General features: G+C 71.8%; 106 protein-coding genes and 2 CRISPR repeat arrays (2 of these 108 cut by a window edge). Of the genes, 50 read left to right on the forward strand and 56 right to left on the reverse strand.

Translation table 11 applies throughout. The annotated features are described in order from the left end of the window. On the reverse strand, positions 1–604 hold the 5' portion of the coding sequence (locus ACTFAP_RS17000; protein ID WP_500466750.1) for a zinc-binding dehydrogenase. The gene continues 338 nt to the left of window position 1, outside the view; the window shows 604 of its 942 coding nt (coding positions 1–604); the start codon lies at positions 602–604; the stop codon falls past the left edge of the window. Between the two features lie 114 nt (positions 605–718). Between ACTFAP_RS17000 and ACTFAP_RS17005 the strand changes: the two genes are divergently transcribed. Beyond that, positions 719–1,351: an acyl-CoA-like ligand-binding transcription factor gene (locus tag ACTFAP_RS17005; RefSeq protein ID WP_376045836.1), complete on the forward strand. Its 633-nt coding sequence runs from the start codon at positions 719–721 to the stop codon at positions 1,349–1,351. 80 nt (positions 1,352–1,431) lie between these two features. On the opposite strand, the gene ACTFAP_RS17010 is transcribed toward ACTFAP_RS17005, so the two are convergent. From ACTFAP_RS17010 to ACTFAP_RS17020, 3 genes are read right to left on the reverse strand one after another with little or no spacing between them, the layout of a single operon-like run. Then, the gene (locus ACTFAP_RS17010) at positions 1,432–3,906 is read right to left on the reverse strand and encodes an HAD-IC family P-type ATPase (RefSeq protein ID WP_500466751.1); all 2,475 of its coding nucleotides are present in this window, start codon (positions 3,904–3,906) and stop codon (positions 1,432–1,434) included. Between the two features lie 13 nt (positions 3,907–3,919). Further along, positions 3,920–4,234: a DUF2530 domain-containing protein gene (locus ACTFAP_RS17015; RefSeq protein WP_495681358.1), complete on the reverse strand. Its 315-nt coding sequence runs from the start codon at positions 4,232–4,234 to the stop codon at positions 3,920–3,922. Between the two features lie 16 nt (positions 4,235–4,250). Next, positions 4,251–4,577, reverse strand: a complete 327-nt coding sequence (locus ACTFAP_RS17020; RefSeq protein ID WP_500466752.1) for a hypothetical protein — start codon at positions 4,575–4,577, stop codon at positions 4,251–4,253. Between the two features lie 150 nt (positions 4,578–4,727). Between ACTFAP_RS17020 and ACTFAP_RS17025 the strand changes: the two genes are divergently transcribed. Continuing rightward, positions 4,728–5,174, forward strand: a complete 447-nt coding sequence (locus ACTFAP_RS17025) for a MarR family transcriptional regulator (RefSeq protein ID WP_200365358.1) — start codon at positions 4,728–4,730, stop codon at positions 5,172–5,174. A 121-nt stretch (positions 5,175–5,295) separates the two neighbouring features. Further along, positions 5,296–6,636, forward strand: coding sequence for an MFS transporter (locus ACTFAP_RS17030; protein WP_495681359.1), 1,341 nt, complete (start codon positions 5,296–5,298; stop codon positions 6,634–6,636). Positions 6,637–6,730: 94 nt separating this feature from the next. Here the strand turns inward: ACTFAP_RS17030 and ACTFAP_RS17035 are convergent, their stop codons facing one another. Continuing rightward, positions 6,731–7,234 carry a GNAT family N-acetyltransferase gene (locus ACTFAP_RS17035; RefSeq protein WP_500466753.1) on the reverse strand — a complete coding sequence of 168 codons (504 nt, stop codon included), beginning with the start codon at positions 7,232–7,234 and terminating at the stop codon, positions 6,731–6,733. Positions 7,235–7,269: 35 nt separating this feature from the next. Between ACTFAP_RS17035 and thpR the strand changes: the two genes are divergently transcribed. Then, positions 7,270–7,842: an RNA 2',3'-cyclic phosphodiesterase gene (gene thpR, locus ACTFAP_RS17040; RefSeq protein ID WP_500466754.1), complete on the forward strand. Its 573-nt coding sequence runs from the start codon at positions 7,270–7,272 to the stop codon at positions 7,840–7,842. Between the two features lie 117 nt (positions 7,843–7,959). Here thpR and ACTFAP_RS17045 read toward each other — a convergent pair whose 3' ends face one another. Continuing rightward, complete coding sequence (locus ACTFAP_RS17045) at positions 7,960–8,958, reverse strand: aldo/keto reductase (RefSeq protein ID WP_390123118.1); 999 nt, start codon at positions 8,956–8,958, stop codon at positions 7,960–7,962. 61 nt (positions 8,959–9,019) lie between these two features. Here ACTFAP_RS17045 and ACTFAP_RS17050 point away from each other — a divergent pair, with 61 nt between their 5' ends. Continuing rightward, complete coding sequence (locus ACTFAP_RS17050) at positions 9,020–10,093, forward strand: hypothetical protein (protein ID WP_500466755.1); 1,074 nt, start codon at positions 9,020–9,022, stop codon at positions 10,091–10,093. Here the strand turns inward: ACTFAP_RS17050 and ACTFAP_RS17055 are convergent. Then, on the reverse strand, positions 10,068–10,835 hold the full coding sequence (locus ACTFAP_RS17055; protein WP_495681363.1) for a TetR/AcrR family transcriptional regulator C-terminal domain-containing protein: 768 nt from the start codon (positions 10,833–10,835) through the stop codon (positions 10,068–10,070). The genes ACTFAP_RS17050 and ACTFAP_RS17055 overlap by 26 nt on opposite strands. A gap of 85 nt (positions 10,836–10,920) precedes the next feature. Here ACTFAP_RS17055 and ACTFAP_RS17060 point away from each other — a divergent pair, with 85 nt between their 5' ends. Continuing rightward, the gene (locus ACTFAP_RS17060) at positions 10,921–11,916 is read left to right on the forward strand and encodes an ATP-binding cassette domain-containing protein (RefSeq protein WP_500466756.1); all 996 of its coding nucleotides are present in this window, start codon (positions 10,921–10,923) and stop codon (positions 11,914–11,916) included. Beyond that, positions 11,913–12,740, forward strand: a complete 828-nt coding sequence (locus ACTFAP_RS17065; protein WP_500466757.1) for an ABC transporter permease — start codon at positions 11,913–11,915, stop codon at positions 12,738–12,740. The genes ACTFAP_RS17060 and ACTFAP_RS17065 overlap by 4 nt, the downstream gene beginning before the upstream one ends. Positions 12,741–12,897: 157 nt before the next feature. Here ACTFAP_RS17065 and ACTFAP_RS17070 read toward each other — a convergent pair whose 3' ends face one another. Then, a complete protein-coding gene (locus ACTFAP_RS17070; protein ID WP_495681366.1) occupies positions 12,898–13,425 on the reverse strand; it encodes an HD domain-containing protein in 528 nt (175 codons plus the stop codon). Between the two features lie 52 nt (positions 13,426–13,477). Then, positions 13,478–14,563, reverse strand: a complete 1,086-nt coding sequence (locus tag ACTFAP_RS17075; protein ID WP_495681367.1) for a helix-turn-helix domain-containing protein — start codon at positions 14,561–14,563, stop codon at positions 13,478–13,480. A 192-nt stretch (positions 14,564–14,755) separates the two neighbouring features. On the opposite strand from ACTFAP_RS17075, the gene ACTFAP_RS17080 reads away from it, so the two are divergent. Genes ACTFAP_RS17080 through ACTFAP_RS17090 form a run of 3 tightly spaced genes read left to right on the forward strand, consistent with a single transcriptional unit; the run spans position 14,756 to position 15,740 of the window. Beyond that, a complete protein-coding gene (locus tag ACTFAP_RS17080) occupies positions 14,756–15,109 on the forward strand; it encodes a hypothetical protein (protein ID WP_500466758.1) in 354 nt (117 codons plus the stop codon). Continuing rightward, complete coding sequence (locus tag ACTFAP_RS17085) at positions 15,106–15,315, forward strand: hypothetical protein (RefSeq protein WP_500466759.1); 210 nt, start codon at positions 15,106–15,108, stop codon at positions 15,313–15,315. The genes ACTFAP_RS17080 and ACTFAP_RS17085 overlap by 4 nt, the downstream gene beginning before the upstream one ends. Further along, a complete protein-coding gene (locus ACTFAP_RS17090) occupies positions 15,312–15,740 on the forward strand; it encodes a hypothetical protein (protein WP_500466760.1) in 429 nt (142 codons plus the stop codon). Before ACTFAP_RS17085 ends, ACTFAP_RS17090 begins: the two co-directional genes overlap by 4 nt. Before the next feature lie 222 nt (positions 15,741–15,962). On the opposite strand, the gene ACTFAP_RS17095 is transcribed toward ACTFAP_RS17090, so the two are convergent. From ACTFAP_RS17095 to ACTFAP_RS17105, 3 genes are read right to left on the reverse strand one after another with little or no spacing between them, the layout of a single operon-like run. Further along, positions 15,963–16,991: an alpha/beta hydrolase family protein gene (locus ACTFAP_RS17095; RefSeq protein ID WP_500466761.1), complete on the reverse strand. Its 1,029-nt coding sequence runs from the start codon at positions 16,989–16,991 to the stop codon at positions 15,963–15,965. Positions 16,992–17,008: 17 nt separating this feature from the next. Continuing rightward, the gene (locus ACTFAP_RS17100; protein WP_495681371.1) at positions 17,009–17,359 is read right to left on the reverse strand and encodes a hypothetical protein; all 351 of its coding nucleotides are present in this window, start codon (positions 17,357–17,359) and stop codon (positions 17,009–17,011) included. A 13-nt stretch (positions 17,360–17,372) separates the two neighbouring features. Next, positions 17,373–17,873 (reverse strand): TetR family transcriptional regulator, encoded by a 501-nt coding sequence (locus tag ACTFAP_RS17105; protein WP_495681372.1) that lies wholly within the window; start codon positions 17,871–17,873, stop codon positions 17,373–17,375. Between the two features lie 159 nt (positions 17,874–18,032). Here ACTFAP_RS17105 and ACTFAP_RS17110 point away from each other — a divergent pair, with 159 nt between their 5' ends. Next, entirely contained in the window at positions 18,033–19,202 is a 1,170-nt protein-coding gene (locus ACTFAP_RS17110; protein ID WP_495681373.1) for a GyrI-like domain-containing protein, read from the forward strand. A gap of 13 nt (positions 19,203–19,215) precedes the next feature. Here ACTFAP_RS17110 and serC read toward each other — a convergent pair whose 3' ends face one another. From serC to ACTFAP_RS17145, 7 genes are all read right to left on the reverse strand, one after another. Continuing rightward, on the reverse strand, positions 19,216–20,334 hold the full coding sequence (gene serC, locus ACTFAP_RS17115; protein WP_500466762.1) for a phosphoserine transaminase: 1,119 nt from the start codon (positions 20,332–20,334) through the stop codon (positions 19,216–19,218). 222 nt (positions 20,335–20,556) lie between these two features. Further along, on the reverse strand, positions 20,557–21,816 hold the full coding sequence (locus ACTFAP_RS17120) for a cytochrome P450 family protein (protein ID WP_500466763.1): 1,260 nt from the start codon (positions 21,814–21,816) through the stop codon (positions 20,557–20,559). Between the two features lie 44 nt (positions 21,817–21,860). Beyond that, a complete protein-coding gene (locus ACTFAP_RS17125; protein WP_390123073.1) occupies positions 21,861–23,138 on the reverse strand; it encodes a cytochrome P450 in 1,278 nt (425 codons plus the stop codon). Next, positions 23,135–23,785 carry a GTP-binding protein gene (locus ACTFAP_RS17130; protein WP_500466764.1) on the reverse strand — a complete coding sequence of 217 codons (651 nt, stop codon included), beginning with the start codon at positions 23,783–23,785 and terminating at the stop codon, positions 23,135–23,137. The genes ACTFAP_RS17125 and ACTFAP_RS17130 overlap by 4 nt, the downstream gene beginning before the upstream one ends. Further along, complete coding sequence (locus ACTFAP_RS17135) at positions 23,766–24,200, reverse strand: DUF742 domain-containing protein (RefSeq protein WP_400010385.1); 435 nt, start codon at positions 24,198–24,200, stop codon at positions 23,766–23,768. The genes ACTFAP_RS17130 and ACTFAP_RS17135 overlap by 20 nt, the downstream gene beginning before the upstream one ends. Next, positions 24,197–24,646 carry a roadblock/LC7 domain-containing protein gene (locus tag ACTFAP_RS17140; protein ID WP_390123067.1) on the reverse strand — a complete coding sequence of 150 codons (450 nt, stop codon included), beginning with the start codon at positions 24,644–24,646 and terminating at the stop codon, positions 24,197–24,199. The genes ACTFAP_RS17135 and ACTFAP_RS17140 overlap by 4 nt, the downstream gene beginning before the upstream one ends. Positions 24,647–24,673: 27 nt before the next feature. Further along, positions 24,674–26,266, reverse strand: coding sequence for a sensor histidine kinase (locus ACTFAP_RS17145; RefSeq protein ID WP_500466765.1), 1,593 nt, complete (start codon positions 26,264–26,266; stop codon positions 24,674–24,676). Between the two features lie 272 nt (positions 26,267–26,538). On the opposite strand from ACTFAP_RS17145, the gene ACTFAP_RS17150 reads away from it, so the two are divergent. Next, positions 26,539–27,510 carry a zinc-binding dehydrogenase gene (locus ACTFAP_RS17150; protein ID WP_500466766.1) on the forward strand — a complete coding sequence of 324 codons (972 nt, stop codon included), beginning with the start codon at positions 26,539–26,541 and terminating at the stop codon, positions 27,508–27,510. 79 nt (positions 27,511–27,589) lie between these two features. Next, entirely contained in the window at positions 27,590–30,448 is a 2,859-nt protein-coding gene (locus ACTFAP_RS17155) for an FAD-binding and (Fe-S)-binding domain-containing protein (RefSeq protein WP_500466767.1), read from the forward strand. Between the two features lie 40 nt (positions 30,449–30,488). Here ACTFAP_RS17155 and ACTFAP_RS17160 read toward each other — a convergent pair whose 3' ends face one another. Continuing rightward, entirely contained in the window at positions 30,489–30,977 is a 489-nt protein-coding gene (locus tag ACTFAP_RS17160) for a MarR family transcriptional regulator (RefSeq protein ID WP_495681382.1), read from the reverse strand. A gap of 438 nt (positions 30,978–31,415) precedes the next feature. Between ACTFAP_RS17160 and ACTFAP_RS17165 the strand changes: the two genes are divergently transcribed. The 5 genes from ACTFAP_RS17165 (at position 31,416) to ACTFAP_RS17185 (ending at position 36,868) form a co-directional block, all read left to right on the forward strand. Beyond that, on the forward strand, positions 31,416–31,859 hold the full coding sequence (locus tag ACTFAP_RS17165) for a DUF6069 family protein (RefSeq protein ID WP_500466768.1): 444 nt from the start codon (positions 31,416–31,418) through the stop codon (positions 31,857–31,859). A gap of 144 nt (positions 31,860–32,003) precedes the next feature. Continuing rightward, entirely contained in the window at positions 32,004–33,512 is a 1,509-nt protein-coding gene (locus tag ACTFAP_RS17170; protein ID WP_495681384.1) for a sodium:solute symporter family transporter, read from the forward strand. A gap of 118 nt (positions 33,513–33,630) precedes the next feature. Continuing rightward, positions 33,631–34,683 carry a tripartite tricarboxylate transporter substrate-binding protein gene (locus tag ACTFAP_RS17175; protein ID WP_495681385.1) on the forward strand — a complete coding sequence of 351 codons (1,053 nt, stop codon included), beginning with the start codon at positions 33,631–33,633 and terminating at the stop codon, positions 34,681–34,683. Continuing rightward, on the forward strand, positions 34,680–35,345 hold the full coding sequence (locus ACTFAP_RS17180; RefSeq protein ID WP_495681386.1) for a tripartite tricarboxylate transporter TctB family protein: 666 nt from the start codon (positions 34,680–34,682) through the stop codon (positions 35,343–35,345). Before ACTFAP_RS17175 ends, ACTFAP_RS17180 begins: the two co-directional genes overlap by 4 nt. After that, positions 35,345–36,868 carry a tripartite tricarboxylate transporter permease gene (locus tag ACTFAP_RS17185; protein ID WP_390123048.1) on the forward strand — a complete coding sequence of 508 codons (1,524 nt, stop codon included), beginning with the start codon at positions 35,345–35,347 and terminating at the stop codon, positions 36,866–36,868. Before ACTFAP_RS17180 ends, ACTFAP_RS17185 begins: the two co-directional genes overlap by 1 nt. A 66-nt stretch (positions 36,869–36,934) precedes the next feature. Here ACTFAP_RS17185 and ACTFAP_RS17190 read toward each other — a convergent pair whose 3' ends face one another. The 3 genes from ACTFAP_RS17190 to ACTFAP_RS17200 form a co-directional block, all read right to left on the reverse strand. Beyond that, entirely contained in the window at positions 36,935–37,171 is a 237-nt protein-coding gene (locus ACTFAP_RS17190; RefSeq protein ID WP_495681387.1) for a chaplin family protein, read from the reverse strand. 140 nt (positions 37,172–37,311) lie between these two features. After that, complete coding sequence (locus ACTFAP_RS17195) at positions 37,312–37,680, reverse strand: hypothetical protein (protein WP_495681388.1); 369 nt, start codon at positions 37,678–37,680, stop codon at positions 37,312–37,314. A gap of 183 nt (positions 37,681–37,863) precedes the next feature. After that, complete coding sequence (locus ACTFAP_RS17200) at positions 37,864–38,670, reverse strand: class I SAM-dependent methyltransferase (RefSeq protein ID WP_500466769.1); 807 nt, start codon at positions 38,668–38,670, stop codon at positions 37,864–37,866. 246 nt (positions 38,671–38,916) lie between these two features. On the opposite strand from ACTFAP_RS17200, the gene ACTFAP_RS17205 reads away from it, so the two are divergent. Further along, on the forward strand, positions 38,917–39,903 hold the full coding sequence (locus ACTFAP_RS17205) for an ArsR/SmtB family transcription factor (RefSeq protein ID WP_495681390.1): 987 nt from the start codon (positions 38,917–38,919) through the stop codon (positions 39,901–39,903). A gap of 278 nt (positions 39,904–40,181) precedes the next feature. Here the strand turns inward: ACTFAP_RS17205 and ACTFAP_RS17210 are convergent, their stop codons facing one another. Beyond that, positions 40,182–40,940, reverse strand: a complete 759-nt coding sequence (locus tag ACTFAP_RS17210) for a TetR/AcrR family transcriptional regulator (RefSeq protein WP_390123037.1) — start codon at positions 40,938–40,940, stop codon at positions 40,182–40,184. Between the two features lie 106 nt (positions 40,941–41,046). Here ACTFAP_RS17210 and ACTFAP_RS17215 point away from each other — a divergent pair, with 106 nt between their 5' ends. Together ACTFAP_RS17215 and ACTFAP_RS17220 are read left to right on the forward strand one after the other, a co-directional pair. Further along, a complete protein-coding gene (locus ACTFAP_RS17215; RefSeq protein ID WP_500466770.1) occupies positions 41,047–42,591 on the forward strand; it encodes an MFS transporter in 1,545 nt (514 codons plus the stop codon). A gap of 144 nt (positions 42,592–42,735) precedes the next feature. Then, positions 42,736–44,664, forward strand: coding sequence for a GTP-binding protein (locus ACTFAP_RS17220; RefSeq protein ID WP_500466771.1), 1,929 nt, complete (start codon positions 42,736–42,738; stop codon positions 44,662–44,664). Here the strand turns inward: ACTFAP_RS17220 and ACTFAP_RS17225 are convergent. Genes ACTFAP_RS17225 through ACTFAP_RS17235 form a run of 3 tightly spaced genes read right to left on the reverse strand, consistent with a single transcriptional unit; the run spans position 44,654 to position 45,827 of the window. Beyond that, positions 44,654–45,184 carry a GNAT family N-acetyltransferase gene (locus ACTFAP_RS17225; protein WP_500466772.1) on the reverse strand — a complete coding sequence of 177 codons (531 nt, stop codon included), beginning with the start codon at positions 45,182–45,184 and terminating at the stop codon, positions 44,654–44,656. The genes ACTFAP_RS17220 and ACTFAP_RS17225 overlap by 11 nt on opposite strands. Before the next feature lie 2 nt (positions 45,185–45,186). After that, entirely contained in the window at positions 45,187–45,420 is a 234-nt protein-coding gene (locus ACTFAP_RS17230) for a hypothetical protein (RefSeq protein ID WP_500466773.1), read from the reverse strand. After that, on the reverse strand, positions 45,420–45,827 hold the full coding sequence (locus ACTFAP_RS17235) for an ATP-binding protein (RefSeq protein ID WP_500466774.1): 408 nt from the start codon (positions 45,825–45,827) through the stop codon (positions 45,420–45,422). The genes ACTFAP_RS17230 and ACTFAP_RS17235 overlap by 1 nt, the downstream gene beginning before the upstream one ends. A gap of 155 nt (positions 45,828–45,982) precedes the next feature. Here ACTFAP_RS17235 and ACTFAP_RS17240 point away from each other — a divergent pair, with 155 nt between their 5' ends. The 4 genes from ACTFAP_RS17240 to ACTFAP_RS17255 all read left to right on the forward strand — a co-directional run bounded on the left by ACTFAP_RS17240 (position 45,983) and on the right by ACTFAP_RS17255 (position 48,206). Beyond that, positions 45,983–46,834 (forward strand): helix-turn-helix domain-containing protein, encoded by an 852-nt coding sequence (locus ACTFAP_RS17240; RefSeq protein WP_390123025.1) that lies wholly within the window; start codon positions 45,983–45,985, stop codon positions 46,832–46,834. Between the two features lie 11 nt (positions 46,835–46,845). Then, complete coding sequence (locus ACTFAP_RS17245; protein ID WP_495681396.1) at positions 46,846–47,040, forward strand: DUF397 domain-containing protein; 195 nt, start codon at positions 46,846–46,848, stop codon at positions 47,038–47,040. Positions 47,041–47,178: 138 nt separating this feature from the next. Next, complete coding sequence (locus ACTFAP_RS17250; RefSeq protein WP_495681397.1) at positions 47,179–47,562, forward strand: VOC family protein; 384 nt, start codon at positions 47,179–47,181, stop codon at positions 47,560–47,562. 110 nt (positions 47,563–47,672) lie between these two features. After that, the gene (locus ACTFAP_RS17255) at positions 47,673–48,206 is read left to right on the forward strand and encodes a GNAT family N-acetyltransferase (protein WP_500466775.1); all 534 of its coding nucleotides are present in this window, start codon (positions 47,673–47,675) and stop codon (positions 48,204–48,206) included. Positions 48,207–48,360: 154 nt separating this feature from the next. Here the strand turns inward: ACTFAP_RS17255 and ACTFAP_RS17260 are convergent, their stop codons facing one another. Then, the gene (locus ACTFAP_RS17260; protein ID WP_500466776.1) at positions 48,361–48,927 is read right to left on the reverse strand and encodes a TetR/AcrR family transcriptional regulator; all 567 of its coding nucleotides are present in this window, start codon (positions 48,925–48,927) and stop codon (positions 48,361–48,363) included. Between the two features lie 102 nt (positions 48,928–49,029). Between ACTFAP_RS17260 and ACTFAP_RS17265 the strand changes: the two genes are divergently transcribed. Then, positions 49,030–49,923 (forward strand): NmrA family NAD(P)-binding protein, encoded by an 894-nt coding sequence (locus tag ACTFAP_RS17265; RefSeq protein ID WP_500466777.1) that lies wholly within the window; start codon positions 49,030–49,032, stop codon positions 49,921–49,923. Between the two features lie 67 nt (positions 49,924–49,990). Beyond that, positions 49,991–50,949: direct repeats of the CRISPR family, unit length 30 nt; unit sequence GTTGTGACCCCCGGTGGGGGTGATGAGGAC. 112 nt (positions 50,950–51,061) lie between these two features. Here the strand turns inward: ACTFAP_RS17265 and cas2 are convergent. The 14 genes from cas2 to ACTFAP_RS17335 form a co-directional block, all read right to left on the reverse strand. After that, entirely contained in the window at positions 51,062–51,325 is a 264-nt protein-coding gene (gene cas2 / locus ACTFAP_RS17270; protein WP_500466778.1) for a CRISPR-associated endonuclease Cas2, read from the reverse strand. A gap of 6 nt (positions 51,326–51,331) precedes the next feature. Further along, complete coding sequence (gene cas1 / locus ACTFAP_RS17275) at positions 51,332–52,312, reverse strand: CRISPR-associated endonuclease Cas1 (RefSeq protein WP_500466779.1); 981 nt, start codon at positions 52,310–52,312, stop codon at positions 51,332–51,334. 1 nt (position 52,313) lies between these two features. Further along, positions 52,314–52,811, reverse strand: coding sequence for a CRISPR-associated protein Cas4 (locus ACTFAP_RS17280; RefSeq protein WP_375879875.1), 498 nt, complete (start codon positions 52,809–52,811; stop codon positions 52,314–52,316). Beyond that, positions 52,808–55,213, reverse strand: a complete 2,406-nt coding sequence (gene cas3, locus ACTFAP_RS17285; protein WP_500466780.1) for a CRISPR-associated helicase Cas3' — start codon at positions 55,211–55,213, stop codon at positions 52,808–52,810. Before cas3 ends, ACTFAP_RS17280 begins: the two co-directional genes overlap by 4 nt. 1 nt (position 55,214) lies before the next feature. Then, the gene (cas5, locus tag ACTFAP_RS17290) at positions 55,215–55,898 is read right to left on the reverse strand and encodes a CRISPR-associated protein Cas5 (RefSeq protein WP_500466781.1); all 684 of its coding nucleotides are present in this window, start codon (positions 55,896–55,898) and stop codon (positions 55,215–55,217) included. After that, the gene (cas7i, locus tag ACTFAP_RS17295) at positions 55,895–56,920 is read right to left on the reverse strand and encodes a type I-B CRISPR-associated protein Cas7/Cst2/DevR (RefSeq protein ID WP_500466782.1); all 1,026 of its coding nucleotides are present in this window, start codon (positions 56,918–56,920) and stop codon (positions 55,895–55,897) included. Before cas7i ends, cas5 begins: the two co-directional genes overlap by 4 nt. After that, positions 56,917–58,386: a hypothetical protein gene (locus ACTFAP_RS17300; RefSeq protein WP_500466783.1), complete on the reverse strand. Its 1,470-nt coding sequence runs from the start codon at positions 58,384–58,386 to the stop codon at positions 56,917–56,919. Before ACTFAP_RS17300 ends, cas7i begins: the two co-directional genes overlap by 4 nt. Further along, positions 58,383–59,114, reverse strand: a complete 732-nt coding sequence (locus ACTFAP_RS17305; protein WP_500466784.1) for a CRISPR-associated endoribonuclease Cas6 — start codon at positions 59,112–59,114, stop codon at positions 58,383–58,385. Before ACTFAP_RS17305 ends, ACTFAP_RS17300 begins: the two co-directional genes overlap by 4 nt. Positions 59,115–59,605: 491 nt before the next feature. Beyond that, positions 59,606–61,036: a CRISPR direct-repeat array (repeat unit 30 nt; unit sequence GTTGAGACCCCCGGTGGGGGTGATGAGGAC). Between the two features lie 398 nt (positions 61,037–61,434). Continuing rightward, positions 61,435–62,109, reverse strand: a complete 675-nt coding sequence (locus ACTFAP_RS17310; RefSeq protein ID WP_495681403.1) for a pentapeptide repeat-containing protein — start codon at positions 62,107–62,109, stop codon at positions 61,435–61,437. 92 nt (positions 62,110–62,201) lie between these two features. Further along, positions 62,202–62,837, reverse strand: a complete 636-nt coding sequence (locus ACTFAP_RS17315; RefSeq protein WP_495681404.1) for a methyltransferase domain-containing protein — start codon at positions 62,835–62,837, stop codon at positions 62,202–62,204. A gap of 21 nt (positions 62,838–62,858) precedes the next feature. Then, a complete protein-coding gene (locus ACTFAP_RS17320) occupies positions 62,859–63,542 on the reverse strand; it encodes a YqeB family protein (protein WP_495681405.1) in 684 nt (227 codons plus the stop codon). Between the two features lie 94 nt (positions 63,543–63,636). Then, entirely contained in the window at positions 63,637–64,314 is a 678-nt protein-coding gene (locus ACTFAP_RS17325; RefSeq protein WP_500466785.1) for a GNAT family N-acetyltransferase, read from the reverse strand. Beyond that, entirely contained in the window at positions 64,307–64,954 is a 648-nt protein-coding gene (locus ACTFAP_RS17330; RefSeq protein ID WP_500466786.1) for a response regulator, read from the reverse strand. The genes ACTFAP_RS17325 and ACTFAP_RS17330 overlap by 8 nt, the downstream gene beginning before the upstream one ends. Positions 64,955–65,007: 53 nt before the next feature. Beyond that, positions 65,008–66,144, reverse strand: a complete 1,137-nt coding sequence (locus ACTFAP_RS17335) for a histidine kinase (protein ID WP_495681407.1) — start codon at positions 66,142–66,144, stop codon at positions 65,008–65,010. A gap of 111 nt (positions 66,145–66,255) precedes the next feature. Between ACTFAP_RS17335 and ACTFAP_RS17340 the strand changes: the two genes are divergently transcribed. Both ACTFAP_RS17340 and ACTFAP_RS17345 read left to right on the forward strand, forming a co-directional pair. Then, complete coding sequence (locus ACTFAP_RS17340) at positions 66,256–66,879, forward strand: methyltransferase domain-containing protein (RefSeq protein ID WP_495681408.1); 624 nt, start codon at positions 66,256–66,258, stop codon at positions 66,877–66,879. Further along, positions 66,876–67,415, forward strand: a complete 540-nt coding sequence (locus ACTFAP_RS17345) for a DedA family protein (RefSeq protein ID WP_500466787.1) — start codon at positions 66,876–66,878, stop codon at positions 67,413–67,415. Before ACTFAP_RS17340 ends, ACTFAP_RS17345 begins: the two co-directional genes overlap by 4 nt. Positions 67,416–67,439: 24 nt before the next feature. On the opposite strand, the gene ACTFAP_RS17350 is transcribed toward ACTFAP_RS17345, so the two are convergent. Continuing rightward, complete coding sequence (locus ACTFAP_RS17350) at positions 67,440–67,799, reverse strand: MerR family transcriptional regulator (RefSeq protein WP_495681409.1); 360 nt, start codon at positions 67,797–67,799, stop codon at positions 67,440–67,442. Between the two features lie 62 nt (positions 67,800–67,861). Between ACTFAP_RS17350 and ACTFAP_RS17355 the strand changes: the two genes are divergently transcribed. Next, entirely contained in the window at positions 67,862–69,046 is a 1,185-nt protein-coding gene (locus tag ACTFAP_RS17355; RefSeq protein WP_500466788.1) for an MFS transporter, read from the forward strand. A gap of 235 nt (positions 69,047–69,281) precedes the next feature. On the opposite strand, the gene ACTFAP_RS17360 is transcribed toward ACTFAP_RS17355, so the two are convergent. Continuing rightward, positions 69,282–70,364, reverse strand: coding sequence for a protein-L-isoaspartate O-methyltransferase family protein (locus tag ACTFAP_RS17360; RefSeq protein ID WP_500466789.1), 1,083 nt, complete (start codon positions 70,362–70,364; stop codon positions 69,282–69,284). Positions 70,365–70,641: 277 nt separating this feature from the next. Between ACTFAP_RS17360 and pdxH the strand changes: the two genes are divergently transcribed. Further along, positions 70,642–71,274: a pyridoxamine 5'-phosphate oxidase gene (gene pdxH, locus ACTFAP_RS17365; RefSeq protein WP_107046988.1), complete on the forward strand. Its 633-nt coding sequence runs from the start codon at positions 70,642–70,644 to the stop codon at positions 71,272–71,274. A gap of 331 nt (positions 71,275–71,605) precedes the next feature. Here the strand turns inward: pdxH and ACTFAP_RS17370 are convergent, their stop codons facing one another. Then, the gene (locus tag ACTFAP_RS17370; RefSeq protein WP_500466790.1) at positions 71,606–72,415 is read right to left on the reverse strand and encodes an SIS domain-containing protein; all 810 of its coding nucleotides are present in this window, start codon (positions 72,413–72,415) and stop codon (positions 71,606–71,608) included. A 314-nt stretch (positions 72,416–72,729) separates the two neighbouring features. On the opposite strand from ACTFAP_RS17370, the gene ACTFAP_RS17375 reads away from it, so the two are divergent. The 3 genes from ACTFAP_RS17375 to ACTFAP_RS17385 all read left to right on the forward strand — a co-directional run bounded on the left by ACTFAP_RS17375 (position 72,730) and on the right by ACTFAP_RS17385 (position 75,503). Continuing rightward, complete coding sequence (locus ACTFAP_RS17375) at positions 72,730–73,434, forward strand: iron-dependent transcriptional repressor DtxR (protein WP_451752352.1); 705 nt, start codon at positions 72,730–72,732, stop codon at positions 73,432–73,434. 281 nt (positions 73,435–73,715) lie between these two features. Continuing rightward, positions 73,716–74,594 carry a hypothetical protein gene (locus tag ACTFAP_RS17380; protein WP_500466791.1) on the forward strand — a complete coding sequence of 293 codons (879 nt, stop codon included), beginning with the start codon at positions 73,716–73,718 and terminating at the stop codon, positions 74,592–74,594. A 54-nt stretch (positions 74,595–74,648) separates the two neighbouring features. Further along, entirely contained in the window at positions 74,649–75,503 is an 855-nt protein-coding gene (locus tag ACTFAP_RS17385) for a hypothetical protein (protein WP_495681413.1), read from the forward strand. Between the two features lie 122 nt (positions 75,504–75,625). Here the strand turns inward: ACTFAP_RS17385 and ACTFAP_RS17390 are convergent, their stop codons facing one another. From ACTFAP_RS17390 to ACTFAP_RS17400, 3 genes are all read right to left on the reverse strand, one after another. Beyond that, positions 75,626–77,368 (reverse strand): transporter, encoded by a 1,743-nt coding sequence (locus tag ACTFAP_RS17390; RefSeq protein WP_500466792.1) that lies wholly within the window; start codon positions 77,366–77,368, stop codon positions 75,626–75,628. Next, positions 77,365–78,171 carry an ATP-binding cassette domain-containing protein gene (locus ACTFAP_RS17395; protein ID WP_495681415.1) on the reverse strand — a complete coding sequence of 269 codons (807 nt, stop codon included), beginning with the start codon at positions 78,169–78,171 and terminating at the stop codon, positions 77,365–77,367. The genes ACTFAP_RS17390 and ACTFAP_RS17395 overlap by 4 nt, the downstream gene beginning before the upstream one ends. 78 nt (positions 78,172–78,249) lie before the next feature. Beyond that, on the reverse strand, positions 78,250–78,924 hold the full coding sequence (locus tag ACTFAP_RS17400) for a bifunctional DNA primase/polymerase (RefSeq protein WP_500469485.1): 675 nt from the start codon (positions 78,922–78,924) through the stop codon (positions 78,250–78,252). A gap of 180 nt (positions 78,925–79,104) precedes the next feature. Here ACTFAP_RS17400 and ACTFAP_RS17405 point away from each other — a divergent pair, with 180 nt between their 5' ends. From ACTFAP_RS17405 to purU, 10 genes are all read left to right on the forward strand, one after another. Next, on the forward strand, positions 79,105–80,544 hold the full coding sequence (locus ACTFAP_RS17405; protein ID WP_495681416.1) for an NsdA family TPR-like regulatory protein: 1,440 nt from the start codon (positions 79,105–79,107) through the stop codon (positions 80,542–80,544). Between the two features lie 162 nt (positions 80,545–80,706). Then, a complete protein-coding gene (locus tag ACTFAP_RS17410; protein ID WP_495681417.1) occupies positions 80,707–81,693 on the forward strand; it encodes a substrate-binding domain-containing protein in 987 nt (328 codons plus the stop codon). 106 nt (positions 81,694–81,799) lie between these two features. Next, on the forward strand, positions 81,800–83,176 hold the full coding sequence (locus ACTFAP_RS17415; protein ID WP_495681418.1) for an extracellular solute-binding protein: 1,377 nt from the start codon (positions 81,800–81,802) through the stop codon (positions 83,174–83,176). Further along, positions 83,176–84,078, forward strand: coding sequence for a carbohydrate ABC transporter permease (locus tag ACTFAP_RS17420; RefSeq protein ID WP_500466793.1), 903 nt, complete (start codon positions 83,176–83,178; stop codon positions 84,076–84,078). The genes ACTFAP_RS17415 and ACTFAP_RS17420 overlap by 1 nt, the downstream gene beginning before the upstream one ends. 14 nt (positions 84,079–84,092) lie before the next feature. Further along, entirely contained in the window at positions 84,093–84,962 is an 870-nt protein-coding gene (locus ACTFAP_RS17425; protein WP_495681420.1) for an ABC transporter permease subunit, read from the forward strand. 33 nt (positions 84,963–84,995) lie between these two features. Beyond that, positions 84,996–86,621: a glycoside hydrolase family 13 protein gene (locus ACTFAP_RS17430; RefSeq protein WP_500466794.1), complete on the forward strand. Its 1,626-nt coding sequence runs from the start codon at positions 84,996–84,998 to the stop codon at positions 86,619–86,621. A gap of 41 nt (positions 86,622–86,662) precedes the next feature. Then, on the forward strand, positions 86,663–88,879 hold the full coding sequence (locus ACTFAP_RS17435; RefSeq protein ID WP_500466795.1) for a galactose-binding domain-containing protein: 2,217 nt from the start codon (positions 86,663–86,665) through the stop codon (positions 88,877–88,879). Between the two features lie 162 nt (positions 88,880–89,041). Next, entirely contained in the window at positions 89,042–90,655 is a 1,614-nt protein-coding gene (locus tag ACTFAP_RS17440) for a hypothetical protein (RefSeq protein ID WP_500466796.1), read from the forward strand. 162 nt (positions 90,656–90,817) lie between these two features. Next, positions 90,818–91,264, forward strand: a complete 447-nt coding sequence (locus ACTFAP_RS17445; protein WP_390123128.1) for an SCO4402 family protein — start codon at positions 90,818–90,820, stop codon at positions 91,262–91,264. A gap of 121 nt (positions 91,265–91,385) precedes the next feature. Next, complete coding sequence (gene purU, locus ACTFAP_RS17450) at positions 91,386–92,264, forward strand: formyltetrahydrofolate deformylase (protein WP_030729220.1); 879 nt, start codon at positions 91,386–91,388, stop codon at positions 92,262–92,264. 27 nt (positions 92,265–92,291) lie between these two features. Here purU and ACTFAP_RS17455 read toward each other — a convergent pair whose 3' ends face one another. Both ACTFAP_RS17455 and ACTFAP_RS17460 read right to left on the reverse strand, forming a co-directional pair. Then, positions 92,292–93,719 carry a zf-HC2 domain-containing protein gene (locus ACTFAP_RS17455; protein ID WP_495681424.1) on the reverse strand — a complete coding sequence of 476 codons (1,428 nt, stop codon included), beginning with the start codon at positions 93,717–93,719 and terminating at the stop codon, positions 92,292–92,294. Next, positions 93,716–94,270 carry a sigma factor gene (locus ACTFAP_RS17460; protein WP_400010329.1) on the reverse strand — a complete coding sequence of 185 codons (555 nt, stop codon included), beginning with the start codon at positions 94,268–94,270 and terminating at the stop codon, positions 93,716–93,718. The genes ACTFAP_RS17455 and ACTFAP_RS17460 overlap by 4 nt, the downstream gene beginning before the upstream one ends. Positions 94,271–94,581: 311 nt before the next feature. Here ACTFAP_RS17460 and ACTFAP_RS17465 point away from each other — a divergent pair, with 311 nt between their 5' ends. Together ACTFAP_RS17465 and ACTFAP_RS17470 are read left to right on the forward strand one after the other, a co-directional pair. Beyond that, positions 94,582–94,947: an STAS domain-containing protein gene (locus ACTFAP_RS17465; protein ID WP_390122949.1), complete on the forward strand. Its 366-nt coding sequence runs from the start codon at positions 94,582–94,584 to the stop codon at positions 94,945–94,947. A gap of 209 nt (positions 94,948–95,156) precedes the next feature. Then, on the forward strand, positions 95,157–95,570 hold the full coding sequence (locus ACTFAP_RS17470) for an ATP-binding protein (protein ID WP_495681425.1): 414 nt from the start codon (positions 95,157–95,159) through the stop codon (positions 95,568–95,570). Between the two features lie 139 nt (positions 95,571–95,709). On the opposite strand, the gene ACTFAP_RS17475 is transcribed toward ACTFAP_RS17470, so the two are convergent. Together ACTFAP_RS17475 and ACTFAP_RS17480 are read right to left on the reverse strand one after the other, a co-directional pair. Then, positions 95,710–96,879, reverse strand: a complete 1,170-nt coding sequence (locus ACTFAP_RS17475) for a flavin-containing monooxygenase (RefSeq protein ID WP_500466797.1) — start codon at positions 96,877–96,879, stop codon at positions 95,710–95,712. A gap of 105 nt (positions 96,880–96,984) precedes the next feature. Continuing rightward, entirely contained in the window at positions 96,985–97,632 is a 648-nt protein-coding gene (locus ACTFAP_RS17480; RefSeq protein WP_495681427.1) for a TetR family transcriptional regulator, read from the reverse strand. Between the two features lie 213 nt (positions 97,633–97,845). Here ACTFAP_RS17480 and ACTFAP_RS17485 point away from each other — a divergent pair, with 213 nt between their 5' ends. Together ACTFAP_RS17485 and ACTFAP_RS17490 are read left to right on the forward strand one after the other, a co-directional pair. Then, entirely contained in the window at positions 97,846–100,140 is a 2,295-nt protein-coding gene (locus ACTFAP_RS17485) for a serine/threonine-protein kinase (protein ID WP_500466798.1), read from the forward strand. A 114-nt stretch (positions 100,141–100,254) separates the two neighbouring features. Next, on the forward strand, positions 100,255–100,737 hold the full coding sequence (locus ACTFAP_RS17490; RefSeq protein ID WP_500466799.1) for a hypothetical protein: 483 nt from the start codon (positions 100,255–100,257) through the stop codon (positions 100,735–100,737). A gap of 161 nt (positions 100,738–100,898) precedes the next feature. Here ACTFAP_RS17490 and ACTFAP_RS17495 read toward each other — a convergent pair whose 3' ends face one another. Then, positions 100,899–101,504, reverse strand: a complete 606-nt coding sequence (locus tag ACTFAP_RS17495) for a hypothetical protein (protein ID WP_495681430.1) — start codon at positions 101,502–101,504, stop codon at positions 100,899–100,901. Between the two features lie 141 nt (positions 101,505–101,645). Between ACTFAP_RS17495 and ACTFAP_RS17500 the strand changes: the two genes are divergently transcribed. Further along, a complete protein-coding gene (locus ACTFAP_RS17500) occupies positions 101,646–103,271 on the forward strand; it encodes a hypothetical protein (RefSeq protein ID WP_500466800.1) in 1,626 nt (541 codons plus the stop codon). A 310-nt stretch (positions 103,272–103,581) separates the two neighbouring features. Here ACTFAP_RS17500 and ACTFAP_RS17505 read toward each other — a convergent pair whose 3' ends face one another. The 3 genes from ACTFAP_RS17505 to afsR form a co-directional block, all read right to left on the reverse strand. Continuing rightward, the gene (locus tag ACTFAP_RS17505; protein WP_451752386.1) at positions 103,582–103,884 is read right to left on the reverse strand and encodes a hypothetical protein; all 303 of its coding nucleotides are present in this window, start codon (positions 103,882–103,884) and stop codon (positions 103,582–103,584) included. 172 nt (positions 103,885–104,056) lie between these two features. Then, positions 104,057–104,302 (reverse strand): hypothetical protein, encoded by a 246-nt coding sequence (locus ACTFAP_RS17510; protein WP_390122930.1) that lies wholly within the window; start codon positions 104,300–104,302, stop codon positions 104,057–104,059. A 172-nt stretch (positions 104,303–104,474) separates the two neighbouring features. Beyond that, positions 104,475–107,399 carry an SARP-family global regulator AfsR gene (gene afsR, locus ACTFAP_RS17515; protein ID WP_500466801.1) on the reverse strand — a complete coding sequence of 975 codons (2,925 nt, stop codon included), beginning with the start codon at positions 107,397–107,399 and terminating at the stop codon, positions 104,475–104,477. 158 nt (positions 107,400–107,557) lie between these two features. On the opposite strand from afsR, the gene ACTFAP_RS17520 reads away from it, so the two are divergent. Both ACTFAP_RS17520 and ACTFAP_RS17525 read left to right on the forward strand, forming a co-directional pair. Then, the gene (locus tag ACTFAP_RS17520) at positions 107,558–110,182 is read left to right on the forward strand and encodes a bifunctional FO biosynthesis protein CofGH (RefSeq protein ID WP_500466802.1); all 2,625 of its coding nucleotides are present in this window, start codon (positions 107,558–107,560) and stop codon (positions 110,180–110,182) included. Beyond that, positions 110,179–111,064, forward strand: partial view of an ADP-ribosylglycohydrolase family protein gene (locus tag ACTFAP_RS17525; protein ID WP_390122925.1) — the 5' portion only. It continues 233 nt past the right edge of the window; the window shows 886 of its 1,119 coding nt (coding positions 1–886); its start codon is at positions 110,179–110,181; its stop codon lies beyond the right edge, outside the window. Before ACTFAP_RS17520 ends, ACTFAP_RS17525 begins: the two co-directional genes overlap by 4 nt.

A 111,064-nucleotide genomic window follows, 5' to 3' on the forward strand; every position in this document is an offset into this window, starting at 1 on the left:
CGAACTCGGTGATGCGGGTGCCCACGGCGGTCGCGCCGAGCTCCCGCGCGAAGTCGTGGACCTTCACGTTCTTCTCCGCCACATACACCTCGGCGCCGACCCCGAGCGCGATCTGGGCGCCGAGTGAACCGAGCCCGCCGAGGCCGATCACCCCGACCTTGGAGCCGGGGCCCACCCCGCCCTGCACGATCACCGCGTGATACGAGGTCAGCCCGGCGTCGGTGGCGGCGGCGGCCTGGTCCCAGGCGATGCCCTCCGGCAGCGGGACCACCAGCCGCTCGTGCACCGCGACCTTGCGCTCGAACCCGCCGTTGGAGGAGGTCCCTGGACCCTCGATCGCGGCTGGCACGGCCACCCGGTCCCCGACGGCGAACCTCGTCACCCCGGCTCCGGTGGTCGCGACCACCCCGGCGATCTCATGACCGAGAGTGATCGGGTGGAAGGGCAGCAGTGAGGTGAGGGTGCCATCGAGGAAACCGACATCGCTGTGGCACAGACCGGCCGCCCTTACCTCGATCACGATCTCTCCCGGCTGCGGCTCGGGCTCCGGGATCTCGTGCAGGGCCAGGGGCGCGCCCACCTCCGTGAACTGCCAAGCTTTCATGATCGAATCCTTCCGCACCGCACCGTTGCTGTGCCTGCGACACTGGCGTGTCAGGCGTCTGTGCGATTAACGGTAATCGGTACCGAAAAGAATCAGCCAGAGGGGAGGCACGAGGTGACCGAAGAGACAGCTCCGCGCCGCAGCCGGGGGCGGCCACCCGGCTCCTCGCGCGCGGAGATAGAGCGGGCCGCGATCGGGCTCTTCCTCGCCCATGGATACGCCGGCACCAGCCTCGCGATGATCACCGGGGCCTGCGGCATCAGCAAGACCTCGTTCTTCCGCTACTACCCGTCCAAGGCACAGATCATCTGGTCGGCCTTCGACGAGCACACCCGCGCGCTGCGCGCCCTGCTGGAACGGGCCGACCCCGAGGTGCCGCTGCTGCGCTCGGTACGGCACGCCGTGGTCGAGGCCCTGCGCGGCTCGATCGACGCCGAGGGCCTGTGGATGCGGCGCTTCATCATCCTCGACTCCTCGCCCGAACTGCGCGCCGAGGAGTCCCTGCACTGGGACAGCTGGGCCGACGTCATCGCCGAGCGGATCGCCGACCGCACCGGCACCGGCCCGCACGCCCTGGTCCCGGCGAGCATCGGCGGCGCTCTCCAGGCCGCCTTCCTGGCTACCCTGCGCACCCAGCGGGACGCCCCCGACCCCGCCGCCACCATCCTCCGGGCGCTGGAGGACGATCTGGCCCCGCTCTGCGACGTACTCCAGTCCTGGCTGGACGCCGGCCGGGCTGCGGCTTAGGAGCAGAGCAACGGCCGTGGCCCGCGCCGGCGGGGTGCCGGTGCGGGCCACGGGGGCGAGCTGGTCGTACGGGAGCCGGCTCAGGTCGTCGCGGTCACCGACGGCGGAAGGTCCGGGACCGTTTTCGGGGCGATCCGCGCCGCCACCTCCAGCAGCACACCGGCCGCCACCGCCATGCCCACGGCCGTCAGCGGCATTCGCGTACCGACCAGTTGCAGCTCGAAGAAGTCCTGGGCGAACGGGATGCTGATCGCCAGCAGGAAGCCGGTGCCCATCGTGACGATCAGGCCGACCCGCCACCAGGTGAGCGGCCGGGCGATGATTGTCAGCACCCACAGCGCGATCAGGAACAGCGTCAGCGTCGCCGCCGTGGTCTCCGCCTCACGGGTCGCCGCCGTGGCCCCGTAGTGGGCCCTGGCCAGCAGGTACGTGCCGAAGGTGGCGGCACCGGCCAGCAGACCGAAGGGGACGGCCAGTCTGAGCACCCTGCGCACGAAGTACGGGCGGGCCCGCTCCTTGTTCGGCGCCAGCGCCAGGAAGAACGCCGGGGTGCCGATGGTCAGCGCCGACAGCAGCGTGGAGTGGCGCGGCAGGAACGGGTACGGCACCTGCGCCGCGATCACCGCGAACGCCATGAACACCGAGTAGACCGTCTTCGTCAGGAAGAGGTTCGCGACCCGCTCGATGTTGCCGATGACCCGGCGGCCCTCGGCCACCACGTCCGGCAGGGTCGCGAAGCTGTTGTTCAGCAGCACGATCTGCGCGACCGCGCGGGTGGCCTCCGAGCCCGAGCCCATCGAGACACCGATGTCGGCGTCCTTCAGGGCCAGCACGTCGTTCACGCCGTCGCCCGTCATGGCCACGTTGTGGCCCTTGGACTGGAGCGCGCCGACCATGTCCCGCTTCTGCTGCGGGGAGACCCGGCCGAAGACGGCGCCGCCCTCGACGGCCTCCGCCATCTGTTCCCGCTCCTGCGGCAGCTGCCGGGCGTCCACCGGGGCGTCCGCGCCGGGCAGCCCCAGCTTTCCGGCGACCGCGCCCACCGACACGGCGTTGTCCCCGGAGATGACCTTGGCGTCCACGCCCTGTTCGGCGAAGTACCGCAGGGTGTCGGGGGCCTCGCGGCGCAGCCGCTGCTCCAGGATCACCAGCGCGGCCGGGGTCAGCGACTCCGGCGCCGCCGAGGCCCGGAACGCGTCCAGCTGTCCCTCGGCACGGACCAGCAGCAGCACCCGCAGACCCTGGGTGTTCAGCTCGTCGACGGCGGCCAGCTGCGGGTCGCCTGGGGGCAGCAGGACATCGGGGGCACCCAGCAGCCAGGTGTGGTGCGCGCCGTCCGGCTCGGTCAGCTCCGCGCCGCTGTACTTGCGGGCGGAGGAGAAGGGCAGCGTCTCGCCGTGCCGCCAGCCGTCCCCGGCGCCGTCCGCCGGGTAGGCGTCGATGATCGCGGCGAGCGAGGCGTTCGGGCGCGGGTCGCTGCCGCCGAGCGTGGCGAGCACGCCGCGTACATAGGTCTCGTCCCGGCCGCCGTCCAGCACCCGCAGGTCGGTGACGTCCATGCCGCCCTCGGTGAGGGTGCCGGTCTTGTCCAGGCACACCACATCGACGCGGGCCAGGCCCTCGATGGCGGGCAGTTCCTGCACCAGGCACTGCTTGCGGCCCAGCCGGATCACGCCGATCGCGAAGGCGACGGAGGTGATGAGCACGAGGCCCTCGGGCACCATCACCACGATGCCGGCTACGGTGCGGCGGATCGCCTCGAAGGTGTCGGCCCGCTCCACCAGCAGCTGGCTGATCATCAGGCCGATGGAGGCCGGGATCATCAGCAGGATGCAGAACTTGAGGATCTTGGCGATACCGTTGCGCAGCTCGGAGTTGACCAGCGTGAAGCGGGACGCCTCCTCGGCGAGCTGGGCCGCGTACGCCTCCCGTCCCACCTTGGTGGCGGTGAAGGCGCCGCCGCCGGCCACCACGAAGCTGCCGGACATCACGGTGTCGCCCGGCTGCTTGACCACCGGGTCGGCCTCGCCGGTCAGCAGCGACTCGTCGATCTCCAGGCCGTCCGACTCGGTGACCACACCGTCGACCACGACCTTGTCGCCGGGGCCCAGCTCGATGAGGTCGCCCAGCACGATCTCGGCGTTGGCGACCTCCTTGGCCGCACCGTCGCGCCGGACGGTGGGCCGGGACTCTCCGATGACCGCCAGGCTGTCGAGCGTCTTCTTGGCGCGCAGCTCCTGGATGATGCCGATCAGCGCGTTGAAGAGGACGACGCCGCCGAACAGGCCGTCCTTGAGCGGTCCGACCACCAGGATGACGGCGAACAGCACGCCCATGATGGCGTTGAAGAGTGTGAATACATTGCCGCGGATGATCTCGCCGACGGATCGTGACGCCCGTACCGGTACGTCGTTGACCTCGCCGCGCGCGACCCGCTCGGCGACCTCGGCACTGGTCAGACCGGTGTTCCGGTCCGTGCCTCCTGGCCCCCCGCCCGGCCGGTCGTCCGCGATACGCGTGACGGGAGTACGGCCCCCGCCTGCCCCTTGACTCATGGCTTCCGTCCCTCTAAGGGGCGGGCTGCTCACTGGGCCCGCCATCGGCGGACGGTCCGTGCGCGTCCCGGCCGCTGTTCCGGGCAGCGTACAGGGCGGCTTCGCGCCTCCGTACGATCCACAGACCCAGCAGTCCCAGACCGGTTCCGGCCAGGCAGGTCCACACCCACCACGTGTGATCGTGGTCGCTGAACCAGCTGTAGAAGGGGACCTGGACCACGAAGAGGACGGCCCAGATGATGGTGCCGACCGCGATGGTCGCCACCACATTGCCCTCCAGCGGCTCCGGTGCCACCCGTTTGCCGTCGGTCCAATCGCCCAGCCGCATTCCGTGCCTTCCCGTCCTATCCCGTCCCGTCCCCGAGGTAGCGGGTCTCAGCGTAACCGGGGGCGGCGACACGGCGGGATGAGGTGGTCCCCCCGGGACTGTGTGGTGGACCCTCTCCCGGACCCGGTCCGGTCGGGACTCCCCTGGCGAGCAGGGCGCTGCGTTGTACGGAGGAGTGGAACCGTTCGTCGAAGTCCTCGCGGGCGAGTATCCGCAGCACGTAGTCCTGGAGCGGGAGTCCGCGCCGGGCGGCGTGCGCGGTGAGCTGGGCCAGCAGGGGGTCCGCTATCCGGATGCTGAGGACGGAGGAGGTGGTTCCCGGGACAGGTGTGGGGGATGTCATGGGAAATACGGTCCCGGCCACCCGGCGGTGCGCAAGTGCTTTCCGTACATGGTCACTCGAAAGGGTGGTCTTGAGGGGTGTTCCTGGTGCGCGGCGGCGTGGCATGCGCGTATATTTCGTTAGGCAAGCTAATGAGCTATGGTGGTGTACATGCCCAACGTGACGCCGGCCGCCCGCGCCGACGATGCCGAAGCGGTCAACACCCTGCGCATCGCCGTCCTGCGGCTCTCCCGCCGCCTGCGCCATCTGCGGGTGGACCGCACGCTCAGCCTCGCCGAGATGTCGGCCCTGGGCACCCTGGCCCGCTGCGGGGCGATCACCCCGGGCGAGCTGGCCCGCAAGGAGCACGTCCAGCCGCCGTCCATGACCCGCATCATCGCCCTGCTCGTCGACCGGGGCCTGGTCCGTCTCGAACCGCACCCCGAGGACCGGCGGCAGAAGCTGGTCGCCGCCACCGACGAGGCCGAGGCGGTGCTGGAGGCGAGCCGCAGCCAGCGCAACGCCTGGCTGACGCAGCTCGCCGAGGAACTCGACGAGGAGGAGTGGGCCGCCCTGCGCGAGGCCGCCCCCGTCCTGCACAAGCTCGCGCACCTGTAGCCGGCTCCGCACCGCGTACCGCGTACCGCTGTACGGAGCGACGCACCACCCGCACCACCGCACGACGCGCACGAACCGCACGAACCGCACCACTGGCACCACCGCACAAAGGAGTGTCCTCTTGAGTTCGGGACCCGGAGCAGACTCCGCACCCGCACCGACCGACGATCACCACGACGCCCCCCTCACGACCTTCAGCTCCCTCGCGGTCCGCAATTACCGGATGTTCTTCTTCGGGTCCTCGATATCGAACATCGGTACCTGGATGCAGCGGATCGCCCAGGACTGGCTGGTGCACGAGCTGACCGGTTCCGCCGCCGCGGTGGGTATCACCACCGCCCTGCAATTCCTGCCGATGCTGATGTTCGGCCTCTACGGCGGAGTCCTCGCCGACCGCTTCGACAAGCGGCGGCTCCTGTTCGTCACCCAGTCCTCGCTGGGCCTGACCGGCCTGCTGCTGGGCGCCCTGACCATCACCGGTCACGTGAACGTGTACCACGTGTACGCCCTGGCCTTCGTGGTCGGCGTCGTCACCGTGGTCGACAACCCCACCCGGCAGACCTTCGTGGCCGACATGGTCGGCCCCCGGCTGCTGCCGAACGCGGTCTCCCTGAACTCCGCGAACTTCCACTCCGCCCGCCTCATCGGCCCCGCCGTCGCCGGTGTGCTGATCACCGCCGTGGGCGGTGGCTGGGCGTTCATCGTCAACGGGCTCTCGTTCGCCGCGCCCATCGTCGGCCTGATGATGATGCGCTCCGCCGAACTGAACCCGGCCGTCCGTGCCCCGCGCAGAAAGGGGCAGCTGCGCGAGGGGCTGCGCTACGTCGGCGCCCGCCCGGAACTGCTGTGGCCGATCGTGCTGGTCGGTTTCATCGGCACCTTCGGGTTCAACTTCCCGGTGTGGGCCATCGCCTTCACGGACGGGGTCTTCGACGCCGGGGCGGGCAGCTACGGCCTGCTGAACTCCCTCATGGGGGCCGGCTCGGTGGTCGGCGCACTGCTGGCCGCCCGGCGCGGCAGCCGGCGGATGCGCTTCACCTTCGCCGCCGCGGCGCTGTTCTCCGCGGTGCTGATGCTGTCCTCGGTCGCCCCGTTCTTCTGGGTCTACGCGGCGCTGATGGTGCCGATGGGCCTGGTGGCGATGACCTTCCAGGTGTCCTCGAACGCCGGCATCCAGCTGAACACCGACCCGGAGATGCGGGGCCGGGTGATCAGCCTGTACATGATGGTCTTCCTCGGTGGCACGCCGATCGGGGCGCCGGTGGTCGGCTGGGTCACCGACAGCTTCGGCCCGCGCGTTGGCATGGCCTCGGGCGGGGCGATCTGCCTGCTGGGCACGATGGCGCTCGCCCTGGTGCTCGCGAGGATCGGCGGCCTGCGGCTGCGCATCGACCTGCGGGCCGGGCGTCGGGCGCTGGCGCTGGTGCCCCGCGATCCGCAGCCGGTGGCCACCACGGCCTGACCGGCCCGCGATACCGGCCACCCGGTGGGGCGGTGGCCCGTACGGACCCACTCCGTACGGGCCACCGCCCCACCGTCGTGCGGACCCGGCCCCGTCAGACCCGGCGGGCCAGCAGGGCGCCCGGCCAGTCCCCGTTCGTGGTGAACTTCTCCACCAGGTCGAACCCCTGCGCCCGGTAGTACGCGAGCAGCCGCCCGTCGTCGCCCGCGTAACAGTCGACGCGCAGCAATGAGATCTCCTGCCGCCGGGCCTCGGCCACGGCGTGCTCCAGCAGCGCGGCCCCCACACCCCGCCCCGCGAAGCGCCGGTCGGTCACCAGCAGATGCACGTACACCTCGGGCTCGCCGGCGGGCGCGATGTACGGTCCCGGGCCCGGGGTGAGCGTCATCGTGCCGGCCGGCTCCCCGTCGATCTCGGCGACCCACGGAGTCCCCTCCGCGACGATCTCCCCGACCCGCGCCACCGCCCTGGGCCGCCCCGACCACGGCTCGCTGCCCCACTGCCCCGTCCGTCCGCGGGCCGCCAGCCACTCCACGGCACCGTCCAGCATGCCGAGTATGAGGGGAATATCGTCACTGCCACCCGATCGGATCTTCATGTGGCCCGATCCTAGCCAGGGGGGACAACCGAACCATGAGACTTTTCGCCGCGCTCTTCCCGGACGACGGGGCGGTACGGGAGCTGGAACGGGCGGTGCGCCCGCTGCGCCGCGAGGACGCGCAGGGGGTGCGGGGCGTGCGCTGGACCCCGGTGGCGGGGTGGCATCTCACCCTCGCCTTCTACGGCGAGGTCCCCGACGAACTCGTCCCCGAACTGCGGCAGCGCCTGGCGGCGGTGGCCGCCGGGGCGACGGCGCTCACCCTGCGGCTGGCCGGCGGCGGCCGGTTCGGCGACCGCGCGCTGTGGGCCGGGGTGGACGGGGACACGGAACCCCTGACCGCCCTGGCGACGGCGGCCCGCGACACGGGCACCACCCTGGGCCTGCTGCCCGACGAGCGGCCGGGGTACGTACCGCACCTGACGGTCGCCCTCGCCCGGCGCGGCGCGCGCACCGCGCTGGCCCCGTACGCCGAGCGCCTCGACGCCTTCGCCGGCCGCCCGTGGGCGGCCGGCGAGCTGGTGCTGGTGCGCAGCGAGACCGGTCCGGACGGCTCCCGCTACAGCACCGAGGCGTCCTGGCCGCTGGGCGGCGGCGCCGGCGGCTGAGCTACCTTTGAGCGCGTGAACACCAAGACCCGAACCCGCATCGTCAGCGGCGCGCTCGTGCTCATCCTGGCCGTGGTGGCGCTGTCCGCCCTCTTCGGCTGACCGACCGCGCGCGGCCTACCAGGCGAACGCCTCGGGGGAGGGGCCCGGGCCGGGGAAGATCTCGTCCAGCTTGGCGAGCAGTTCCGGGCTGAGTTCCAGCTCCACCGCCCGCACCGCGGACTCCAGCTGCTCCGCGACCCGCGGCCCGACGATCGGCCCGGTGACGGCGGGCCGGGTCAGCAGCCACGCGAGACCCACCTCGCCCGGCTCCAGGCCGTGCTCGGCCACCAGGTCCTCGTACGCCTGCACCTGCGCGCGCCGTACCGGATCGGCCAGCACCTCGGCCGCCCGGCCGCCGCCGCTGCGGCGCTCACCGCGCTCGTTCTCCTTGCGGATGGCGCCGCCCAGCAGCCCGCCGCTGAGCGGGGACCACGGGATCACGCCGAGCCCGTAGTTCTCGGCGGCCGGGATGACCTCCATCTCGGCGCGCCGCTCGACCAGGTTGTACAGGCACTGCTCGCTCACCAGGCCGAGCGAGCCGCGCCGCGCGGCCGTCTCGTTGGCCTGCGCGATGTGCCAGCCGGCGTGGTTGCTGGAGCCGGCGTACAGGATCTTGCCCTGCTGGACGAGGACGTCGATGGCCTGCCAGATCTCCTCCCACGGGGTGTGCCGGTCCACGTGGTGGAACTGGTAGAGGTCGATGTAGTCGGTGTTCAGCCGCTTGAGGCTGGCCTCGACGGCGCGCCGGATGTTGAGGGCGGACAGCCGGTCCTCGTTCGGCCAGGGGTCGCCCTCGCCCAGGTGCATGGAGCCGTACACCTTGGTGGCCAGCACTGTCTTCTCGCGCCGTCCGCCGCCGAGTCCGAACCAGGAGCCGACGATCTCCTCGGTGCGGCCCTTGTTCTCGCCCCAGCCGTAGACGTTGGCGGTGTCGAAGAAGTTGACGCCGGCGCCCAGGGCGGCGTCCATGACGGCGTGCGAGCCCGCCTCGTCGGTGAACGGGCCGAAGTTCATGGTGCCCAGGACGAGACGGCTGACCTTGAGGCCGGTGCGGCCCAGCTGTGTGTACTTCATGATCGACACTGAACGCCCTGGAGTGCGCTCCAGGCAAGCGTGTTCTGGCAGTCTTGGGCGCATGACGGTCTGGAGTGCGGCTGCCGGAGTGATGAGCGCGGTGCTGCTGGCGGCGGCGCCCGGGGCGCGTCCGGCGGAGTACGAGGCGCCCCAGCGGTTCACCATCGAGGACGAGCGCATCACGGAGTCCAGCGGCCTGGCGGCCTCGACCCGGCACCCGGGCGTGTACTGGACGCACAACGACAGCGGGTACGGCCCGTACCTGTACGCCGTGGACGCGGCCACCGGGCGGACCGTGGCCACCCTCACCCTCCAGGGCGCCGAGATGCGCGACGTGGAGGCGATCCACTTCGGGCCGGACGGGGCGCTGTACGTCGGGGACATCGGGGACAACTTCGACGGCGGCTGGGACGAGGTGTGGATCTACCGGGTGCCCGAACCGGAGGTGCTGGCGGACGCGACGGTCGTGCCGGACGTCTACCGGGTGCGGTACGACGACGGGCCGCGGGACGCCGAGTCGCTCATGGTGCATCCGCAGACCGGGCGGGTCTACATCGCCAGCAAGAAGCGCAAGGAGCCGGGGGCGTTGTACGCCGGGCCCGAGACGCTGTCGACGACGGAGGTCAACACCTTCGAACGGGTCGCGGACATCGACCTGTGGATGACGGACGGGGCGTTCTCACCGGACGGCACCCGGCTGGCGCTGCGCGGGTACTTCACCGCCCGGATGTATGAGTGGACCGAGGAGGGGCTGGGGGACCAGATCAACCGGCAGCTGCTGATCCCGGCGCAGCCGCAGGGCGAGTCGATGACGTTCACGCCGGACGGGCGGTACCTGATGTACGGCTCGGAGGGGGAGCGCAGTGAGGTGGTGCCGGTGGAGCTGAAGGGCGAGCTGCTGCCGGAGAGCCTGCGGGAGGGGGAGCCGGAGGACGAGGGGGCGGACGAGGAGGGGGCGGACTCCGGTGCCGTACCGCCCGCGCAGGGCAATGACCCGGCCGATCCGGAGGCGCAGGGCGGGGACGAGGAGGATTCCGCCGCCTTCACCCGGCTGCTGGTGACCTTCGCGCTGGGGACGGTCCTGGTGGTGGCGTTGCGCAGGCTGCTGTTCAGCCGTCGCCGGCGGGACGGGTGAAGTAGCGGGCGAGGCCGTCGAGGACCCGGTTGAGGCCGAAGGTGAAGATCTCGTCGCCGGTGATGTCGAAGCTGTCCTCGGACAGCGCGAAGACCTCGGGGTAGGCGCCGGAGCGGTGGGCGATCTCCATCAGGGGTGCCTGGGTGTCCCAGAACTCCTGGTCGCTCATGCCGCTCTGCTCGGAGAGCTGCTGGGCCAGGACGTGGGTGCGGGCCAGCCCGGTGACGTAGGCGTCGAGGGTCTGGATGACGGCGACCTTCTCCCGGCCGCTGAGGGGCAGTCCGCGCAGCCCGGTGAGGGAGAACTCGAAGCCCAGCAGGGCGTTGGGGCCCAGCAGCGGGCGTGACTGGTTGACCTGGAGCAGCCAGGGGTGGCGCAGGTAGGTGGCGTAGGAGCCGCGGGCGACCTGTTCGAGGCGTTCGCGCCAGCCGGTGCCGGGGGGCGGCTCCATGGTCTCGCCGGGGTCTGGGCCGTTGACCCGGTCGAGCATCAGGTCCAGGAGTTCTTCCTTGCCCGGGATGTACCGGTACAGGCTCATGGCGCCGACGCCGAGTTCGGCGGCGACCTTGCGCATGGACAGGGCGGCGATGCCGTCACGGTCGGCGAGTTCGATGGCGGCGGTGACGATGGCGTCCAGGCTGAGCCCGGGGCGCGGGCCGCGGTTGGGGGCCTCCCGCCCCTCCCACATCAGACGCAGGCTGCGCGTGATGTCCTCGCTGCCGCCGTTGTGTGCCGTGCTCATGGTGTGGCCCATTTAATCACTGTCCCCCTCTACTGGGTACGGCGTACGCTGTGCTGCGTACACTGTACCCAGTAGAGGGGGGATCATGATCGCCATCCGCGCGGAAGATCTGCGCAAGACCTACGGGAAGCAGGGCAAGACCGCCCTGGACGGCCTGGACCTGGCCGTGCCCAGCGGCACCGTCTGCGGGCTGCTCGGCCCCAACGGCGCCGGCAAGACCACCGCCGTGCGCATCCTCACCACCCTGATCCGCGCCGACGGCGGCCGGGCCGAGGTCGCCGGCATCGACGTACGCCGTGACCCGCGCGCCGTCCGCCGCCGGATCGGCCTCACCGGCCAGCACCCGGCCGTCGACGAGATCCTCACCGCCCGGCAGAACCTGCGGATGTTCGGACGGCTCTTCCACCTCGACGCCCGCCGGGCCGATGCCCGCACCGAGGCGCTGCTGGAGCAGTTCAGCCTCACCGAGGCCGCCGACCGCCCCGCCAAGTCCTTCAGCGGCGGCATGCGCCGCCGCCTCGACCTCGCCGCGAGCATGGTGCTGGCGCCCGAGGTGCTCTTCCTGGACGAGCCCACCACCGGGCTCGATCCGCGCGGCCGGGGCGAGGTGTGGGACGCGGTCCGCCGGCTCACCGCCACCGGCACCACCGTGCTGCTCACCACCCACTACCTGGACGAGGCCGACCAACTCTCGGACCGGATCGTCGTCATGAACCACGGCCGCAAGATCACCGAGGACACCCCGGCCGCCCTCAAGCGCGCCTTCGGAGGAGACCGCCTGGAGGTCGTGGTGGCAGGCCCCACCGACCTGCCCGCCGCGATCAAGGCCGTCGCCCGCGTCGCCACCGACGGCGCGGAGCCCGAACACGACACGGAACGGCTGCGGGTCACCGCCCCCGTCCGCGACGGCGTGCCCGCGCTCACCGAGGTCGCCCGCACCCTCCAGGACCAGGGCATCGCCGTCACCGACATCGGACTGCGCCGCCCCACCCTCGACGAGGTGTACCTGCGGCTGACCGACACCGACACCGACACCAACACCACGCCGAACGCGTCGAACGAGGAGCCGACCCCCGCATGAGCAGCACCGACATCCCCACCCTCGACGGCCCGGAACGCCGTGTGTACTGGGCGGTCCGCGACTGCTGGACCCTCGTCCGCCGCGAACTGACCCACCTGGTGCGGGAGCCCGCCGTCATCGCCTGGCAACTGGGCTTCCCCATCGTCTCGGTGCTGCTGTTCGTGTACGTCTTCGGCAGCGCCATGGACGTCGGCGGCGGCGCCGACTACGTCTCGTACGCCATGCCCGGCATGTTCGCCATGACCATGGCCTTCGGCTTCATGAACACCGCGATGGCGGTGGCCGTCGAGAAGGAACGCGGCGTCATCGACCGGTTCCGCTCGATGCCCATGGCGCCCTCGGCGGTCGTCACCGGGCGCGGCGTCTCCGATGTGCTGCACGCCGGACTGGACCTGGCGATCCTGGCCGGCATCGCGCTGGTCATCGGCTGGCGCTCGGACGGCGGCCTGCCGGCCTCGCTGGCGGCCTTCGGCCTGCTGCTCCTGCTGCGCTTCGCGCTGATCTGGATCGGTGTGCTGCTGGGCCTGCTGGTGCCCAACACCGAGGCGGCGGGCAACCTGTTCGCCGTGGCGTTCCCCTTCGGCATGGTCTCCTCCGTCTTTACCCCGCCCTCGCTGATGCCCGACTGGCTGGGCGCCATCGCGATGTGGAACCCGGTCTCGGCCACCGCCGGGGCCATCCGCGAACTCTTCGGCAACCCGATGCCCACCGGCGGCAGCTGGATCGAGGAGAACGCCCTGCTGATGGCGGTGGTCTGGCCCCTGCTGATCACGGCCGTGGTCCTCCCCCTGGCCATCCGCAAGTACCAGCGCCTGAGCGGCTGACCGTCACCACGGAGGCCGGACCGGAGGCGGATCGCCGTTTCTCACCCGTTGCCGGTGCGGGAGGCGGCAGCCCAGCTTCGGCCCGGCCTCAGCAGGCGGCCCGGCACGTCTCCATGTTCGGACGCCACGGAGTCGGCGTCCCGGAGACTGGGACAGCTCAGGGCAGATAAACGCGCTGCCATTCCGTTGTGGACATCGTCTGCGCCGCATCGGCCAGTTCAATAGCGGATTTCGTCACCAGCTTCGCCCGGGTGCTGTCAACCCATTCTTGTGCCGGTCCGTGCCCCTGCGCGAGGTATTCCAGGCCCTGGATCATGCATTCGAGTTTGTCGGCGTCGCGGGCGACTCGCGCCTCGGTGGTCTCGGCCGCCTCGTACTCGTCGACGGCGGACTGGAAACCGGCCGCGACGGCAGGGTGGGCCTGGGACAGCTGATCCCTGGTGACGTCGGAGTTGGAAGCCGCCTTCACGTACCGCCGACCGATCCACGGGATGTCGCCGACTCGCGTCTCCTGGGTGTCATGCAGTGTGCAAAGCAGCGCGACACGACCGGCGTCGGCACCCTCCATGTACGCCAGCGTGGCACCGATCAGAGCAACCCGGAAGCTGTGTTCGGCGATTGTCTCCGGGTCTTTGACACCAGCGATCCACCAGCCCGTGCGTTTCGCGCGCTTCAGCATCCCCATCTCGAAAAGGAAATGCATGGTGCCCTGGTGTTGATCTGTCAAAATACCTCCTCTACCGGCGGTGCAGCCTCACACCGTAGTGCATCTGATCAAGCTCCCTGCGGGCTGCCGCAGGCAGTTCGGCAGTATCCAACAGGAGCGCCGACCTCTTCTCAATGGCAGCTCCCACCACGGGGTCACCCAACAACCAGGGGTGAGCCATGGTCAGGGACCATGCTGAACGTACATTGAGCGCGAGGCCTCCGAGACCCGGCGAGAGGCGCCCCGCGAGCGCACGCATCAGTGGCCCAGGGTCCCACGCCGGGCTGTCGGCCATGAAGTCGTCGTTGGCGCGCGGCAGCCTGTCCACTCCGAGCCAGTGAGCCCAATAGGCCAGATTTGCTCCTGCTCCGGCGTCGGAACCCAGGCCTTCGCGAATGAACCTGTCCAACAGATCGGACTGCCCGTGACGTGTTACGGATGTCGCCACCGAGCGAGCAGAGACCCAGGCCGGGGACCACTGCGCCGGGTCCCATCGAGCGGGGTACGTCATCAAGCCATTGATCCACGCGCGTGTGTCCGCCGCGGTGTCATAACTGCTGAGATAGAGGCACTGGCGGGCTAGGAGAGCGTTGGCACTTCCTCCTCGGTGGGCTCGTTCGGCAACCTGCCGCGTGTGCGTAAAGAAGACCCGTCGGGCATCCGCTGCCAAAAGCGGAGCGGGCGGTACGGGTCCGCTGCGACGAGTCGCGGCAGATGGAAGAGCCGCGGGACGCTGCCCCGTAAGCGCCCACACGACCATGTGCGTGGCGTCTCGCGTGATCACCCAGGATGACAAGGGATGGTCGCAAGGGTCGGGAGCCTTGGCAGCCAGAGCGTGTCCGATGATCGCGTCAGCATCCATTGCCGTGCCCAGCAGCCCGACCGTTTCTGGATTCGCTCCTGCTGCCACGAGTTGACGCGTGATCGCATTCAGTGCGCTGGAGGCCATGGACGCCACCGGTCGGCGTCCCGATTCCCACGACTGCACCGTGGTCGGGTCAACCCGCCAGCGCTCCGCGATCTGTCGTTGCGTCTGCCCCGTCTGCTCTCTGCAGATCTTGAACACGTGTCCGGAAACTTGACCCACGGTCAGAGTCGCCGATCTTTGGGCGCGCATGACCTCTCCCTCGCGATGTCTCACTCGTACTCTGGGTCAGTCCTCATGGGGGACCGGTCAGAATACGGTCATTTTTGGCTTACCCGCTATGGAAGCCAAGCGCGATTCGCCCCAAAGAAGCCGCTGTCAGCGGCGTGAGGAGCATCGATGGAACCGAGCACGATGTTGACCCGCTTGACTCGCCAGGACCCCATGGAACTCCACCAACTGCGCGATGCCCTGGCTCTGCTAGGTGTGTCCACCACGCAGGTCAGCCTCAACCCGGGTCTGTCGCCGACGATCTCGGTTCACCGGATGTCGCTGGGCATTGTGCGGCGGCTCGTGCCTGACCTGGTGTGCGGGCTCGCCCGTCAGCATCTGTCGCCGGGGGCGGTGGTGTGGAGTGCCGAGCTGGAGCGCGTCGTGGTGGTCGTCTACACGGCGGGTGCGCTCATCCGGGTGCGGGCGTACGAGGACCCCTCGTTCGAGACGCACACACCGGCGGCTGATCTGCGGCCGGCGACCGTACGGCAGTTGGCGGCCCTGATGCCGGGGGAGTCGGCATGAGTGTTCCGGAGGTGGTCGAGATCACCGCCGAGACGGTGCTGGTGGGTGACGTGATCCAGGTCGGCGGGCGGGCGCTGGTGGTGGCCGATCTGATCCTCACGACGCGGGGCGGGCGTCGGCTGGAGTTCGCGACGGGGGAGGCACTGACCCTGCACGCCCGTTCCCGGCTGACCGGGACGCGCCTCAACAACAGGCGGCGGCCATGACGTCCGTTCCCCGGCTCCCGGATCTGACGTTCGCCGACACCCGGCCCGCGCCGCCCCGCGTGGGCGACCGCTCGGAATGGGTACTGGGCCGCTGTTGGCTGTGGTGCGGGAACCGCTGCACGTGGGTGCTGTGGCTCGGCTCTGCATCAACCGCCGGGCACTACGCCCAGTTCTACGTCTGCGAGCCGTGCCTGGCCCGGCTGCACCACACGATCATCGACTACGCCGACGCCATGCGCGAAGCACCCACCGACGCCGCAGGGTTCAAGGTTCCGCTGTACATAGCCCCCGAGGACCCACCCCGCCCCGAACCGATCCGCTACCCCCGCCCCGGCACCCGCACTCGCCGCCCCCGTACGGCCCTCGGTCGCCTGTGGCACCGCCTCATCACCGGGCGGGAAGTGCCACCGGGCCGCGTCTCCTGACGTTCTCAACCTCCGTTGTCCACAGGGCCAACGGCTGTGCGGACAACGTGCGGACGACGCTCCGTCGCGGAATCGGTCGGGCGACCCGGATCGCGAGGCTCATACATCCCGACCGCGCCACAGGGCTCGTGGCGCGGTCAACCGCACGTGCTCAACAGAGCTTTCGCGGCTTGGCGGCGGGAGAGCGGGGGCCGTCCGGGGCTTCGCGCGTGGGCCGCCGTCTCAGCACTTCGTGAAGCGGTGCAAGGCGTTGAGTACGGCCGGGGCGAGGGTGTCCGGGTGGGCCTCGTCGTGCAGGAGGTGGTCCACTCCGTGCAGGGTCACCCGGCCCGGTGTGCCGGCGCGGGCGTCGCGCAGCGCGGTCGTCAGCTCGTCGGTCGTGGCGCACGGGACCTGGGGGTCGTTGGTGCCGCAGGTCACGAGCACCCTGGTCCCGGGCCGGAGTGCGGCGGCGGTGTCCGGCGGGCTGATGGCGTCGGAGGTCAGCACGAACCGATGGCTCGTTCCCTGGAAGGCTTCGAAGAGTTGGGCGATGGGGTCCGGGAGCTCTGTGGTGTCGACCGGTCGGCCTTCGCGCATCGCGGTGACGGCGGCGTCGATCGCCGCGTTGATGGCGCGCTGTTCTTCGGGAGTGAACTGGCCCTGCCGGGTCGCTTCGGCGATCTGGTCCTTCAGTTGCAGGGTGACCAGGTCCAGCAGGCGCATCGCCTGCGGTTGCAGCAGCACCAGACCGGTGGGGCGCGGGTGGACGGTGCCGCCGAGTTGCAGCGCGGTCATCGCGCCCTCGCTGTGCCCGACGATCGTCAGCGCGTGCCGGTTGGTCTCCGGCTGGTCGCGCAACACCCCGTAGGCGGCCTGGGCCTGGCGGACGAAGGCCGGGTGGTCGAGCTCCTCCGGGCGGTCCTCATAGGCGCCGAGCCCGGTGCGGCCGGTGCCGTACTTGTCGAACCGCAGTGTGGCGACCTGGTCGTCGCCGAGGGCGTCGGCCACCAGGGACAGCGTGTTCGGGGTGAGGGCGGGTGGCTGGTTGCCGTCGCGGTCGGTGGGGCCGCTGCCGGGCAGCAGCAGTGCGGCCGGCAGCCGTTGCCCGGGCCGGTGCGCGGGGACGTGCAGGGTGCCGTACGTCGTCGTCCCGTCGACGGTGAAGACGACCTCGCGGTCGGCGGCGGGCACCAGGCGCGGAGCCGCCTCGGCCGGGGTGACGGTCGTGAAGGCCAGGGCCATCGCGACCGCGGCGATACGGAGGAACATCGGCTGTCTCCTTCGGCTCAGGTAAGGGCGTTCTCGACCAGGGCGACGGTGGCGCGGGGGTCGTCGACCTGGAGGACCAGCCGCGCGTACTCCTGATCGGCGAGTTCGACCACGACGGTCTTCGCCGGGTCCCTGACGTCCCAGAACACCTTCTCGCCATTGAGGTGGAACGTGCCCGCCGTGATGAGGCCGGGGACGCGGGTGCCCGGTGCGCGGATCCCCTTGGGCTCGGCGATCATGCCGGGGTCGGCGGTCGCGCCACGCACGTTGGCCAGGGGGATGGTCAGGCTGCTCTTCAGCGCCCAGACCTTGTGGATTCCCTCGATCACGACGACGAGGTCGTCCCCGTCGATGCGAACCAGTGCCATGTCGGTTTCCTTGTCAGACGAGAAGATCGAGGCGTTGGGACAGCGTGGCGCCGACGCTGTCGGAGCTTCCGCGCAGGAGCAGACCCAGTGCGGTGGCGGTGAGGGCGGCGGCCAGGGGGGCGGGAATACCGAGGGCGTCGGCGATCGCTTGGTCGATCGCGTCGAGTGCGGCCGTCACCTCGGCGGCGACCTCCTCGTCGGCCGCCGCCCGTTCGGCCACCGCGAGCAGCAGCAGACCGAGGTCGGCGGAGGTGATGAGCCGCAGCGCGGTCGCCGCGTCCGCAGCGGTGGCGAGCGTGTCCACCAGGGGGCGGACGTCATCGGCGAGGTGGCGGCGCAGGGCGGCCATGTAGAGGCCGCGCTTGCTGCCGAACGTCTTGTACAGGCTGTTGCGGTGCACACCGAGGTGCGCCACGAGATCGTCGACGGACACCCCGTCGTAGGCACGGCTGCCGAACAGATCCACGGCTGCGCGGACCGCCACGTCCTCGTCGAACGCCCTTGGTCTTCCCATGACATGACCATATGACGTTCGGGAATGATCAGTCAAGAACGATCGTTCCTCAACCGTCGTCCGCGCCGACGGTGGTCTTCGGGCCTGCCGGGCCGCTGATCTCCCGGCTCCTCACTGGGCGTGATTTCCGCCCCCTATTCTAGCGCTAGGATAGGTGCCATGAAGCCGGACCTGTCCGCCGCCGAGCTGACGCTGCTCGGACTGCTGGTGGAGCGACCCCGACACGGATACGAGCTGGAAGCGGTGATCACCGAACGCGGGATGCGGGAGTGGACGGAGATCGGGTTCAGCTCGATCTACTACCTGCTGACCAAGCTCCGCGAGCGCGAGCTGATCGCCCCGGCCGGGGACGCGCCCCCGGCCGGGGGCAAGGCGCGCAAGGTGTACGCCGCCACCGACGAGGGCCGCCGCGTGTGCGCGCTCGCCGCCGAACGCGCGCTCGCGGAGATCCACCCGGTCTTCCCGCGCGTCCTGGTCGGGCTGGCCAACCAGCCCGCCGTCGCACCCGAGGACGTACGCGCCGCCCTCGACCGGCGGGCCGCCGCGCTGGCTGAGCGCGTCGAGGCCGTCCGCCGGGCGGCCCACGAGGACCGGCACGCCCCGGAGTTCGTCCGCGCGATCTTCGACTACACCCTCGGCCAGCTGACCGCCGAACAGGCGTGGCTGGACCGCTACCGAGCACAGGGAGAGACAGCCGTGGCACCGTACGACGTCAAGCGCGAGCACAAGGCGCTCTACGCGCCGAAGAACACCACCTGGGACCTCGTGGACGTCCCCGAGCAGCGGTTCCTCGCCGTCGACGGCACGGGGGACCCGAACACCGCGCCCGCCTACGTCCGCGCGGTCGAGGCGCTCTACGGGGTCGCGTACACCCTCAAGTTCGCGAGCAAGGGCACGCCGGACGGTGATTTCGTCGTCGGGCCGCTGGAGGGGCTGTGGTGGTCACCCGATCCCGGGGTCTTCACCAGCCGCGCCAAGGACGCCTGGAACTGGACGATGCTCATCAGCCTGCCCTCCTGGATCACCGACGGGATGATCGAGGACGCCAGGGACACCGCCCTCGCCAAGAAGAAGAACCCCGTCATCTCCGAGGTCCGCCCGCTCACCCTCCACGAGGGCCGCAGCGCCCAGGTGCTGCACACCGGGTCCTACGACGACGAGACGCCGTTGATGACGGAGCTGCACGCCGCCTACCTCGCCGCCCACGGCCTGCGGCCGGCCGGCGCGCACCACGAGGTGTACCTCAAAGACCCGCGCAGGACCGCCCCCGAGAAGCTGAGGACGGTCCTGCGTCAGCCGGTCGAACCCGTCGACCGGGGCGACTCGTAAAGCAGCCCGCCGGTTACAGGCGCTCGATCACGTAGTCGACGCACGCCGTCAGGGCCTCGACGTCCGCCGGGTCGATCGCCGGGAACATCGCGACGCGCAGCTGGTTGCGGCCGAGCTTGCGGTAGGGCTCGGTGTCCACGATGCCGTTGGCGCGCAGCGCCTTGGCGATCGCCGCCGCGTCCACGTCCTCGGCGAAGTCGATGGTGCCGATCACCTGCGAGCGCTGCGCCGGGTCGGTCACGAACGGGGTGGCCCGCTCCGACTTGTCCGCCCAGCCGTACAGCCGCGCCGCCGAGTCGGCGGTGCGGGCGGTGGCCCACTCCAGGCCGCCCTGGCCGTTGATCCACTCCAGCTGCTCCGCCAGCAGGAACAGCGTGGCCAGCGCCGGGGTGTTGTACGTCTGGTCCTTGCGGGAGTTGTCGATGGCGGTCGGCAGCGAGAAGAACTCGGGGATGTGCCGGCCCGAGGCGGCGATCCGCTCGGCCCGCGCCAGAGCGGCCGGGGAGAACACCGCGATCCACAGTCCGCCGTCCGCCGCGAACGACTTCTGCGGCGCGAAGTAGTACACGTCCGTCTCGGTGATGTCCACGGGCAGCCCGCCCGCGCCCGAGGTGGCGTCGACCAGCACCAGCGAGCCCTCGTCGGCGCCCGCCACCCGCTGGATCGGCGCCGCGACACCCGTCGAGGTCTCGTTGTGGGTCAGCGCGTACGCGTCCGCGCCCCGCTCGGCGCGCGGCAGCGGGTGGGTGCCGGGCTGGGAGCTGATCACCGTCGGCTCGTCCAGCCACGGCGCCAGGCGCGCCGCCTTGGCGAACTTCGACGAGAACTCGCCGAACGTCAGGTGCTGCGACTTCGCCTCGATCAGCCCGTGCGTCGCGACGTCCCAGAAGGCGGTGGAGCCACCGTTGCCAAGCACCACCTCGTACCCCTCGGGGAGCGAGAACAGCTCGCGCACGCCCTCGCGCACCCGCCCCACCAGGCGCTTCACCGGAGCCTGCCGGTGTGAGGTGCCCATGAGGGAACTGCCGGTCGCCGCGAGGGCGTTCAACGCCTCGGTGCGCACCTTGGAGGGGCCAGCGCCGAACCGGCCGTCGGCGGGCTTGATGTCAGCGGGAATCTCGATGTCGGCCACGAGCGGAGCGTAGTCCGTCCGGGGGGTCCCTCCGTACCCTGTCCGTCCGGTGAGACGGAAATCATCACCAGGCGGACGGTCCGCGAGTGGCTCCGGAGCCTGCGTACGCCCGCGTACCACCCTCACCCCCGCAGGTCGCGGGGGTGAGGGTCGTGGGCACCCGGTTGACGGGGCGGGCGGTGCTCCGGCTCAGCTCCGGCCCGGCCTCGGCTCAGCTCCGGCTCAGCTCCGACCGGACAGCAGCACGGGCAGTGACGCCAGATCGTTCTGCGTCACCGACGGATTGTTGTGCAGTTCCTCGGCCGGGACCGCCAGCCGCATGTCCGGGAACCGCTCGAAGAGCGCGGGCAGCGCCAGCTCGGCCTCCAGACGCGACAGCGGCGCCCCCGGGCACACATGCGTGCCGTGCCCGAACGACAGATGCCGGATCGGCTGCTCCCGCGTGATGTCGAACTCCCGCGCGGTGGGCCCGAACTGGGCCTCGTCCATGCCCATCGGCCCGAGCGAGAGGACCAGGCCCTCGCCCTTCGCGATCACCGTGTCGCCGATCTCGATGTCCTCGGACGCGAACCGCATGAGGACGTGGGTGATCGGCGGCGACCAGCGCAGCGCCTCCTCCACCACCGCGTCCCAGCCGACCTTCCCGGAGGTCGCCAGCGCCAGCTGCTCGGGGTGGCTGAGCAGCCCGCGCACGGCCTGGAGCAGCAGCGAGATGGTCGTCTCGTGACCGGCGGCGATGATCACCTGGATGGTGGCGACCACCTCCTCGTCGGTCAGCGGCGCCAGCCCCTCCTCGGCGGCGTTCAGCAGCGCGCTGGACAGGTCATCGCCCGGGTTGCGCTTCTTCTCCGCCACCATCGCCGTGAACCGCGTGGACAGCTCCTCCAGCACGGCCGGCAGCCCCTCGGGCGGCGTGAAGCTGGAGAACAGCGAGTCGAACAGCTCGCGCAGCCGGTTGTCGCCCGCCGCCTCCAGGCCCATCAGGTCGCTGATGACCCGCATCGGCAGCTCGTACGCGAACGCCGGCTTCAGATCGACCGGCTCCCCGTTGTCCCTGGCCGCCAGCTCCTCGATCAGCTCCTCGGTGATCCGTGCCACCCGCGGCCGCATGGCCTCCACCCGGCGCGGGGTGAACGCCTGGGAGACCGGGGTACGCAGCCGCCGGTGCTCCTCACCGTCGACCACCAGCATGCTCGGCCCCGGGTCGACCAGCGCGCGCAGCGGCCAGTTGGCCCCGATCTCGCCCCGCTGCCACGGACCCCACTGGTTCACGTCCTTCACCAGCCGCGGATCGGTCAGCAGCTTGCGGGCCTCGGCGAGGTGCGTGACGGCCAAGGCGGTGACGCCCTCGGGCAGCTCCACCCGGACGAGTGGCCCCGCGGCCCGCAGCCGCTCGCCCTCCCCGAGCAGGTCCTTGACGTAGGGGTCGAGCACGAAGGGTGCGGAAGAGCCGGAGCCGTTGTGCTGCACGGGGCAGGTCATCTATCGGGAACCTCTCACTGAGTCAGGTCTCACGGGGGTACCTCTCATCTGAACGACCGTGCCGCCGGTGCCGGGGTGAAGCGCACCGGCAGCGCGGTCAGGCCACGCATCCACACCGAGGGGCGCCACACCAGGGCGGCCTCGGGGATGGACAGTTCGACATCCGGCAGGCGGTCGAGGAGCACCTCGATGCCGGTTCTGGCGATGGTCTCGCCGATCTCCTGCGCGGGGTACGGGCAGCGGTGGTCGCCGTGCCCGAACGCGAAGTTGGCGTTGTTGCCGCCGGTGAACGACGTGCCGCCGGTGCGGATCTGCGGGTCGTGGTGGGCGGAGGCGATGCCCATGATCACCATGTCGCCGGCCCGGATGTGCTGCCCGCCCAGCTGCACGTCGCGGGTGGCGAAGCGGGCCACCGAGTTCTGCAGCGGGGCGTCCTCCCACAGCACCTCGTTCATGGCCTCGTTGACCGAGTGCCGGCCGCCGGTGAGGGAGGCGGCGAAGCGGTCGTCGGTGAGCATCAGCCGCAGCGAGTTGCCGATCCAGTCGGCGGTGGGCTGCTGGCCGGAGACGATGATGACCGCCAGGTCCTGCACGATCTCCTCGCGCCCGTAGCCGCCGTGGGCCAGCATCCGGGAGGCGACGTCGGCGGCGGCGGCCTGCTGCCGGGCGTCCACCAGCGCGTAGGTGGCGGCGTGGAAGTGGCGGAACGCCTTCAGCGATTCCTCGGTCCCGTTGAGGAACTCGTTGATGGAGTGCGCCAGTCCCGGGCCCTCGTCGTCCTGGTAGCCGCACGCCCGCACCAGCGCCAGCGCGGGCAGCAGCGTGGCGTACTGCGAGATCAGCTCGGCCTCGCCCTGCCCGCAGAACGTGTCGATCAGCCGGTCGGCGATCTCCTCGGCGTTGCGGCGCAGTTCGAAGCTGTCGACGCCCTCCAGCGCGTTCTCGGTCATGGCGATCCGCTGGGAGTGCCGCTCGCCGGTCGTCCACAGCACCGAGTCGAAGGAGTGGTCCACCATCGGGCGCAGCGGCCAGTCGGCCGGAATGGTGTCCCACAGCCGCCAGTGCCGCGAGTCGCGGCTGAAGAGCACCGGATCGCTGTAGATCTGGTGCAGTTCGCGGTAGCCAAGCGCCAGCCAGGCGGGGACGTCACCGGCCAGCGTCACCGGGGCCAGCGCGCCGTGGTCGCGCCGCATCTCCCGGTACAGCTCGGCGGGTTCGGTCTGGAACCGGGGCCCGGACAGCGGTACGGCTCCGGAGTGCGCGGGGCAGCCGGGGGGCGGGGTCGTCCCGCCGGCGGTGGGCGGGTGCTGGGGTGAGGTCACGGTGTGGTCGTCTCCTGAACCGGCCGGCCGGCGGTGGACGTGGACAGAGCGTGCAGATGCTCGACGAGGGTGATCAGGACCTGCTTGCTGGATTCCCGGGAGCGGGCGTCGCAGTCGAGCAGCGGGATGTGCTCGGGCAGGTCCAGGGCGTCCCTGATCTGCCGCTGGGTGTGCGGCGGTCCGCCGAAGTCGTTGCGGGCCACGATGAACGGCGTGCCGTGCTGCTCCAGGCGGTCGATCGCGTACCAGGAGTCGGCGAGCCGGCGGGTGTCGACCAGGACGACGGCGCCGAGCGTGCCGGCGAACAGCCGGTCCCACAGGAACCAGAACCGTTCCTGCCCGGGCGCCCCGAACAGGTACAGAACGGTCTGTTCGTTGAGGGAGATCCGGCCGAAGTCGAAGGCCACGGTGGTGGAGGTCTTGCCGCGCACGGCGGACAGGTCGTCCACGTCCGCGCCCGCCTGGGTCATGACCTCCTCGGTGTTCAGCGGCCGGATGTCGCTGACCGAGCGGACCATGGTGGTCTTGCCCACCCCGAAGCCGCCGACGACAACGATCTTCAGCCCGTTGTCGGCGTTGCCGCCCAGCGGGATGCGCCGCTCGCGCCGCTCGGGCAGCGGCGGATGGTCAGAGGTTGCGGAGTCCAACGAGCACCTGCTCAAGGAGATGTGGATCGGGTAGGGGGGCGGCGGCGTGCGCGGCGGCCGGGCCGCCGGTGCCGGTCGCGGCCATCGCGGTGCGGCCAGGTCCCGACCCCGGGGGCGGGATCGCGGCGGTCCGCGGATGGCGGGCGGTGATGCGGCCCTCGTCGAGGAGATCGCACAGCAGGATCTTCACGATGCTGATGGGCAGCTTCAGTTCGGCGGCGATCTCGACCACGGCCGTGGGGAACTGGCACAGCCGCAGGATGGTGGCGTGCTCCGACTGCATGCCCGCGGTCGGCTCCCCCTCGCTCACCACCAGCGTGACCAGGTCGAACGCGGCGGCGGAGCCCGCCCGGCTGCGCCCTCCGGTGAGGGTGTAGAGCCGGTCGGGGTCCTCGTCCCGGCCCGGGCGGCTCATGCCCGCCCGCCGCCGCCGTCGGGCTGCTCGCGCGGTGGCGAGCTGAGGTGGTCGCCCAGTTGCTCGACCAGTTCGTTCATGTTGTGCCCCACCAGGCCGACATCGGCGTTCTCGGTGGCGACGACGGCCAGATGGGCGCCGTCCCCGGCCTCGACGATGAACAGCAGCCCGCCGTGGAACTCCGTCATCGACTGCCGTACGCCGCCGGTCCCGTCGCCGAACTCGATGGAGGCGGCGTACGACAGGCTCTGCACGCCGGAGGCGATGGCGGAGAGCTGGTCGGCCTGGTCCTCGGAGAGTTCGGGGGTGTGGAACAGCTTGAGGCCGTCGCGGGAGAGCACCAGGGCGTGCCGGGTGCCCGGCGTGCGCTGCTGGAGGCTCTCCAGCAGCCAGTTCAGCTCGTCGTCCCCGGTGGCTGAGGTGGCTGCGGTACTACTGCCGGGCATCGGTGTATTCCCCCATGGCTGGTGCGGTCATCGGTTCTCGTCCTCCGGCTGGAGTTTCTGGGTGTCGGCGCCGGGGCCGGTCTCGGGGCCGGTGTCATCGCCGGCGGCGGGGCCGGTGCCCTGGGCGTCCCGGCCCGGGGCACGGTCGCGGGCGGGAGTGTCCTTCGCGGCCGGGGCCTCGCCCCGTACGGCGCGGCGGAAGGTGCCGAAGCGGGCGGCCGATTCGGCGGGGGAGTGGTTGGCGCGGGGCCGCAGTTTGCGGGTGGGCGGGTCGTGGTCGGTGTGCGCGGCGGCGAGGGTCCGGCCGCGGCGCCGCTTGGGCAGGCCGCTCTCGCCGTACTCGGTGCCGTCCTGCGACGCGGGGGCGTCCTGCGGCTCCTGGCCGGCCGGGGCGTGCTCGGCGGTGGGCGCCGGGGCGGCGGTGACCTCGCGCAGCGCGGGGCGTTCGGTACGGGCGCCGCGGGTGCGGCCGGAGCCGGTGGTGACCGGCTCGGGCGGCGCGACGGCCGGGGTGGCGTCCGGCTTGGGGCGGGAGATCAGCTCCTGCGGGATCATCATGAGCGCGCCGGTGCCGCCGCGCGCGGAGGGCCGGAAGGACACGGACATGCCGTGCTTGCGGGCGAGCGCCCCGACCACGGCCAGGCCAAGACGCGTACCGGACAGGGCGGTGAGGTCCAGCGGGGCGGCGGAGACGGCGCGTTCGGCGCGGCGCAGCGCGACCTCGCTCATCACCAGTCCGGAGTCCTCGACGGTGATGATGACCCCGGAGGGGACCTCTTCGACGTAGACGTGGACCTCGGCGGTGGGCGGGGAGAAGTTGGCGGCGTTGTCAAGGAGTTCGGCGAGGGCGTGCATGACGCCCTCGGCGGCGTGCCCGGCGACGGAGAGCTGGCTGGCGGAGTGCAGCCGCACCCGCTGGTAGCCGCCGATGCGGCCCATGGCGCCGCGCAGGATGGACTCCATGACGATGGGCTTGGCCCAGCGGCGGCCGGAACGGGCCCCGGTGAGTACGGCGATGGAGTCGGCGAGCCGCCCGGCCTGGGCGGTGCGGTGGTCCAGGTGGAGGAGGTCGCCGAGGACGGCCTCGTCGGTGTGCCGGTGCTCCATCTCGCGCAGGTCGGCGAGCATGGAGGTGGCGAGCGCCTGCATCCGTCCTGCGGCGTTGGCGCAGGCGGCCATCGCGGCGGCCTTGCTGGTCTCGCTGCGGCTGATCTCCTCGGCGAGCAGCGTCATGACGCGGCGGTGGGCGTCCTCGGCCGGGGTTTCGGCGGTGGCCAGCGCGGTGGCGGCGGAGGTGCCGGTGCGCAGCCGGGCGGCGAGCGCGGGCACGGTGTGACCGGCGAAGTGCTGGGCGCGCCGCTCGCGTTCGGCCAGCTCGGTACGGAGCGCGGCGGTGGTGCGGCGGGCGTGGGTGGCGACGGCGAGGGCGATGACCAGGCCGGCGGCGATGGCCTGCGCGACCCAGGTGCTGGGCCGCTCCAGCACCCCGTCACCGAGCAGCAGCCAGCCGGAGGCGGTGAGTACGCCGATGGTGAGGGCGCCTGCCGCCAGGACCAGCAGTGCCTGCCGCAGCGGGGAACGCTCCGTCCCGGGGCGCGCGGTGGGGGAATGCGCTGTCATCAATCGAAGACCTCGGACAGATGCGGAGCGGGCGTGTCGGTGTCGGTGTCGGGGACGGTGGAGCGGAACCACCTCGATCAATTGCCGAACACTATAGGAGAGTTCTGCGTCCTTTTGGGTTCTCATGGCAATGGAAATGATTCGGGCTTGATCATCGGCTGCGGGTATATGCCAACCCACCCCGCCTCCCCGGATTGACCTCAACCGCACTTGATGTCGCACGCTCGGCCGGAGAACGACAGCGAAGGACAGAATGGACAGGAGCACGTGCGATGAGAGTGGTGCGGGTGGTCCGCTTCGGGGGCCCCGAGGTGCTCGTTGCCGGTGAGGCGCCCGACCCGGTGGCCGGGCAGGGACAGGTGGTCGTGGACGTCGCCGTGGCGGGCATGACCTTCGTGGAGACGCAGATCCGGCAGGGCACCGACCCCTGGCACGCGAAACCACGGCTGCCGTACATCCCCGGCGGGCTCGTCGCGGGCCGGGTCGGCGCCGTCGGGGCGGGGGTGGACCCGCGGTGGCGGGGGCGCCGGGTGCTGGCCGGCACGGGCGATACCGGAGGCTTCGCCGAGCGGGCGGCCGTGGCGGAGCGGGACCTCTTCCGGGTGCCGGACGGGCTGGGTCTGCCCGAGGCCACCGCCCTGTACAGCGACGGCGCCACCGCCCAGGGCCTGGCCGAACGGGCCGGCCTCCACCCCGGCGAGTGGGTCCTGGTGGAGGCGGCGGCCGGCGGGGTCGGCAGCCTGCTCGTGCAGCTCGCCCGCGCCGCCGGCGCGCGCGTCATCGCCGCCGCGCGGGGCGGGCGCAAGCTGGCACTGGCCCGCGAACTGGGCGCGGAGGTGGCCGTCGACTACACCGCGCCGGACTGGACGGCACGGGTCCGCGAGGCCACCGGCGGCACGGGGGCCGACCTCGTCTTCGACGGGGTCGGCGGCCGGATCGGACGGGAGGCGTTCGCGGTGACGGCGCGCGGCGGCCGGTTCTCGGTGCACGGCGCGGCCGGCGGCGAGGCCACGGTCATCGACCCTGACGAGGCGCGGCGGCGCGGCGTCGAGGTGATCGGCATCGAGCAGCTGTACGGCTTCGGGCCGCACACCGGCCGCTGGGCCCGGCGGATGATGACCCGCGCGGCGGCGGGCGAGATCCGCCCCGTCATCGGCCAGACCTTCCCCCTGCACCGGGCCGCCGCCGCCCACGCGGCCATGGAGGACCGCACGGCGCTGGGCAAGACCCTGCTCCTGCTGTGACCCGGCCGGGCGGTGGTCGGCCCGGTCCGGCCGGTGCGGCGGTTCCCGGTGTGCGGTGGGACGGTGCACGCTGGGGTGCATGGCACACCAGCACAGCACCGGGACAACGGAACTCGCGGCGGGGCTACGGGCGGTGATGCGCGGTGAGGTGGAGTTCGACGCCGCCGCCCGGGCCCTGACCACCATGGACGCCTCCAACTACCGGCGCGTGCCGGTCGGGGTGGTCGCCCCGTACGACGCCGACGACGTGGCCGCCGCGCTCGCCGTCTGCCGCGAGCACGGCGTGCCCGTCGTCCCGCGCGGCGGCGGCACCTCCATCGCCGGACAGGCCACCGGGGTCGGGGTCGTCCTCGACTTCACCCGCCACATGAACCGCATCCTCTCCCTGGACGCCGGGGCCCGGACCGCCGTCGTCCAGCCCGGAGTCATCTGTGACACGCTGCGCGACGCCGCCACCCCGCACGGGCTGACCTTCGGGCCCGACCCCTCCACCCACTCCCGCTGCACCATCGGCGGCATGATCGGCAACAACTCCTGCGGCTCGCATTCCGTCGCCTGGGGCACCACCGCCGACAACGTGCACGCCCTGGACGCCCTCACCTACCGCGGCGAACGGCTGCCGCTCACCCGGGGCGGCCGCGATCTGCCGCACCACCTGCGGACGGCCGCCGAGGACCTCGTCAACCGCGAACTGGCGCTGCTGCGCACCGGCTTCCCCGAACTGCCGCGCCGCATCTCCGGGTACGCCCTGGACGAGCTGCTGCCCGAGCGCGGCCGGGACTGGGCGCGCGCCTTCACCGGCAGCGAGGGAACCCTGGGCGTGCTGACCGAGGCCACCGTACGGCTGGTGGAGACCCCGGCCGCCCGGGTGCTGGCGGTGCTCGGCTACCCCGACGAGTCGGGTGCGGCGGAGGCGGCGGCCGGCCTGCTCCCGTACGGCCCGCTCACCGTCGAGGGCATGGCCAAGGATCTGGTCGCCAGTCCGGTCGCCCGGGACGCCCTGCCGCGCGGCGGCGCCTGGCTGTTCGTCGAGATGGGCGGCGCCGACCCGGCCGAGGCGGGGGCCGCCGCCCGCCGGCTGATCGACGCCGCCGTGGCCGACGGCGCCACCGGCCACACCCTGATCACCGACCCGGCCGGGCAGCGCGCCCTGTGGCGAATCCGAGAGGACGCCTCCGGCACCGCCACCCGGCTCTCCGACGGCGGCGAGGCGTGGCCGGGCTGGGAGGACTGCGCGGTGCCGCCCGCCCGGCTGGCCGGCTATCTGCGCGAGTTCCGCTCCCTGCTGCGCGACTACGGGCTGCGCGGGCTGCCGTACGGGCACTTCGGTGACGGCTGCATCCATGTGCGGATCGACTTCGATCTGCTGACCGCGCCGGGCATCGCCAGGTTCCGGGAGTTCAGCACGGAGCTGGCGCGGCTGGTGGCCGCGCACGGCGGCTCGCTGTCCGGGGAGCACGGCGACGGGCTGGCCCGCGCCGAGCTGCTGCCCGTCATGTACGGCCGCGAACTCGTGGACGTCTTCCATGCGTTCAAGGATCTGTGCGATCCGGACGGCGGCCTCAACCCCGGGGTGCTGGCCCGCCCGGACCGGCTGGACGATCAGCTGCGGTTCGCGGGGCTGCCGAAGGAGCCGGTGCCGGTGGCGTTCGGATACCCGCACGACGGCGGGGACTTCTCGGCGGCGGTACGGCGCTGCGTCGGCGTCGCCAAGTGCCGTGAGACGACCGCGAGTCCGGGTCAGGTGATGTGCCCCTCCTACCGGGCCACGGGGGAGGAGAAGCACTCGACCCGTGGCCGGGCCCGGCTGCTGCACGAGATGCTGGTGGGCGAGGTGATCACGGACGGCTGGCAGTCCTCCGAGGTCGCCGACGCGCTCGACCTGTGTCTGTCGTGCAAGGGCTGCCGGGGCGACTGCCCGGTGGAGGTGGACATGGCCACCTACAAGGCGGAGTTCCTGCACCAGCGCTACCGGGGGCGGCGCCGGCCCGCCGCGCACTACGCGATGGGCAGGCTGCCGCAGTGGCTGCGGCTGACGGCGGCGCTGCGCGCGGCACCGCTGGCCAACGCGGGCGCCAAGGTGCCGCCGCTGGCCGCGCTCGCCAAGCGGCTGGGCGGCATCGCCCCCGAACGCCCCATCCCGGCGATCGCCACCGAGCCGTTCACCCGCTGGTGGCGTGCGCAGGGCCGGAGGCTGCCCGCCGCCGGGCGGGGCGGTGACGGGGGCCGCGACCGCGAGCGGATCGTGCTGTTCCCCGACAGCTTCACCAACTACCTGGCCCCCGAGGCGGGACGGGCGGCGGTCCAGGTGTTCGACGCGGCCGGTGTGGAGGTGACGGTGCCGCCGCGCCCGGTGTGCTGCGGGCTGACGTACGTCACCACCGGCCAGCTCGACACCGCCCGCACGGTGATGCGCCGCACCCTGGACCACCTCGCCCCCGCGCTGGATGCCGGGCTGCCGGTGACGGTCCTGGAGCCGCCGTGCGCCGCCGCCATGCGCACCGACGTCCCCGAGCTGCTGCCCGAGGACCCACGCGCCAAGCAACTGGCGGGCGCCGTACGCACCTTCGCCGAGACCCTGGAGCAGTGCGCGCCCGAGTGGGAGCCGCCGCGCCTGGACCGGCCGGTGGCCGGGCAGACCCACTGCCACCAGAGCGCGATCCTGGGCGAGGCCGCCGACCGGCGGCTGCGCGAACGCGCGGGGCTGAGCGGCGAGCTGTCGGCCGGCTGCTGTGGGCTGGCCGGGAACTTCGGCTTCGAGAAGGGCCATTACGACGTGTCGGTGGCCTGTGCCGAGGACCAGCTGCTGCCCGCCGTACGCCGGGCCCCCGAGGACGCCGAGTTGGTCGCGGACGGCTACTCCTGCCGTACCCAGCTGGATCAGCTGGCCGGCCGCAAGGCCCGCCATCTCGCCGAACTCCTGGCGGACGGGCTGTGATCGGGGTGCTCGCCCGCCCTGCCGGGTGACGTCCGCCGGGTCACGGCCGCCTGGGGCGGCGCGGCGGCTGTTCGGAGGGCGCGAAGGTGGACAGCCGGCCGGTGGTGAGCCGGGTGAGGGCTTCCACCAGCCCGGCCCGCAACTCCGGTGACAGGGAGTCGAGTACGTCGCGGTGCGTCCGGTCCACGATCTCCTGGGAGCGGCGCACCAGCCGGCGCCCCTTGTCGGTCAGCACCAGAATCTTGACGCGCCGGTCGCTGGGGGAGGGGGTGCGCTCGGCCAGGCCCTCCCGCTCCAGGTGGTCGGTGAGCACCACCATCGTGGTCTTGTCGAGACCGGTGGCCTCGGCGATTTGCGACTGCGTCAGTTCACCCAGGCGTGCCTTGGCGAGAACGCGGTGGGCCCGGGGGGTGATGCCGAGGTCGGCCAGGTTCGCGGCCAGCTCCGCCGACAGCGCGCGATCGCTCCAGGACAGCAGGGACATCAGGTCGACGCCGGATGAGGTGGTGTCCGCTGCGGTGTCGCTCACGCCGCCCATCGTAGGCAGATGCCACCGGCCGGGAAAGTCTCGTCCCGGAACGATTGCCTTCGCGACGAACTCCCTTCAGCGTCGGGCCAGTTGATCCGCATGCAAATAGTTCCGAAATAGATGATGCCGAACGGGACGGCATGGTACGGTCCCACCCGGCCGCGGAGACCCCCAGGAGGCGTTCGCATGTCCGAGCCCGTCCGCGCGATCGCTCGCCCGCGCGGGAGCGCGACCCTGCCGCCGAGCCCCTAGGTGACGGACGACCGCGGCGGCCCCCCGCCGAGCCGGTGCCCGGGACTCCCGCCCGCCCCGGCCGCGCGCCCGCCGCCCCTCCGTTCTCCGGTCCCGGCCCACGCCCCGCCGCACCCCGACGCCGGCGCGCACCCCCCGGCCGGCGGCCGGCCCGCGGTCCACTCCACCCACCGAGGAAGAGGACACATGACGACCGACGCCCATCCCACCCCCGCGTCCGCCCGCACCCCCGCCGCCGCACGGACCGGCCCCTGGAAGCCACGAGCGCTGGCGGTGGCGGCGGCCGGCCTCTCCACCGCCCTGATCTGGATCATCGCCAACGCGAGCGGCGCCGCGCTCGCCGTCCTGCCGTCCGACGGCGGCGACCCCCTGACCATCACCTGGCCGCGGTCCATCGCCCTCGGCGCGCTCGGCGCCGCGCTCGGCTGGGGCCTGCTGGCGATCCTGGAGCGCCGTACCGCCCGCGCCCTGCGGATATGGACGATCGTCGCGCTGAGCGTGCTGGCCGCCTCCTTCTTACCGCTGGTCTTCCTCGACGCCAGCGGCGGCACGAAGGCCACCCTCGCCCTGATGCACACCGCGGTGGCCGCCGTCGCCATTCCCCTCTTCCACCGAGGAACGCGCGACTGACACACCGCCTGCGGGAAGCCCCCGCGGTTCCGGCACAACAACAGGAACCGCGGGGGCTTTTCAGCGCCCACATCCGGCACTACGGTTGCGCCGATCCGTTCATGACAATGTCCCGCGTTTATATCCGTGAATGAGGGCGCCTCTATGTCAGTTCTGGACTGGGCCGTGGTGGCCGCGTACTTCCTCGTCATCGTCGGCATCGGCTGGTGGTCCAAGAACCGCGTGCACGACGTCGCCGACTTCTTCACCGCCCGAGGGCGCATCCCCTGGTGGCTCTCGGGCATCTCGCACCACATGTCCGGCTACAGCGCCGTCATGTTCGTCGCCTTCGCCGCCGTCGCCTACGACTACGGCTTCACCGTGTACGTGTGGTGGGCGCTCACCATCGGACTCGGCATCGGCATCGGCGCGTTCGTCTTCGCACCCCGCTGGAACCGGCTGCGCGCCAAGCACGGCGTCAACTCCCCGCTCGAATACCTCGCCCGCCGCTACAACCTGCCCACCCAGCAGGTACTCGCCTACAGCGGCGCCGCGCTCAAGGTCGTCGACATCGCCGCCAAATGGGTCGCGATCTCCGTCCTCCTCCAGGGCTTCGCCGACATCCCCCTCGCCTGGGGCATCGTCATCGCCGGGATCGGCACCATGGCGTACGTCGCCATCGGCGGCATCTGGGCCGATGTCCTCACCGACATGGGCCAGTTCGTCATCCAGGCGGTGGCCGGACTCGTCATGCTCGTCGCCGTCGGCGCGCGCCTGGGCTTCGACTACCCCTGGGCCATGTGGGGCGACCTGCCCGACGGCCACGGCGACCCCATCGCCGGACCCGTCACCACCACCCTCGTCCTGGCGTTCCTGCTGGTCAAGACGTTCGAGTACAACGGCGGCATGTGGAACCTGGCCCAGCGGTACATGGCCTCGCCCTCCGGCTCCGCCGCCCGCCGCTCCGCCCTGCTCTCCAGCGCCCTGTGGCTGGTGTGGCCCTTCATCCTCTTCCTGCCGATGTTCGCCGCCCCGCTCATCGTGCCCGGCCTCACCAACGGCGAGGAGTCCTACGTCGCACTCGCCGTCGAACTCCTCCCGGCCGGACTCATCGGCCTCATGCTCGCCGGGTTCTTCTCCCACACCATGGCGATGGTCGGCTCCGACTGCAACGTCATCACCGCCGTCATCACCCGCGACATCGCCCCCGTACTCGTGCCCCGCGTCAAGCAGTTGGGCGCGGCGGCCCAGCTCGTGATGGCCCGCGTCACCACCGTGCTGTTCGTGACCCTCAGCATGACCATCGCCATCACCACCGGCGGCGAGGGATTCGTCCTGGACACCGTCGTCCAACTGGTGGCCGCCACCATGGGGCCCATCTCCATCCCGCTCATGCTCGGCCTGCTGCCCTGGTTCCGCCGGGTCGGGCCCACCGCCGCCATCGTCTCGTGGGCGGGCGGCCTGGGCGTCTGGTACGTCGTGCGGTATGTCGTGGACGGCGCGAGCGAGTCCGCGATCGTCGGCCTGCCGCTGGCCACCTCCCTCGTCCTGTACACCGTCGTCGGGCTGCTGCGCCCCGAACCCAGTGCGGAACGTGACGCCCTGATCAACTCCCTGAACACGGACCCCGATCCCGAGCCGCCTAACACAAAGACCAAAACCCTCACTAACTGACCTAACCCCCGAGACCGCAGACAGGCGCTGACCTGGCAGGCAGCATGTCCGCTTACGCCGCCCCCACGAACGGGACTGTGGGACAGCGGCGCGATGCGTTGAACTGTCTGAGGTGCACATGAGCAATCCGGAACACCACCCGCGCAGCGCCGCGAGGGAGGTGTGGCAGGGCCGACTGGGCATCCGGCGCCCCAAGCGGCCGGTGTTCGCCGGCCTGTACGGGGTCGTCGTGCTCGCCCTGGTCGCCCTGGCCGTCGTCGACGCCTCCTCCCACGCCGGCGGCGGCAGCGCCCGTACCAACCTCACGCTGATGGCCCCGGCCGCCCCCGGCGGCGGCTGGGACCTCGCGGCCCGCGAATCGCAGCAGGCGATGCGCTCCTCCGGCGTCGTGAACAACGTCCAGGTGGTGAACGTACCGGGCGCCGGCGGCACCATCGGCCTCAGCCAGACCGTGGGCCGCAAGGGCGACGAGTCGCTGCTGATGGTCACCGGCACCGTCATGCTCGGCGCCATCAACGTCACCGGCTCCGACCACACGATGGCCGACACCACCCCCATCGCGCGGCTCGCCGACGACTACCTCGTCGTCGTGGTGCCCTCCGACTCGCCGTTCCAGACGATCGAGGACCTGCTGGAGGCGTGGCGGCAGAACCCCAGCGGCACCACCGTCGGCGGCGGCTCGCTCGGCGGCTCCGACCACCTGCTGGCCGGCCTGCTCGCCCGCGAGTCGGGCATCGACCCCGAGAAGCTCAACTACCTCGCGTACTCGGGCGGCGGCGAGGTCACCACCGCGCTGCTCTCGCACACCGTGCACGCCGGCATCAGCGGCTACAACGACTTCTCCGACCAGATCGAGACCGGCCGCTTCCGCGCGCTCGGCCTGTCCGCCGAGGACCCGATCGACGGCATCGACGTGCCGACCTTCATCCAGCAGGGCGTCGATGTGGCGCTGCCCAACTGGCGCGGGGTGATGGCTCCCCCCGGCCTGACCGAGGAGGAGGTCCAGGAACTGCGGGACATCGTCACCGAGATGGCCGCCTCCGAGGAGTGGGCCGACGCGGTGAGCCGCAACCGCTGGAAGGACACCTTCATGGTGGGCGAGGAGTTCGAGGAGTTCCTCACCACCGAGACCGCCCGCATCGACCAGATCGTGGAGGAGCTGGGACTGTGACCACCACGACCGAGAGAACCGGGAAACCGGCCGGCACCGCGCCGGACACCCCCTCCTTCTGGACGGGCCGCAGCGAGTTCATCGTGGTGGCCGTACTGCTGGCGCTCGCCGTCTTCCTGACCCACGGCACCGTCACCATGACCGTGCCGCCGACCGCCGGCTCGCCGGGGCCGCAGTTCTTCCCGTGGATCATCACGGGGCTCGCGTACCTGCTCGCCGCGGTGCTCGCCTGGAAGGTCATCCGCCACCCGAGCGCGCCCCCGCTGCCGCCGGGCGTGGAGGCACCCGGGGACGAGGTCGAGGCCGAGGCCGGTGACACGGGGGCCACGGACACCCAGGCCGCCGCGCACACCGGCGCGCCCGCGCCCGCCCCCGTACAGCAGCCCGCGCGCACCACGGCACAGCAGTACCGCACCCACACCGACTGGCGCAGCGTCGGCATCATCGTCGGCACGTTCGTGCTGTTCACCGTCGCCCTCGAACCGGTCGGCTGGCTGCTCTCCGCCGCCCTCCTCTTCTTCGGGGTGGCGTACGCCCTGGACGGCAAGCGCCCGCTGTTCGACATGAGCCTGTCGCTGGCCGTCTCCGCCATCGTCCAGCTCGCTTTCTCCGCCGGCCTGGGCCTCAACCTGCCCGCCGGCATTCTGGGAGGGGTGCTGTGATGGACCCGATCTCCCATCTCCTCGACGGATTCGCCGGGGCCTTCACCCCGATGAACCTGCTGTGGGTCGTCGTCGGCGCCATGCTCGGCACGGCCGTCGGCGTCCTGCCCGGCCTGGGCTCGGCGATGGCGGTGGCGCTGCTGCTGCCGGTGACCTTCAGCCTGGACCCGACCGGCGCGTTCATCATGTTCGCCGGCGTCTACTACGGCGGTCTGTTCGGCGACTCGACGACCGGCATCCTGCTCAACACGCCCGGCAACAGCTCGGCCATCGCCACCACCTTCGAGGGCCACAAGATGGCCAAGGCGGGGCGCGCCCCGCAGGCGCTGGCCACCTCCGCCATCGGCGCGTTCATCGGCGGCATCATCGCCACCACCCTGGTGGTGTTCTTCGCCCCGCGGCTGGCCGACCTCGCCGGCCTGTTCGGCCCGGCCGAGTACTTCGCGCTCGCCGTCTTCGCCTTCGCGGCCACCGCGACGGTGGTCGCCGACTCCGTCATCAAGGGCTCGATATCGCTGGTCATCGGGCTGACGCTGGCCCTGATCGGCATCGACAGCTCCTCGGGGGCCTCGCGGTTCACGATGGACCTGCCGCCGCTGTTCGACGGGGTGTCGATCGTCGTCATCACCGTCGGTCTGCTGGCCCTGGGCGAGGTGCTGTTCGTGGCCTCCCGCATCCACCGCGACCCGCCCGCGCCACGGGTGGCGTTCACCGGGCGTCCGTGGCTGAGCCGTGGCGACGTCAAGCTGGCCTGGCCGGCGTGGCTGCGCGGCGCGGGCTTCGGGGTGCCGTTCGGTGTGATTCCGGTCGGCGGCTCCGAGGTTCCCACCTTCCTGTCGTACGCGACGGAGAAGAAGCTCGACAAGCGGCGCAAGAAGCAGATGTTCGGCAAGGGCGCCATCCAGGGAGTCGCCGGTCCCGAGGCGGCGGGCAACGCCACCGCCGGTTCGGCGATGGGCGCGCTGCTGGCGCTCGGCCTGCCGACGTCCGCGACGGCCGCGATCATGCTGGCCGCGTTCCAGCAGTACGGGATGCAGCCGGGCCCGCTGCTGTTCGAGCGGAACACCGAACTGGTGTGGACGCTGCTGGCCTCGCTGTTCATCGGCATGATCGTGCTGCTGATCATCAACCTGCCGTTCGCCCCGATGTGGGCCAAGCTGCTGCTGGTGCCGCGCCACTACCTGTACGCGGGCATCACGGTCTTCTGCGGCCTGGGCATCTACGCCACCTCGGCGTCGGCGTTCGACCTGATGCTGCTGCTGGGGATCGGCCTGCTGGGCTTCATGATGCGGCGGTACGAGCTGCCGCTGGCGCCGGTGCTGATCGCCGTCATCCTGGGCCCGCTGGCCGAGACGGAGCTGCGGCGGGCGCTCGCGGTCAGCGAGGGCAGCGTCGGCATCCTGTTCGACAGCGGGATCGCGGTGACGCTGTACACGCTGCTGGCGGCGGCCATCGCGCTGACGACGGTGAACCGGATCCGCAAGGCGCGCAAGGGGAAGGCGACGCGGCAGCTGGTCGCGTAACCCGTCCGCACGAACGGCCGCCCGCACCCCTGAGGGTGCGGGCGGCCGCATGCGTGGGGCAGAACGTCAGTCGATGACGCAGACGTTGCCGATCGCCGGGTTCAGGAACCCGATGATGTTGACCGTGTTGCCACAGACGTTCAGGCCCAGCTCGATCGGGATCTGGACGACGTTGCCGGACAGCACGCCCGGGGAGTGGGAGGCGACGCCGAAGGCCTCGGCGTCGGCGGAGGCGACACCGGCGGAACCGAGGACGCCGGCCGCCGCCAGGGCGGTGGCGGCGATGGTGGTACGAATGCGCATGTTCTCTCCAGTACGGAAAACGGATGGAGCGACGCGGAGCGTCAGAACCGATCAGACCGCCCGGAACGGACTTTTCCCCGCATTCACCTAATCGAGGGCGCGCCTGTCCCCGTCCCCCGGTCGGAGCGTGGGTCAGGGGCTCAGCACTTGGTGGAGATCCCGCCCGTCTCGTTCCCCTTCAGCAGGCCGCCCCAGATGTAGTTGCCGTCCGAGAGCTTCACCCACTTGTTGTGGCTGATCCCGTTCGCGTCCACCGTTCCGCCGGTCAGCCAGCACACGCCCATGAGCTGCTGATTCGCCGTGACGGTGTAGGCGATGTTGTAGCTGGTGGAGGCGCCCTTGCGGACGTTGCCCTGGATCCAGGTCGTGATGTTGCCGGTGGCCGTCGTGGCCGCCGCGGGGGCGGCCTGCGCGCTCTGCGGCGCGGCGACGGCGGGCCCGGCGGAGGCGCCCGCGAGGAGAAGACCGGCGGCGACCGCCATCAGGACCTTCGAACAGCTGTTGCGCATGTGCTCACTGCTTTCTTCCGCTGTGGAAGCCGTCCCCCGTGTCGGGCGGCACAGCGGAAGACGTGCCCACCCGGGCCCGTCACATACCCCCACGACCCCTACCGACCTCATACGAAAGCAAAGGAAAGGTACAGGGAGAATGTCTGACCACTTACCCGCCCTTTCTCTCCGCCGGTCCCTGGGCTACCCGGACCGCAGGACGAAGAACAGGAAGGACAGGAAGCGCGGCATGGCCGCGATGGCCTCGGGAAACCGTTCGTGGGCGGCGGGATCAGGATCCGGCTCGCTGATGACCTCGATCCGGAAACCGGCCCCGGTGAACGCCTCGATCGTCGCGTGCAGCGGCCTGTGCCAGCGGCTCACCAGGGCGCTCTGGCCGCCTATGGTCCACTCCGTGGTCCAGTTGGTGGTGTCGAAGTAGTCGCATTCGGCCTCCCGGCCGACTTCGCGGTGCATGAGGTTGACCGCGAAGGGATGGTCGACGGAAGCGATCAGCCGACCACCGGGCTTGAGTACGCGCCGCAGCTCGGCCAGAGCGGGCCCCCAGTCCTCCAGGTAGTGCAGCACCAGGGACGCGACGACATCGTCGAACGTGTCATCAGGGTAAGGAAGCGGGCCACCCAGGTCCGTCACGCGCAGGTCCGCACCGTCGCCGAGCCGCCGCCGGGCCAGCTCCAGCATCTCGGCGCTCGAATCGAAGCCACTCACCAGGGCGCCACGGTCGCGCAGCGCGGCGAACAGCAGCCCCGATCCGCAGCCGGCGTCGAGGATCCGCCGCCCGGCCACGTCTCCGGCGAGGGCCAGCATCGCTGGACGCTCGTAGTAGGCATTCACCAGATTGGTTTCGTTCACGGCCGCGTATGCCTCGGCGAAGCTGTTGTAGTCATTGACCTTCGGCGAATCCACACCCACCGCGGACGGCGAGACCAGCCTGACGGACATCACAAGCTCCCGGCGCTCGCTGTTGTCCTTCGCGAATTCATCGATCATGCGGCATGAACCTTTCATGGGCTGTTCGTGGTCTGAAGATCCCGTACGTGATCCGCGACGGCCGGCAGAGCCGAGGCTCAGGACTCCTTGCACAAGGAACTCGTGGGAAGGACTCTCTGTCGGAGAGACGTGGGGTGGAGGCGCGGTGTTCGCCCTGCGCGCCCAGCCTCGCCGTGCTCCCACGCCACTCACCAATGATTCGTCGCTGGACGAATCGGAACAGACATCCCTCGGTAGCATGGCGCGGTGCTCCGCTTCGAAGTCTCCGTCGAGGACCTGCTGCGCAGCCGCTTCGCGCTGTCGCCCGCGCTGGACCTCTGCCTCTTGCTGCGCTCACTCGCCGGCCAGGACAGACCGCTCCCGCGAGCCTGGGCCACCCGGCTCCTCCCGGCCTTCGAACGGCTTCGCCGCGAGAGCGAACTGGACGCCGCCCTCGCCCTGCACAACCCGCGATCCGGACCGACCTTCGTCGCCCCGCCCCCTCGCGGCCTCAACCAGACCTGGGCAGATGACCTGGCCACGATCCGGGCCACACCGCTGGAGGTGGCCCGCCACGAAATCGCCACCCACGCGACCGGCCCGTCCGCCCGTGATCCCCGCGTACGCGCGGTACTGGACTCGACGGACGCCGTCTCCAGGATCGCCGAGGCGATGGACCGGGCCTGGCACGAGCTGCTCGCCGCGGACTGGCCGCAACTGCGCGCGATCTGTGAGCGCGACGTCGTGCACCGGGTGGGTGTGATCGGTGAACACGGATGGGTCACGACCATCGAGAGCCTGCACCCGAGCATCACCTGGCAAGCCGGCGGTATCGAGATCGGCCACTTCTCCCAAGTCGAACCGGTCCGCCTCGCCGGCGACGGACTCCTGCTGATCCCTTCGGTCTTCGTCGCGAATATCGCCGCCCACCTTTCGGACCCCTGGCCCTGGCCCAGGACCCTGGTCTACCGTGCCCGCGGCACCGCCGCCCTGTGGGGCGGACAGGAGACCGTCCCCCGGCCGGACACGCTGACCGCTCTGATCGGCCGGTCCCGAGCCCGGCTGCTGTTGGCGCTGGACGCCCCGGCCAGTACCAGCCACCTCGCCCGAAGCCTCGCCATGACAACCGGCGCGGTAGGAGACCACCTCGCCATCCTGCGAGGCGCGGGACTGCTCGTCCGCGCCCGGTCCGGACGGTCGGTGCTCTACCGGCGCACCCCGCTCGGCGAGGCACTGGTAGGCGGTACGGGCTGAGGGATCGGATCAGCACTGCTTGTGAGGCGCCGCCGGCAGACGATCGCGCGGCCGGGAGTGAGGCACGCCTGGTGGATGCCGGCGCGGACATCCCAGCGGATACGCGGCCGGCTTCCACCGGGCCGCGCTCAGCGAGCCGCAGCCCGATCCGGCCGCCCGCCGGCTGTTCCCCGGAGAGTTCGAGGAGTTCCAGGAGCTGTCGACCGGAATGGCCTTCCTCTTCTTCCTCACCGAGGTGCCCACGGCCCCGCGCTGATCGATGCCGTGTCCGGCCGCGCTCACGGGCCTCCGGGCGGGGCTTCCCGGCGGGCGGCGATCAGGGTTTCGATGCCGTCCAGCAGCAGACGCAGGCCGAAGGGGAACGGGTCGCCGGAGTACGGGGCGCCGCCGGCCAGGATCGCGGTGCGCAGGGCGGGGTAGGCGGAGAAGTCGACCAGCTCCCGCAGTCCCGCGTTGCGGTCGGCCACGTCGTACGCCTGCGCCTGCGTCTCCGCCGGTTCCTCGATCTCCGCCCGCAGCAGGCCCAGGCCCCGGCTGTACGCGTCCAGCGACTCGATCGCGGCCAGCTTCTCCGGCTCCGTCAGCCCGGTGTCCTCGAAGATCCGCAGCATGGAGTCGAGCCAGCGCAGCTGGTTGGGTCCTGGCACCCGGTCGGCGCCGTGCAGGTGCAGGGTCCAGGGGTGGCGGCGGATCGCCTCCCAGTCGTCCAGCGCCCACGCCTCCAGCTTCGCCCGCCAGTCGCCGGGCCACTCGTGCGGGAGTGTCGGGCCGAGGGCGACCGCGTCCAGCATGAGCGCCTCCAGCTCCGCCTTGCCGCGCAGATAGGTGTACAGCGAGGCCGTCCCCACGCCCACCTCGGCCGCGACCCGCCGCATGGACAGCGCGGCCAGGCCCTCCGCCTCGGCCACCTCGATGGCGGCGGCCACGATCTGGTCCAGCGTCAGCCCGCGCTCGGGCCCGCGCGCGCCGCGCGGCGCGGTGGCGGGGTCGTTCCAGAGCAGCCCGAGGATGCGCCGCTGGTTGTCCTTCGCACTCATCTCGACGCTCAGGCTATCGTTCGGCGTAATATCGTCGAACGATGTTCGGCGTATCCCGTGGGGACGGGACGGGACGAGGACGCGACAGGGGGCGGGGACGGCAGCCATGACCACCGACACCGGAGCGGAGGCGGCGGACCACCTGCGCGGACCCCGCCGCGAACGCCTCACTCTGCTCGCCGCCACCCTCACCAGCGGACCCGCCGAACTCCTCGACTTCCTCCTGCCCCTGTGGGCCGGCGCCGCCCTCGGCCTCGGCGCCACCGAGGTCGGCATCCTGCTCGCCGTCGAGATGCTGTTCTCACTCGCCGCCCGCCCGGTCGCCGGCATCCTCGCCGACACCCGCGACCGCCGCCGCGTCGCCGCCACCGGCGCCCTGCTGTACGCCGCCTCGGCCACCGGCTACGCCCTCGCCACCGGACCCGCCCCCGCCTACCTCGCCGCCGCGCTCGGCGGCATCGGCGGCGCCCTGCTGTGGGTCGCGGTGCGGGCCATCATCAGCGAACGCCTCGCCGCCGACTCCGCCGTCTTCCCCCGCCTGTTCTCCGCCCAGGAGACCGGCTCCTGGGTCGCCTTCGTGACCGGCTTCGCCCTGCTCGTCCGGATCGACTACACCGGCGTCTTCCTGCTGTGCGCGGCGGCCTGCGTCACGGCGGCCGTCCTGCTGCTGCGCGCCCCGGGCGGCTCGCCGTCCGCCCCTGGCGAGACGGACGCGGCTCGCGGCGGCATCCGGGCCGTCAGCCGCCGGCTGCGCCCCATGCTGCTGGCCGTCGCGCTCACCATGACCGCCGAGGCCGCTCTGTCGCTGCTCCTGCTGTTCCTGCTCCAGCGCGAGTTCGGGCTGGACGTCATGAGCATCGCCTTCGTCTTCCTTCCCGGCGCCATCGCCATGAGCCTGGCCGCCGAACGCATGCACCGGTACGTGGTGCGGTTCGGCCGCGCCCGCGTCCTCATGGCCGCCTCGCTGTCCGGAACGGCCTTCGCCACCGGCCTGGCCTGGGCCCCCACCCCGTACGTCATCGCCGCCCTGTGGATCCTCAGCGGCCTGTCCTGGGCCGCCGTCATGCCCATCCAGCAGGCGGTGATCGCCGAGGCGTCGGGGGCGCGCGTCGGACGCGGCATGGGGGTCTACGAGTCGGCCGGGCTGTTCGGCGCCCTGCTCGGCGCGCTCGCGGCCGGCGTGCTGTACGAGCGGGCCAGCTGGACGGCCTGCTGTCTCGTCGCGGCGGCGATCCTGCTGTCCGGGGCGGTGATCTCCCCGGCCGCCGTGCGCCGCATGGGCGTCGCGGACACCCCGCCACCCGCGCCCGCGCCCGTACCGCAGCCCGCGCCCGTACCGGCACCGGACGCCGCACCCGAGCCGGAGCGGGACGGGGAGCCCGAGCCGACACCCGCCCCCAAACCGCCGCCCTCCGCCCGCGCCCTGGGCGGCCACCTCGCCCTGTTCACCGCCGCCCAGCTCGTCCTCCTCGCCCTCGGCCTGTCCTGGATCCAGGACCTGTTCACCGAGGATCTGCTCACCACCCTCAACGGCGGCACTCCGGGCGACGGCGCGGCCGGCTGGATCTACGGCGCGGGCAAGATCTGGACGTACATCGTGCTCGTCGACCTGCTCTGGACCGGCGTCAGGCTGCTCCGCGCCCGCCCCTAAACCGGTTGCCCGCCCGGCGGGCGTCTGCTGCACTTCTGCACCGGCACATCAACCCCTCACCGCGCGAGGAGACCACCATGAGGACAACGCGTACGCCCCCGCAGCTCATCACCGCCTACACGGAGGACATGACGCTCAGTGCGTATGGTGAACCTGGGAATCCTCGCCCATGTTGACGCCGGAAAGACCAGCCTGACCGAGCGGCTGCTGTACGCCGCCGGAGTCATCGACGCGATCGGCAGCGTCGACGACGGCAATACCCAGACCGACTCGATGTCCCTCGAACGGCAGCGCGGCATCACCATCAGATCCGCGGTCGTCGCCTTCGCCCTCGACGAGGACACCACGGTCAACCTCATCGACACCCCCGGACACCCGGACTTCATCGCCGAGGTGGAACGGGTCCTCGGCGTGCTCGACGGCGCGGTGCTCGTCGTCTCCGCCGTGGAGGGGGTCCAGGCGCAGACCCGCGTCCTGATGCGCACCCTGCGCCGGCTGGGCATCCCCACCCTCGTCTTCATCAACAAGACCGACCGTGCAGGCGCCCGGCCGCAAGCCGTCCTGGAGGAGTTGCGCACCCGCCTCACCCCGGCCGTCGTCGCGCCCACCGCACCGGACGACGAACTGGCCGAGCTCCTCGCCGAGCGGGACGACGACCTCCTCGCCGCCTACCTCGACGCGGACGGGCCCCTCCCGCGCGCCCGGCTGCACGCCGCACTCGCCGCCCAGACCGGCCGCGCCCTCGTCCACCCGGTGTACCAGGGCTCGGCCATCACGGGGGAGGGCACGGACGCGCTGATCAGCGGCATCCGCGCGTTCCTCCCGGCGAGCGCGGGCGACCCCGCGGCACCCGTCTCCGGCCGGGTCTTCAAGGTCGAACGCGGCCCGGCGGGGGAACGGATCGCGTACGCCCGGCTGTTCGCGGGCACCCTGGCCGTCCGGGACCGGCTGCCCGGCGGCCCGGAGGAGAAGGTGACGGCGATCGGCGTCTTCGACCGGGAACGCGGCACGGATGTCCGCCGCGCGTCCGTGACGGCTGGGCAGATCGCGAAGCTCTGGGGCCTGAGCGGGGTACGGGTCGGCGACCCCATCGGCACTGTCCCGGCGGGCGCCGCCGGCGGCCACTTCCCGGCCCCCACCCTGGAGACGGTGGTGGAGCCGTGCCGCCCCGGAGACAAGGGCACCCTGCACGCCGCACTCGCCCAGCTCGCCGAACAGGACCCGCTGATCAACCTGCGCCAGGACGACCTGCGCCGCGAGATCGCCGTGTCGCTGTACGGGGAGGTGCAGAAGGAGGTCATCCAGGCCACCCTGGCGCACGAGTACGGGGTGGCGGCGACCTTCCGCGAGACGACCACGATTCACGTGGAACGGCTGACGGGAACGGGTGAGGCCGTCGAGTTCAACAAGAAGGACGGCAACCCGTTCCTGGCCACGGTCGGCCTGCGCGTGGAACCCGCGCCGGTCGGCAGCGGTATGACGTACCGGCTCGGCGTCGAACTCGGCTCCATGCCCTACGCCTTCATGGCGGCGGTGGAGGACACCGTACGGTCCACCCTGCGGGAGGGCCTGTACGGCTGGGAGATCCCCGACGTGGTCGTCACCCTGACACACTCCGGGTACTCCCCGCGCCAGAGCCACGCGCACGCGATCTTCGACAAGAGCATGTCGAGTACGGGCGCGGACTTCCGGCACCTCACCCCGCTGGTGCTGATGGCGGCGCTGCGCCGGGCCGGAACACGGGTGCACGAGCCGATGCACCGCTTCCGCCTGGACCTGCCGGCCGACACGCTCGGCCCCGTCATGTCGGCCTTGGCCCGGCTGCGAGCGGTGCCGGACACCCCGCGCACGCAGCACACCGGATGCGTGCTGGAGGGCGCGATCCCGGCGGCGGCCGTGCACCGCCTGGAACAGCAACTCCCCGGACTGACCCGGGGCGAGGCGTCCCTGGAGGCGGACTTCGACCACCACCGGCCCGTCCAGGGGCCGCCACCGCGCCGGGAGCGCACGGACCACAACCCGCTCAACAGGAAGGACTATCTGCTGGCGGTGGTCCGCAGGGTCACGGCGTAGCGGCGGTGGGCCGTGCCGTGGCGCTCACGTCGACCCACCAGTCGTGGGAGGTCTCCCAGTGCCCCTTCGGGTACTCCAGGGTCACCTCCCCGGCGAGCCGGAACCCCGCCTTGCGGCACACGGCGTTGGACGCGCCGTTGGCCACACGCGGGTAGGCGTGCAGCGTGCGGTGCGGCCCCCCGGCGGCCCGGACCACCTCGACGACGGCCCGGGCCGCCGCCGCTGCCAGCCCCCGCCCCTGGAACTCGGGCAGCACCGCCCAGCCCGTCTCCCACTCGGCCTCGCCGTCGTCCCTGTGGTGCTCCCAGTAACCGATGGTTCCGACGGTCTCCCCGGTCGCCGCCAGCTCCACCCGGAACACCTGCCCGGTGTCCAGCGCGAGGTACCGCCGATGCCGGTCGGCCAGCTTCTCCGCGCTCTCCGGACCACCCAGATCGGCGGTCATCTCCGGGGTGTTGCACGCCTCCAGCACCCAGAAGTCCCCGTCGCCCCACCGCACCAGCCGTACCTCTTCGCTCATGGTCAGGACCCTACGACCGGGGTCTGACAATCCGGGTTCCCGTCCTCGGCCAGCACGCCGACCCGGACCGGGTAGAGCCAGCAGCGGCAGGTGTACACGGTCCCCGGCCGGTCCAGCGGCGGCGGCAGACAGCCGCGCGGCGGGCGGGGCGTCACGGCTACGGCGATGCCGACGGCGCCGACCGTCCCGCCGAGGAGGGTGGCGAGACCGATCAGCCCCAGCGTCGCGTCCTGCATCAGGCGTCCCGCAGCTCGAACCACACCGACTTGCCGACCGGCTCCGGGTACCCGAGCTGCGTCACGCCCCAGGACCAGGCCAGCAACTCCACGAGCGACAGCCCGCGTCCGCACTCCTCCTCGCCCCCGGGCAGCGCCCGGCGCAGGGAGATCCCCCGGGGCGACGCGTCGTGCACGGCGACCAGTACCTGCCCCGGCCGGATGGTGGTCTCGACGGCGACGACGGAGGTGGCGGTGTGCTCGTAGACGTTGGTCACCACCTCACTGACCAGCAGCCGCGCGGTATCGGCGAGCCCCAGCAGCCGGTTGCCCAGCAGGACGTACGCGACATGGTCGCGGGCGAGCCGCGGCGTATCGGGCGCGTTGGGCGCGGTGAGGCGGTACGAGCGGATGGCGGGCAGCGTCATGTTCCCTCCCGGGGAAGCGTGTTCGCCGAGTCACTGTCCGCCACCATAGAGTGTCGTGACTCATATGTGAATCGGGCATCGAATCATGTGTGATTCGCGAGTTGAACTATGAGATAGTCCGCGCAACAGCGCGTCCGAGCGAGGGGAGCACGGGGATGCCAGCGAGGTCGGCGCCAACAGCCAGGCAGCGCAGGCTGGGGACCGAAATGCGCAGGCTGCGGCAGGCGGCGGGGCTCAGCGTGGCGGACGCCGCGCTCAAGCTCGGGTGGGATCGGACCCGCATCAGCAACATCGAGGCAGGGCGAACCGGCCTCAGCCACGACAGCGTGAGTTCACTCGCAGGTGTGTATCAGTGCGCGGATCGCGCCTACGTCGACGCTCTCGGGATGATGGCCGAGGAGCGTGGCAAGGGATGGTGGGAGGAGTTCCGGGGGAAGTTCGACGCCGCCCTGCTGGACCTCGTGGAACTGGAGCAGCGCGCAGTCCACCTGCGCGGCACGCAGGTGACCCATCTGCCCGGACTGCTGCAGACCGAGTCCTACGCGAGGGCTGTGCTGTCCACGGACATCCCGGCACCGGACCCAACGGATCTGCGCCGCAAGGTGTCGTTCCGGATGCGCCGCCGCGATGTCCTCGACAAGGAAGACGCGCCGCAGTGCACGCTGCTCATTCATGAGGCGGCTCTGCGCCTGGGATTCGGCGGGCCGGCGGTCATGCGCGAGCAGTTGACCTGCATCCTGGAATCCTCGGACCGGGAGAATGTCACCATCCGCGCTCTGCCCTTCTCCCTCGGCGGTCTGCCGGGTATTGGAGCATCGATCACCTACGTGTCGGGCGCGGTGTCGCAGTTGGACACGGTGCACTTCGACACACCCACCGGCGTCCAGTTCCTCGATGCGCCAACGGCCACCCACAAGTACCGCAGCATGCTGGATAGAATCCAAGAGCTGTCTCTACCTGTGGAAAAGACACGGGACTTTGTCCGCGAAATCAGGAAACAACTCTGAGAGTGTGGAAGATGTCGGATATTCCATGGCAGAAATCCTCCTACTCGACGCAGGGTGACAATGACTGCATAGAGTTGGGGCGTTACAGTGGCGCGCTGCTCCTTCGGGAGAGCGACGAACCCGATGTGGTCTCGGCGGCTGACTCCCTGCGTGTTCAGGCGCTGCTTCTGGCGGTCAAGCACGGGACGTTCGGCCGGCTGGGCTGAGACCGACACACTTCCTGGGCCTCCACTCCAAGAGATGGGGGGCCGTTCTCATGCCGTACGGAACCCGTGCGAACCCCGCCGTACCGTCCGGGAAAACACCGTCGCGTGAGGCAGCCTCCCCTCCTTACACTCCCGGCCATGGCATGCCGCATCAGTGAACTGGTTCTCGATGTCGCGGACCCGGAACGCCTCGCCGTGTTCTGGAGCGAGGTCCTTGGGTACGTCGAACTCGGCCGCGAGGACGACGGAAGCATCGAGATCGGGCCGCCCGGCACCGGCTTCGGCGGGCCGCAGCCCACCCTCGTCCTCAGCCCCACCACCGACCCACGGCCGCAGAGACTCCGACTGCACCTCGACGTCAGCGCCACCGACCGCGACCAGGACGCCGAGCTGGAACGCCTGCTCGCCCTCGGCGCCCGGCACGCCGACGTCGGACAGACCGGCGAGGAGAGCTGGCACGTACTGTCCGACCCTGAGGGGAACGTCTTCTGCCTGCTGCGCAAGCGAATCCAGCCCGTGTGATCCCCCGGCCTCCCGGCCCGTGCCGGGAGGCCGACGTGTGCCGTGCGTACAGTTGCCGGACGGCGCCCCTGGTGGGCGACAGCGGGAACCGGCAAGGGGGTGCTGCGGGCATGGTGAAGCAGTGGGTGAGGCTCGAACTCGACGTGACCGGCTTCGAGTCCGAGCGGTTCGCGCCGTACGTGGAGCGGTGCCTGGGGGCCGGCATCCGTCTGGTCACGCTGGACGCGTTGGGCGACACGACGCGGAACCGGCGGGCGCTCTACGCACTCAACAAGGAGTGCGCCGCCGACATCCCGGAGCGCGGGGAGTTCTACACGTACGACGCGTACGTACGGCAGCGGATCGAGGTTCCCTCGTACGACCCTCGCGGGGTGGTGATCGCGCTGGACGGCGACGGTGGATGGATCGGGATGTCGGCGACCTCGGATCACCGGTCGTCCGGGTTCGTGTTCAATGAGATGACCGGCGTCCGGTCGGCCTTCCGGGGGAGAGGCATCTCCCTCGCGATGAAGACCTTCGGCATCGGCTTCGCCGCGCGGTGCGGCGTGGACCGGATCCGGACCGTCCACCATCCGGCGAACACCGCCGCCATCGAGATGAACCGGCGCCTCGGTTACGTCGACGCCCCCGAACGGGACGGCTGACCGGAGCCCGGCTAGGTCGGCGCGAGTTCAACGGGATGGTATCGACCGCCGGTTGCAGCCCGCGCACCCTCCCGCTGCCTGTCGCCACAGACCGGGGGCGCGTGCGGCACTTTCGGCGCCCTCGGCACGCACCCGGAGGTAACGCCCCCGTCCCTCAGCCGGCCCCGAGCAGCAGTCCCCCCAACGCCAGACGAAGCAGGCGGTGAGCGGTTTCCGGGTCGCCGTCGGAGGCCAGGGAGAGGGCGTTGGCCAGGGTGATGAGATCCAGTGGCGTCACGTCGTCGCGCAGCACCCCCGCCTCCGCCGCGTCCGCGACCAGCCGCGCCGCCGCGTCCTGGAGCAGACCGTGGCAGCTGTCCTCGACGGCGATGCCGCCGTTGGGGTCCGCCATGAGGGCAGCGGCCACCCCGCGCGTGGTCGAGGTGTAGGTGGTCAGCTCGTCGAGCCAGGTGGTGATCGCGTCGCGGGGGGACTGCGTGTCGGCCAGTTCCTGAGCGCGGCGGCTCAGGCGTTCCACGCCCTCGTGGAAGACCGCGTTGAGCAGTGCCTGCCGGGATGGGAAGTGCCGGTGCAGGGTCGCCGATCCGACGCCGGCGCGGCGTGCGATCGCTTCGAGGGACGCCTGTGCGCCCTCCTGTTCGATGACGGCCTCAGCCGCTTCGAGCAGCCGCGCGCGGTTGCGGCGGCTGTCCGCGCGGCGTGCCGGGCCTGCGGTGTTCATCGTTGCGCCCCGCCCTTCACTAGACAAACGGAGGGGTGCCCCATATTTTAGTGGACATCAAACGGGGGGACCCTCCGTTTTCGATATCCACTGGAGACACCCATGTCCGATTCACCTTTTGTGCTGGTCACAGGCGCCACCGGGAAGCAGGGAGGGGCGACCGCCCGCGCCCTGCTGAGCGCCGGAACGGCGGTGCACGCCTTCGTCCGTGACCCCGACGCCCCACGGGCGCGGGCACTCGCCGCCGAAGGCGCCACCCTCGTGACCGGCGACCTCGACGACCCCGCCTCCCTGGTGGCGGCGCTCGACGGCGCCCGGGGCGTGTTCTCCGTCCAGCTGCCCGACATGGCCGATCTCACCGGCGACCTCGAAGTCCGCCACGCCCGCACCATCGCCACCGCCGCCCGGAAGGCCGGCGTCGAGCAGATCGTGCACACCTCGGTCTCCGGCACGGGCACCCGCGGAACGATCGACGCGGAACGCTGGGGCGCCGCCTTCGCGCACTACTGGCGCAGCAAGGAGGCCGCCGAGCAGGAGATGCGGAACGCGGAGACGCGGTACCTCACCATCCTGCGCCCCAGCACGTTCATGGAGAACTTCGTCCAGCCGTCCTTCTACTACGCCCAGAACGACCCGGACCAGCTCCTGGTCGTCACCGACCCCGACTCGCCGCAGCCGTTCATCGCGGTGGCCGACATCGGCGCGGCGGCGGCAGCTGCCTTCGCCGAGCCGGAGCGGTTCCACGGCGTGGTACTGGAGTACGCCGGTGAGCTGCTGACCTTCCGCCAGGCCGCCGCCACCCTCTCCGAGGTCCTCGGCCGGCCGATCACCCTGCCCGCCGGCATCCCGGAGGCACGGGCCGCCGGCCTCCACGAGGCCTTCATCGCCTCCCAGGAGTACGTGGGCCTCCACCCCGCCCCCGCCGACCCCGACGCGGCCCGCACCCTCGGCCTCCCCACCACCCCCTTCGCAACCTGGGCCCGCATCACCCTGTGACCACCGGGCACGACGACCCTCTCCCCGGGCCCCCATGCCGGGCAACTTCGCCCGCGTCCACGTCACGGTTGTGACCCCCGGTGGGGATGATGAGGACGGCACACCGAGTGCCGAGCCTGCGGCCGGGCCCGCACGTTGTGACCCTCGGTGGGGGTGATGAGGACCGACGTCCCCGCGGTCACCCCGCTTTCCTGGCAGTTGTTGTGACCCCCGGTGGGGGTGATGAGGACGCGGTCAAGCAGCACGCGGAGACCGCCTGGATCGCCGCGTTGTGACCCCCGGTGGGGGTGATGAGGTCTGCGCTGGCCGGAGTTCGGGTTCGGGCTGCGCCCCGTGTTGTGACCCCCGGTGGGGGTGATGAGGACGCCGTGGACCGCGCGCACCACTGCTGGCACCAGGTCAAGTTGTGACCCCCGGTGGGGGTGCTGAGGACTGATGTGCGTTCCCTCACACACCTGCTACACAAGATGTTGTGACCCCCGGTGGGGGTGATGAGGACATCCGCGCAGCATCGCGCGCACTTCGGGACATGCGAGTTGTGACCCCCGGTGGGGGTGATGAGGACGACCCCGATGCCCGACTGCACCTGTCACCGGCACGGGTTGTGACCCCCGGTGGGGGTGATGAGGACCGGGTCATGGACGCACGTGCGGCGCATCCGCTGGTAGTTGTGACCCCCGGTGGGGGTGATGAGGACTCGAGGCCGCGCGCCTCGCTTCGATCGCCGCCCAGTTGTGACCCCCGGTGGGGGTGATGAGGACTACGTCACCAGCGGCCACCAGGTCCTCACCCTCACGTTGTGACCCCCGGTGGGGGTGATGAGGACGTGCCCACGCCATGGCCGCCGCCGTCCTCTCCGACCCGTTGTGACCCCCGGTGGGGGTGATGAGGACTCCTTGGCCCGGTCGCGGGGGACGAGCAGGGCGGCGGGTTGTGACCCCCGGTGGGGGTGATGAGGACGGCCCTCGGCGCCCGCGCCTTCACCGCCGACCACGGGTTGTGACCCCCGGTGGGGGTGATGAGGACCGCACTGTGAAGGTGCAGGTCGTGGTGGGGTTGCTGGCTGTGGTCCGGGGTGGTTTTGCAGCGAGTCGGCGGTTGTGTTGATGGGCCGGGCGTGTCGCTGAAATACGCGGGGTCACAGGACGGTGGTGGGCGTGGGTTTGGTGGCGCCCCATTCGAGGCGGACAGGGGTGGCTCCGGGCGGGAAAGTGTAGACGAGGACCTGGTCGTAGCTGAGGTCCAAGAGGTCCTCGACGGCCTTCTGGAAGCGGCGCAGCTGCGCTTCGGTGAGCTGGCCCTCGAAGACGCTGCGTTGCACGTGGTGAAGGTACTTCCGGCAGGTTCGCAGGATGCGGGGGTTGCGTTTGGCAGCTGTGTCGTAGACGACGATGACGTGCATCGCAGGTCACCACCAGATCCGGAAGGGTTTGTAGGGGGTGCCCTCCAGACAGCGGCGGGTGAGGGCCAGGGCGTCGAAGTAGAGGAGTTCGTCGTAGGCGACCGGCCTGCCGAGGGCGCGGTGGCTGACGGTGGTGGCGAGTTCGTCGCGCACCGTCTGGACGACGAGTTTGCGCCCGGCGTCGCTGAGCATGGCCTGGTTGGTGTCGCGGTCGAAGTGGTGGGTCTTGAGCTGGTTGCGGCGAGCCATGCGCAGCAGGAGACGCTCGGCGAACAGCGGTTTGAACATCTCGGCCAGGTCCAGGACGAGGGAGTGCCGTTGACGTTCCATGCTGCTGTGGAGGAACGCGATGCCGCTGTGCAGCGGGGTGAGGCGCACCGCGCTGAGGGTGCGGGCGTAGATGATGCCGTTGACGTAGCTGATGAACGCGTTGCCGGCGTTCTTCGGTGGGCGCCTGCTGCGGCCGTCCAGCTGGAGCCAGTCCGGGAGTTTGGTGTCGATGACCTGCCAGGCGGAGCGGCGGAAGGTGCCTTCGGCGCTCATCAGCTGTCCGGTGGTGCCGGCCTCCTTGATGGAGTTCTGGAGCACGGTGTACGGGCGGTCGAGAAGTTTGCGGTCCACGACGCGCCGTACGTTGAACGCGCAGGCGTCGACGATGGCGCGGGCGACGCCCATGGCCTCCGGGGCGTTCTGGGCGAGCCGAGCCTGGGCGAGGACGGTCTCCCCGGAGGTGCTGACCTCCGAGGTGAGCAGCGAGCCGGCGTAGTCCCCGTAGTAGCTGAGCAGGTGGACGTTGATGCGGTGCCGGTTCAGCAGCGCGGTCACCGAGGTGTTGATGTCGGTGTCCGCGCAGGCCACGATGTCCCGTACATCGGTGACCGGGATGTGGACCTTGTCCCCTGCCTCGCGTTCGATGACCAGCGACTCGTCCTTGCGCCGGATCCGGCAGGGGCTGGTCAGCCAGTAGGTACGGCTGGCGACGGGCATGTCACTCCATCCAGCAGTAGTCGGTGAAACTGCATCCCCGGCAGCGACTGCGTGCCAGGCGCTCGGGCGAGGAAGGGGCGGCCGTCACATCCAGTACCGCCTGGATGTCGGCCTCGGCCTGGACGGCCGCCTCACCGGTATAGGGCAGTCGCTCCGTCCGGCGCGTGGCCGGGTAGTGCAGGATCGCGCCCTGCGCCTCCACTCCGAGCCGGTGCAACTGATGGCAGTAGTGGAGGCCCTGGGCTCGGTCTCCCGCAGTGGGACGGGAGGACGACTTCACCTCGTGCACCCACTGCTGTCCGTCAACGAAGTCCAGCTTCGCGGCGCCGAGGTCCACCGGGCTGTTCCGGGTGTAGGTGCTGTCGTGAACGGCTTCGCCGAGTTGGACGGTGGCGCTGAGGTGCTCGGGGCGTACGCCCCGGACGTAGAGCCACAACTGTCTCGGGCAGTGGTACAGGTACTTGATGTGGACACCGCCGACATCCTCGGAGCGGATCACAGCACCTCACCCAGCTGATACGAGGACGCGAAGTTGCCGGTGACCTGGGTGAGCCCGTACTCAGGGTCGTACGCTCCGTCGATGATCCGGACCCGGAGCTTCTTGTCGTACCGGGGGAGCTTTCCCGCCCAGGCCGGCAGGGGGATGAGGTAGTCGTCGGCGAGCAGCAGGCCCGCCGGGCCGTCAGCTTCTTGGAGCGCCGTCGCATAGGCGTCCTGGTCGGTGCTCAGAATCGCTTCGGTGCCCTGGAACATCTCGTCGAAGGAATCGGCGAGGGCGCTGCGGTCGTCGAACGGATAGTGGAAGGTGAGGAATCGCTGCTCGAAGTCGACGATGGCGCGGCGGACGTGCTCGTCCCACACGTTTCCCCACGCGGAGGCGTAGATGGTGTCGAGCCAGTGCCTCGCATCGTCCTCGTCGACGGCCAGCCCACTGTTCCGGGTGAGGATGTCCCAGCCCTGGGCCACCGGTTCGCGTTCGTAGATCCCGTCGGCGAATTCGCCGGTCTCACCACGACGCGTGGTCCAGTTGGGCTGGTGGACGACGACATCCGCAGGTGGCCGGGCGGCGATCCGGTTGACGCGGCCGAAGCGCTGAAGGAGGGCTTCCAGCGGGGCGGCGGCGGTGAACAGCGCATCGAAGTCGACGTCCAGCGACACCTCGACGACCTGCGTCGCGACCAGCAACCCGGGACGCCGTGCCGAGCGGGTGCCGAATCGCTTCCCGATCTCCTTCTCGCGCTCCATGCGGTGGCCGCGACGGAAACGGGAGTGCAGGAGGAACGCCGCCTCTGGTCCGTGCCGTTCCCGCACACCCGGTGCCAGCTCCTCGTAGAGGCAGATGGCCTGCGCCACGTTGTTGGCGACCACGAGCACGCTCTCGTCCCGGTCAATCCGGGTACGGATTTCCTCCACCGTCGCCGGGTCGGAGAGGTGGTGCTCCCGGACGGCGAGCCGGTGTCGCTTCGCCGAGGAGGGGGTTGCCGCGTTCACGGTGGCGCCCGAGACGTTCAGCGTCTCGGTGAACACGGTCTCCAGCCGTTCGGGGAGAGTGGCGGACAGGACCGCCACCCGTCCCCCGAGCCGTTTCCACAGCCGGGCACTGGCCAGGATGAATCCGAGCCGTTGCGGGTCGTAGGCATGGAGCTCGTCGAGGATGAATACCGAGTTCACCGAGTCCAGCAGCACCCCGGAGTAGGCGGGGCCGGCCAGCGCCGCGCGCAGCAATTGATAGGGAGTGCCGACCCGGACGGACTCGCGGAACAGACGGGTCGCTTCTGCCCGAGCCACCGCCTTGGCGGCGGCAGCCGCGCGATCTCCATCGCCGGGCGCCTCGCCGTCCTGGGACTCGATCCCCCGGGCAAGATGGTACGAAGCGGCCCGGGAGTGGGAGACACCCACGGAGTCCTTCGCGTCCAGAAGTGTGGTGAGCCGATCGGCCATGGTGTTGATTGAGGACAGGTACGGCAACGTGTAGAAAACTCTCGGGACTCCGCCACACGTCTCCGCCAGATCGGTGACCTGCGTGGCTGCCCACAGGAGGGCGGCTTCGGTTTTGCCGCTGCCGGTGGGGGATCGCAGCAGCAGATCACCTTCACGGTTGGCGGCGGCCCGCTGGTGCCGATGGATACTTCCGCCCATCGCCGCAAGGTGTGTCTCGATTCGGTGCGGGAGTTCTGCCCCCAGGGGTTGGTGGGCGAGCAGTTCGCCGTGGGCGGAGGAGAGCCGGTCGGCCGTTGTGACTGCACCCTGGAGCAGTACGGCGGTCAGCCCGACATCGCCGGCCACCTTGGGTTCCCACTGGTCGAGGACCGTGTTGAGCACGTCCCGGGACTGCGTCAACAGAACCGGGGTGCTGACGTCCGTGGAGTCAGTGGTGCCACGGACCGGCAGCCCATGTTCGGCGCTGGTCCGCCGAAGCCATCGCAGCAGCGCCGGAACGGCGGGATCGGGAATCGGGCCGAGCCGCTGTACCAGTTCCGCCACGTCGCTGGGTCCGTAGAGGGCGGTCAGGTTCCGGCCGTCGTCGCCGGTCAGGGCCCGGTGGTGGGTGGCCACGGCCGTGGCCACCCAAAGGAGAAGCTCCGGATCCTCGATGAGCCAGGGCAGGAAGCCCAGCGACAACACCTCGTGACGTTCGCCCCAGCGCCGGGTGCGTTCGTACGCCATGTCCTGGAACCCGTCCGGAATCTTGCCCGCGTCGTGGGCGAGGCCGGCCAGCGCGGCGGCGGGCCAGAAGAGAGCACCGAGTACGGGCTCCACCACCGCTACCCGACCGACCCTCCGCTCCACCGCACCGTTCGCCAGGAGGGTGTCGAGCAGGTGGGAGGTGAGCAGTTCGGCGCGACGGCCGCGCTGCGGGCTCTTGGCCCTGATCTTCGCCAGGAGTTCCTCATCGCACATGTCAGCTCCCCTTCGTGCGCGGGGACACGAGAGTCGCTGGATGCGGTGATGCCAAGGGGACGAGCGCCTGGCCGTCGGTGGTGGAGCGGCTTCCCGGGACGATGTCTGGGCAGCGTCCGGTGGGATCGAAGCGGTACGAGCCCCAGCGCGTCTCCGTGTTGCCGGGGGTTACGGCTGTTGCCAGCCGCAGCCGCTGTGAGGCATAGGTCTGGGTACGTTCTTCCGGCACCAGAGCGCTGCCCACAGCTCCGGGCTCTGGCAGCACCGGCACCTCGGCCACGTCGATGCCGACCAGGTCCTGGCTGCGCCCCAGCCGTAGCCCCCAGCGTGGCCGCCTCATCCGCTGCCGCCAGAGACCGATGTCGTCGAACAACCAGATGCGCAGAGTCACATCGGCGAGGAATTCCCGATGACGGGGCGCCGGAGAGGTGGCGCTTCCCGACCGGTCGAGCGGGTGGTACGTCTCAAGGTCTGTGCCCCGACCGCGCGCCTGGAAGCACATGGCGAAGGACAGTTCCGGGTGTACCTGGTCCCAGCCGCCGGCGGCGGCTGCCAACAGCCCGCCGACTGTGGTGGGCGGCGGGCAGGGCAGGGTCACCTGGACGCCCCGGTACATCGGGTCACGGAACGAGACGACCGGGGCGGTGACCGTTACCCGAAGGGCCGTGTCGCTATTGGTGCTCACGCGGGCCGGTCCTCGAACCATCCGTCGTGCTTGCCCTCTTCGACCTCGTCGGCCAGGCGCCGCAGCAGAACCCGCGGATGATCGATGACGACCTGTCCCTTGGCGATGAGGTCTGCCAGGTCATGGCTCACCGACTTCTGCTGATCGCCCAGGAACCCGGGTGCCCAGCCGATCCTCACCGGTCCATCGAGCTCGTCCTCCCATGCCTTGATCTCCTGCGCCAGCACGTCCGGATCGAAGACGGGCTTGCCCTCCCGTGCCCCGAGAACCCGGGTGAAGGGATTGACCCCGCCCTTCATCGGAGCGAGCACAAGGAGGGCCGGAGTACGGTCCCCGTAGTGCAGGGACCGCTTGGCGCCTCCGCGCAGTGCGGCGAGCGCCTGGAACAGGACGGCTACCCGGCGCCGGCGTTCCGGCAGGGCCAGCCGTACGGCTGACACGCCCCGGAAGGTGATCTCTTCGGCCCCGGCAGTGACGGCCTCCTTCGCGATGGCCTCGCTGATCGAGATCCGCAGCCCGCTGCCGTCCGTCTCGAACACTCCGACCCTCGGCAGATCCAGCAGCAGATCCCCGGCGAGCACGGCGCTGTACAGCTCGTGCTGGTGAATGACGGGGTTCTCACCGGCGCCGAAGCCCCGGCTCATGGTGCCGAAGTCGGTCGTCGGCCGCTGCGGGACGACCGACACGAGCGTGCCGGTCGCCAGCACGGTGTCGCGCTGGTAGTTCTGCTTCTTCACCGCCACCATGTAGCCGAACAGGTCATCGTCCAGGAACTGATCGGGCCGTCCTGCCGTGTACGCCTGCTGGTTGGACCCCGACCCGCTGCGTGTCACCCCGGAGCGGGGCTCATCGGTGGGCAGCGAGTCGCGCAGCCACCGGCGGAACGCCTGGGCGGACACGTACGGGTGGACATCCCGCCCCACCTTCAGCCGCTTCACGGTGCCGGTGTTGTCGACGCCCTCTCCGTTGTTCGGGGCGCCGGCCACGACCTCTTCAACGATCTTTCCCACCAGAAAGCTCATCGCTCGTCCTCCTCATCGTCATCGTTCTCACGGTTGATCCACTTCTTGTCGTCCTCGCGCAGCTTCGCGATCTCCGCCTCCGCTGTCTCGGATTCGTCCTTCGCCGTCCACTTGAGGCGGGCGAGCTCCTCGACCACGCCTGCCAGCAGAAGGTCACGGTGGAACCACCAGGCGTTGTCCTGCGACGGATCGAACAGCAGCGCCATCACGTGCTCACTGACCAGCGGACCCTCGAATGGGGTCTCCTTCCGGCCCACCAAGGCCACATCCCTGCTCAGCAGCCAGCTGCGCAGTTGACGCGAGTTGCTCAAATGGTTCCGGAACGCTTTGAGCGGGCCGCGTGATGCCTCGGGATTGAGCACTGCGGCGATCCTTTTCGCGGTCTCCCGGATTTCGGACCTATCCTTTTCATTCATCAGCAACACCTCGTGTGCGAAGGAGAAGATCAGTACTGCCACGGCCGTCAGTTCGGCGTGATCGGGATCCGAAGCCAGCAGCGACGAGGCCATGAAGCCCGTGCCCCGTCCGACGATCCGCTCGGGGTTCCGGAACGCGTTGCGCGCCAGAGAGACAACGCCGGATGTGTTGGCGGTGGCGTGCGCCCGGACCAGCGCGGTGAAGCCCACTCTCAGATCAGCGAACCGGCAGGTCTTGCGCAGCCATTCGGCCAACGGCTGGTCCAGACGGTGCCGCTCCAGCAACTGCCCACGGTTGTTGTTGTTGAAGACCAGCAGCTCCACCCCGTCGGTCAGCCGCTCGCCGTAATTCCGCAGCGCCCGCAGCGCGACCACCTCACGGCTCCATCCGCCCGGCTTCGGAGCCGTGCCGTTGAGGGCGATCTTGAGGTTCCGCTCCGCCCTTTTTCCCACGCTGGCGGCGAGAAAGCCGTCGTCCCAGCTGTGCAGCGCGATGGACGGTCCGCCCGTCAGCTGACACCCGTACGGCAGCGCGTAGAAGGCGCACAGGCAGGGCCAGCACAGGGCGGTGCCGTCATGGCCGCGCGGGGCGGTGTTCCGGTACGCCTCGCTCTCCGCCAGGGCCATGTCCCGCTTGCCGAAGAAGCCCACGGCCACTCGTCCGCACAGGGCACAGCCGGCGTCCGGCCAGCTGTCCGACGCGGGAATCCGCAGCCAGGACCGCACGCCTTCCTGAACATCGTCGTCGGTCTTCGGCTCCCCGCTCGGCCCCTTGCCCTTGCGTCGACCTGGATGGTTCATCGGCGCGTTGGGGAAGTACGACAGGCTCACCTTCTGCCAGAAGCCGTCCGCAGCCTTGCTCTCCCGCACCGAGGCACGCACCGCATCAGTCCGGACCACGTCCATCGCCGGCAGCAGATCCTCAGCGGAGAACTCACCGAGGCGCTTCCGGCCGGCGAGGGCGATGAGAGCGAACGCGCCCACGCGCTGCAACGGATGAGGAGTGAGTACCAAGCGGGACTGCTCCACAGCGGGATCGGGAGTGGTCATGACCGCACCCATCCGAAACCCGCCGCGTTGGCCTGGCCCAGCCCCCAGCTCCACAACGCTCTCAGTGTCTCGGGAGCGCCCGAGATCTCCACCTCCACCGGCGCTCCGGGCTTCGCACCGTTGCCCACCCGGAATGATCGCTGGGCACCGACCCACAGCACCGACTCCAACTCCACCGAGTCGTCCAACCCCAGAGTCCTGGCCTTGCGTGCGAGATTCCCCCGGAAGAACTGGGCCCACAGCGGAGCGCGCGGCATCAGCCACCCCTCACGCGAAGTCCGCTCGCCCTCCGCCGGAAGGTGCTTGGAGCCCTTCACCAGCACGGGCGTCTCGGTCCGCAACCGGACCCGTCCCGACGAACAATCCGGAGGAGGCACCACCTCGATCCCCGTCAACCGCAGCGCCACCCCACCCCAGTCGATGACCTCCCGAGCCGCGAAGCCGCGTCCCAGCGCCTCCGCGACCTCGGGCACGGGACTGCCGAACTCCACCACCCCGTGCCCGCCTGCCGCGTATCTGCCGCGTGTTCGTCTGGCGCCGGGGAAGACCGGGCTGCTGTGACCGAAGGGCACCATGCCGTAGAGCCCGAGACCCTTCTCATGGAACTGCCGCCCCAGCTCAGGGGCGTACCGAGCCAGCACGTCGTAGACAAGGCCGCGCCCCGGCATGAGAACGCTCTCCCAGGGAATCTCGCGAGCGGACGTCTGCACCGCCAAGCGAACCCGCATGAATTACCCCCACCATTCGCACAGCCATCAGAAAGCTCATCAGACAACCGATCTGATGGCGGCAGAGCCTATGGGTGGCCACTGACAATCCGGCCGATGTCGTCTTCGGCTGTCTGAGCGGATGCTTATAATCTGCGCCGTCGCGGACAGATGATCTTGCAGTGTTGCAAGATCATCGATTCGGACGGCTGATGACTTGGCTATCCGTGCTGGTCAAATCCTGGGGGAGTAGGAAGGTGTTCTGGGTCGGGCTGTTCACTGGTGAGCCAGAAGGCATCCGGGATGCGTTGGCAACTGAGTGGGTGCGCGCTGGAATTCACCCAATCGAGTGAATATTCGCCCGGGTCGCAAACTGGGCGAGAGGCCCGCCTTGGTGCAGTAGGCGTTGATTGCTCCGCTGCTGGCAAACAGCCTTGGCGCCGCCATGCGTCGCGTGCCCTGGCAGCAGGACGGGAGGTCCCCGCTCACACATCTGGGGCCGCCCCGCCTGTCTAGCGGCCCCCGGTGGGGGCGATGAGGACACTGGCAGGTGGCGCCGGGGCTGGAGACGGTGGCCGGTTGAGACCCCCGGTGGGGGTGATGAGGACCCCGGCCGCCGACTACGCCCCGAAGACACCCCCGCGTTGAGACCCCCGGTGGGGGTGATGAGGACCCCTGGAGACGGCCGGCTTCTGTTCGGTGGACTCGGTCAGTTGAGACCCCCCGGTGGGGGTGATGAGGACCGCCGCCTACCTGGGCAACCGCCCTGCCGAGGGCACGTTGAGACCCCCGGTGGGGGTGATGAGGACTTCGGCCGGTACGACATCCTCCGCTCCCCCCTCACGTTGAGACCCCCGGTGGGGGTGATGAGGACGGCCGACGGCCCGGGTGCTGCTCGCGACATCGACCTGTTGAGACCCCCGGTGGGGGTGATGAGGACGCCGAGTCCCGGTTCTTGAGCGGAGCGGCCATGGCCTGTTGAGACCCCCGGTGGGGGTGATGAGGACCGTACTCGCCCACGAGGTGGAGCACGTCCTGGCTGAGTTGAGACCCCCGGTGGGGGTGATGAGGACGTGTCTCGGGCGCATGGGTCGGACGGGGCGGTACGGGTTGAGACCCCCGGTGGGGGTGATGAGGACTCGCCGGATACCGGGGCACCCAGCTGCTGGTGCAGTTGAGACCCCCGGTGGGGGTGATGAGGACCTCAGGGCCGCGCCCCGCATCGCCGGGCCGGATCTGGTGTTGAGACCCCCGGTGGGGGTGATGAGGACCCGCTTGGACACGGCGTCGGCCGTGGCTTTCGACGTGTTGAGACCCCCGGTGGGGGTGATGAGGACCTCTCGCGGCGGTTGATGCCGTAGCCGTCCCACGCGTGTTGAGACCCCCGGTGGGGGTGATGAGGACCCGCGATACGGACGGCAATCCGGGCGCGGACAAAGGTTGAGACCCCCGGTGGGGGTGATGAGGACCCCCGAAGGACCAGCTCCTGCTCCTGTGGCGGATCCTGTCGTTGAGACCCCCGGTGGGGGTGATGAGGACGTGTGGGGGTAGGTCAGTCCGGGAGCGGGGCGCCCTCGTGTTGAGACCCCCGGTGGGGGTGATGAGGACCCCCGCATCGTCCAGCCGCCGCGCCCGTTGTCGACGTGTTGAGACCCCCGGTGGGGGTGATGAGGACGCTCGCGGGCCAGGTCGTGGTAGTCCGCGGACAGGTGTTGAGACCCCCGGTGGGGGTGATGAGGACGGCCGCCCGGCCTGAACGCCCCACTCCCAGGGAGCTCAGTTGAGACCCCCGGTGGGGGTGATGAGGACCTGTTCCTCGACCAGGCGCACCAGGTCCCGGGCGTCCTGTTGAGACCCCCGGTGGGGGTGATGAGGACACACGCTTTCCGTGCTGTTGGCGCGCTGGCGGTGTTGTTGAGACCCCCGGTGGGGGTGATGAGGACCGTATGGTGAAGGTGCAGGTCGCGTTGGGGTTGGAGTGCCGGGGTCGGGGTGTATTTGCAGCGAGTCGGCGGTTGTGTTGGTGAGCCGGGTGTGTCGCTGAAATCTGGGCGCTCACAGGAGGTTGGTGGGGTCGGTTGATGAGGCCCGATCGTGGCGGTGCCGTGGAACGAGCCAGGGCGGTGATGGGGTCGGTGTTCTCGGTGGCAGAGCACCATTCTGTCACCTCGGATTTACCTCCTCAGGGTGGAATCCTTGGCGTCGTCACGGGGGTGAGGGAGCCGGACGAGCCGGCGGTGAAGTGAGCGGAGCCGTATGTCTGCGGGGGGCGTGCTCTCGTCCCCTGGTCGAAGTCGCTCCGGGCCGTGGCGAGGTGGCTCGCCCGGTGCCCAGGCCCCGTTCAGTCGTCCGTGACGGTGATGCCGTAGGAGTGGGCCAGGGCGGGGGCCAGTTCCATCAGTTGGAGGGTGCTGATGGTGGCTCCGGACAGGGAGTCGAGGCCCTCGGCGATGCCCAGGCGCTGGGTCTGGCGGAAGTCGACCTTCGTCAGCCGGGCCTTGCCGAACCGGACGCCCTCCAGGGTGGAGCCGGGGAAGGTGATGCCGTTCAGGGTGGCGCCGCCGAAGTCCACGTCGCGCAGGACACAGTCCACGAACGCCACGTCCCGCAGGGCCGCCGCCCGCAGGTTCACCGAGTCCAGCTTGCAGTGGAAGAAGACGACCCGCCGCAGCTGGGCGCTGAACAACTGGAGCCCGGCCAGCGAACTGGTGTTGACCTCCACGTCCATCCAGTTGGTCTCCGCCAGATCGGTGGCGACCCAGCGCACCGCGTCCATCCACACATCGGCGAACCGCGCCTTCCGCAGCCGGCCCTCCGTGAAGGTCACCGAGCTGAGCGCCGACTCGGTGAACTGGCTGCCGCCCGCGTCCGTCTCCTCGAAGGTCCGCCCCTCCAGGTGGACGGTGTCCAGGTTCTCCTCCCGTCCCAGCGCGCCCTCGAAGGGCTGGAGGAAGTCGGCGTACGGCAGGTCGGACAGTTCGCGCGGCGTCGGGGCCGGTCGCGCGGAGCGTGGCATCGGGGCTCCAAGGAGGAACGGGAAAGTCGGCCGGGGTGGTTCTCGTCCCTCAGGATGGCGGACGCCACTGACAGTCGGCCCCGGCCCGCGCCTCATGCCGGCGAGCCGGGGCCGGGCTCGGGCGGGCGGCGGTAGACGAGGGTGTGGCGCCAGAACAGGCGGCGGCGGATCCGGGCGCCGGGAAGGAGTTCGGCGGCCCGGCGGCGGATGGCGGAGAGCGGCATCGTGGGGGTCTTGACCGGGGGTCGCGGGGGCGGGCGGCGGCCGGTGGCGCGGTCGTGGGCCCAGCAGGCCAGGCGGGCGGCGGCGTTCAGCGGGATGGAGACGAGGCCGTACGCGTGGTCCAGCGCGGTACGGTCCGGGGCGCAGCCCAGGATCAGCAGGGTGCCGCCGGGGGCGAGGGCGTCCCGCAGCTTGGTGACCGTCTCGAACGGCACGTGGTGGAGGCTCGCCAGCGCGGTGATGACGGCGTAGTGGTCCCGGGGGAGCGCGGCCGTGGTGATGTCCTCCTCCCGGAAGCGCGGGTTGGGGCCCGCGGTGGCGGCGCGCGCCGCCGCGATGACCTCGGGGCTGGGATCGATGCCCTCCACCGTGTACCCGGCCGCCGCGAGTCGCCGGGCGAAGGCGCCGGTGCCGCACCCGACGTCCAGCGCCGGGCCGGGACCGCTCAGCCGGCGCGCGGTGCGCAGCAGCCACCGGTGGTAGTGATCGTTGTGGTCGAACGGCATGACACCGCACCCTGTCACGGATCAGCCGGGGACGGTACGCCAGTGCTGCTGCCCCTCGTGATCGCGCACCACGTACCCCAACTGCCCCAGAGTCTCGGTCAGATCGCGGGCCTCTTCCTTGGCGTCGCGGCGCCCCGCCTCCTTGCGGGCGGCGAACACGACGTGCACCTCGGCGGGCAGTTCGGGCGCGTGCGGAACCCAGCGGCGGAAGTCCGCCGCGTGCGGGTCGGCCTTCGACCAGGGGTAGCCGTGCCGCTGGAAGGCGGCGGCCACCGCCGCGAGCGGGGCCTGGTGTTCGCCGCGGACGAGCGGGCGGGTGGTGCGGTCCAGCACCACCAGTTCCTTGCCGTCCGGGAAGACCGCCGAGATGTCGGCGCGCGCGAAGCGGTGCGTGGTGTCGTTCAGTTCGACGGTCAGCTGGTCGTCCGTCAGTGTCAGCTTCATCGACTCGGCGACCGCGATGAACGCCACGACCAGTCCCGCCACCACCCCCACCGCGAGGAACAGGGCGCGCTGCCACAGCTGGTCGAGCCCGGCGACGAACGTGAGCGGGCCCTCGAACGGCAGCCAGGGAAGCGTCTCGGTCGCCCAGCGCGCCGCCCCCGGCAGCAGCCAGGCCAGCGCTAGGCCCAGCGCCGGGAACCCCAGCAGGATCAGCCGCAGTTCACCGCGCGGGAAGCCCAGCTCCGTCGTCGTCTCGTCCACCCCCGCAGGGTAGGCAGCGCGCCGCCGCCCGCTGAAGTGGCCGAAGGTAGCGTCCCGCCCGACCTTCGGCTACTCCGCTACTTCGGCTACTCGGCTACATCGCCCGGTGGATGAAGCTGGTGAACGGCGCCCGCGTCCGCCACCCCAGTGCCTCGTACAGCGCGCGCCCCTCGACGCTCGCGCACAGCACCGCGTCCGTGGCCCCGGCCCCGGCCGCCGCGCCGATCAGGGTGCGGACCACCACCGAGCCCAGGCCGCGCCGCCGGTGGTCGGGGTCGGTCTCGATCTGGTCGATGACGGCGGTGGCGGCGCCCCGCCCCAGCGCCACCTGCCCCGTCGCGGCGACGGTGCCCTCCGGCGTGACGAGGCGTACTTCGGTCACCCCGTGCTGGGAGCCGCTGACCAGCGCGTATCCGGCGGGTACCGGGACGGCGGCGGTGGCCTCCCGGGGCTCCACGGCGGTGCTCATCAGGAATCCGGGGCTGTTGCTGGTCCACTCCGGGCCGAGCCAGCCGGCCACCGTCTCGTCCGGCAGGCAGGTCTTGAGCCAGACACACGGCTCCCCGGCGGCCTCGATGTGCGCGGCGGCCTTGCGGACGGTGATCTCGTCGGCGTCCGGCAGCACGTGCCGGGCCCGGTGGTGCGGCAGCCCCACGTCGAGCCGCGCGCCCCACGGCTCCTCCACGGCGGGCGGCAGCCCACGGGCGAGGGCGTAACCCGGCACCCACGCCCGTACGAGATCGGGTACGGTCCGCGGCCACGTGTCACTCATGTGTTTGTACGCTACCGGCATCCCTCGCCAGCAGGGCGGCCCGCACCCGGTTGCTGACCTCCAGCGCGACGAGGATCCGGCTTACGTGGGCCTTCACGGTGCTCTCCCGCATGTGCAGCGCCCCCGCGATGTCCGCGTTCGTCGCGCCGCGCGCCAGCAGCGCCAGCACCTCCCCCTCGCGCGGCGTCAGGCGCGCCACCTTCTCCCGCGCGGCCTGCGCCTGCGGCCCGGCCGTGTGGTGGTAGCGGTCGATCAGCCGGCGGGCCGCGCTGGGATGCAGCATCGCCGAACCGGCGGCCACCAGCCGTACCGCCCGCAGGATGTCCGCCGGTTCGCTGTCCTTGAGCAGAAAGCCCTCCGCACCGGCGGCCAGCGCGTCGTACACGTACTCGTCCAGGTCGAACGTGGTCAGGGTGATCACCCGGGGCGGGCGCGGCAGGGCCCGCAGCCGGGCGGTGGCGGTGATGCCGTCCATGCGCGGCATCCGGACGTCCACCAGCGCGACGTCGATACGGTGCGACCGGGCCGCCTCGATCGCCTGGAGGCCGTCGGCGGCCTGGGCGACCAGTTCGATGCCCGGGTCCGCCCCGATCAGATCGGCCAGCCCGAGCCGTACCAGCGCGTCGTCGTCGACGATCATCGCCCGGATCGCGGGAGTCGCAGGGGTCGCGGAAGTCGCGGGGGTGGGGGAGGTCATGGGGAGCCGTTCGGTATCCGTGCGGTCAGTTGCCAGTGGTCGCCGGCCGGCCCCGCGTCCAGGCTGCCGCCCAGCGCCTGGACGCGCTCCCGCAGGCCGATCAGCCCGAACCCCGGTACGGCCGGCTCCGCCACCGCGCCGTGGCCGTGCGGCGGCAGCGGGTTGCTGACCTCGGCGACGGTGCCGCCCGGCCCGTACCGCACCGCCACCCGTACGGGCGTGTGCGGGGCGTGCCGGCGGGCGTTGGTCAGGGCCTCCTGCACCAGCCGGTAGACGGCGAGCCGGTGCGCGGCGGGGGCCCGGGTGCCCGCCGGTTCGTCGAGTTCCGCGTCGATGCGCTGGCCCGCCTCGCGGGCGGTGTCGATCAGCTCGCCGACCTCGCGCAGCGCCGGCTCGCGGCTCCGCTCGCCCCGCGGCGTCAGCTCCTCGGTGCGCAGCGCGCCGAGCACGTGCCGCAGGTCGGCGAGCGCGTCGGTGGACGCGGTGCGCAGCAGCCGCACGCGGTCGGCGGTCACCGGGTCGAGCTGGTCCGCGCGCGTGGCCAGTACCCCGCTGTGCAGGGCGATCAGGCTCAGCCGGTGCGCCAGGACATCGTGCATCTCGCGGGCGATGGCCGTGCGCTCCGAGCCCCGCGCGGCCTGTTCGCGCAGCTCCCGCTCCCGGTGCAGATGCCCGATCCGCTCGCCCAGCGCGTCCGCGAGCCGCCGGCTGCTGGCGGCCCACAGGCCCAGCACCATCGCGACGATGAACAGCGCCCCGGGCCCGTACGCGCGCGGCGTCCACAGGCTGAGCGGGGGCTGGACCAGCAGGTTGAGGCTCATCGCGCCCGCGATGGCGGCGCCCGCGACCCGGGCGCGCCGGGTCGCGGTGAGGTGGAACGCCATCAGCAGCATCGGCAGCATCGCCCCGAACAGCCCGGCCGCGCCCGCCGCGACGCCCGCGATCGGCAGGGGGTGGCGGTAGCGCAGCGGCAGCATGCCGCCCGCGACCAGGGAGGCGGCCACCGAGGGTGCGGCGGCGTGCCAGCCACCGGCCGAGACGGCGGCGTCGGACACCGATACGGCGGACAGGGACACCACCATCACCAACTCGCCCCACCAGGGCAGCCGGTACTCCGTTCTGGCCGCTTCCACGCCGTTCAGGGTAGGCGGGGGCAGGGGTCGCGGGCCCCCTACTTTCGTCGGGGTCACCGGTCGCCGAACGGCCGATTCCGCGAGCCGGGCGGGTTTCTAGCGTCACTGGGCATGGACTCCTCACTGTTTCTCACGGAGGCGCTGCGGGGCTTCCGTACCACCGGGGCGATCGCCCCCAGCGGGCGGCGGCTGGCCGCTCGGCTCGCCGCGCCGGTACGGAGGGCCGGCGCGGCGGCGCGCGGTGGGTCCGCGCGGCGTCCGCTGACGGTCCTCGAAGCGGGCGGCGGGACCGGGGCGGTGACCCGGGCGCTGCTGCCGCTGCTGGGGCCGGGGGACCGGCTGGACGTGGTGGAGGCCAACGCCCGGTTCGCGGCGCGGCTGCGGCGGCTGACCGCCGGGCCGACGGTGGCGGTGCGGGTGCACCACACGTACGTCGAGCGGCTGGCGGTGGCGGACGGCACCTATGACGTGATCGTTTCCGGTCTGCCGTTCGCCAACTTCGATCCGGAAGAGGTCGAAACGATCATGGCCCGCTATCGCGCACTGCTGAAGCCGGGCGGGACACTGACGTACTTCGCCTACCCGGGCGCCCGGCTGTGGCACTCCCCCCGGCAACGGGACGTCGCCCGGGTGCTGGCCGGCCACCACGTCCGCCCCGGGGTGGAGGCCGTCTCCGAGACGGTCTGGGCGAACCTGCCGCCCGCCCGCGTGTGGCGGCTGACCACCGCATCGTGAACGACCTCACGCTGAACGAGACCGCCGCACTCCTGGGCGGGATCCCACCCGCCCTCGCCTACCTGCTGCTGGCCTGCGCGGTGCTGGCCGAGGCGGTGCTGCTGCTGGGCGCCTTCGTCCCGACCCTGACCCTGCTGCTGACCGCCGGGGCCCTCTCCCGCGCGGGCTACCTCGACCTGCCCTGGGTGATCGCGGTGGCGACCGCGGCGGTGATCTGCGGCGACGCGCTGGCCCACCGCGTCGGCCGGGCGGTGGGGAGGGGCCCGCTGGCGCGCCGGGTACCACCGGCGATCCTGGAGCGGGTACGCGGCGGCCACTCCGTCCTGGTCTGCCGCTTCGTCCCGGTGGCCCGCACCGTCGCGCCGTACCTGGTGGGCGCGGGCGGACTGCCGTACCGGGCGATGGCACCGTACAGCGCGCTCGGCGCCGCCGTCTGGGCCACGGCGGAGGCCGGGGGGCCGGCTACGCGGCCGCCGCCACCCTCGGCCCGCTGCTCCCGGTGGCCGTGCCGGCCCTCGGGGCGGGCGCCCTGCTGATCCTGTTTCTCACCCGCCGCTTCCTCACCCGCCGCGCACCGCTTCCAGGTACGCGCCGATGGCGTCCCGGTTCCGGGCCAGGCACCGGATCCGCTCCGTCATCCGGTCGCGCTCGTGCTCCAGGGTGGCCAGCATCTCGGGTGTCGCGTCGGGGAAGTGGATGACCCGGGGCTTGTCGAGACACGGCAGGATCTGCTTGATGATGCGGGTGGGCAGTCCCGCGTCGAGCAGGCCGCGGATCTGGAGCACCCGGTCGACGTCCGACTCCTCGTAGGACCGGTAGGTGTTCTGGCACCGGCCGGGCAGCAGCAGGCCCTGCTCCTCGTAGTAGCGCAGCAGCCGGCGGGGCGTACCCGTCCGTTCCGACAGCTCTCCGATGCGCATCGGGCCCCTCACCGCTCGCCGCTTGACCTTCACATCAATGTGACGGTTTGACGATACGCGGCATGCGAGAGACAGCGAAAGCGCACGGGAAACTGCCGCTGCCCGCCCTGGTGGCGCTGGCGATGGCGGCCTTCATCACCGTCCTGACCGAGGCCCTGCCGGCCGGCGTACTGCCCGCCATGAGCGCGGACCTGGGGGTCAGCGAATCGGCCGCCGGGCAGGCTGTGACGATCTACGCGCTCGGTACGGCCGCCGCCGCGATCCCGCTGACGGCGGCGACCGCCGGATGGCGCCGCAAGAAACTGCTGCTGGCGGGGGTGGCCGGATTCGCCGTGGCCAACACGGTCACGGCCGTCTCCCCCTGGTACCCGCTCACGATGGCCGGCCGCTGCCTGGCCGGGGTGGCGGCCGGCGTGGTGTGGGCCCTGCTGGTCGGGTACGCGCGCGGCATCTCCCCGGCCGCGCTGCGGGGCAAGGCGATCGCACTCGTCATGGCGGGCATCCCGGCGGCGCTGTCGCTGGGGGTGCCGGCCGGTACGTTCCTGGGCGGGCTCCTGGGCTGGCGGGCGACGTTCTGGGCCATGACGGGACTGGCGCTGGTGCTGACCGGCTGGATCGTGGCGGTCGTCCCGGACCGGCCGGGCGCCCGGGGCCCGGCGGGCAGGATCCCGCTCGCCCGGACCCTGCGCGTACCGGGAGTGGCCGCGGTGCTGTGGGTCACGCTGATCTGGGTGCTGGCCCACACCGTCCTCTACACGTACATCGCCGCCTTCCTGGAGCGGCTGGGGGCGGGGGAGCGCATCGACGTGGTGCTGCTGGTGTTCGGGGTGGCGTCGCTGCTGAGCATCTGGATCACCGGCGCGTACATCGACCGCCGGCCACGGGCCCTGGCGCTGTCGGCCGCGCTGCTGTTCGCGGTGGCGGTGGCGGTGCTGGCGGTACGGGCCGGCAGCACACCACTGCTGTACGCGGCGGTCGCGCTGTGGGGGCTGGGCTGGGGAGGCGCCCCGACCCTGCTGCAGACCGCGGCGGCGGTGGCGGGCGGCGACGCGGCGGACACGGCCCAGGCGATACTCGTCACGCTGTGGAACGCCGCCATGGCGGCCGGCGGGATCGCCGGCGGGCTGCTCCTGACCCACGGCGGCGCGGGGTCGCTCCCCTGGACGGCGCTGCTGCTGGCGCTCCCGGCCCTGGCCCTCGTAACGACGGCACGCCGGGCGGCCTTCCCGGAGACGGCACGAGGCTGACGCGGGCCGGTCCTGGCCGAGGAGGCTGCCCGACCCCCGAGGGAGGGCGGGCAGCCGAGGGGCGGGTTCCCGTTCCCCGATCAGGTCCAGCCGTTGCCATCACAGACGGTGCAATCCACCTCCTGTTGTCCGCCATCTTCATTGATCACGACTTTCCCCCGTCCGTTGCAGACCGGACACGGGACGGGCGTGCTGTGTTTTCCCACTGCTGATCCTCCATTCCGCTGTGCGCCGATCACGTGATGCGCTGGTCCGGACTGTCGAGCCACATGTGCTCTCCGGTGGGAGTCACCGTCAGCCCGAATCGATCCAGGCTGGGAGAGCCGAGAGCGACCCATTCCGCATGGCCGGCCACGACTTCTTCCCAGAGCGGGCGCGGGCCCCGTTGAGTGACCCGGACGACGCCGGCTTCGTCCACGCGGACCACGGCATGGGAATGCCCGCCATGCAGAATTCCGAGAAAGCGCCCGCCATCCTTCTCGAAGCCGCTCGCGCTCACGCCGGGAAGCTTCCCGTGCAGGAACGCCGTCCGCCCCGGAGCGCGGGCGAGCACCTGCCGGGGGTCGGCGGACGACACGGACTCCTGATCCTCGGCTCCGTCGGCGACCTGATCGCCGGCCCTCTCACGCTGCGAGCGCAGGAGCATGAAGCCGCACTCGCCATGGAAGCGGCCCGAGGCTGTACCGTCCTCCCCCACGGTGAGCGCCGTCACCTGGGAGACTGGAGTCCACGGCAGGACGATCCGGCCGCCGGGACGGGTCTGTTCGACCCAGGCGTAGGGGATCTCATGGACTCCGCAGGTGATGTGCACGCGGTCGAAGGGGGCGAGGTCCGGGGCACCGAGGCTTCCGTCGCCGACGACGACGCGAGGCGAGCGGCCCACGCGTGCCAGGTTCTTCCCGGCGATCGCGGCCAGCGACGGATCCACCTCGATCGACACCACGTGCTCGTCGCCGACCAGCTCACCCAGCAGTCCCGCCGTCCAGCCGGTGCCGGTGCCCACCTCCAGTACCTTGTGGCCCGGTCGTGCTTCCAACAGGCTGAGGAACGAGAAAACCAGCGCCGGGGCGGAAGAGGAGCAGGTGAAATTGAAGGTCTTCTGAATCGTCTCCGCAGTGAGTTCGGTCTTCCCGTCATCGATCTGCGTCACGATGGCGGTATTCGCATGGACCATCTCCCACCAGCGGTCGGGATCACTGTCTCTGTCGATCCAGTGTTTCTCTCCGTTCCACTGTGCGGTCGCCGAAGCCTTTCGCGGTATGAACGCATGGCGTGGCACGGTGAAAGGCAGGATTCCCTGCGGGATCCGGTCGCTCATGACGGAGAGCGTAGCGAGCGTGTTCCGCGTCGGGAAGAAGAGAACTTTTCCGCCGATCACCGCTCATCCGATAAGCATTCGCCGCCGGGATATTCCCCGCCCGCTCGCTCCTCCTATCACCCGCTTTGATCCCGGAGCGCGCTCCCGGCGCACCGCCCGGATCGGGCCACGGCTGTCGGACGGATGCTGCAAGATATGGCGCGTGTCCCACGCCGACGATGTCACCCGACGTACCAGCGCCACGCCGTCCGCCGCCGAGCAGCTCGACCCCGCCGCCATGCGGGCCCGTTACCGGGAGGCCGGGCTGGAGGAGAAGGACAGCGCGGCCGACCCGTTCGCGCAGTTCCTCGCGTGGTTCGGGCAGGCCGCCGAGAGCGGGCTGCACGAGCCGAACGCCATGATCCTCGCCACCGCCGACCCGGCGGGCCGGCCCAGCTCCCGGACCGTCCTGCTGAAGAAGTTCGACGAGCGGGGCTTCGTCTTCTTCACCAACTACGGGTCCCGCAAGGGCCGGGAGATCGAGGCGAACCCGCAGGTCTCGCTCCTCTTTCCCTGGCACGGCATCGCCCGGCAGGTCATCGTCAACGGGCTGGCCGAGCGGACCGGGCGGGACGAGACGGTGGGGTACTTCCGCACCCGCCCGCACGGCTCCCAGCTGGGGGCCTGGGCGAGTGAGCAGTCCTCGCGGGTGGCCTCGCGCGCGGAGCTGGACCAGCTGTACGCGGAGCTGGCCGAGCGCTACCCGGAGGGTGAGGACGTGCCGGCGCCGCCGCAGTGGGGCGGGTACCGGGTGGTGCCGCAGACCGTGGAGTTCTGGCAGGGGCGGGAGAACCGGCTGCACGACCGGCTGCGGTACGTACGGGCCGCCGGCGGCGGGGCCGGGTGGACGATCGAGCGGCTCTGTCCGTAGGCGGCGCGCGGGGTGGCCGCCGCGCCCGGGGGCGGTCGCGCCGGGGCGTCCGCACACGGAACGACCCGCGAGCCTGGTTCCCCTCGGCGCCGCTCGGGCGTCTCGGGGAGCCGGCCGGACGTTACCGGCGGCTCGCGGGTCGGGTGACTGCTTGGGATTGGCCGGCGGAGCCGGCGCCACGTTTCCGTGGGACGACGGCTCTAGGCCGCAGTCACCTCACGCGTCCGGATCTGATACATCTGCCGAACCACCTCCCTTCTGTGTACCTGCGACCGTAATACCGGTCCCGGGCGGCGGCAAATGTTTTTCGCCCCCGCTTTCCGCAGGCCCGCTACCGGCGCCACAGGATGCGGTCGGCGTGCATCGCGTACACCGACTCGTTCCACTCCTGCCCGCCGTCCACGTTGGCCGAGCGCAGCAGCGGCGGCTCGATGCCCTGGTCGGAGAGCTTGCCCGCGGTGTCCGCCATCACGGCCTGGAGCAGCGCGGAGACCACCACGGTGGACGCGGGTGCGAACGGGGCGCCGATGCGGCGGGTGGTCAGCTCGGCGTCGCCGATCGGGATCTTGCTGTCCAGGACGAGGTCGCAGTGGTCCTTGAGGAAGGTGCCGGACGCGCTCCTGGACTCGGTGCCCTCGGTGTACACGAGGGAGGTCACGCCGATGACGCGCAGTCCGCGGGTCCTGGCGTGCGCGGCCATCTCCACCGGCAGGCTGTTGCGGCCGGAGAGGGAGATGACGATGAGCAGGTCGCCGGCGTGTGCCGGGCTGGCGTCGAGGGTGGCCTGGGCGAGGCCGCTGACCCGCTCCAGGGCGCTGCCCAGCAGGGCGGGGCTGACGTTGACGCCGGTGGTGCCGGGGACGGCGAGCAGATTGACCAGGGCCAGTCCGCCGGCCCGGTAGACGATGTCCTGGGCGGGCAGCGCGGAGTGTCCGGCGCCGTAGACGAACAGTTTCCCGCCCGCCGTGACGGTGTCGGCGATCAGGTCCCCGGCCTGCCCGATGGCGGCGTGCTCCTCCTCCTGGACGCGGCGCAGCAGGCGCACGGCGGCGTCGAAGAACTGGTCACCGAGAGTGCTCCGGCCGTCGGCGCCGGTGCCTATCCCGTCCTGCGCGTCCTGCTGCTCAGCCTGCGGGCTCATCTGCGCTGTCCCCTCGTGGGTGCGGTGTGCTGCGGTGTGGTGCGGTGATGTGCGGTGCCCTGCGGTGCGGTGCTCCGCCGTGCGGCGCGCGACGGCGTGCCCGCCGCGGTCGTACGAGGCCGTCACCCCGTACGCGTACGATGTACATTTCCGGGTGGGTGCCGGTCACGCGTCACGGTGAGGTCATGGGCACGCCCGTGTCAATACGGCGGCAGCGGTCTTGTAGGGCTGCGGTAACGCGCAGTGGGCTCGATTGTCGGCGCCATACGTCAGAATTGGTTCAGGGCCACCGCACGAGCTATCGAGGGGCACTTATGTCCGGACTCATCGACACCACTGAGATGTACCTCCGCACCATTCTGGAGCTTGAGGAAGAGAACGTGGTCCCGATGCGTGCCCGTATCGCCGAGCGACTGGAGCAGAGCGGCCCGACCGTCAGCCAGACCGTGGCCCGGATGGAACGGGACGGCCTGCTGTCGGTGGCCAGCGACCGGCACCTGGAGCTCACCGAGGAGGGGCGCCTGCTCGCCGAGCGGGTCATGCGCAAGCACCGCATCGCCGAGTGTCTCCTGGTCGACGTGATCGGCCTAGAGTGGGAGCAGGTGCACGCGGAGGCGTGCCGCTGGGAGCACGTGATGAGCGACGCGGTCGAGCGCCGCGTGCTGGAGCTGCTCAACCACCCGACGGAGTCGCCGTACGGCAACCCGATCCCGGGCCTGGCCGAGCTGGGGGAGAAGGTGGGCGAGCCGGACGCGTTCCTCGGGAGCGGTCTGGTCGCGCTGACCGACATGGAGACCAGCGGCGGCAAGACGGTGATCGTCCGCCGGATCGGGGAGCCGATCCAGACGGACACCTCCGTCATGCACACGCTGCGCCGGGCCGGGGTGCAGCCGGGGGCGTCGGTCAGCGTCACCCCGGGTGCGGGCGGCGGCGTCCAGGTCGGCAGTGGTGGCGAGGCCGCCGAGCTGTCGGCCGACGTGGCCATGCACGTGTTCGTCGCTCCGGCCGGACGGGTCTGAGCGCACGCTGATCACCGGCTCTGCCGGACTCCACCGTGGGCGCGCGCGGCGCGTCACCGGGCAGGGGACAGTGGGCCGCCCGCCCCGGCGAGCGGCCCACCGCCCACCCCCCGCGGGACGACCCGGAGCCCCGAGCTCCCAGGGTCGTACCTCCTGCCCCATGTCTCCCCGCGGTGCGGCCGGATCACGCCTGCCCGTATGTCACTCGACCGATGGATCTTCAAGTCGAACACTAGACTTGACGAATCTCTTTTCGATCGTGTGAGACATGTGGGGGGCACATGAAGCCGGTTCGATGGCATGCCGCGCTGGCCGCGTCGATGACGGGGGTGCTGCTCACGGGGTGCGCGCAGACCACCCTCTTCAAGGAACAGGCGCGCGAGAGCCGTCCGGACGACAGCACCGTGGTGCTCTCGGAGGCGGCGGCGGAGCGGGACGGGGAGACGGAGACGGAGACGCCGGAGGAGATCCCGCTCCTCGACCGGTCGGCCGAGGAGATCTTCTTCGTCGGGATGGAAACGGCCTTCGCGGCGGAGTCGCTGCGTATCGTCATGACGTCGGACGGGGACGAGGCCGCGATGGACGTGGAGATGCACTACGACCGCTCCGGTCGATGCGTTGTCACCATGACCGAGTCGGGTTACGGCGGGATGGAGTTCATCATCGTCGAGGACGAGGCATGGATGCGGCTCGACAGCGCGTTCGTGGACAGCCTCGTCGCCGAGGATCCCGAGTGGGAGGATTTCATCCGGCAGATCGAGGGGCGCTACCGGCACATTACGGCGGACGAGCCGGGTGCCGAGGAGGTGCTGACTTTCTGCCAGTCCGACGAGTTCCTGGACCTGATGGACCTGACCGATGTCGATGGGGGTCCCGGTGACGTCGCGCCATGGGCGGAGAAGGGCGAGCTGACCACCCACGAGGGAGTCGAGGTCATCCCTGTCGAGGGGGAAGAGGAGGGGATATCGGTGCGAGCCCTGGTGGCCACCGAGGGGGATCCCTATATGCGCTATCTCGTGATGGACGGCGGGGCGGACGGTTTCGTCGAGATGTGGATGAGCGACTTCGGGGTCCCCGTGGAGATCGAGGCGCCGTCGCCGGAACTCGTCTACGGGCCCGATGATCTGCTCTTCGACTTCTTCGGGGAACTGTACGTCTGACCGTCGCGTCTTCCCGCACGCAAGCAAACGGGGAAAAGACGGCAGGAGTTGCACATGAGACGCGGTACGCGCACGGCAGCCCTCGTGGCGGCGGCGCTGGCCGGGACGGTGGCGCTCACGGGGTGCGGATCCGACCGCGAACGGCCCTCCTTCATCGGCGAGGGGATCCCCACGGACGGTGGGGAGCAGGACGAGGAGGGCACCGGCGGGGGCGGTGACGAGGACACACCCGGCGGCGCGGGCAACGGGGTCACCGATCTGCCGCCGACGGAGATGATCAGCCGTGCGATGGACGCGGTGACCGGCGCGGAGTCGCTGCGGCTGTCCGGCAGCATCGCGGAGAGCCCCGGTGAGCTGATGGAGATCGACATGCTGATGGATGTCCGGGGGGACTGCGCGGGCACCGTCGCCGTCGAGGGCGAGGGCTCCTTCGAACTGCTCAAGCGCGGCAACGAGCTCTGGTACCAGCCGGACGCCGAGTTCTGGCGGGCCGTCACCGGCTCGGACATGACCGAGCTGTCGGGCATGTACCTCTACGGCACCCTCGACAACCCGGACGCCGAGGCCATGGCGGCGATGTGCGACCTGGAGGGGTTCCTCGGCAGCTTCGGTGACGTCGGTGGCATGACGTCCGACGAGGTCTCCGTGGGCGAGGAGAGCACGCATCTGGACGTTCCGGTGATCGCCCTGCACGAGGTGCCCCAGCGCGGCAGCTCCCGGGAGAGCACCCTGCTGATCGCCACCGAGGGCGAGCCCTACCTCATGCACATGGAACAGACCGAGCGCGGCACGACCAACGCCATCTCGATGAGCGACTTCGATGTTCCGGTGGACTTCGACGAGCCCGCGGCCCACCTCGTCCTCGACCTGGAGGAACTGGCCAACGGCGGTGCCCCCGGCGGCTTCTGAGCCGAACCGCGCACATCCGCGCCCCACCGGCATCCGACTACGGCCGACTGCCGGTGGGGTGGGGTGGGGTGGGGTGGGGTGTGCCCGGCCGGTACGGCGACCGGCAGGCCCCACCCCGTACGTCACGACTTGCTGACCGCCGCCAGGATCTCCGGCAGCCGGTCCGCCGCCCGCGGGGCCGCCCAGCGCAGTCCCGCCCAGGCCATCGCCAGGCCGTAACCGGCGCCCAGCGGCAGCACGATCCAGGCCCACCCGCCCGCCGAAACGTTCAGCCAGATGGTCAGCCCGATCAGCGGACCGCACAGCAGCGCGCTCGCGAGCACCCCGCCGATCACCCCGTACCAGACCATCGAGACCTGACCCGCCGCCACGTTGCGCGTCGCGTTGTCCTGCGGGATCGAGTACGGGAAGCGCACCGAGGCGACCGCCCCGCCGCCCAGCAGCACGCCCAGCAGCGCCAGCGCCAGCCCCATGGCGTCCGGCATCCGCGCCCAGTCGTCCAGCACCGCAGCCGACACCAGCACCACCACGCACGTGAACGGCACCCCGATCAGGGCGATCGCCAGCAGCCGCCCGCGCAGCTCCAGGTAGGCGTCCCGCTTCGTGTGGATGGTCTGCGTGATCAGCCAGAAGGCGCTGTAGTCCATCCCGAACTGGTTGTACATCTGCAAACCGAGCAGCGCCGCGCCCCAGCACGCGTGGTAGACGGTGGCGGAGCCCTGGGCCGCCCAGATGAACGGGAACGTCACGCCCATGCCGACCGCGACCGCCCAGCTCATCTTGGCCTTCGGGTCGCGCCAGGCGTAGCGCAGCGCACGCTCCATCACGACGCCGCTGCGGCCGGCGGGCAGCAGCCGGGTGAACAGGCCGCCGCCCTCCCCGGCCGCGCGCCCCCGCCGTTCCTTGCCGCCCGTGTCGGCGGCCATGATCGTGGAGCCGTCCGGCGAGGTCATCAGCCGGGTCAGCGTCCGCTGCCACCACCACACCAGCAGCGACAGCGCCGCCACGGTGCCGGCCAGCGCGGCCACCGCCACGCCGTACGAGCCGGCCGAGGCCGCCCGTACCGCCTCGATCGCGGTGGCCGGGGGAAGCCAGCGCAGGACATCGGCCATGGTGTGCAGCGGCCCCGAGCCGCCGTCCCCGGCGACCTTCTGCACCAGCAGGTTGATGCCCTGGACGCCCAGCGCGATCACGACACCGGACAGGATCGCCAGGTCACGGCCCTTGCGGCTGGTCAGCAGGCGGGCGTTGGCGGTGGCGATGGCGCGCGAGGCGACGGTGCAGGTGAACAGGATCAGCACGATCGCGACCACCGCCAGCGCGTAGCCGCCCGCGCCCCGCGCCGTGCCGAGCGCGGCGCCCGCCACCAGCATGACGGTGAAGATCGGGCCGACCCCCACCACCGAGGCGGCCAGCTGCGCCGTCATCAGGGAGCGCGGGCTCAGCGGCAGCATGACCAGCCGGCCCGGGTCCAGCGTCTCGTCGCTCGCGCCCAGGAACAGCGGCATGAACGCCCAGGTCAGCGCGGTGAGCGCGACGATGACGGTGCTCAGGGCCGCGATGTGGGCGTTGCCGCTCAGCGCCAGCAGCCCGAGAAGACCGAGAGCGCCGAACAGGGCGGCGGTGATGGCGGTGGAGATGAAGCCGGCCTTGCGCCCGGTGGTCTGCCGCAGGCCGTTGCGGATCAAGGAGAGCTTGAGCCGGACGAAGGTGGCGGTGATGACGGCGGTGTCGGCGTACGTGCCGCGTGGTGCCGCCGCGGCCCCGGCGGGGCCGTCTCCGGTCACCGGGTCGCTCCCGTGCCCGCCCCCCGCCCCGGCCGCGTTCCCGTTCGCCGGTGCGGGCGGTTCGGTGAGCGTGCTCATCGCGCCCGGCCCCCGCCCAGCCAGTCGAGCCGGTCGTCCGCGCCGCCCCCGGCCCGGGCCCCCACCAGCTCCAGGAACGCGCTCTGCAGCGAGTCCGCCTCACCCCGTACCTCGGCCAGCGGGCCGTGCGCCCGGATGCGTCCGGTGGCCAGGACCGCGACCCAGTCGCACAGCGACTCCACCAGCTCCATCACATGGCTGGAGAAGACGACGGTGGCGCCCGAGGCGGTGTAGCGCTCCAGTACCCCGCGGATGATCTGCGCCGACACCGGGTCGACGCCCTCGAACGGCTCGTCCAGGAAGAGCACCTCGGGGTTGTGCAGCAGCGCCGCCGCGAGCCCGATCTTCTTCCGCATGCCGGTGGAGTAGTCGACGATCAGTTTGTTCTGCGCGCCGGCCAGGTCCAGGACGTCCAGCAGCTGGTCGGCGCGCCGCTCCACCTCGGCGGCCGGGATCCCCCGCAGCCGGCCCAGGTAGCTGAGCAGTTCGCGCCCGGTCAGCCGCTCGAAGAGCCGCAGTCCCTCGGGCAGGACGCCGATCCTGGACTTCACGTCCACCGGGTCCCGCCACACATCACGCCCGACGATCTCCACGGTGCCCGAGTCGGGCCGCAGCAGGCCGGTGATCATGGACAAGGTGGTGGTCTTGCCCGCTCCGTTCGGTCCGACCAGGCCGATGAACCGCCCCGCGGGCAGGTCGAGATCTATCCCCGAGACCGCGACCTGTTCCCCGAAGGTTTTCCACAGCCCCCGTACCCGTACCGCGGCGGCCGGAGTGGCCGCCGCATTCCCCGTATCTGTCATGAACCCACCCTAAGGGGCGGGAAGAACCCGCCCCCCTTTTCCGGACCTCGTCCGGGTGGTGCCCCGGGTCGCCGTGGATCAGCGGCGGAAGCGGCTCTCCTGCCCGCAGGCGTAGGCGAGCTGCGGCATGAGTTCGTCCACGTCCGGCAGCCAGCGGTTGGCGTCGGTGGGCCGGCGCACCCACTGCACCGAGCCGCGCACGCCGACGCGGGTCGGCGGTGCCGGTACGTACTCGCCCTCGCCGCGCGCGATCAGGTCGATCGCCTCGGGCGACCAGCCGTGCTGCCGCACCAGGGCCGGCACCTTGGGGGCGTTGCCGGCGAGCACGAAGAAGTACATCCGGCCCAGCGGCGTACTGGCGACGGGGCCCAGGTTGGTGTCCATCCGCTCCATGCGGGCCAGCGCCAGGCAGCCGGCCGTCTCGGACACCTCGATGATGTCGAAGGTGCGGCCGGTGGGCAGCAGGACGCAGGCGCGCGGCTCCTTCGCCCACATACGGCGGGCGGAGGTGGCGCTGCCGGTGGCGTGGCCCACCCAGTTGGTCCGGGTGGCGTGGGCACCCGGCGCATCACAGGCGGGGAGGGCGCACGAGCAGCGCGTCACACCGTCCACGTATTCGAGCCAGGTGCCCGGCAGCACGTCCCAGTGCCGCTCGTCCGCGTACCGGACGGCATGGTCGACCATCCCGCCGTCGCGCTGCTGCGGAACGCCAGGTGCTGAAGTAACGCTGATCTTTTCTTCCACGTTGATCACAACTACCTTCTCCACGGGGGGTAACGGGCTCCCCGTGTCCGGGCAGCGACGCTGGGTTGCCGATGCTGTCCGCATGTGGGGCGCATCGGAGCATCGGTGGGGGCGTACGGGATGGACCGGGTGGGGGCCGGGCATTGATCTTCCCTGGTGCAGGGTGCAGGCCAGCGAGGGAGCCACGTCATGACTGCCAGAACAGTGTCCCCCGGACTGACCCCAGGGTTGCCCCATTCACGGCAGCCGAACGAGCGTCTGTTGTCGCTGATCCGCGAAGCGGGCTGCTCGAACGCGGGGTTGGCACGGCGGGTGAATGTGTGTGCCGCCGAGCGCGGCCTCGATTTCCGCTACGACAAGACCTCGGTGGCGCGCTGGATCAGAGGCCAGCAGCCGCGCGGCCGGGCCCCCGACATCATCGCGGAGGCGCTGGGCCGCAAGCTGGGGCGGACGGTGACGGTCGACGAGATCGGCATGGGCACCGCGCGCCAGCTGGCGTCCGCCGTCGGGCTGCACTTCGCCACCGGGCTCGCCGAAGGCGTGGAGCAGGCCGCGGAGTTGTGGCGCTCGGACGTGGCGCGCCGGGAGAGTGTGGGCGCCGGTGGCCCGGGGGCCGCGTACGGTGCGGGCAGCGCGCATGTGGCGCCGGCCGCGCTGGTGGAGCCGAGCCGGGACTGGCTGATCACCCCGGCCGACCCGGAGGTGGCGCGGGCCAGCGGCCCGCGCGTGGGTTCCTCGGACGTGGCGGCGGTGACGGCGACGACGGCGGCGCTGGTGGACCTGGACCGCCGCTGGGGGGCCGGGCACGTGCGCCCCGTGGTGGTGCACTACCTGAACAGCGTGGTGTCCGGGCTGCTGGCCGGTTCCTACCGGGAGTCGGTGGGGCGCCAGTTGTTCGGCGCGGCGGCCCGGCTGACGGAGCTGGCCGGGTACATGGCGGTGGACAGCGGGCTGCCGGGCCTGGCCCAGCGGTACTACATCCAGGCGCTGCGGCTGTCGCAGGCGGCCGGGGACCGGGGCTTCGGCGGGTACGTCCTGGCGGCCGGGATGAGTCATCTGGCGGCCGAACTGGGCAATCCGCGTGAGGTGATCCAGCTGGCGCGGGCGGCCCAGGAAGGCACCAGGGGGCGGTGCGGGCCGCGCGCGGAGGCGATGTTCCTGGCGGCGGAGGCGCGCGGGCACGCGCAGTTGGGCGACGCGGCGAGCTGCCACCGGGCGGCGGGTCTCGCGGAGGGGGCGCTGGAACGGGCCGGGGCCTCGGGCGGTGCGGACCCGGAGTGGATCCGGCACTTCGACGAGGCCTATCTGGCGGACGAACTGGCCCACTGCCACCGGGATCTGGGGCAGGGCGGCCGGTTGCGGGAGCGGGCCACGCAGGCGCTGGCGGCCCACCCGGAGAGCCGGGCGCGCCGGCGGGCGATCGGGTTGGTGCTGCTGGCGACGGGGCACTTGCAGGAGGGCGAGCTGGAGGCGGCCTGCGCGACGGCGGACCAGGCGGTGACGACGCTGTCCTCGCTGCGATCGGGCCGGGGCGCGACGTACTTCGAGGACTTCCGTACCCGGCTGGATCCCCATCAGCACGATCCCAAGGTCCGCGACTTCACCCTGCGCTGGGACCTGGCCGGGTGACCGCGCACTCCTGATCGGCCCTTGCCCGCCCCCTCCGGCCCTGTCGGCGGGGACCAGGGCAAGGGCCTGTGTCGTGGGGGAGGGGAAGTGTGAGCCCTCCCGTGTGTGCTGGTCCCCGGAGGTTACGCAACTGGCTTGCGTAACTTGCGTTAGACTTGCGGCATGACGCGACGACTTGCTGAGGTGGCGCGGAAGGTGGGCGTGAGTGAGTCCACCGTCAGCCGGGTGCTCAACGAGAAGCCAGGGGTGTCCGAGGGCACCCGGCAGGCCGTGCTCACGGCGCTGGACGTGCTCGGGTACGAGCGGCCCACCCAGTTGCGCGGGGAGCGCGGGCGGCTGGTCGGGCTCGTGGTGCCGGAGCTGAGCAATCCGATCTTCCCCGCCTTCGCCGAGGTCCTCGGCGGAGTGCTGGCCCAGCGTGGCCTGGTGCCCGTGCTCTGCACCCAGACACCGGGCGGCATCAAGGAGACCGACTACGTCGATCTGCTGCTCCAGCAGCAGGTCTCCGGAGTGATCTTCGCCGGTGGGCTGTACGCCCAGGCCGACGCCTCGCACGAGCACTACCGGCTGCTGGCCGAGCGCCGGCTGCCCGTGGTCCTCGTCAACGCCTCGGTGCCCGACCTCGGCTTCCCCCGGGTCTCGTGCGACGACGCGGTCGCTATGGAGCAGGCCTGGCGGCTGCTCTCCTCCCTGGGGCACAGCCGCATCGGCCTGGTGCTCGGGCCCGCCGACCATGTGCCCTCGCAGCGCAAGCTGGCCGCGGCGCGGGCGATCGGTGAGCTGCCCGACGCGCGTGTCGCCCGCGCCATGTACACCCTGGAGGGCGGCCGGGCGGCGACCGCCGAGCTGCTGGAGCGGGGGGTGACCGGGGTGATCTGCGCCAGCGACGTCATCGCGCTGGGCGCGGTACGGGCCGCCCGCCGGCGCGGGCTGAGCGTGCCGGGCGATCTGTCGGTGGTCGGGTTCGACGACTCGGCGCTGATGACCTGCACCTCGCCGCCGCTGAGCACGGTGCGCCAGCCCATCGAGGCGATGGGGCGGGCCGCCGTGGAGCTGCTGGTGGCGCAGTTCGGTGGGCGGGAAGTGCCCCCCGACGAGCTGCTGTTCGAGCCGGAGCTGGTGGTGCGGGAGTCAACTGGGCCGATCTGACCATCACGCTGCCAGTTTTTTGCAATTCCTACGCGACTTATTGCGCTGTCCTGACTCCGGTGGTTGAGTGTGCGGCATTCCTCGGCTGCTGACAAAGGGGTCATCCATGAGACGTCGCGTGCTCCGCCGTCCCCTCCCGCTGACGATCGCCACGGCCCTCGTCGCGCTCCCGCTCGCCGCCTGCTCCTCGGACGGCGGCGACTCCGGCGGTGGGGACGGCCGGCTCCAACTGCACATCAACGGGCAGCCGCCGGGCACCGACGAACGGGAGCTGCGCGTCTTCCAGGCCGAGATCGCCGCCTTCGAGGACGCCCACCCGGACATCGACATCGTTCCGCACGAGGGCTTCATGGACCCCGAGACCTTCAACACCCGGGTCGCGGGCGGCAGCCTCGAAGACGTCTTCTACGTCTACTTCACCGACCCCGCCGGCATCATCGAGCAGGGCTACGCCGCCGACCTCACCGACCACCTCGGCGGCGTCCCGAACCTGGACCGGATACGCCCCGAACTGCACGAGGTCTTCCAGGACGCCGACGGCCGGCAGTACGGCATCCCCACCGCCAACTACTCCATGGGGCTGCTCTACAACCGCGAACTGTTCCAGGAGGCGGGCCTGGACCCCGACACCCCGCCCACCACCTGGGACGAGGTCCGCACCGCCTCCGCCGCCGTCGCCGCCCTCGGCGACGGCATCACCGGATACGGCGAATGCACCACCGGTAACACCGGCGGCTGGCACCTCACCGCCGGCATCTACTCCCGCGGCGGTGCCATCGCCGAACCGGCCCCGGACGGCGAGGGCTGGCGCGCCGCCTTCCGCGACGAGCCCGCCCGCGCCCACCTGGAGACCCTGCGCGCCATGCGCTGGGAGGACAACTCCATGGGCAGCGACCAACTCCGCTCCTGCGAGGACCTGATGGTCCAGATGGGCGCCGGCCGGCTCGGCATGTACCTCGCCGCACCCGACAACCTGCCCACCCTCGTACGGCAGTACGACGGCAGCTACGAGCACCTCGGCCTGGCCCCCGTACCCGACGGCGCCGGAACCCTCATCGGCGGCGAGGGCTACATGATCAACGCCAACGCCTCCCCCGAGAAGATCGAGGCCGCCCTCACCTGGCTCCAGTGGCGGTTCGTCAACCCCGACGAGATCGAGCGCCGCATCGACGAGAGCGCCCAGGACGGACTCCCGGTCGGGCTGCCCATGCCGCCCACCCCCGACATCTGGGTCGAAGGACCCGAGCGCGAACAGGTGGAGGCGCTCAAGGAGGAGTACGCCAACGTCCCCGTCGCGCACGTCGCCCCCTTCATGGCGGCCGCCGCCGACATCCCCGGACGCATCGAACCGCCCCGCGCCCAGGAGGTGTACGCCATCCTCGACGGCGTCGTCCAGGGCGCGCTCACCGACCGCGACGCCGACCCCGACACGCTCCTGGCCCAGGCCGAGGAGCAGGTCAACCGGGTGTACGGCGCCCGCTGATGGACCGGCGCCCCGGGGCCGGCGGCGCACTGCGCCGCCGCCGGCTCACCGACCAGTTCACCGCGTACGGCTTCCTGTGCGCCGCGCTCGTCGTCTTCGCGCTGTTCGCCTGGTACCCGGTCGCCCGCACCGTGGTCCTCAGCTTCCAGGAGGTCAACTTCGTCCGCGGCTCCAGCTGGACCGGCCTGGAGAACTTCCGCACCGTCCTGGACGACCCGCTGTTCGCCACCGCCTGGCGCAACACCGCCCTGTTCACCCTCTACGCGCTGCTCCTGGGCTTCGCCGTCCCCTTCTGCACCGCCGTCCTGCTGAACGAGATGCGGCACGCCCGCGCCTACTTCCGGGTCCTGGTCTACCTCCCCGTCATGCTGCCGCCCGTCGTGGTGGCCCTGATGTGGCGGTGGTTCTACCAGCCCGAGGGCGGCCTCATCAACGAACTCCTGGGCGCCGCCCACCTCCCCACCGGACAGTGGCTCAACTCCTCCTCCACTGCCCTCGTCTCCCTGGTCATCGTCTCCACCTGGGCCAACATGGGCACCGCCACCCTCATCTACCTCGCCGCCCTGCAGACCATCCCCGGCGAGCTGTACGAAGCGGCCGAACTCGACGGCGCCTCCCTGCGGCAGCGGCTGTGGCACGTCACCGTCCCGCAGACCCGGTTCGTCATCGCCATGCTGCTCCTGCTCCAAGTGGTCGCCACCATGCAGGTGTTCACCGAGCCCTACGTGATGACCGGCGGCGGGCCGCAGGACTCCACCGTCACCGTGATGCTGCTGATCTACCGCTATGCCTTCGTCTACAACGACTTCGGCGCGGCCGGCGCCATGAGCCTGCTCCTGCTGCTGCTCCTCGCCGCCTTCTCCGCCCTGTACCTGCGCGCCACATCCCGCCACACCCGGTGAAAGGAGAGACCGCCATGCGCACCCTGGTACGGCCCGCCGTGCTGCGCACCCCGCGCGGCCGCCTCGTGTACGGGGTGCTGCTCGCCACCGCGCTGCTGCTGTTCACCGTGGCCTTCGTCGTCCCGCTGTACTGGATGGTCACCGGCGGCATGAAGTCCTCGGCCGAACTCGCCCGCATCCCGCCCACCCCCCTCCCGCAGGAGTGGCACCCGGGCAACTACACCGACGCCTGGACCCGCCTGGACCTGGCCCGCTACTTCGGCAACACCCTCACCCTCATCGGCGGTGCCTGGCTGCTGGGACTCGCCGTCCAGCTGCCCGCCGCGTACGCCCTGTCCAAGCTCCGGCCCCGGTTCGGCAAGCTGATCCTCGGGCTGATGCTGGTGACCCTCATGGTGCCGGCCACCACCTTGCTCATCCCCACCTATCTGACGGTCACCGACGTACCGCTGCTGGGCACCAACCTGATCAACCACCCCGCCGCCGTATGGCTGCCGGCCGCCGCCAACGCCATGGCCGTCTACATCCTCAAGAACTTCTTCGACCGCATCCCCGACGAACTCCTGGACGCCGCCCGGCTGGACGGCGCGGGCCCGCTCACCGTCATGGCCCGCATCGTGCTGCCGCTCTCGCGCCCCATCATCGCCGTGGTGTCGATCCTGTCGATCACCGCGCTGTGGCGCGACTTCCTGTGGCCCCTGGTGGTGCTGCCCGACCCCGCCCGCCAGCCGCTCACCGTCTACCTCCAGCGGATCGCCGACACCACCTCCCTCAACCTCCTGATGGCGGGCCTGGTGCTGGCCAGCATCCCGCTGGTGGTGATCTTCCTGATCTTCCAGCGCCACATCATGGCCGGCCTCACCGCCGGCGGACTCAAGGGCTGAACCACAGCCACACCGATCGAAGGGACCCGCTCCGTGCCCCACACGCCAGGACCCAGCCCGTGGTGGCGCACCGCCGCCATCTACCAGGTCTACGTCCGCAGCTTCGCCGACGGCGACGGCGACGGCACCGGCGACCTCGCCGGGGTGCGGGAGCGGCTGCCCTACCTGGCCGGACTCGGCGTCGAGGCGCTGTGGTTCACCCCCTGGTACGTCTCCCCGCAGGCGGACGGCGGCTACGACGTCGCCGACTACCGGCGCATCGACCCCGCCTTCGGCACCCTCGCCGACGCCGAGAAACTGATCGCCGAGGCCCGCGAGCTGGGGCTGCGCACCATCGTCGACGTCGTGCCCAACCACGTCTCCGACCGGCACCCGTGGTTCCGCGCCGCGCTCGCCGCCGCGCCCGGCAGCCCGGAACGCGACCTGTTCCACTTCCGCCCGGGACGCGGCCCCACCGGCGAACTCCCGCCCAACGACTGGGTCTCGGAGTTCGGCGGCCCCGCCTGGACCCGCACCACCGCCCCCGACGGCACCCCGGGTCAGTGGTACCTGCACCTGTTCGCCGCCGCCCAGCCCGACCTCAACTGGGCCCACCCCGCCGTGCGCGCCGAACACGAGGACATCCTGCGCTTCTGGTGCGAGCGCGGCGCCGCCGGCATCCGCGTCGACTCCGCCGCCCTCCTCGCCAAGGACCCGGCGCTGCCCGACTTCGGCGAGGGCGACCCGCACCCGTACGTGGACCGCGACGAACTGCACGACATCTACCGGTCCTGGCGGGCCGTCGCCGACACCTACGGCGCCGTGCTCATCGGCGAGCTGTGGCTGCCGGACGTGGCGCGCTTCACCCGCTATCTGCGCCCCGACGAACTGCACACCGCCTTCAACTTCGACTTTCTGTCCTGCCCCTGGGAGCCCGGCCGGCTGCGCCGCTCCATCGACACCACGCTCGACGCCCACCGAGAGGTCGGCGCCCCGCCCACCTGGGTGCTCGCCAACCACGACGTGACGCGCACCGTCACCCGGTACGGGCGCGCCACCGACACCGGGTTCTCCTTCGCCGCCAAGCGGTTCGGCACCCCCACAGACCCCCGGCTCGGCACCCGCCGGGCCCGCGCCGCCGCGCTGCTCACCCTCGCCCTGCCCGGCGCCGTCTACCTCTACCAGGGCGAGGAACGCGGCCTCCCCGAGGCCGCCATCCCGCGCGAGCGGATCACCGACCCGATGCACGCCCGCTCCGGCGGCGTCGACCCGGGCCGGGACGGCTGCCGGGTGCCGCTGCCCTGGGAGGGTACGGAGCCCCCGTACGGGTTCGGCGGCGCGGACACCTGGCTGCCGCAGCCGGCCGGATGGGGGCCGTACACCGTGCCCGCCCAGGAGGCCGACCCCCACTCCATGCTCTCCCTGTACCGGGCCGCCCTCGCGCTCCGTGCCGACCTGCTGCGCGGCGAGGGCGACGGGCTGCGCTGGCTGGACGGGCCCGAAACCCCGCCCGGCGTCCTGATCTTCGCCCGCCCCGGCGCTGGCCTGCTGTGCGCCGTCAACCTCGCGGCGGAGCCGTATCCGCTCCCCGCCCATCAAGCCGTCCTGCTCAGCAGCGGCCCGCTGGACGACGCGGGCCGACTGCTGCCGCGGGACACCGCCGTCTGGCTGCGTGCCTGACGGCTCAGTACCCCCCCCCACCCCCTTCGGAGGTATGTGTCATGCGCACACACTTAGCGCGGAGGTCCAGGGCCGCGATCGCCGGACTGGCCTGCGCCGCCGTCCTGTTCACCCTCGGCAGCGCCCAGTCCGCCGCCGCCGGGAACGACGGCGGCGGCACCGGCGGTGACCTCACGGCGACGGCCGGCGCCGCACTCCCCTTCACCACCCAGGAGGCCGAGGACGGCGCCCACACCGGCACCGTCATCGGCCCCGACGTCACCCAGTCCACCGTCGCCTCGGAGGCATCCGGGCGGCAGGCCGTACGACTGACGCAGGGACAGCGCGTCACCTTCACGCTCACCGCCCCCGCCAACGCCGTGACCGTCGTCTACAACCTCCCCCGGGGCGCCTCCGGCACCCTGTCGGTCTACGCCAACGGCACCAGGCTCGACCAGCGGCTCCAGGTCACCTCCCGGTACGCCTACCGCGAGGCGAACTGGATCGCCGGCGCCAAGACGCACCAGTTCTTCTCCCACGGCCGGATCCAGCTCGGCCGGAACCTGAACGCCGGCGACACCGTCACCCTCCAGGTCGACGCGGGCGACAACGCCGGCCCGTACACCATCGACAGCGCCGACTTCGAGCAGGTCGCGGCCCCGGCGCAGGCCCCCTCCGGCGCGCTCGACGTCACCACCCTGGGCGCCGACCCCACCGGCGCGGCCGACTCCACCCAGGCGTTCACCCAGGCCGTCGCCCAGGGCCGCGGCGGCACGGTGTGGATCCCGCCGGGCCGGTACCGGCTGACCCAGCCGCTGTACGTGGAGAACGTGACGATCCGCGGCGCCGGCCACTGGCACTCGGTCATCAACAGTTCCCGCTTCATCGTGCAGGGCAGCTCGCCCGGCAACGTCCACCTCGCGGACTTCGCCGTGATCGGCGACGTCACCCAGCGGGTGGACGACAACCCCGACAACTTCGTCATGGGCTCGCTGGGCGCCAACTCCTCGGTCTCCGGGATGTGGCTCCAGTGGCTCAAGGTCGGCCTGTGGCTGACCGGCACCAACGACAACCTGGTCGTGGAGAACAACCGCATCCTCGACATGGCCGCCGACGGCCTCAACCTCAACGGCAACGCCAAGGACATCACCGTGCGCGGCAACTACGTGCGCAACACCGGTGACGACGCGCTCGCCATGTGGTCCATGCCCGCCCCCAACCGGGACTCCTCCTTCATCGACAACACCGTCATCCAGCCGAACCTCGCCAACGGCATCGCCATCTACGGCGGCCAGAACATCACCGTGCGCGGCAACCTCGTCCAGGACACCAACGCCCTGGGCAGCGGCATCGCCATCTCCAACCAGGCGTTCCTGGGTGGCTTCTCCCCGCTGGCCGGCACCATCACGGTGGACGGCAACACCCTGGTACGGGCCGGCGCGCTGAACCCCAACTGGAACCACCCCATGTCCGCGCTGCGCGTGGACTCCTACAACCACCCCGTCCAGGCCCAGGTGCGGATCACCGACACCACCGTGCTGGACAGCCCGTGGAGCGCCTTCCAGTTCGTGTCGGGCGGCGGACAGGGGCTCGCGGTCGGCGGCGTGACGATCGACGGCGCGGTGGTCCGCGACGTCGGTACGGTCGTGGTGCAGGCCGAGACCACGGGCACCGTGACGATGCGCAACGTCACGGCCACCGGCGTCGGTTCGGCCGGCGTCTACAACTGCCCCTTCCCCACCTCCGTGCCGCGGCTGACGATCACCGACGGCGGCGGCAACTCCGGCTGGGACAGCGAGTGGACCGACTGCACCAGCTGGCCCGAGCCCGGTGAGCGGCCCTCCGAGCCGGACCCGGACGGCAACCTTGCGCTGGGCCGTCCGGTCACGGTCACCGGACACACCGAGGTGTACACGGGGGCGCGGGCCGTGGACGGCGACGCGAGCAGCTACTGGGAGAGCCCCAGCAACGCCTTCCCGCAGTCGCTGATCGTGGACCTCGGCGAGGTGAAGGACCTGGGCCGGCTGGTGCTGAAGCTGCCCCCGGCCCCGGCCTGGGAGGCGCGCGGCCAGACCATCACGGTCCGCGGCGGCGACACCCCGGGGGCGCTGCGCGACCTCGTCGCCCAGCGGACGTACTCCTTCGACCCGGCCACCGGAAACACGGCCGAGCAGCTGTTCCGTGACGGCACCCGGGCCCGGTATCTCCAGCTGGTCTTCACGGCCAACACCGGCTGGCCGGCCGGGCAGCTGAGTGAGCTGGAGCTGTACCGCTCCTAGGAAGGAACCACCCCTCCCGCCCCGGCGCCGCGCGGTTCCGTGGGGTACATCACCCCCCGGGTTTCTCAATCCGAGCGGTGCGGGGGCGGGATCGTGGTGAGGGGCGCCGCGGAACCGGTAGCGTGACCGGGCGATCGGCGTTCAGCGAACAGGAGTTCCTTGGTGACCAGCCGCAACGGTCGGGACGATGAAGCCCGCGAGGGCGTGGTGCTGCCCTCGCATCGCGGGCCGTGGGACGACCCGGGTGCGGAGACCGTGACGGCGCCGACCGTGGGGCAGCCCTGGGGACAGCCGTGGGGCCCCGACCAGCGCAACCCAGTGACGGCGCAGCCCGCCCACCCGCCGGAGCAGCCCCCGTACCAGCCGCAGCCCGGCCACCAGGCGCACCAGGCGCACCAGGGGCAGCCCGGGCATCAGCACCAGCCGCCGCACCAGCCGTACCCGTCGCAGCCCCCGCACCAGCAGCAGTCCGGGGCCGGGCGGCACGCGCTGCCGCAGCAGGCCACGCCGCCGATGCCCAGCACCCCGCCGGCCGGCCCGGACGAGGCGGCCACCCAGATGATCCCGCCGATCACCGGGGGCACCTCCCGGCCGGAGGCTGGGGGAGACTACCACCCGGCCACCCAGCTCGTGCCGCAGATCACCGGGGCCACCCCGCCGCCCCCACAGCACCACGAGGCGGCCACCCAGCTGATCCCGCCGATCACCGACGCGGACCCGCACGGCGCCGCCACCCAGCTCATACCCCCGGTGGTGGCCGACACCTCGACGGCCAAGCTGCGCCAGCTGCCCGCGCCGGGCGGCGGGGCGGACTCGGAGGGCGCCACCCAGCTCATCCCGCCGATCAAGGACGTGGAGTCCACGACCCAGCTGCGCGCGGTGACCAGACCCGCCACCGGGGGCGGACGGCACGGCCGCCCGGCCGGCCACGCGGCCCCGCCGGCCGGCCCGGCGGCGTCCTCCGGCATCGAGGCCACCCAGATGATGCCGCCGATCACCGACGCGGGCCCGCCGCCGCCCCCGCACGGCAGAAGGGCGGCGCCCGCGGGACCGGCGGGACCGCCCCACGGAGGCCGGGCCGCCGCGCGGCGGGCCGCAGGACCGGCGCCCTCGGCACGCAACTCTCCCGCCCTGCTGATCGCGGTCGTCGTCATCGGCTGCGCGATCGTCGGCCTGGCCGCCGGCGCGCTGCTCAGCGGCGGCGGCTCCGAGGACGACGGCCCCGGCAGCACGGAGCAGGACGGCATCCTCAACGGCGGCCCCGAGGCCGAGGGCACGCGGGAGGACGGCGCCGGCGCGCCCGAGGACGAGCACGCGCTGGCCCAGGCCCAGGCACAGGCGCTGTCCGACCTCCTGGAGGACAGCAGCGGAAGCCGCGAGTCGGTCATCGCCGCCGTGGACCACATCAAGACGTGCGACCGGCTCGGCGAGGCGGCCGAGGACCTGCGGGCCGCGGGCGAGGAGCGCAACGGTCTGGTCACCCGGCTCGACGAACTGGCGCTCGACCGGCTGCCCGACCACCAGTCGCTCTCGGACGCGCTGCGCGAGGCGTGGCAGGCGTCCGCCGCCGCCGACTACTCGTACGCCGCGTGGGCCGAGGAGCTGAAGGACAACCGCAAGGCGTGCCGGGGCGGGTCACCGCGGCACACCGACAACGCCTCCCAGGCCGAGCAGTCCAGCGGCCAGGCCACCTCCGCCAAGGAGCGGGCGGCCACGCTGTGGAACCCCGTGGCCGGCCAGTACGGGCTGCCCACCCGGGACGCGAGCCAGCTCTAGCCGCTCGACGGGAGCGTACGAAGGCGGGCGGAGGCGGGCGGGAGCCGCCGGGGGAGCGGGAGCCGTACGGTCCCCCGGACCGCACGCCGGGCCCACAAACATACGATCTCTCCTGTGTCAGATTCGGAAACCCCTTCCCGTCGCCCCCGTCGTTCCCCCACCATGGGCGGCATGCCGCTCAACGACATGCCCTGGTGGCGTTGGCGCGCCAATGTGCGCTCGGCGCTGCATATGCTCTCGGACCCGGTCTTCCACCAGGAGTGCTGGCTGCCCGGCCTCCCCGGCTACGGCGACGTCACCGACGCCGTCTACCGGCTGGTCGAGGACACCTGGCTGGACAACTGGTCGGCGGAGAAGTACCTCGGCACCGTCTTCCGGGACACCCAGGAGGCCGCGCTGGTGGATGTGGCGGTGCTGCGCGTGCTGCGCATCATGCACCAGGTCGGCGCCGACGCCCCGGTGGCGGCGTATCTCCAGCACCACGGCTGGCCGGAGGCGGTACGGGCGGCCCGCGAGGCGCACGTGCGGCTGGCCACGGCGGACGGCGACAACCCGGACGTGCGGCCCACCTCCCTGGACGAGCTGACGGCGACGGTGGCCGCCGTCTGACCAGGAGCGGGACGGAGCGGCCCGGCGCGACCCGGTCCGGTCGGGCCCCGCGCCGGCCCGGCCCGACCGCCGTCCGGACACGGTCGGGCCGCCGCCCCGGAATGTGCCACGCTTGGGCAGTATGAATGCCGCAGCTGCCGCCGCCGCCCCCGATGAGTATGTGCTGACGCTCTCCTGCCCGGACAAACCAGGCATCGTGCACGCCGTGTCCAGCTACCTCTTCATGACCGGCTGCAACATCGAGGACAGTCAGCAGTTCGGCGACCGCGACACCGGCCTGTTCTTCATGCGGGTGCACTTCACCGCCGAGAGCGCCGCCTCCACCCCGGAGAAGCTGCGCGCCTCCTTCGCCGCCATCGGCGACTCGTTCCAGATGGACTGGCAGCTGCACCGCGCCGACCAGCGGACGCGCATCGTCCTGATGGTCAGCAAGTTCGGCCACTGCCTCAACGACCTGCTCTTCCGCACCCGCATCGGCGCCCTGCCGGTCGAGATCGCCGCCGTGATCTCCAACCACACCGACTTCGCCGAACTCGCCGCCTCCTACGGCGTCCCCTTCCACCACATCCCGGTCACCGCCGACACCAAGGCCGAGGCTGAGGCGCGGGTGCTGCGGATCGTCGAGGAGGAGGGCGTCGAGCTGGTCGTCCTCGCCCGCTACATGCAGGTCATCTCGGACGACCTGTGCAAGAAGCTGGAGGGGCGGATCATCAACATCCACCACTCCTTCCTGCCGAGCTTCAAGGGCGCCAAGCCCTACCACCAGGCGCACGCCCGGGGCGTGAAGCTCATCGGCGCCACCGCCCACTACGTCACCGCCGAACTGGACGAGGGCCCCATCATCGAGCAGGAGGTCGCCCGGGTGGGCCACGGCGTCACCCCGCAGCAGCTGGTGGCCATCGGCCGCGACGTGGAGTGCCAGGCCCTGGCCCGCGCCGTCCAGTGGCACAGCGAGCGCCGCGTCCTGCTCAACGGCACCCGCACCGTCGTCTTCGACTGAGGACCGGAGCCAGGCCCCTGCCCCGGCCTAGAGCCGCGAGAGGGCGGTCAGCGCGTTCAGCACATCCTGGATCGCCGCCTGATCGCCCTCCCCGCCCGCCGCGGCCTCGGCCGGCGACAGCCGCCCCGCCGCCAGCTGGCAGAACTCCACATCCTCCAGCGCGACCTGCGCCACCGCGTCCCGCGCCGCCACCCGCGTCACGGCGGCGGTCGGCGAGTCCAGCGGAATCCAGTAGTCGCCGCCGCCCGCGCCCTCGATCTCCAGATGCACGGTACGGCCCGGACTCCCCGCCGTCGTCAGCCGCGCCCGCGTGGTGGCGAGCCCGGCCCGGCGCCGTCCGGCGATCGACCCGGGAAGCCGCCGCGCCGTGAGATCCACCAGCAGCCGCAGATGCGACCCCAGCGGCGGCTCGTACGGGTAGTCCACCGCCCGCGCGATGTCACCGGCGTGCGTCCAGCACGCGAACGCCCGGTTCAGATACGCGTCCGACAGCGGGATCTGCGGCTCGGTGGCCGCGCCGAGCCCCGGGAAGAGACCCGGATCGCACGCCGTCGCCGGCAGCATCCGCTCCCCGGTGCGCCCGCCCTGCCGCGCGGCCGTCCGTACCAGCTCACGGCTCTGTTCCCGCCACCGCGCCCAGGCCCGGGCCGCCGCGACCCGCTCCGGCTCCGCCGCCGTCCCGCCGGCGGTGGCGGCCACCAGCCGCCACGTCGCCTCGGTCCGCTCCAGCGGATCGCCCGGCGCGCCCTCGCCCAGCGGATCGGGCAGCCCCACCGCCCGGGCCAGCAGGCCGTCCATGGCCACCAGGTGATCGAGCACCTGCGCGATCGTCAGCGACCGGCGCGCCCGTTCATCCCCCGCGAACCAGTGCACCCGCACCGGGATGTCCCATTCATCCGCGTTGATGTCGTGCAGCAGGGCGTCCAGTCGCGCCGCCTCGGCGTCGTACGGACCCGCCCAGCCCGGCACCGGCAGCACCGGCGGGCGGCGCGCCAGCGCGCTCTCCAGCACCCGGGGCCGCAGCTGCGGATCCAGATCGAGACTGCGCGGCGGCTCCAGCAGCGTCACCGCGTCCCGCAGCCGCAGCGCCTCCTCGGCGCACCGGGCGCACTCGTTGAGATGCGCCTCCACACATGCCGTCTCCGCCGGGGAGCAGGCGTCCAGCGCCCACACCCCCAGCAGCGACATCAGCTCCTGATGCGTCAGCCGCCCGTCTCCTTCCGGACCCGGTGCTGCTACGGGGTTGGGGGTGCGCTGCCCGGTGCGCTGCCGCGGTGCGGTGCTCCGCCGTGCCGGGCTCACCGGGGCGGGGCCCACCCCGGGGCCGCCGCTGCCGCCGCCCGCGCCGGGCCCGCCGCGCGGCGTGGGCACCCGGGGTGCCCCGGTGGACCCGGCGCCGCCGCCGACCGGATCCTGATCACCGGGCTCCCGGCCACCGGGCCGTGCGGCCGTCATCCGCGGTGCTCCCGTCGTACGTCGTCGGCGCCGCCATCCGGATAGGTAGCGGCGGAGGACAGCAACTGCAACCCCAGCCGCAGCCTGCGCCGCGCCTCGGCGTCCGAGATGCCCAGCTCCCTCGCCACCTCGCGGTAGTCGGTGCGCCCGCCCCTGGCCAGTTCCAGCGCCTCGCGCAGCGGCGCGGGCATGGCCGTCACGATGTAGTCGGCCCGGGCCAGGGTGGAGGCGGTACGGATCCGCTCGGCCGAGCCGGCGCCCGCGCCCTCCCGTCGGCGCAGCCGCGCCACCGCCAGCCGGTGCGCCTCGTCGGCGATCCAGGAGCGCATCGGGCCCTGCTCGGGGTCGAAGCTGTCGGGGGTCGCCCAGATCCGGCCGAAGACCTCGCGGGTCACCCGGGCCGTGGCGTCCTCGTCGGTCAGCACGCGCTGGGCGATGCCGTACGCCAGGGAGGCGAAGCGGTCATACAGTTCGGCCAGGGCCGCGGCCTCGCCGCGCTCCAGTCGCCGGCGCATGGCGCGATCCCACTCCGGCGGTGTCTCATGTGCCATCCCTGCCCCCAAGCGTTCTCACACTCGGCACAACCTCCGACCCCGTGCGTACGTCAAATGTAGTGCGAGGAACTGTTCCCGCGCGCCCCCGAACGGCAGTATGCGCCCGCTCTTTCCAGGAGGAGGGCCTTCGCGCCGGATCCGGTCCGGGTCGGATGGCCGGATGACCGGGGGCGGACGGGCGACGCAGCACCGGGACGCTTGAGACGCCGGAAAGTGGGCAGGGGCGCGGGGGAGACGCCGGTGTGGGTGTCAAGGGAAGATCGAGGGAAGACCGAAGAACCGAGGAACCGAGGGAAGAGGCCGCAGGCGTGACGTTGACGGTGGATGCGGAGTCGCGGGGCGAGTGGGCCGTACTGCGGGTCGCGGGCGAGCTCGACCTGGTGACCTCACCCGTGGTGCGCCAGCACGTCCACGACGCGGTCGCCGACGGGCGCCGCAGCGTGGTGCTCGATCTGTCGCAGGTACTGTTCTGCGACTCCTCGGGGGTGGGGGTGCTGGTCGCCTCGCGGCGGCTGATGCGCTCGTGCACCGGGCAGTTGCGGCTGATCCTGCCGCACCGGGGCGCCGAGGACGGCTCGCACGTCAACCGGGTGCTGGCCGCGCTCGGGGTGCGGCGGTTGTTCGACTGCTACCCCGACCTGGAGTCGGCGACCGCCGAGCCGCTGCCCGCCTGAGCCGGTATCGCGCGCTGTTCCGGTCCGTTCCGCTCTGTTGTGTGCGGCCATGTGCGGACCAGTGTGCGATAAAAACGCCCGGATCTCGTACAGAAGCAGTACCCCGTACTCCTTTGCGTCGGAATAAGCGGGAAGTGCTTGTTGCCCGACTCGCCCTCAACCATGCTGTGCTGCACCGAGTTTGTCCGCCGGTGGGAATGGTGTGAACGGTGCAGGTACAGGAGCAGGTGCTACGGACCCAGCTGGAGGTCGGCCCCCAGCCGTCGGAGGTACGGCGCGCGCGGCACTGGCTGCGGGAGCGGCTGGCCCGCACCGGCATGGCCGGGGAGCAGATCGACACGCTCACGCTGCTGGTCTCCGAGCTGGTGACCAACGCCGTGGTGCACACGGGCCGCCCGGCCGTGCTGCGGCTGGTGGTGCGCGAGGGCCCCTGCTGTCATCCGGTACGTCTTGAGGTGGCCGACCGCAGCGCCCTGGCGCCCCGGCCGCGCAGCGCCGACCAGGAGGACACCTGCGGGCGCGGCCTGGAGCTGGTGGACCTGCTGGCCGACCGCTGGGGCTGGCAGCAGGAGCCGGCCGGCAAGCGGGTGTGGTGCGAAGTGGACTGCCCGAGCGGGCTGTGAGCGACGGCCGTACGGCCCACACCGTAAGGACCCGCTCGCGCCGCCGAACGAATCCGGCCAGCTGTGGACGCGGCGCGGTGGCCGGAGCCGGCCGGGCGCGGTTGCCCGTGCGGGCCCGCGCCCCCGCCGCGGCGGCGGCTCAGGAACGCCGGCCGCGCGCTATCGCGGCGGCTATCCGCGGGGCGTCCCTGGCCAGTTCACGGATCATGCCGCTGATGGGGTTGGTGAAGCCGGTGAAGTACAGCCCCGGCGCCGTGGGATGGGTCTCCTTGCCGTGCACCAGGGGCCGCCCGGCCCCGTCCAGCAGCCCCAGATGCGCCACCAGCGGTTCCAGCCCGCGCCGGTAGCCGGTCGCCGCTATCACCACCTCCGGGGTGATCGCGGTGCCGTCCGCCAGCAGGACCCGGTCCCCCTCGAAGCCCTCGACGGCGCCGGTGATCTCGACCCTGCGCTTCTTCACCGCCCGGATCAGCCCCACGTCCTGCACCGGGACGGCCCCCGCCCTGGCCCGGGTGTACAGGCCGGTGGACGGGCGGGGCAGCCCGTACGGCGCCAGATCGGGCAGCAGCCGCGCCACCGGGCGCGCCGCACGGTCCACGATCCCCACCGGCAGCCGCCGGACCAGCACCCCGCTGGCCTGCGCCGGCCAGCCCAGCGTGGAGCGGCGCAGGATGTGCGGCGGGGTGCGCACCGCGAGCCGTACCCGCGAGGCCCCGCCCTTGCCGGACAGCTCGGCGGCTATCTCGGCGCCGGTGTTGCCGATGCCCACCACCAGGACATCCTTGCCGGTGTACGGGCCCGGGTTGCGGTAACGGTGCGCGTGCAGCAGTTCCCCGCCGAACTCCTCGCGGCCCGGCCAGGGCGGTATCCACGGGGTGTGGTTGTAGCCGGTCGCCACGACGACGGCCGAGGCGCGCAGCTTGCGCCCGCCGTTGGCGTGCAGCACCCAGTCGCCGGGGGAGTCCCCGCCGTTCTCCACGCGGGAGACCTCGACGCCCGCCGCCAGGTCCAGTTGGTGGTGGATGGCGTACCGCTCCAGGTAGCGCACGAAGTCGTCGCGGGAGACCCAGCGTCCGGCGGAACGCGGGATGGGCAGCCCCGGCAGGGAGGACCAGCGCCGGGTGGTGTGCAGATGGAGCCGGTCGTAGTGCCCGCGCCAGGAGGCGCCGACATCACCGGCCTTGTCGACCACGACGGCGCGTATGCCGCGCTGTGTGAGCGCCGCGGCGGCGGCGAGCCCGCCGGGACCCGCGCCGATGACATGGACCGGGGGGAGGGACACGGCTGATGCGGACTCGGACGTGGACATGGCGTTGAGGATACGCAGAACGGCTCGCGGGGACACCGGGTCCGACGGAGACAGGAACCGGCTCGCCGGCGCCCCCGCGCCGTGGAAAAGTCGCGGTACCGCCGGTCAGGCGGCCGGCTTCTTGCCGGTGACGCCCAGGTGCACCAACTGCGTCAGCGCGGGCTTGAGATCGGCCTGCTTGGCGCCCAGCGACTGCAGGCTCTTGGGCTGCGCCGAGACCGCCGCGAGCATGGTGACCAGCGAACCGGCCAGCGCCGCCGAGGAGATGGCCGTGCCGCCCCGGCCCTTGGCCTGGAGACCGTCGATGGACTCGGCCAGCGGCTTCACGATGGCGCCCTGGATCCGGGTCCTGATGCGGACGAAACGGCGGTCGCCCTCCGCCGCCCCCAGGTCGATGACGCGCAGGATCGCGTCGTGCCGGCGCCAGAAGGCGAGGAAGCCGTCGACCAGTTCCTCCGCCGTGCGCCGGCCCGCCTTGCCGGTCCACGAGCGGCCCGCGACCAGTTCGGAGAGCGCCGCGGATTCGCGGAGCGTCACCTCGGCGATCTCCAGCACGGCCGCCTCGACGTCCGGAAAGTACTGGTAGAAGGTCGCCGGTGAGGTGCCCGCCTTGCGGGCCACGTCGATCACCTTGACGTCGCGGTACGGGGAGGTGGCGAGCATCTTGCCCAGGCAGTCCAGCAGTTTCTGCCGAGTGGCCTGCCCGCGGCGGCCCGCGACCCGGCCGTCCACAGTCGTTACATGTCCTGTCATGCCGTCAGCTTATCGACGTATCCGAACGGCGCGATCCGGCCGCGTCCGAACGGGTAGCGGGGTGGTAGTGGGGCATACCCGGCCCCGGATTCGCCACTGTCAGTGGCGGAGGGAAGAATCGGTTCGACGGTCCGCCGGTGCCGTGAGCAATGAGATGCTGCTCGGGGGGCGGCATGAACGAACGAGCGTCCTGACGGGGAGGTGTCCAGCACGATGGTGCAGCAGCTGACGCAGCACGATCCGCGGCGGATCGGGCCGTTCGAGGTGCTGGGGCGGCTCGGGTCCGGCGGCATGGGGCTGGTCTACCTGGCCCGCTCGGCGTCCGGGCGCCGGGTGGCGATCAAGACGGTGCGCACGGAGCTGGCCGAGGACCAGCTGTTCCGGGTGCGCTTCACGCGCGAGGTCGAGGCGGCCCGCGCGGTCTCCGGCTTCTACACCGCCGCCGTCGTGGACGCCGACCCGCGGGCCGCCGTGCCGTGGCTGGCCACCGCCTACGTTCCCGCCCCCTCGCTGGAGGAGATCGTCAGCGAGTGCGGGCCGCTGCCCCCGCAGGCCGTGCGCTGGCTGGCGGCCGGGATCGCCGAGGCACTCCAGTCCATCCACGGGGCGGGCCTGGTGCACCGCGACCTGAAGCCGTCCAATGTGCTGGTCGTGGAGGACGGGCCCCGGGTGATCGACTTCGGGATCGCCTCCGGGGTCTCCAACACCCGGCTGACCCTCACCAACGTCGCGGTCGGGACGCCCGCGTACATGTCGCCGGAGCAGGCCCGGGACTCACGCGGAGTGACGGGCGCCTCCGATGTGTTCTCGCTCGCCTCCACGCTGGTGTTCGCGGCCACCGGGCATGCCCCGTACCACGGCGCGAACCCGGTGGAGACGGTGTTCATGCTGCTGCGCGAGGGCCCCGATCTGGAGGGGCTGCCCGACGAGCTGCGCCCGCTGATCGACTCCCTCATGACGCAGAAGCCGGAGGAGCGGCCCACCCCGGCCGACCTCCAGGCGCGGCTGGCGCCGCACCTGTTCGCCTCCTCGGGAGACGACAGCGGCTCGGCGTCCGCGTGGCTGCCCGCCGGGGCCGTCGCGCTGATCGAGGAGCGCCGGCACCGCGGGCGCGGCACGCCGGCGCCCGGCGGGACACCGCCCCCGCCCCCGCCGCCGCGCCGGGACGAGCCGCAAGCGCCGCCCACCCCGCCGCCGCCCCTTCCCCCGACTCCTCCACCGCCTGTGCCGCCTGTGCCGCAGGCCGAGGAGCCGCAGGTGCAGGTGCAGATCAAGGAACAGGCCACCGTCCGGCTGGCCGGCTCCCAGTTGCCCATCGGCCCGGGCCCGCGCCCGGCCGCCGTCCCCGCGCCCGCCCCCACTCCGGCCCCGGCGCCCGTCACGGTGCCGTCGGACTGGCGCCCCTGGCGTTTCCGCATGACCAACGACCTGTGGGGCACCCCGCTGGTCCGCGACGGGCTGCTGTACGTCACCTCCTTCGAGGTGCACGCCCTCGATGTGGCGAGCGGACGCAGACAGTTCAAGACCCGTGAGGTCGCCTGGTCGATGGCGGTCACCGGCGGGCGGGTGCTGGCCTCGGACGGCCCGAGCCTGTACGCGCTGGACGCCACCGACGGCTCCGACCGCTGGCGGGTGCCCACCGAGGGCTGGATCTACGGCCTGCGCGCCGAACGCGGCACGGTGCTGACCGCGACCCGGGGCGGCGGCGTCCAGGTGTGGGAGGCCGGCACCGGCGAGCAGCTGTGGGAGCTGTCCGGGGCGCACACCGACTTCGAGACCCGCGAGACCGCGCCCCTCATCCACGGCGGCGCGGTCTACGCGTGGGGAGAGGGCCAGCTGTACGTCCTGGAGGCGCGCACCGGCAGCGAGCTGTGGCGGTACCCGGTGGGCGACGCCACGGCCACCGGCGGCGTCCCGGTGCGGATATGCCCCACCGACGACGGGGTGGTGTACGTGACGGCCGGCTCGCGCGTGCTCGCCCTGGACACGGCGACCGGCGCGGAGCGCTGGCGCTTCGACACCCCGGCGGCCATTCTCGCGCCGCCCGCCTACGAACCGCCGTCCTCGCGGGCGGCCGGGATCTACTTCACGGACTATCTGGGTACCGTCTACGCGCTGGACCTGGCCACCGGTGACGACCGCTGGCGGATCGCGACCGAGGCGCGGCAGTCCACCGAGGCGGTGGTGGTGGCCGACGGGCTGGTGCATCTGGGCAGCGGGACGGCCATGTACACGCTGGACGCGGTGAGCGGCACCCCGCGCTGGCGCTTCGCGGCGGGCGACTCCATCGTGGGCAGCCCGGTGGTGAGCGAGGGCCGGGTGCACTTCGGGTCCGAGGACCACTGTCTGTACACGCTGGACGCGAGCAGCGGCCGGCTCACCTGGAAGCTGGAGACCGGCGGCGCCATCACGGGCAGCCCGGCGGTCTCGGGCGGCGTCGTGTTCGCGTGCAGCAAGGACCACTGCGTGTACGCGCTGGACGCCGCGCGGGGGACCCGGCAGGGCTGACCTGCTCTGCCGGACGTGCCGGCCGCCGGAGAGCGCGGCCCGGACACGGTCATCAGGGAATCGAGGGAACGGGGCACAGGGGGCATGACCATGCGGACACGGGGATCGGCGCGGGTGGCTTCGGCAGCGGCGGCGGTGGCGGCACTGCTGGTGCTGAGCGGCTGCGGCGGCGACGACGGGGCCGGCGAGGAGCCGAAGCAGCAGGACCAGCAGGAGCAGCAGGACGGGGACGAGGGCGGCTCCGACGACTCCGGGGGCTCCGCCGCCGGCGACCAGGGGGCGCACGCGGAGGACGAGGCCCGCTCGATCACGGGTGAGGGCCTGGACGGTGTGTGGGAGTCCATCGTCGACGACAACGACATCGAGACCCTCACCATCACCGGTGGCACGGTGGAGACCACCGGGCCGCTGAGCTGTCCCGGCACGGTGACGGGCACGGCGGACCCGGAGCCGGTCATCGAGCTGGCCTGCGACATCGAGAACCCCAACCGGGTGCGCGGCACCCTGGAGCTGAACGAGGAGGGCAACCGCCTGTTCATCGGCTGGGAGGGCCAGGCCTGGGGCGGCATGATCGACAGCATGATCCGCGTCGGCTGACCGTACGCACGGCACCGGACCCGCCGCCGGGCCGCCCCACCGGGCGGTCCGGCGCTGTCCGTTGGGCGCGGGCCCGGAGGGCGCCGCACCGCCCCTGGGGGCGGCCCGGCCCCGTGCCGGGCGAACGGCCGGGTCCACGGGGACCCGAACGGCGGGACCGGTTAGGCGGCGTCCCGCCCCCGGCCGCCCTCGCCCTCGTCGCCCGGCCGCCACTGCGGTCCGCGCTCCCGGGGCGGTGGGGGAGCGGCGCCGGTGCCCGGCGCGTCGCCCGCCGCCCAGGGGCCCTCGACCACCTCGCCGTGCGACGGCTCCTCCGGGTGCCGCTCGTGCCGTGGCCGGGCGTGCCGCCCCTGTCCGGAACGGCCGGCCATGGCCGCCGCCGAGAGGAGCAGCAGAAGGCCGCCGATCATGGTGCTCGCCCAGCCCCATCCCAGACCGCCCCGGCCGAAGAGGAGGCTGTCGGCGATCTGGTACTGGCGGACCATCCACAGGATGGTGAAGCCCAGCACGAGCACGGCGGAGAGCAGGGAGAGCCACCCCGACCGCAGGACGATCGCCAGCGCCGCGATGACGGCGGCCACGAGCATCACCAGGAACAGGCCGTTGAACAGGGCCGCCTTGTCCCCGGTGATTCCTGTCGTCGTGAACAATTGGGTGATCCGGAAGGAGCGGCCGGTGCGGGACCCGTACCAGGCCGCGAAGACTCCGAGCAGGGCCGCCGCCGCCCCGAGGACGGCGAGTACGGCCCCGAATGCGTTACGTACCATTTGTCGACCGTAAGCCGGTTCGAGTGACACCGCATCTCCGCGGAGCGGCTCCGCACCGGCGGCCGGACGCGGACGGACCGGCAACGCCCCTGCCGACCTCGGCTGATCCGCACCCGGGGGCACCGGCTAGGGTCAGCGGCCATGGTGCCCCTTCCGGCCGTAGCCGTACGCTCCACCCCCACCGCGCTCACGCTCGTCGCCGCCGTGGTCTCCCTGGTCACCCTGCACCTGCTGCGGCTGGCCGGGACCGTGATCGGGACCTCCATAGCCGATCTGCCCGCCCTGCTGCCGGCCGCCGCCTGCGCCGCCGTCGCCGGGCCGCTGGTGTGGTGGCTGGGCCCGCGCCACGCGCTGCCCGCCGCACTCGGCACACTCGCCGCGCTGTGGACGCTGCTCCTGGCCGAACCGGTACGCGTCACACCCGTCGTCGGCCTGGTGCTCGCCGTCGCGCTGGCCACGCTCGTCCTGGTCGTACGGCGGCTGTCCGCCGTCGCCGAGGACGGTGCGGGGCGGCTGGCGCGGGCGCTGGCGCTCGCGGTGGCCGCCGATGTGACGCTGCGTCTGTTCGGCGACCTGTGGGACCCGCTGTGGCACGGCGGCGCGCTCGCCGTCCTGCTCTCCCTGGCGCTGACCGCCCTGCTCGCCGCCGGCGCCTGGGTGGCCACCCTCGGCACCCCGCCGCCCGCCGTCGGCGGCGGCATCCAGGTGGCGCTGCTCGGCCCCGCGCTCGGCCTGTACACGGTGCTCGGCTCCCCGGCGTTCCTCGCCGTGTGGGCCGGGATCCCGGTCACGCTGGCCGGGGTGTGGATCACCATGGGCACGGCGATCGGCGTCGCGGCGCTGTCCGTACCGCTGCCGCGCGGCGTGGTGATCGTGCTGCCGCTGGCCGTCGCCTTCGCCCTGCTGCCCTCGCCGCTCGCCGCTCCCGCCGTGCTGCTGGCGCTGGCCGTCCTGCCGTACGTGGTGCGCCGGGCGCTGACCGCCTGGGAACGCACGGCGGCCACCGGGCACGGCGCGCTGGCCGACCTGGCGCTGGCCGGGGCGGGTTGCGGGGTGGGCTGTGCGCTGGTGCTGCTGCCCAGCCCGTGGCCGGTGGTGGCCGGGGCGATCGGGCTGGGCTGGGCGGCGGGCGAGGCGGTCCGTCCGGCCCGGCTGCTGCGGCCGTTCGGCCCGGTGGTGGCGGCCAGCGTGCTGCTGGCGGTGCCGCCGCTGGCCGGGGCCGCCCGCCCGGCGGCCGACCCGCTGCCGGTGGACACGGCGGGCGGCATGTACCGCGTCCTCAACTGGGATGTGGCCGGCGCCTCGCCCACCGAGGTGCTGACCGGCATCCAGGAGTCGGGTGCGCACGTGGTGGTTCTGCACGGGGTGCCGCGCGGCACCGTCGCGTCGGGGGGCCTCGACCTTCCGGCGTGGCTGGAGAAGCGGCTGTCGGCCGAGGCGGTGTGGGCGGCGGACGAGGGGGACCGGCAGAGGGGAACCCTGGTCCTCACGAGCCTGCCGGTGAGCGAGCCCGCCGCGGGGCCCTCGTACGCCGTGCTGACGGTGACCCTGACCGACGGCGAGCCGTCGAGGGTGGGTGCCGGTACGGGTCTGGGCGCGCTGCTGCGGGAGGAACCCGCGGTGCTGGCCCTGCCGCCGGCCGGGGTGTCCTCGCCGGAGGATTCCGGCTTCCACCCGGCGGGGGAGTCCCGGATCTTCGCGCGCGAGCTGCTGGAGTTCGGCCCGGCGGACACCAGCCCCCCGGCCACCACGGTCTACGTCCCCTAGGCCCCGGCCCCGGCCGGTCAACGGGCCGGTCGATCGGCCCGGACACGAAGAACGGCCCGGATGGCGCCCCCTCCACGCCACCCGGGCCGATCGGCACCGGATCTGTTCAGCGGCTCCCCCGCGTCCGCCGAACAGATCCCCCCTTGGAGACCGGCCGCGCACCCCTGTGCGGCCGGACACTGATGAGCATGACAGCCCGCCATAAACGACTGCTAAACGCGGAAGGACGGGCCCCGAAGGGCCCGTCCCCCTGCCGCCGGTACGGAGGCCTCAGCCGGTCAACGGCCCGGCCTCACCGCCGTACCGGCCGTCATTCGGCCCCGGTGACGTGGCCGTCCTCAAGGGGCCGGACACTGGTGACGTGGCCGTCCTCAAGGGGGCGAACACTGGTGACGTGGCCGTCCTCAAGGGGGCGAACACCGGTGACGTGGCCGTCCTCGAAGGGCCGGAGATCCGTGACGTGGCCGTCCTCGGCCGGGGCGTCGACTATGCGGCCCTGACCGGTGGGGGTGTTCGTCACGTGGATGTCGCTCGCCAGCGCCTGGGCCGCGGTTCCTCCGACGACCGCGGTGGCGAGGGCGAGAGTCGAGAGCACCTTCTTCGTGAAGGTCATACGTGCCTCCTGGTGATCAGTGAACGGATGGTTCCCCCGTCAGTCCCCGGCCCGGGCGCGAATCATCCCGGGTGGGGCCGTATGTGAAAGGTGCCCTCTTCGCACAGCAAGAACCGGCCGTGCGCCGCGATGCGCTGGCACACAGCCGGTCCGGGAATGCTGGAGGCGGGGCCTACCTGACAGGCTCGGAGGTGACGTGGCTGTCCTCGAGCGGCTTCACCTTGCCGCCCTTGGGCTCGGAGGTGACGTGGCTGTCCTCCAGGGGCTTCACCTTGCCGCCCTTGGGCTCGGAGGTGACGTGGCTGTCCTCGAGCGGCTTCACCTTGCCGCCCTTGGGCTCCGAGGTGACATGACTGTCCTCCAGCACGGTGGGCTCCCCCGTGACACGGCTGTCGGCCGGCTGCTTGACGTTGGACATGTGCGACTCCCCATTGACGTGCTGGTCAGAGCAGGCCGTCACCCATCCCCCTGCGGTATACGAGGCCCACCCGGCATCCCCCGTTTCGGCTGCCGCCACAGAAGATGTCAGCCGCTGATAAATGTTCGCTGAACGCCCAGATGGTACGAGTGGTACGGCCGGTTCGCCTGTTTCAGACGCTCGTGGCCGTCAGAAGGTTGCGGACGGTTTCCGCCTCCGGGCTGGAGGACTCCTCGAAGAACCTCAGGGCGTGCTCCCAGCAGGCCCTGGCCCGGTCGGAATGCCCTGTCGAGTCGAGCGCCCGGCCGAGCACGGTCAGCACCAGGGCCCGCCGCCAGTCGCCACCGATGTCCCGCAACTGCGTCAGGGAGTCCTCGGCCTTCACCGCCGCCTCCGCCGCGCCGCCCGTCTCCAGCAGCGATTCGGCCTGACGCAGCAGGGTCATGCCCACCCACAGCGGCTGCCGGTTCTCCTCGAAGATGTGGAGCGCCGTGGCGAGTTCGAGCAGCCCCTCCTGGTGCGCGCCGCGCCGGCTCAGCGCCATCCCCAGCGCGTAGTGGCCGTTGGCGAGCCGCAGCACCGATCCCAGGCCCCGGTAGATCGAGAGCGCCTGACGGGCCGTCTCGACGGCCGCCTCCGTACGTCCCTGGGCTCCCAGCGCCCGGGACAGATTGCTGAGCGCGCTGGCCTCTCCGGCGCGGTTGGCCTCGTCACGGAAGGCCGCCAGCGCCTCGGCGAAGTAGACCTCGGCGGCCTTGTGGTCGCCCTCGTACATCGCGATGATGCCCCGCTCACTGGGCGCCTGGGTCCGCACCACCGGGTCCTCGGCCGCGACACCCAGCAGCATGGCGTGCTGGGCGTGTTCGTCGGCCAGTCCGAAGCGGCCGGAGAGACTGTGGGCCAGGGTCAGCGCGAAATGGGCGCGGCCCTGGGCATGCGGATCGTCGCGCAGCCGGGCCTCGCGGAGCACCGCCTCGCAGGCCACCACGAACTGCCGGGCGTAGGCGCCCGATTCGGCAAGGCCCCGGGCGACCAGGAGCAGATCGGCGGCCGACCGCACCCGGCTGGACGCGGCCGACTGAGCGGCGCTCAGCAGCCCGCCCGCCTCGGCGAACAGCCAGTCCTGTGCCTGATCGTCGTTGTCGAAGTCCGCCGGAGCCTGGTAGGTCGTCTCCAGGTGCTCCACCAGCCGGCCGCCGGGCCGTTTCAGGGCGAAGACCTTCGCGCTCGTGGCCAGGTAGAAGTCCAGCAGCCGGGCCAGCGCGGCCTCCCGTTCCGCCGGAGGCTGCTCGTCGCGCTCGGCGCAGGCCCGCGCGAACAGCCGCACCAGGTCGTGGAAGCGGTAGCGTCCGGGAGCCGCCGACTCCAGCAGCGAGGTGTCCACCAGGGACTCCAGCAGATCCTCGGTGGTGTGCACCTCCCGGTCCAGCAGTGAAGCAGCCGCCGCCACCGAGATGTCCGGGCCCTCGGTCAGGCCCAGCAGCCGGAAGGCGCGTGCCTGCTCCTTCTCCAACTGCCCGTACCCCAGCTCGAAGGTGGCCGCCACCGCCTGGTCGCCCGCCTGGAGTTCGTCGAGCCGGCGCCGCTCGTCACTCAGCTTGCGGGCCAGCACCGACACGGTCCAGGTGCGCCGGCTGGCCAGCCGGGCCGCCGCGATCCTGATGGCCAGCGGCAGGAAGCCGCACGCCCCCACCACGTCCATCGCCGCGTCCCGCTCCGCGCCGACCCGCTCGTGCCCCACGATGCGGGTGAACAGCGTCAGCGCCTCCTCCGGGCTCATCACGTCCAGGTCCACCAGATGCGCGCCCGCCAGATCCACCATCCGGATGCGGCTGGTCACCAGCGCCGCGCAGCCCGGCGTGCCCGGCAGCAGCGGACGTACCTGGGCCGCGTCCCGCGCGTTGTCCAGCAGGGCCAGCACCCGCCGCCCGTCCAGCAGGGAACGGAAGAGACCGGACCGCTCCGCGATCCCGTCGGGGATCGCCGAATCGGCCACCCCCAGCGCCCGCAGAAACGCGCCGAGCACCGCCTCCGGCTCACGGGGCGAGGACCCGGCACCCTGAAGATCGACGTACAGCTGGCCGTCCGGGAACTGCTCGCGGGCCGCGTGGGCCACCTGCACCGCCAGCGTCGTCTTGCCGACTCCGCCGATCCCGGCGACCGCCGAGACGGCCATCACCCCGCCACCCGAGGCCGCCAGTTGCCGTCCCAGGTCGGTGACGAACGAGGCCCGCCCGGTGAAGTCCGGTACGGCGGCGGGCAACTGGGCCGGGCGCACCAGCGCCGGCACGGCCGCCGGAACATCGGCCGGCTGTGCCAGGCTCGCATCCGCGTTCAGGATCCGCTGCTGGAGCTCGGACAGTTCGGCGCGCGGTTCCACCCCCAGTTCATCGATGAGGATGCGCCGCGCGTCCGCGTACACCGCGAGCGCCTCCGCCTGCCGCCCGCTGCGGTACAGCGCGAGCATCAGCAGCTCGCGCAGTCGCTCGCGCAGCGGATGGGAGGTGGTCAGCGCGGTCAGTTCGGAGACCGACTCCGTGTGCAGCCCGGCCTGGAGCGCCACATCGAGCCGGGTCTCCAGCAGCACCACACGCTGCTCGGACAGCCGTGCCCGGTGCAGTTCGGCGTCCGGGCCCGGTACGCCGGCCAGTGTCTCGCCGTCCCACAGCTCCAGGGCCGCGCCGTACAGCTCCAGCGCCTTCGGCAGTTCCCCGGCGCCGGCCGCCGCCTCGGCCGCCGCGGTCAGTTCCGTCAGCCGGTCGCTGTCCAGCTCGTCGTCGGGGCGGCGGCGCAGCGCGTATCCGCCCAACTCGCTGACCAGGATGTCGGCGCGGGTGCCCAGCGTCTTGCGCAGCCGCGAGGCGTAGGTGCGCAGCGCCGCCACCGCCTGTTGCGGAGGGTTCTCGCCCCAGATGGCGTCCACCAGTTCCTGCGCGGTGGCCGTACTGCCGTCGCGCAGCAGCAGCGCGGCCAGCAGGGCGCGTTGCTGAGGGCTTCCGGTGGGCAGTTCGGTCTCCCCGTTCCTGGCCCGTACCGGGCCCAGCACGGCGAACCGCAAGGCGGGCGTGCGCACCGGGATCCCCTTGCCTTCGGCCATGGTGTCCTCTGCTTCTCAACCGCTCGTGAACCGCTGCTCGGGCGAACGTTGGAGTCTATCGGTCTGAACTCTCCCCGATAAAGAGTGGGTTAGACATCAGCTGAGGGCTCAAGGGGTTTCCCAGCGATTCGTCCAGCTCACGCTCGTATGCTCGAGGAATGACGACAAGCGCGCAGGGACCCGGGCAGGGACCGACAGTGAACGCGATGCGGCGCGCGCTGCGCCGGGCGGACGACGGGGTGGCCCTGGACGCCGCCGAGGCCGAAGTGCTGCTCCAGGCCCGCGGCGAGGACCTCGAACGGCTGGCGGGCGCCGCAGGCCGGGTGCGGGACGCGGGGCTCGAAGCCGCCGGCCGCCCCGGGGTCATCACCTATTCCAAGAAGGTCTTCATTCCGCTGACCCGGTTGTGCCGGGACCGTTGCCACTACTGCACCTTCGTCACCGTGCCCGGCAAGCTGCGCCGCGAGGGCCACGGCATGTTCCTGTCCCCGGACGAGGTGCTGGACATCGCCCGCCGGGGAGCCGCCCTCGGCTGCAAGGAGGCGCTGTTCACGCTCGGGGACCGCCCCGAGGACCGCTGGCCCGAGGCGCGCGAGTGGCTGGAGGCCGAGGGCTACGACGACACCCTCGCCTATGTCCGGGCGATGGCGATCCGGGTCCTGGAGGAGACCGGGCTGCTGCCGCACCTCAACCCCGGCGTGCTGACCTGGACCGACTTCCAGCGGCTGAAGCCGGTCGCCCCGTCCATGGGCATGATGCTGGAGACCACCGCCACCCGCCTGTGGTCCGAGCCGGGCGGCCCGCACCACGGTTCGCCCGACAAGGAGCCGGCCGTGCGGCTGCGCGTCCTGGAGGACGCCGGGCGCTCCAACGTGCCCTTCACCACCGGGATTCTCATCGGCATCGGCGAGACGTACGCCGAGCGCGCGGACGCGCTGTTCGCGCTGCGCCGTACCGCCCGCGCGTACGGCGGCATCCAGGAAGTCATCGTGCAGAACTTCCGCGCCAAGCCGGACACGGCGATGCGCGGCACCCCGGACGCCGAGGTGGCGGAGCTGGCCGCCACCATCGCCACCGCCCGGCTGCTGCTGGGCCCGTCCGCCCGTATCCAGGCGCCGCCCAACCTCGTCGACGAGCAGTACGCGCTGATCGTGCGGGCCGGCATCGACGACTGGGGCGGCGTCTCCCCGCTCACCCCCGACCACGTCAACCCCGAGCGCCCCTGGCCGGTGATCGACGCGCTCGCCGCCCGGACCGCGGCGGCCGGTTTCGCACTGCGCGAACGGCTCACCATCTACCCGGAGTTCATCCGCCGCGGCGAGCCGTGGCTGGACCCGCGGGTGCTGCCGCACGTGCGCGCGCTGGCCGACCCGGACACCGGCCTCGCCCGCGCCGACGTCCTGCCGGCCGGGCTGCCGTGGCAGGAGCCGGACGAGCCGCTGACCGCCTCCGGCCGCACCGCGCTGCACCACGAGATCGACACGGCGGGCCGTACCGGGGACCGCCGTACCGACTTCGACGAGGTGTACGGGGACTGGTCGGCGCTGCGCGAGGCGGCGGCCCCCGGCATGGTGCCGGAGAAGATCGACGCGGACGTACGGGACGCCCTGTCGGTGGCCGCCGACGATCCCACCCGGCTGACCGACGCCCAGGCGCTGGCGCTGCTGCACGCCGAGGGCCCGGCGCTGGACGCGCTGTGCCGCACCGCCGACGACCTGCGGCGCGAGGTGGTCGGGGACGAGGTGACGTACATCGTCACCCGCAACATCAACTTCACCAATGTCTGCTACACCGGCTGCCGGTTCTGCGCCTTCGCGCAGCGCCGCACCGACGCCGACGCGTACACCCTCTCCCTGGACCAGGTCGCCGAACGCGCCGCCCAGGCCTGGGAGGTGGGCGCCGTGGAGGTGTGCATGCAGGGCGGCATCCACCCCGATCTGCCGGGCGACGCCTACTTCGACATCGTGCGCGCGGTGAAGCAGCGGGTGCCGGGCATCCATGTGCACGCCTTCTCCCCGATGGAGGTCATCAACGGGGCGTCCCGTACGGGCCTGTCCATCCGCGAGTGGCTGATCGCCGCCAAGGAGGCGGGACTCGACTCGATCCCGGGCACGGCGGCGGAGATCCTCGACGACGAGGTGCGCTGGATCCTCACCAAGGGCAAGCTGCCGGCCGACACCTGGGTGGAGGTGATCTCCACCGCGCACGAGGTGGGGCTGCGCTCGTCCTCCACCATGATGTACGGGCACGTGGACAGCCCCCGGCACTGGCTGGGCCACTTCCGTACCCTGGCCGGCATCCAGCGGGCCAACGAGGAGAAGGGGGTGGCGGGTTTCACGGAGTTCGTGACCCTCCCCTTCATCCACACCAACGCCCCCGTCTACCTGGCCGGCATCGCCCGCCCGGGGCCCACCGCGCGCGACAACCGCGCGGTCACCGCGATGGCCCGGCTGCTCCTTCACCCCTACATCACCAATATCCAGACCAGCTGGGTGAAACTTGGGGCCGAGGGCGCCGCCGAGATGCTGCGATCGGGCGCCAATGACCTGGGAGGCACACTCATGGAGGAGACCATCTCCCGTATGGCCGGGTCGGCGTACGGCTCCTATCGCTCGGTGAAGGACCTGCGGGCGATCGCGGAGGCGGCCGGGCGGCCCTCACGGCTGCGGACCACGCTGTACGGGCCGGTCGGCGCCGAGCGTACGGAGGCGGCCCGGGCGGGCGACGGGCAACTGCCGGAGCTGCTGCCGGTCCTGGGCACGGGCACCGGCGGTGGCCGGTGACGGCGCCGGTCGCCGGCGCCATATGGGGGCGCGCGGAGCAGCAGGAGTTCCGCTCCCGCGTGCGCGGCTGTCTGCTGGGCGGGGCGATCGGTGACGCGCTCGGCGCGGGCGTGGAGTTCGACTCGCTGGAGGCGATCCGCGCGGCGCACGGGCCGCAGGGGGTGGGCGACTACGTCCCGGCGTACGGGCGGCGCGGTGCGGTCACCGACGACACGCAGATGACGCTGTTCACGGTGGACGGCCTGATCCGCGCCCATGTGCGGCGGGACACCGGCGCCTGGCACCCGCCCACCGATGTGCACGCCGCGTACCGCCGCTGGTACCGCACCCAGCACGAGTGGGGGCCCGACGAGCGGCGGGAGGGGGACGGCTGGCTGGCGCGCGAGGAGTGGCTGTACGCGCGCCGGGCGCCGGGCAACGCGTGTTTGAGCGGGCTGGCGGACGAGGCGATGGGCACCGTGGAGAAGCCCAAGAACCCCGACTCCAAGGGCTGCGGCACGGTGATGCGTTCGGCGCCGTTCGGGCTGCTGGTGGGCTGGGAGCCGCAGTTGGTGTTCCAGCTGGGGGTGGAGTGCGCCGCGCAGACGCACGGGCATCCCACGGGGCGGCTGGCGGCCGGGGCGTTCGCGGCGATCACGCACGCGCTGGTGCGCGGCGACGGCCTGGACGCGGCGGTGCAGAAGGCGCTGGTGCAGCTGGGCAGCTGGCCGGACCACGAGGAGACCACGGACGCCCTCAAACGGGCGCTGGGCGCCGTACGGCAGGGGCTGCCGTCCCCGGAACGGGTGGCGTCGCTGGGCGAGGGCTGGGTGGCCGAGGAGGCGCTGGCGATCGGCGTGTACTGCGCGCTGGTGGCCGAGGACATGGAGCACGGGCTGCTGC

The sequence above is a fragment of the Streptomyces sp. PH9007 genome, assembly GCF_059813725.1.

Excerpts from the sequence above, each read along its gene's own strand:
- ACTFAP_RS17095 (WP_500466761.1), bottom strand. The coding sequence starts at position 16,991 with ATGTTCCTCCGTATCGCCGCGGTCGCGATGGCCCTGGCCTTCACGACC.
- ACTFAP_RS17255 (WP_500466775.1), top strand. The coding sequence starts at position 47,673 with ATGGTGAAGCAGTGGGTGAGGCTCGAACTCGACGTGACCGGCTTCGAG.
- ACTFAP_RS17045 (WP_390123118.1), bottom strand. The coding sequence starts at position 8,958 with ATGAAGTACACACAGCTGGGCCGCACCGGCCTCAAGGTCAGCCGTCTC.
- ACTFAP_RS17085 (WP_500466759.1), top strand. The coding sequence starts at position 15,106 with ATGAGTGTTCCGGAGGTGGTCGAGATCACCGCCGAGACGGTGCTGGTG.
- thpR (WP_500466754.1), top strand. The coding sequence starts at position 7,270 with ATGAGACTTTTCGCCGCGCTCTTCCCGGACGACGGGGCGGTACGGGAG.
- ACTFAP_RS17245 (WP_495681396.1), top strand. The coding sequence starts at position 46,846 with ATGTCGGATATTCCATGGCAGAAATCCTCCTACTCGACGCAGGGTGAC.
- ACTFAP_RS17395 (WP_495681415.1), bottom strand. The coding sequence starts at position 78,171 with ATGACAGATACGGGGAATGCGGCGGCCACTCCGGCCGCCGCGGTACGG.
- ACTFAP_RS17355 (WP_500466788.1), top strand. The coding sequence starts at position 67,862 with ATGCGAGAGACAGCGAAAGCGCACGGGAAACTGCCGCTGCCCGCCCTG.
- ACTFAP_RS17260 (WP_500466776.1), bottom strand. The coding sequence starts at position 48,927 with ATGAACACCGCAGGCCCGGCACGCCGCGCGGACAGCCGCCGCAACCGC.
- cas7i (WP_500466782.1), bottom strand. The coding sequence starts at position 56,920 with ATGAGCTTTCTGGTGGGAAAGATCGTTGAAGAGGTCGTGGCCGGCGCC.
- ACTFAP_RS17035 (WP_500466753.1), bottom strand. The coding sequence starts at position 7,234 with ATGAAGATCCGATCGGGTGGCAGTGACGATATTCCCCTCATACTCGGC.
- ACTFAP_RS17415 (WP_495681418.1), top strand. The coding sequence starts at position 81,800 with ATGAGACGTCGCGTGCTCCGCCGTCCCCTCCCGCTGACGATCGCCACG.
- ACTFAP_RS17140 (WP_390123067.1), bottom strand. The coding sequence starts at position 24,646 with ATGCCCGGCAGTAGTACCGCAGCCACCTCAGCCACCGGGGACGACGAG.
- ACTFAP_RS17305 (WP_500466784.1), bottom strand. The coding sequence starts at position 59,114 with ATGCGGGTTCGCTTGGCGGTGCAGACGTCCGCTCGCGAGATTCCCTGG.
- ACTFAP_RS17485 (WP_500466798.1), top strand. The coding sequence starts at position 97,846 with ATGGTGCAGCAGCTGACGCAGCACGATCCGCGGCGGATCGGGCCGTTC.
- ACTFAP_RS17380 (WP_500466791.1), top strand. The coding sequence starts at position 73,716 with ATGAAGCCGGTTCGATGGCATGCCGCGCTGGCCGCGTCGATGACGGGG.
- ACTFAP_RS17385 (WP_495681413.1), top strand. The coding sequence starts at position 74,649 with ATGAGACGCGGTACGCGCACGGCAGCCCTCGTGGCGGCGGCGCTGGCC.
- ACTFAP_RS17330 (WP_500466786.1), bottom strand. The coding sequence starts at position 64,954 with ATGATCGTCGACGACGACGCGCTGGTACGGCTCGGGCTGGCCGATCTG.
- ACTFAP_RS17505 (WP_451752386.1), bottom strand. The coding sequence starts at position 103,884 with ATGACCTTCACGAAGAAGGTGCTCTCGACTCTCGCCCTCGCCACCGCG.
- ACTFAP_RS17010 (WP_500466751.1), bottom strand. The coding sequence starts at position 3,906 with ATGAGTCAAGGGGCAGGCGGGGGCCGTACTCCCGTCACGCGTATCGCG.
- ACTFAP_RS17105 (WP_495681372.1), bottom strand. The coding sequence starts at position 17,873 with ATGGGAAGACCAAGGGCGTTCGACGAGGACGTGGCGGTCCGCGCAGCC.
- ACTFAP_RS17150 (WP_500466766.1), top strand. The coding sequence starts at position 26,539 with ATGAGAGTGGTGCGGGTGGTCCGCTTCGGGGGCCCCGAGGTGCTCGTT.
- ACTFAP_RS17225 (WP_500466772.1), bottom strand. The coding sequence starts at position 45,184 with ATGAGCGAAGAGGTACGGCTGGTGCGGTGGGGCGACGGGGACTTCTGG.
- ACTFAP_RS17145 (WP_500466765.1), bottom strand. The coding sequence starts at position 26,266 with ATGACAGCGCATTCCCCCACCGCGCGCCCCGGGACGGAGCGTTCCCCG.
- ACTFAP_RS17200 (WP_500466769.1), bottom strand. The coding sequence starts at position 38,670 with ATGATCGATGAATTCGCGAAGGACAACAGCGAGCGCCGGGAGCTTGTG.
- ACTFAP_RS17300 (WP_500466783.1), bottom strand. The coding sequence starts at position 58,386 with ATGACCACTCCCGATCCCGCTGTGGAGCAGTCCCGCTTGGTACTCACT.
- ACTFAP_RS17070 (WP_495681366.1), bottom strand. The coding sequence starts at position 13,425 with ATGGGGATGCTGAAGCGCGCGAAACGCACGGGCTGGTGGATCGCTGGT.
- pdxH (WP_107046988.1), top strand. The coding sequence starts at position 70,642 with ATGCGGGCCCGTTACCGGGAGGCCGGGCTGGAGGAGAAGGACAGCGCG.
- ACTFAP_RS17435 (WP_500466795.1), top strand. The coding sequence starts at position 86,663 with ATGCGCACACACTTAGCGCGGAGGTCCAGGGCCGCGATCGCCGGACTG.
- afsR (WP_500466801.1), bottom strand. The coding sequence starts at position 107,399 with ATGGCCGAAGGCAAGGGGATCCCGGTGCGCACGCCCGCCTTGCGGTTC.
- ACTFAP_RS17090 (WP_500466760.1), top strand. The coding sequence starts at position 15,312 with ATGACGTCCGTTCCCCGGCTCCCGGATCTGACGTTCGCCGACACCCGG.
- ACTFAP_RS17065 (WP_500466757.1), top strand. The coding sequence starts at position 11,913 with ATGAGCAGCACCGACATCCCCACCCTCGACGGCCCGGAACGCCGTGTG.
- cas3 (WP_500466780.1), bottom strand. The coding sequence starts at position 55,213 with ATGTGCGATGAGGAACTCCTGGCGAAGATCAGGGCCAAGAGCCCGCAG.
- ACTFAP_RS17050 (WP_500466755.1), top strand. The coding sequence starts at position 9,020 with ATGACGGTCTGGAGTGCGGCTGCCGGAGTGATGAGCGCGGTGCTGCTG.
- ACTFAP_RS17410 (WP_495681417.1), top strand. The coding sequence starts at position 80,707 with ATGACGCGACGACTTGCTGAGGTGGCGCGGAAGGTGGGCGTGAGTGAG.
- ACTFAP_RS17165 (WP_500466768.1), top strand. The coding sequence starts at position 31,416 with ATGACGACCGACGCCCATCCCACCCCCGCGTCCGCCCGCACCCCCGCC.
- ACTFAP_RS17425 (WP_495681420.1), top strand. The coding sequence starts at position 84,093 with ATGCGCACCCTGGTACGGCCCGCCGTGCTGCGCACCCCGCGCGGCCGC.
- ACTFAP_RS17475 (WP_500466797.1), bottom strand. The coding sequence starts at position 96,879 with ATGTCCACGTCCGAGTCCGCATCAGCCGTGTCCCTCCCCCCGGTCCAT.
- ACTFAP_RS17510 (WP_390122930.1), bottom strand. The coding sequence starts at position 104,302 with ATGTCCAACGTCAAGCAGCCGGCCGACAGCCGTGTCACGGGGGAGCCC.
- ACTFAP_RS17455 (WP_495681424.1), bottom strand. The coding sequence starts at position 93,719 with ATGACGGCCGCACGGCCCGGTGGCCGGGAGCCCGGTGATCAGGATCCG.
- ACTFAP_RS17025 (WP_200365358.1), top strand. The coding sequence starts at position 4,728 with ATGCCCAACGTGACGCCGGCCGCCCGCGCCGACGATGCCGAAGCGGTC.
- ACTFAP_RS17240 (WP_390123025.1), top strand. The coding sequence starts at position 45,983 with ATGCCAGCGAGGTCGGCGCCAACAGCCAGGCAGCGCAGGCTGGGGACC.
- ACTFAP_RS17375 (WP_451752352.1), top strand. The coding sequence starts at position 72,730 with ATGTCCGGACTCATCGACACCACTGAGATGTACCTCCGCACCATTCTG.
- ACTFAP_RS17100 (WP_495681371.1), bottom strand. The coding sequence starts at position 17,359 with ATGGCACTGGTTCGCATCGACGGGGACGACCTCGTCGTCGTGATCGAG.
- ACTFAP_RS17310 (WP_495681403.1), bottom strand. The coding sequence starts at position 62,109 with ATGCCACGCTCCGCGCGACCGGCCCCGACGCCGCGCGAACTGTCCGAC.
- ACTFAP_RS17190 (WP_495681387.1), bottom strand. The coding sequence starts at position 37,171 with ATGCGCATTCGTACCACCATCGCCGCCACCGCCCTGGCGGCGGCCGGC.
- ACTFAP_RS17420 (WP_500466793.1), top strand. The coding sequence starts at position 83,176 with ATGGACCGGCGCCCCGGGGCCGGCGGCGCACTGCGCCGCCGCCGGCTC.
- cas2 (WP_500466778.1), bottom strand. The coding sequence starts at position 51,325 with ATGCACGTCATCGTCGTCTACGACACAGCTGCCAAACGCAACCCCCGC.
- ACTFAP_RS17110 (WP_495681373.1), top strand. The coding sequence starts at position 18,033 with ATGAAGCCGGACCTGTCCGCCGCCGAGCTGACGCTGCTCGGACTGCTG.
- ACTFAP_RS17075 (WP_495681367.1), bottom strand. The coding sequence starts at position 14,563 with ATGCGCGCCCAAAGATCGGCGACTCTGACCGTGGGTCAAGTTTCCGGA.
- ACTFAP_RS17520 (WP_500466802.1), top strand. The coding sequence starts at position 107,558 with ATGACGACAAGCGCGCAGGGACCCGGGCAGGGACCGACAGTGAACGCG.
- cas1 (WP_500466779.1), bottom strand. The coding sequence starts at position 52,312 with ATGCCCGTCGCCAGCCGTACCTACTGGCTGACCAGCCCCTGCCGGATC.
- ACTFAP_RS17480 (WP_495681427.1), bottom strand. The coding sequence starts at position 97,632 with ATGACAGGACATGTAACGACTGTGGACGGCCGGGTCGCGGGCCGCCGC.
- ACTFAP_RS17340 (WP_495681408.1), top strand. The coding sequence starts at position 66,256 with ATGGACTCCTCACTGTTTCTCACGGAGGCGCTGCGGGGCTTCCGTACC.
- ACTFAP_RS17460 (WP_400010329.1), bottom strand. The coding sequence starts at position 94,270 with ATGGCACATGAGACACCGCCGGAGTGGGATCGCGCCATGCGCCGGCGA.
- ACTFAP_RS17055 (WP_495681363.1), bottom strand. The coding sequence starts at position 10,835 with ATGAGCACGGCACACAACGGCGGCAGCGAGGACATCACGCGCAGCCTG.
- ACTFAP_RS17175 (WP_495681385.1), top strand. The coding sequence starts at position 33,631 with ATGAGCAATCCGGAACACCACCCGCGCAGCGCCGCGAGGGAGGTGTGG.
- ACTFAP_RS17135 (WP_400010385.1), bottom strand. The coding sequence starts at position 24,200 with ATGAGCCGCCCGGGCCGGGACGAGGACCCCGACCGGCTCTACACCCTC.
- ACTFAP_RS17220 (WP_500466771.1), top strand. The coding sequence starts at position 42,736 with ATGGTGAACCTGGGAATCCTCGCCCATGTTGACGCCGGAAAGACCAGC.
- ACTFAP_RS17020 (WP_500466752.1), bottom strand. The coding sequence starts at position 4,577 with ATGACATCCCCCACACCTGTCCCGGGAACCACCTCCTCCGTCCTCAGC.
- ACTFAP_RS17185 (WP_390123048.1), top strand. The coding sequence starts at position 35,345 with ATGGACCCGATCTCCCATCTCCTCGACGGATTCGCCGGGGCCTTCACC.
- ACTFAP_RS17350 (WP_495681409.1), bottom strand. The coding sequence starts at position 67,799 with ATGCGCATCGGAGAGCTGTCGGAACGGACGGGTACGCCCCGCCGGCTG.
- ACTFAP_RS17155 (WP_500466767.1), top strand. The coding sequence starts at position 27,590 with ATGGCACACCAGCACAGCACCGGGACAACGGAACTCGCGGCGGGGCTA.
- ACTFAP_RS17250 (WP_495681397.1), top strand. The coding sequence starts at position 47,179 with ATGGCATGCCGCATCAGTGAACTGGTTCTCGATGTCGCGGACCCGGAA.
- ACTFAP_RS17235 (WP_500466774.1), bottom strand. The coding sequence starts at position 45,827 with ATGACGCTGCCCGCCATCCGCTCGTACCGCCTCACCGCGCCCAACGCG.
- ACTFAP_RS17015 (WP_495681358.1), bottom strand. The coding sequence starts at position 4,234 with ATGCGGCTGGGCGATTGGACCGACGGCAAACGGGTGGCACCGGAGCCG.
- ACTFAP_RS17390 (WP_500466792.1), bottom strand. The coding sequence starts at position 77,368 with ATGAGCACGCTCACCGAACCGCCCGCACCGGCGAACGGGAACGCGGCC.
- purU (WP_030729220.1), top strand. The coding sequence starts at position 91,386 with ATGAATGCCGCAGCTGCCGCCGCCGCCCCCGATGAGTATGTGCTGACG.
- ACTFAP_RS17060 (WP_500466756.1), top strand. The coding sequence starts at position 10,921 with ATGATCGCCATCCGCGCGGAAGATCTGCGCAAGACCTACGGGAAGCAG.
- ACTFAP_RS17495 (WP_495681430.1), bottom strand. The coding sequence starts at position 101,504 with ATGGTACGTAACGCATTCGGGGCCGTACTCGCCGTCCTCGGGGCGGCG.
- ACTFAP_RS17315 (WP_495681404.1), bottom strand. The coding sequence starts at position 62,837 with ATGCCGTTCGACCACAACGATCACTACCACCGGTGGCTGCTGCGCACC.
- ACTFAP_RS17500 (WP_500466800.1), top strand. The coding sequence starts at position 101,646 with ATGGTGCCCCTTCCGGCCGTAGCCGTACGCTCCACCCCCACCGCGCTC.
- ACTFAP_RS17445 (WP_390123128.1), top strand. The coding sequence starts at position 90,818 with ATGGGCGGCATGCCGCTCAACGACATGCCCTGGTGGCGTTGGCGCGCC.
- ACTFAP_RS17170 (WP_495681384.1), top strand. The coding sequence starts at position 32,004 with ATGTCAGTTCTGGACTGGGCCGTGGTGGCCGCGTACTTCCTCGTCATC.
- ACTFAP_RS17195 (WP_495681388.1), bottom strand. The coding sequence starts at position 37,680 with ATGCGCAACAGCTGTTCGAAGGTCCTGATGGCGGTCGCCGCCGGTCTT.
- ACTFAP_RS17405 (WP_495681416.1), top strand. The coding sequence starts at position 79,105 with ATGACTGCCAGAACAGTGTCCCCCGGACTGACCCCAGGGTTGCCCCAT.
- ACTFAP_RS17360 (WP_500466789.1), bottom strand. The coding sequence starts at position 70,364 with ATGAGCGACCGGATCCCGCAGGGAATCCTGCCTTTCACCGTGCCACGC.
- ACTFAP_RS17370 (WP_500466790.1), bottom strand. The coding sequence starts at position 72,415 with ATGAGCCCGCAGGCTGAGCAGCAGGACGCGCAGGACGGGATAGGCACC.
- ACTFAP_RS17210 (WP_390123037.1), bottom strand. The coding sequence starts at position 40,940 with ATGAGTGCGAAGGACAACCAGCGGCGCATCCTCGGGCTGCTCTGGAAC.
- ACTFAP_RS17325 (WP_500466785.1), bottom strand. The coding sequence starts at position 64,314 with ATGAGTGACACGTGGCCGCGGACCGTACCCGATCTCGTACGGGCGTGG.
- ACTFAP_RS17230 (WP_500466773.1), bottom strand. The coding sequence starts at position 45,420 with ATGCAGGACGCGACGCTGGGGCTGATCGGTCTCGCCACCCTCCTCGGC.
- ACTFAP_RS17215 (WP_500466770.1), top strand. The coding sequence starts at position 41,047 with ATGACCACCGACACCGGAGCGGAGGCGGCGGACCACCTGCGCGGACCC.
- ACTFAP_RS17265 (WP_500466777.1), top strand. The coding sequence starts at position 49,030 with ATGTCCGATTCACCTTTTGTGCTGGTCACAGGCGCCACCGGGAAGCAG.
- ACTFAP_RS17120 (WP_500466763.1), bottom strand. The coding sequence starts at position 21,816 with ATGACCTGCCCCGTGCAGCACAACGGCTCCGGCTCTTCCGCACCCTTC.
- ACTFAP_RS17080 (WP_500466758.1), top strand. The coding sequence starts at position 14,756 with ATGGAACTCCACCAACTGCGCGATGCCCTGGCTCTGCTAGGTGTGTCC.